This window comes from Janthinobacterium sp. GW821-FHT03C10, from assembly GCF_059420865.1.
Map to the genome: position 1 here is coordinate 115,344 of NZ_JBWKUN010000007.1, position 114,791 is coordinate 230,134.

The 114,791-nt window shown below is 63.0% G+C and carries 103 protein-coding genes (2 of these 103 cut by a window edge); 52 read left to right on the plus strand and 51 right to left on the minus strand.

The genetic code is table 11. The features are described from left to right. Positions 1-969: the 3' portion of a hypothetical protein gene (locus tag AC07VH_RS22515; protein WP_494789023.1), read on the plus strand. It extends 57 nt beyond the left edge of the window; 969 of the gene's 1,026 nt are visible here — the last part of the coding sequence; its start codon lies beyond the left edge, outside the window; its stop codon occupies positions 967-969. 173 nt (positions 970-1,142) lie between these two features. Here AC07VH_RS22515 and AC07VH_RS22520 read toward each other — a convergent pair whose 3' ends face one another. Next, a complete protein-coding gene (locus tag AC07VH_RS22520; protein ID WP_035821149.1) occupies positions 1,143-1,688 on the minus strand; it encodes an FKBP-type peptidyl-prolyl cis-trans isomerase in 546 nt (181 codons plus the stop codon). A 93-nt stretch (positions 1,689-1,781) separates the two neighbouring features. Here AC07VH_RS22520 and AC07VH_RS22525 point away from each other — a divergent pair, with 93 nt between their 5' ends. Together AC07VH_RS22525 and AC07VH_RS22530 are read left to right on the plus strand one after the other, a co-directional pair. Then, complete coding sequence (locus AC07VH_RS22525; protein ID WP_287779030.1) at positions 1,782-2,903, plus strand: cupin domain-containing protein; 1,122 nt, start codon at positions 1,782-1,784, stop codon at positions 2,901-2,903. A 353-nt stretch (positions 2,904-3,256) separates the two neighbouring features. Then, entirely contained in the window at positions 3,257-3,511 is a 255-nt protein-coding gene (locus AC07VH_RS22530; protein WP_071650198.1) for a hypothetical protein, read from the plus strand. Between the two features lie 170 nt (positions 3,512-3,681). Here AC07VH_RS22530 and bamC read toward each other — a convergent pair whose 3' ends face one another. The 8 genes from bamC to AC07VH_RS22570 all read right to left on the minus strand — a co-directional run bounded on the left by bamC (position 3,682) and on the right by AC07VH_RS22570 (position 10,873). Beyond that, positions 3,682-4,875, minus strand: a complete 1,194-nt coding sequence (gene bamC, locus AC07VH_RS22535; protein WP_494789024.1) for an NlpB/DapX family lipoprotein — start codon at positions 4,873-4,875, stop codon at positions 3,682-3,684. Positions 4,876-4,956: 81 nt separating this feature from the next. Then, positions 4,957-5,835 carry a 4-hydroxy-tetrahydrodipicolinate synthase gene (gene dapA, locus AC07VH_RS22540; RefSeq protein WP_494789025.1) on the minus strand — a complete coding sequence of 293 codons (879 nt, stop codon included), beginning with the start codon at positions 5,833-5,835 and terminating at the stop codon, positions 4,957-4,959. Positions 5,836-5,919: 84 nt separating this feature from the next. Beyond that, on the minus strand, positions 5,920-6,492 hold the full coding sequence (locus AC07VH_RS22545) for a class I SAM-dependent methyltransferase (protein ID WP_489630131.1): 573 nt from the start codon (positions 6,490-6,492) through the stop codon (positions 5,920-5,922). 42 nt (positions 6,493-6,534) lie between these two features. Next, the gene (locus AC07VH_RS22550) at positions 6,535-7,212 is read right to left on the minus strand and encodes a site-2 protease family protein (RefSeq protein ID WP_489630130.1); all 678 of its coding nucleotides are present in this window, start codon (positions 7,210-7,212) and stop codon (positions 6,535-6,537) included. A gap of 94 nt (positions 7,213-7,306) precedes the next feature. Then, complete coding sequence (locus AC07VH_RS22555) at positions 7,307-7,930, minus strand: L-threonylcarbamoyladenylate synthase (protein WP_436503514.1); 624 nt, start codon at positions 7,928-7,930, stop codon at positions 7,307-7,309. A 38-nt stretch (positions 7,931-7,968) separates the two neighbouring features. Next, positions 7,969-8,853, minus strand: coding sequence for a protease HtpX (gene htpX, locus AC07VH_RS22560; RefSeq protein WP_070303511.1), 885 nt, complete (start codon positions 8,851-8,853; stop codon positions 7,969-7,971). Between the two features lie 220 nt (positions 8,854-9,073). After that, positions 9,074-9,907 (minus strand): 3',5'-nucleoside bisphosphate phosphatase, encoded by an 834-nt coding sequence (locus AC07VH_RS22565; RefSeq protein ID WP_494789026.1) that lies wholly within the window; start codon positions 9,905-9,907, stop codon positions 9,074-9,076. Between the two features lie 90 nt (positions 9,908-9,997). After that, on the minus strand, positions 9,998-10,873 hold the full coding sequence (locus tag AC07VH_RS22570) for an alpha/beta fold hydrolase (RefSeq protein WP_494789027.1): 876 nt from the start codon (positions 10,871-10,873) through the stop codon (positions 9,998-10,000). Positions 10,874-11,092: 219 nt separating this feature from the next. Between AC07VH_RS22570 and AC07VH_RS22575 the strand changes: the two genes are divergently transcribed. The 5 genes from AC07VH_RS22575 to AC07VH_RS22595 all read left to right on the plus strand — a co-directional run bounded on the left by AC07VH_RS22575 (position 11,093) and on the right by AC07VH_RS22595 (position 16,744). Further along, a complete protein-coding gene (locus AC07VH_RS22575) occupies positions 11,093-11,617 on the plus strand; it encodes a gamma carbonic anhydrase family protein (RefSeq protein ID WP_494789028.1) in 525 nt (174 codons plus the stop codon). Between the two features lie 4 nt (positions 11,618-11,621). Then, positions 11,622-12,602: an Hsp33 family molecular chaperone HslO gene (gene hslO / locus AC07VH_RS22580; protein ID WP_475417263.1), complete on the plus strand. Its 981-nt coding sequence runs from the start codon at positions 11,622-11,624 to the stop codon at positions 12,600-12,602. A 151-nt stretch (positions 12,603-12,753) separates the two neighbouring features. Continuing rightward, positions 12,754-15,168 (plus strand): TonB-dependent receptor, encoded by a 2,415-nt coding sequence (locus AC07VH_RS22585; protein WP_494789029.1) that lies wholly within the window; start codon positions 12,754-12,756, stop codon positions 15,166-15,168. Between the two features lie 23 nt (positions 15,169-15,191). Continuing rightward, positions 15,192-16,310 carry a glycerophosphodiester phosphodiesterase gene (locus AC07VH_RS22590; protein ID WP_489630788.1) on the plus strand — a complete coding sequence of 373 codons (1,119 nt, stop codon included), beginning with the start codon at positions 15,192-15,194 and terminating at the stop codon, positions 16,308-16,310. Between the two features lie 152 nt (positions 16,311-16,462). Then, the gene (locus AC07VH_RS22595; RefSeq protein WP_475417261.1) at positions 16,463-16,744 is read left to right on the plus strand and encodes a hypothetical protein; all 282 of its coding nucleotides are present in this window, start codon (positions 16,463-16,465) and stop codon (positions 16,742-16,744) included. A gap of 250 nt (positions 16,745-16,994) precedes the next feature. Here AC07VH_RS22595 and ftsB read toward each other — a convergent pair whose 3' ends face one another. From ftsB to pyrG, 3 genes are all read right to left on the minus strand, one after another. Further along, positions 16,995-17,318: a cell division protein FtsB gene (gene ftsB, locus AC07VH_RS22600; protein WP_035821182.1), complete on the minus strand. Its 324-nt coding sequence runs from the start codon at positions 17,316-17,318 to the stop codon at positions 16,995-16,997. 61 nt (positions 17,319-17,379) lie between these two features. Then, positions 17,380-18,663, minus strand: coding sequence for a phosphopyruvate hydratase (gene eno, locus AC07VH_RS22605; RefSeq protein ID WP_070260371.1), 1,284 nt, complete (start codon positions 18,661-18,663; stop codon positions 17,380-17,382). A gap of 140 nt (positions 18,664-18,803) precedes the next feature. Continuing rightward, on the minus strand, positions 18,804-20,456 hold the full coding sequence (pyrG, locus tag AC07VH_RS22610; RefSeq protein WP_099408972.1) for a CTP synthase: 1,653 nt from the start codon (positions 20,454-20,456) through the stop codon (positions 18,804-18,806). Between the two features lie 247 nt (positions 20,457-20,703). On the opposite strand from pyrG, the gene AC07VH_RS22615 reads away from it, so the two are divergent. Then, entirely contained in the window at positions 20,704-21,111 is a 408-nt protein-coding gene (locus AC07VH_RS22615) for a PRC-barrel domain-containing protein (protein WP_070221439.1), read from the plus strand. 91 nt (positions 21,112-21,202) lie between these two features. On the opposite strand, the gene AC07VH_RS22620 is transcribed toward AC07VH_RS22615, so the two are convergent. From AC07VH_RS22620 to AC07VH_RS22640, 5 genes are all read right to left on the minus strand, one after another. Continuing rightward, the gene (locus AC07VH_RS22620; RefSeq protein WP_494789030.1) at positions 21,203-23,458 is read right to left on the minus strand and encodes a TonB-dependent receptor domain-containing protein; all 2,256 of its coding nucleotides are present in this window, start codon (positions 23,456-23,458) and stop codon (positions 21,203-21,205) included. A 50-nt stretch (positions 23,459-23,508) separates the two neighbouring features. Then, positions 23,509-24,282 (minus strand): energy transducer TonB family protein, encoded by a 774-nt coding sequence (locus tag AC07VH_RS22625; RefSeq protein WP_494789031.1) that lies wholly within the window; start codon positions 24,280-24,282, stop codon positions 23,509-23,511. Then, entirely contained in the window at positions 24,279-24,707 is a 429-nt protein-coding gene (gene exbD / locus AC07VH_RS22630) for a TonB system transport protein ExbD (RefSeq protein WP_494789032.1), read from the minus strand. Before exbD ends, AC07VH_RS22625 begins: the two co-directional genes overlap by 4 nt. Before the next feature lie 3 nt (positions 24,708-24,710). Continuing rightward, on the minus strand, positions 24,711-25,463 hold the full coding sequence (gene exbB, locus AC07VH_RS22635; RefSeq protein ID WP_494789033.1) for a tonB-system energizer ExbB: 753 nt from the start codon (positions 25,461-25,463) through the stop codon (positions 24,711-24,713). Between the two features lie 141 nt (positions 25,464-25,604). After that, a complete protein-coding gene (locus tag AC07VH_RS22640) occupies positions 25,605-26,513 on the minus strand; it encodes a ChaN family lipoprotein (protein ID WP_494789034.1) in 909 nt (302 codons plus the stop codon). 182 nt (positions 26,514-26,695) lie between these two features. Between AC07VH_RS22640 and AC07VH_RS22645 the strand changes: the two genes are divergently transcribed. Next, positions 26,696-28,105: an FAD-binding oxidoreductase gene (locus AC07VH_RS22645; RefSeq protein ID WP_494789035.1), complete on the plus strand. Its 1,410-nt coding sequence runs from the start codon at positions 26,696-26,698 to the stop codon at positions 28,103-28,105. On the opposite strand, the gene AC07VH_RS22650 is transcribed toward AC07VH_RS22645, so the two are convergent. The 4 genes from AC07VH_RS22650 to AC07VH_RS22665 all read right to left on the minus strand — a co-directional run bounded on the left by AC07VH_RS22650 (position 28,106) and on the right by AC07VH_RS22665 (position 32,658). Then, entirely contained in the window at positions 28,106-28,585 is a 480-nt protein-coding gene (locus AC07VH_RS22650) for a GNAT family N-acetyltransferase (RefSeq protein WP_494789036.1), read from the minus strand. It abuts the gene before it with no gap. 39 nt (positions 28,586-28,624) lie between these two features. After that, positions 28,625-31,780: an error-prone DNA polymerase gene (locus AC07VH_RS22655; RefSeq protein WP_494789037.1), complete on the minus strand. Its 3,156-nt coding sequence runs from the start codon at positions 31,778-31,780 to the stop codon at positions 28,625-28,627. Between the two features lie 165 nt (positions 31,781-31,945). Next, positions 31,946-32,296: an HVO_A0114 family putative DNA-binding protein gene (locus AC07VH_RS22660; protein ID WP_070291776.1), complete on the minus strand. Its 351-nt coding sequence runs from the start codon at positions 32,294-32,296 to the stop codon at positions 31,946-31,948. After that, positions 32,293-32,658 carry a toxin-antitoxin system TumE family protein gene (locus tag AC07VH_RS22665; protein WP_494789038.1) on the minus strand — a complete coding sequence of 122 codons (366 nt, stop codon included), beginning with the start codon at positions 32,656-32,658 and terminating at the stop codon, positions 32,293-32,295. Before AC07VH_RS22665 ends, AC07VH_RS22660 begins: the two co-directional genes overlap by 4 nt. 142 nt (positions 32,659-32,800) lie before the next feature. Between AC07VH_RS22665 and AC07VH_RS22670 the strand changes: the two genes are divergently transcribed. The 4 genes from AC07VH_RS22670 (at position 32,801) to AC07VH_RS22685 (ending at position 40,092) form a co-directional block, all read left to right on the plus strand. Further along, positions 32,801-33,586, plus strand: a complete 786-nt coding sequence (locus AC07VH_RS22670) for a PhzF family phenazine biosynthesis protein (RefSeq protein ID WP_494789039.1) — start codon at positions 32,801-32,803, stop codon at positions 33,584-33,586. Positions 33,587-33,763: 177 nt separating this feature from the next. Beyond that, on the plus strand, positions 33,764-36,166 hold the full coding sequence (locus tag AC07VH_RS22675; protein WP_494789040.1) for a TonB-dependent receptor plug domain-containing protein: 2,403 nt from the start codon (positions 33,764-33,766) through the stop codon (positions 36,164-36,166). Positions 36,167-36,501: 335 nt separating this feature from the next. Beyond that, complete coding sequence (locus AC07VH_RS22680; RefSeq protein WP_494789041.1) at positions 36,502-38,721, plus strand: OsmC domain/YcaO domain-containing protein; 2,220 nt, start codon at positions 36,502-36,504, stop codon at positions 38,719-38,721. Between the two features lie 387 nt (positions 38,722-39,108). Beyond that, a complete protein-coding gene (locus tag AC07VH_RS22685) occupies positions 39,109-40,092 on the plus strand; it encodes an eCIS core domain-containing protein (protein ID WP_494789042.1) in 984 nt (327 codons plus the stop codon). 39 nt (positions 40,093-40,131) lie between these two features. On the opposite strand, the gene coaD is transcribed toward AC07VH_RS22685, so the two are convergent. From coaD to AC07VH_RS22710, 5 genes are all read right to left on the minus strand, one after another. Next, positions 40,132-41,289, minus strand: a complete 1,158-nt coding sequence (coaD, locus tag AC07VH_RS22690) for a pantetheine-phosphate adenylyltransferase (RefSeq protein ID WP_494789043.1) — start codon at positions 41,287-41,289, stop codon at positions 40,132-40,134. A gap of 94 nt (positions 41,290-41,383) precedes the next feature. Next, entirely contained in the window at positions 41,384-42,718 is a 1,335-nt protein-coding gene (locus AC07VH_RS22695) for an ATP-binding protein (protein WP_475416850.1), read from the minus strand. Positions 42,719-42,720: 2 nt separating this feature from the next. Continuing rightward, positions 42,721-43,380 carry a response regulator gene (locus tag AC07VH_RS22700; RefSeq protein WP_034750756.1) on the minus strand — a complete coding sequence of 220 codons (660 nt, stop codon included), beginning with the start codon at positions 43,378-43,380 and terminating at the stop codon, positions 42,721-42,723. Positions 43,381-43,411: 31 nt separating this feature from the next. After that, positions 43,412-44,923, minus strand: coding sequence for a Do family serine endopeptidase (locus AC07VH_RS22705; RefSeq protein ID WP_475416812.1), 1,512 nt, complete (start codon positions 44,921-44,923; stop codon positions 43,412-43,414). Positions 44,924-45,182: 259 nt separating this feature from the next. Beyond that, the gene (locus tag AC07VH_RS22710) at positions 45,183-45,659 is read right to left on the minus strand and encodes an Hsp20 family protein (RefSeq protein ID WP_494789044.1); all 477 of its coding nucleotides are present in this window, start codon (positions 45,657-45,659) and stop codon (positions 45,183-45,185) included. Positions 45,660-45,882: 223 nt separating this feature from the next. Between AC07VH_RS22710 and AC07VH_RS22715 the strand changes: the two genes are divergently transcribed. Next, positions 45,883-47,766: a M61 family metallopeptidase gene (locus tag AC07VH_RS22715; protein ID WP_494789045.1), complete on the plus strand. Its 1,884-nt coding sequence runs from the start codon at positions 45,883-45,885 to the stop codon at positions 47,764-47,766. Positions 47,767-47,836: 70 nt separating this feature from the next. After that, positions 47,837-48,187, plus strand: coding sequence for a hypothetical protein (locus tag AC07VH_RS22720; RefSeq protein ID WP_034783462.1), 351 nt, complete (start codon positions 47,837-47,839; stop codon positions 48,185-48,187). A gap of 198 nt (positions 48,188-48,385) precedes the next feature. Here the strand turns inward: AC07VH_RS22720 and AC07VH_RS22725 are convergent, their stop codons facing one another. The 4 genes from AC07VH_RS22725 to imuA all read right to left on the minus strand — a co-directional run bounded on the left by AC07VH_RS22725 (position 48,386) and on the right by imuA (position 52,138). Next, a complete protein-coding gene (locus tag AC07VH_RS22725) occupies positions 48,386-49,144 on the minus strand; it encodes an alpha/beta hydrolase family protein (protein ID WP_494789046.1) in 759 nt (252 codons plus the stop codon). A gap of 80 nt (positions 49,145-49,224) precedes the next feature. Continuing rightward, complete coding sequence (locus AC07VH_RS22730) at positions 49,225-49,929, minus strand: glutathione S-transferase N-terminal domain-containing protein (protein WP_475416816.1); 705 nt, start codon at positions 49,927-49,929, stop codon at positions 49,225-49,227. A gap of 81 nt (positions 49,930-50,010) precedes the next feature. Then, positions 50,011-51,498, minus strand: coding sequence for a Y-family DNA polymerase (locus AC07VH_RS22735; RefSeq protein WP_494789047.1), 1,488 nt, complete (start codon positions 51,496-51,498; stop codon positions 50,011-50,013). Next, positions 51,428-52,138, minus strand: coding sequence for a translesion DNA synthesis-associated protein ImuA (gene imuA / locus AC07VH_RS22740; RefSeq protein ID WP_494789048.1), 711 nt, complete (start codon positions 52,136-52,138; stop codon positions 51,428-51,430). Before imuA ends, AC07VH_RS22735 begins: the two co-directional genes overlap by 71 nt. Before the next feature lie 206 nt (positions 52,139-52,344). On the opposite strand from imuA, the gene AC07VH_RS22745 reads away from it, so the two are divergent. Beyond that, positions 52,345-53,610, plus strand: coding sequence for a putative Na+/H+ antiporter (locus AC07VH_RS22745; RefSeq protein ID WP_070310952.1), 1,266 nt, complete (start codon positions 52,345-52,347; stop codon positions 53,608-53,610). Between the two features lie 51 nt (positions 53,611-53,661). Here the strand turns inward: AC07VH_RS22745 and AC07VH_RS22750 are convergent, their stop codons facing one another. From AC07VH_RS22750 to AC07VH_RS22760, 3 genes are all read right to left on the minus strand, one after another. Continuing rightward, a complete protein-coding gene (locus AC07VH_RS22750) occupies positions 53,662-55,695 on the minus strand; it encodes a GNAT family N-acetyltransferase (RefSeq protein ID WP_494789049.1) in 2,034 nt (677 codons plus the stop codon). An 83-nt stretch (positions 55,696-55,778) separates the two neighbouring features. After that, positions 55,779-56,993 (minus strand): MFS transporter, encoded by a 1,215-nt coding sequence (locus AC07VH_RS22755; RefSeq protein WP_494789050.1) that lies wholly within the window; start codon positions 56,991-56,993, stop codon positions 55,779-55,781. A gap of 291 nt (positions 56,994-57,284) precedes the next feature. Continuing rightward, on the minus strand, positions 57,285-58,484 hold the full coding sequence (locus AC07VH_RS22760) for an extracellular catalytic domain type 1 short-chain-length polyhydroxyalkanoate depolymerase (RefSeq protein ID WP_494789051.1): 1,200 nt from the start codon (positions 58,482-58,484) through the stop codon (positions 57,285-57,287). A 239-nt stretch (positions 58,485-58,723) separates the two neighbouring features. Between AC07VH_RS22760 and AC07VH_RS22765 the strand changes: the two genes are divergently transcribed. Continuing rightward, positions 58,724-59,308, plus strand: a complete 585-nt coding sequence (locus AC07VH_RS22765; RefSeq protein WP_070221465.1) for a PRC-barrel domain-containing protein — start codon at positions 58,724-58,726, stop codon at positions 59,306-59,308. Positions 59,309-59,523: 215 nt separating this feature from the next. On the opposite strand, the gene hrpA is transcribed toward AC07VH_RS22765, so the two are convergent. Beyond that, a complete protein-coding gene (gene hrpA / locus AC07VH_RS22770; RefSeq protein WP_494789052.1) occupies positions 59,524-63,687 on the minus strand; it encodes an ATP-dependent RNA helicase HrpA in 4,164 nt (1,387 codons plus the stop codon). Positions 63,688-63,791: 104 nt separating this feature from the next. On the opposite strand from hrpA, the gene argA reads away from it, so the two are divergent. Continuing rightward, the gene (gene argA, locus AC07VH_RS22775; protein WP_046685875.1) at positions 63,792-65,102 is read left to right on the plus strand and encodes an amino-acid N-acetyltransferase; all 1,311 of its coding nucleotides are present in this window, start codon (positions 63,792-63,794) and stop codon (positions 65,100-65,102) included. Positions 65,103-65,150: 48 nt separating this feature from the next. Here argA and kdsA read toward each other — a convergent pair whose 3' ends face one another. Continuing rightward, positions 65,151-65,996 (minus strand): 3-deoxy-8-phosphooctulonate synthase, encoded by an 846-nt coding sequence (gene kdsA, locus AC07VH_RS22780; protein WP_034750794.1) that lies wholly within the window; start codon positions 65,994-65,996, stop codon positions 65,151-65,153. Positions 65,997-66,214: 218 nt separating this feature from the next. On the opposite strand from kdsA, the gene AC07VH_RS22785 reads away from it, so the two are divergent. Both AC07VH_RS22785 and AC07VH_RS22790 read left to right on the plus strand, forming a co-directional pair. Continuing rightward, the gene (locus AC07VH_RS22785; RefSeq protein ID WP_034750797.1) at positions 66,215-66,487 is read left to right on the plus strand and encodes an oxidative damage protection protein; all 273 of its coding nucleotides are present in this window, start codon (positions 66,215-66,217) and stop codon (positions 66,485-66,487) included. 179 nt (positions 66,488-66,666) lie between these two features. Beyond that, positions 66,667-67,191: a DUF6622 family protein gene (locus tag AC07VH_RS22790; protein WP_475416824.1), complete on the plus strand. Its 525-nt coding sequence runs from the start codon at positions 66,667-66,669 to the stop codon at positions 67,189-67,191. A gap of 36 nt (positions 67,192-67,227) precedes the next feature. Here the strand turns inward: AC07VH_RS22790 and rpiA are convergent, their stop codons facing one another. Continuing rightward, a complete protein-coding gene (gene rpiA, locus AC07VH_RS22795) occupies positions 67,228-67,905 on the minus strand; it encodes a ribose-5-phosphate isomerase RpiA (RefSeq protein ID WP_489630102.1) in 678 nt (225 codons plus the stop codon). 208 nt (positions 67,906-68,113) lie between these two features. On the opposite strand from rpiA, the gene AC07VH_RS22800 reads away from it, so the two are divergent. From AC07VH_RS22800 to AC07VH_RS22910, 23 genes are all read left to right on the plus strand, one after another. Further along, on the plus strand, positions 68,114-68,482 hold the full coding sequence (locus tag AC07VH_RS22800; protein WP_475416826.1) for a response regulator: 369 nt from the start codon (positions 68,114-68,116) through the stop codon (positions 68,480-68,482). A gap of 2 nt (positions 68,483-68,484) precedes the next feature. Then, entirely contained in the window at positions 68,485-69,111 is a 627-nt protein-coding gene (locus AC07VH_RS22805) for a chemotaxis protein CheC (RefSeq protein WP_475416827.1), read from the plus strand. Between the two features lie 5 nt (positions 69,112-69,116). After that, on the plus strand, positions 69,117-70,088 hold the full coding sequence (locus AC07VH_RS22810) for a GGDEF domain-containing protein (RefSeq protein ID WP_494789053.1): 972 nt from the start codon (positions 69,117-69,119) through the stop codon (positions 70,086-70,088). A gap of 150 nt (positions 70,089-70,238) precedes the next feature. Then, a complete protein-coding gene (locus AC07VH_RS22815; RefSeq protein WP_494789054.1) occupies positions 70,239-71,906 on the plus strand; it encodes a sensor histidine kinase in 1,668 nt (555 codons plus the stop codon). Continuing rightward, on the plus strand, positions 71,903-72,604 hold the full coding sequence (locus AC07VH_RS22820) for a response regulator (protein WP_475416830.1): 702 nt from the start codon (positions 71,903-71,905) through the stop codon (positions 72,602-72,604). Before AC07VH_RS22815 ends, AC07VH_RS22820 begins: the two co-directional genes overlap by 4 nt. Positions 72,605-72,859: 255 nt before the next feature. After that, entirely contained in the window at positions 72,860-73,006 is a 147-nt protein-coding gene (locus AC07VH_RS22825; RefSeq protein ID WP_157814672.1) for a hypothetical protein, read from the plus strand. A 76-nt stretch (positions 73,007-73,082) separates the two neighbouring features. Continuing rightward, positions 73,083-73,256, plus strand: a complete 174-nt coding sequence (locus AC07VH_RS22830; RefSeq protein WP_071322445.1) for a Flp family type IVb pilin — start codon at positions 73,083-73,085, stop codon at positions 73,254-73,256. 94 nt (positions 73,257-73,350) lie between these two features. Beyond that, the gene (locus tag AC07VH_RS22835) at positions 73,351-73,524 is read left to right on the plus strand and encodes a Flp family type IVb pilin (RefSeq protein WP_071654391.1); all 174 of its coding nucleotides are present in this window, start codon (positions 73,351-73,353) and stop codon (positions 73,522-73,524) included. Beyond that, on the plus strand, positions 73,521-74,591 hold the full coding sequence (locus AC07VH_RS22840; protein ID WP_494789055.1) for a phosphatase PAP2 family protein: 1,071 nt from the start codon (positions 73,521-73,523) through the stop codon (positions 74,589-74,591). The genes AC07VH_RS22835 and AC07VH_RS22840 overlap by 4 nt, the downstream gene beginning before the upstream one ends. Further along, complete coding sequence (locus AC07VH_RS22845) at positions 74,588-75,175, plus strand: A24 family peptidase (RefSeq protein ID WP_475416832.1); 588 nt, start codon at positions 74,588-74,590, stop codon at positions 75,173-75,175. The genes AC07VH_RS22840 and AC07VH_RS22845 overlap by 4 nt, the downstream gene beginning before the upstream one ends. 35 nt (positions 75,176-75,210) lie before the next feature. Continuing rightward, positions 75,211-75,831 (plus strand): methyltransferase family protein, encoded by a 621-nt coding sequence (locus tag AC07VH_RS22850; RefSeq protein ID WP_475416833.1) that lies wholly within the window; start codon positions 75,211-75,213, stop codon positions 75,829-75,831. Between the two features lie 31 nt (positions 75,832-75,862). Then, entirely contained in the window at positions 75,863-77,209 is a 1,347-nt protein-coding gene (locus tag AC07VH_RS22855; RefSeq protein WP_475416834.1) for a DUF8689 domain-containing protein, read from the plus strand. Continuing rightward, entirely contained in the window at positions 77,206-78,054 is an 849-nt protein-coding gene (gene cpaB / locus AC07VH_RS22860; RefSeq protein WP_475416835.1) for a Flp pilus assembly protein CpaB, read from the plus strand. Before AC07VH_RS22855 ends, cpaB begins: the two co-directional genes overlap by 4 nt. 22 nt (positions 78,055-78,076) lie before the next feature. Continuing rightward, positions 78,077-79,678, plus strand: coding sequence for a type II and III secretion system protein family protein (locus tag AC07VH_RS22865; RefSeq protein WP_494789056.1), 1,602 nt, complete (start codon positions 78,077-78,079; stop codon positions 79,676-79,678). A gap of 9 nt (positions 79,679-79,687) precedes the next feature. Further along, positions 79,688-79,966, plus strand: coding sequence for a hypothetical protein (locus AC07VH_RS22870; RefSeq protein WP_494789057.1), 279 nt, complete (start codon positions 79,688-79,690; stop codon positions 79,964-79,966). Positions 79,967-80,012: 46 nt separating this feature from the next. Beyond that, positions 80,013-81,563 (plus strand): pilus assembly protein TadG-related protein, encoded by a 1,551-nt coding sequence (locus AC07VH_RS22875; protein ID WP_494789058.1) that lies wholly within the window; start codon positions 80,013-80,015, stop codon positions 81,561-81,563. 7 nt (positions 81,564-81,570) lie between these two features. Beyond that, the gene (locus tag AC07VH_RS22880; RefSeq protein WP_475416838.1) at positions 81,571-82,038 is read left to right on the plus strand and encodes a TadE/TadG family type IV pilus assembly protein; all 468 of its coding nucleotides are present in this window, start codon (positions 81,571-81,573) and stop codon (positions 82,036-82,038) included. A 10-nt stretch (positions 82,039-82,048) separates the two neighbouring features. Continuing rightward, a complete protein-coding gene (locus AC07VH_RS22885) occupies positions 82,049-82,567 on the plus strand; it encodes a TadE/TadG family type IV pilus assembly protein (protein ID WP_494789059.1) in 519 nt (172 codons plus the stop codon). 36 nt (positions 82,568-82,603) lie between these two features. Further along, the gene (locus AC07VH_RS22890; protein WP_475416840.1) at positions 82,604-83,755 is read left to right on the plus strand and encodes a CpaE/TadZ family protein; all 1,152 of its coding nucleotides are present in this window, start codon (positions 82,604-82,606) and stop codon (positions 83,753-83,755) included. 53 nt (positions 83,756-83,808) lie between these two features. Beyond that, positions 83,809-85,176 carry a TadA family conjugal transfer-associated ATPase gene (locus AC07VH_RS22895; protein ID WP_475416841.1) on the plus strand — a complete coding sequence of 456 codons (1,368 nt, stop codon included), beginning with the start codon at positions 83,809-83,811 and terminating at the stop codon, positions 85,174-85,176. Between the two features lie 10 nt (positions 85,177-85,186). Next, entirely contained in the window at positions 85,187-86,161 is a 975-nt protein-coding gene (locus tag AC07VH_RS22900) for a type II secretion system F family protein (protein ID WP_475416842.1), read from the plus strand. A gap of 19 nt (positions 86,162-86,180) precedes the next feature. After that, the gene (locus AC07VH_RS22905) at positions 86,181-87,131 is read left to right on the plus strand and encodes a type II secretion system F family protein (RefSeq protein WP_475416843.1); all 951 of its coding nucleotides are present in this window, start codon (positions 86,181-86,183) and stop codon (positions 87,129-87,131) included. 13 nt (positions 87,132-87,144) lie between these two features. After that, on the plus strand, positions 87,145-88,161 hold the full coding sequence (locus AC07VH_RS22910; RefSeq protein ID WP_494789060.1) for a LytR C-terminal domain-containing protein: 1,017 nt from the start codon (positions 87,145-87,147) through the stop codon (positions 88,159-88,161). Between the two features lie 8 nt (positions 88,162-88,169). Here the strand turns inward: AC07VH_RS22910 and AC07VH_RS22915 are convergent, their stop codons facing one another. The 3 genes from AC07VH_RS22915 to edd all read right to left on the minus strand — a co-directional run bounded on the left by AC07VH_RS22915 (position 88,170) and on the right by edd (position 91,291). Next, a complete protein-coding gene (locus AC07VH_RS22915) occupies positions 88,170-88,649 on the minus strand; it encodes a Rhs element Vgr protein (RefSeq protein WP_494789061.1) in 480 nt (159 codons plus the stop codon). A gap of 95 nt (positions 88,650-88,744) precedes the next feature. After that, positions 88,745-89,374 carry a bifunctional 4-hydroxy-2-oxoglutarate aldolase/2-dehydro-3-deoxy-phosphogluconate aldolase gene (gene eda / locus AC07VH_RS22920; protein WP_475416845.1) on the minus strand — a complete coding sequence of 210 codons (630 nt, stop codon included), beginning with the start codon at positions 89,372-89,374 and terminating at the stop codon, positions 88,745-88,747. Positions 89,375-89,377: 3 nt separating this feature from the next. Then, positions 89,378-91,291 (minus strand): phosphogluconate dehydratase, encoded by a 1,914-nt coding sequence (edd, locus tag AC07VH_RS22925; RefSeq protein ID WP_475416846.1) that lies wholly within the window; start codon positions 91,289-91,291, stop codon positions 89,378-89,380. Positions 91,292-91,625: 334 nt separating this feature from the next. Between edd and pgi the strand changes: the two genes are divergently transcribed. Both pgi and AC07VH_RS22935 read left to right on the plus strand, forming a co-directional pair. Beyond that, complete coding sequence (gene pgi / locus AC07VH_RS22930) at positions 91,626-93,290, plus strand: glucose-6-phosphate isomerase (RefSeq protein WP_475416847.1); 1,665 nt, start codon at positions 91,626-91,628, stop codon at positions 93,288-93,290. A 10-nt stretch (positions 93,291-93,300) separates the two neighbouring features. Next, a complete protein-coding gene (locus AC07VH_RS22935) occupies positions 93,301-94,197 on the plus strand; it encodes an SMP-30/gluconolactonase/LRE family protein (protein WP_494789062.1) in 897 nt (298 codons plus the stop codon). A gap of 117 nt (positions 94,198-94,314) precedes the next feature. Here AC07VH_RS22935 and AC07VH_RS22940 read toward each other — a convergent pair whose 3' ends face one another. Then, complete coding sequence (locus tag AC07VH_RS22940; RefSeq protein WP_099379036.1) at positions 94,315-95,268, minus strand: chemotaxis protein; 954 nt, start codon at positions 95,266-95,268, stop codon at positions 94,315-94,317. Positions 95,269-95,440: 172 nt separating this feature from the next. On the opposite strand from AC07VH_RS22940, the gene AC07VH_RS22945 reads away from it, so the two are divergent. The 3 genes from AC07VH_RS22945 to AC07VH_RS22955 all read left to right on the plus strand — a co-directional run bounded on the left by AC07VH_RS22945 (position 95,441) and on the right by AC07VH_RS22955 (position 98,288). Further along, positions 95,441-95,734 (plus strand): hypothetical protein, encoded by a 294-nt coding sequence (locus tag AC07VH_RS22945; RefSeq protein WP_494789063.1) that lies wholly within the window; start codon positions 95,441-95,443, stop codon positions 95,732-95,734. 96 nt (positions 95,735-95,830) lie between these two features. Further along, complete coding sequence (zwf, locus tag AC07VH_RS22950; RefSeq protein ID WP_494789064.1) at positions 95,831-97,303, plus strand: glucose-6-phosphate dehydrogenase; 1,473 nt, start codon at positions 95,831-95,833, stop codon at positions 97,301-97,303. A 130-nt stretch (positions 97,304-97,433) separates the two neighbouring features. Beyond that, a complete protein-coding gene (locus tag AC07VH_RS22955; protein ID WP_034750862.1) occupies positions 97,434-98,288 on the plus strand; it encodes an SIS domain-containing protein in 855 nt (284 codons plus the stop codon). Positions 98,289-98,429: 141 nt separating this feature from the next. Here AC07VH_RS22955 and AC07VH_RS22960 read toward each other — a convergent pair whose 3' ends face one another. The 10 genes from AC07VH_RS22960 to AC07VH_RS23005 all read right to left on the minus strand — a co-directional run bounded on the left by AC07VH_RS22960 (position 98,430) and on the right by AC07VH_RS23005 (position 109,855). Further along, on the minus strand, positions 98,430-98,894 hold the full coding sequence (locus AC07VH_RS22960; RefSeq protein WP_494803980.1) for a DUF3304 domain-containing protein: 465 nt from the start codon (positions 98,892-98,894) through the stop codon (positions 98,430-98,432). 97 nt (positions 98,895-98,991) lie between these two features. After that, positions 98,992-99,447, minus strand: coding sequence for a DUF3304 domain-containing protein (locus AC07VH_RS22965; protein ID WP_494789637.1), 456 nt, complete (start codon positions 99,445-99,447; stop codon positions 98,992-98,994). A 147-nt stretch (positions 99,448-99,594) separates the two neighbouring features. Beyond that, positions 99,595-100,050: a DUF3304 domain-containing protein gene (locus AC07VH_RS22970; protein ID WP_494803979.1), complete on the minus strand. Its 456-nt coding sequence runs from the start codon at positions 100,048-100,050 to the stop codon at positions 99,595-99,597. Positions 100,051-100,088: 38 nt separating this feature from the next. Continuing rightward, entirely contained in the window at positions 100,089-100,616 is a 528-nt protein-coding gene (locus AC07VH_RS22975) for a hypothetical protein (protein ID WP_475416866.1), read from the minus strand. A gap of 13 nt (positions 100,617-100,629) precedes the next feature. After that, the gene (locus AC07VH_RS22980; RefSeq protein ID WP_494789619.1) at positions 100,630-102,729 is read right to left on the minus strand and encodes a T6SS phospholipase effector Tle1-like catalytic domain-containing protein; all 2,100 of its coding nucleotides are present in this window, start codon (positions 102,727-102,729) and stop codon (positions 100,630-100,632) included. Continuing rightward, complete coding sequence (locus AC07VH_RS22985; protein ID WP_489630080.1) at positions 102,726-103,364, minus strand: DUF3304 domain-containing protein; 639 nt, start codon at positions 103,362-103,364, stop codon at positions 102,726-102,728. Before AC07VH_RS22985 ends, AC07VH_RS22980 begins: the two co-directional genes overlap by 4 nt. A gap of 49 nt (positions 103,365-103,413) precedes the next feature. Beyond that, positions 103,414-105,579 carry a phospholipase effector Tle1 domain-containing protein gene (locus tag AC07VH_RS22990; protein ID WP_494789620.1) on the minus strand — a complete coding sequence of 722 codons (2,166 nt, stop codon included), beginning with the start codon at positions 105,577-105,579 and terminating at the stop codon, positions 103,414-103,416. 4 nt (positions 105,580-105,583) lie between these two features. After that, a complete protein-coding gene (locus AC07VH_RS22995) occupies positions 105,584-106,039 on the minus strand; it encodes a DUF3304 domain-containing protein (RefSeq protein WP_077407758.1) in 456 nt (151 codons plus the stop codon). Between the two features lie 38 nt (positions 106,040-106,077). Next, complete coding sequence (locus AC07VH_RS23000) at positions 106,078-107,007, minus strand: DUF4123 domain-containing protein (RefSeq protein WP_494803978.1); 930 nt, start codon at positions 107,005-107,007, stop codon at positions 106,078-106,080. A gap of 13 nt (positions 107,008-107,020) precedes the next feature. Then, positions 107,021-109,855: a type VI secretion system Vgr family protein gene (locus tag AC07VH_RS23005; protein WP_494803977.1), complete on the minus strand. Its 2,835-nt coding sequence runs from the start codon at positions 109,853-109,855 to the stop codon at positions 107,021-107,023. Between the two features lie 174 nt (positions 109,856-110,029). Here AC07VH_RS23005 and tal point away from each other — a divergent pair, with 174 nt between their 5' ends. Next, complete coding sequence (tal, locus tag AC07VH_RS23010) at positions 110,030-110,965, plus strand: transaldolase (protein ID WP_099666887.1); 936 nt, start codon at positions 110,030-110,032, stop codon at positions 110,963-110,965. A 145-nt stretch (positions 110,966-111,110) separates the two neighbouring features. Here tal and AC07VH_RS23015 read toward each other — a convergent pair whose 3' ends face one another. Continuing rightward, entirely contained in the window at positions 111,111-111,959 is an 849-nt protein-coding gene (locus AC07VH_RS23015; protein WP_494787689.1) for a hypothetical protein, read from the minus strand. Positions 111,960-112,160: 201 nt separating this feature from the next. On the opposite strand from AC07VH_RS23015, the gene AC07VH_RS23020 reads away from it, so the two are divergent. Both AC07VH_RS23020 and AC07VH_RS23025 read left to right on the plus strand, forming a co-directional pair. Next, positions 112,161-113,234: a patatin-like phospholipase family protein gene (locus tag AC07VH_RS23020; RefSeq protein ID WP_494787690.1), complete on the plus strand. Its 1,074-nt coding sequence runs from the start codon at positions 112,161-112,163 to the stop codon at positions 113,232-113,234. Positions 113,235-113,356: 122 nt separating this feature from the next. Then, positions 113,357-114,791 carry the 5' portion of a methyl-accepting chemotaxis protein gene (locus AC07VH_RS23025; RefSeq protein ID WP_494787691.1) on the plus strand. 314 nt of this gene lie beyond the right edge of the window, so 1,435 of the gene's 1,749 nt are visible here — the first part of the coding sequence; the start codon lies at positions 113,357-113,359; the stop codon falls past the right edge of the window.

Genomic DNA, 114,791 nt, shown 5'->3' on the forward strand with positions numbered 1-114,791 from the left:
GCGGCGCTGGCGGCCCAGGGCGACCAGGCAGGCTTCGAGTTTGCCGTGCTGGGCCATTCCTTCAACGCGGGGCCGGACGATGGCCCCCTGAAGAAAGCCATCGCCGACACCAGCGCCTTCAATGCCTCCTTTGTGGTAGCCACCGGCATCAAGGCCGCCAGCGAATCGTGCAGCGACAAGCTGTACAGCCAGCGCAAGGACTTGCTCGACGCCAGCGGGCCGCCGCTGATCGTCTCGCTGTCGGCCAGCGACTGGGCCAACTGCCGCAATTCGCGCGGCCGCATCAACGCCATCGAGCGCTTGAACCGCCTGCGCGACGTGTATTTCGCCGACGACCAGAGCCTGGGCCAGCGCAAGCTGCCCCTGTCGCGGCTCTCATCGACGGCGAAATTCCGCAGCTATGCGGAAAACGCCCACTGGGAATACGGCGGCGTGCTGTTTGCCACCATCAACCTGCCCGCGAATAACAACCATTTCCTGCCAGAAGCGGGACGCAACAGCGAATTCGAAGACCGCCTGGTGGCCAACCGTTCCTGGCTGCAGCGCCTGTTCGCCATGGCGCAGCGCAAGCAGTTGGACGGCATCGTGCTGTTCTCGGACGGCGACGTGGGCGCGCTGGACGAAGACGATAATTCGCTGCTGCCCAGCTTCAGTTCGAAACAGGACGGCTTTGCGGGACCACGCAAGCAGATCCGCACCCTGGCGAAGAAGTTCAGCGGCAAGGTCTTGCTGGTCGATACGCGGCGCGATGGCGACGCGGACGGCAAGGAGGGAAAAAATAAAAAGGCCGCAGCCAGGACGGGCGCGCCGACAATCCGCTGGAAAGGCAACCTGGGCCACGTCAGCATCGACAACGACTGGTCCGCCATCGCCGTACGGCCCGGCAAGACGCCATTCTTTGAGGTGCGTCAACGTGCCACCCGCCCATCGGCGCAAGCGAGGGCCAAGGCGTCGACTGTGCGCCGATAAAAAATAAGGCCGACGAAGTCGGCCTTTATTCATTCAATCCACCAGCGTCACGACGCCTGACAAAACCGTCGCGAGCAGCTGCGCGGCGTGGCCGAGAAGCGCAACCGTACATAAAGTACGGTGAGCATCGCCGGCCGCGCCCCGCTACGCGCAGTAGGTTTGGTCAGGAGTCCTCAGTGGATCGGGTGGGTGCGGAAGTGATCGCCTTCGTCGCCTTCATCTTCATCATCGCCATGGTCATGGCCGTGTGCGCCATGCACGTGGCCGTGGGCGATTTCTTCTTCGGTGGCTTCGCGCACGTCAGCGACGGTCAGCGAGAAGCGCAGCGCGATGCCGGCCAGGGGATGATTGCCATCCAGCACGACCTTGTCGTCGGCGATATCGGTGACGGTGAAGATCATCGCTTCTTCGTCCGGCGAATCGCTTTCCGGCATGCCTTCGAACTGCATGCCCACTTCCAGCGGCTCAGGCAGGCGGTTGCGCGGCTCGACCTTGACCAGGGCTGGATCGTATTCACCGAAAGCATCGTCCGGTTCGATCTGGATCGTGTTGGAATAGCCAACTTCCTTGCCGTCGAGCTCTTCTTCGATCTTCGGCAGGGTGTTTTCATAATCACCGTGCAGGTAGACCATCGGCTGACGGCCGTCTTCGATCAGATTGTCTTGCGCGTCTGACAGTTTGTAGTTGACAGTCACGACCGTATTTTTGGCAATCTTCATTATGCTTCCTTTCATTGTATAAGCTGGCAAATTATACCTTCACGCCGCCAACGGCAGGCGCATTCCTGCATTTCCGGTTGTTATAATGGGCGCATGAAAAAATTAACTCTCCTCGGCGATATCACGCCGGCGCAGTTCCTGCGCGACTACTGGCATAAAAAACCCTTATTGATCCGTCAAGCCGTGCCTGGCTTCAAGGCGCTGTTCGATTTCAAGGCCCTGGCCGAGCTGGCCACCCTCGATCACGTCGAATCGCGTCTGGTCAGCCATGCGGATGGCCACTGGAACATGCAGCAAGGACCGCTGACCAGCCTGCCATCGCTGAAACAGAAGGAATGGACCCTGCTGGTGCAGGGCGCCAACCTGCACAGCGCCAAGGCCGACGCCCTGCTGCGCCAGTTCCGCTTCCTGCCGGATGCGCGCCTGGACGACCTGATGGTCAGCTTCGCCACCGACGGCGGCGGCGTGGGCCCGCATTTCGATTCCTACGACGTATTCCTGCTGCAAGGCCAGGGCAAGCGCCACTGGCGCATCGGCGCGCAGAAGGACTTGAGCCTGATCGACGGCTTGCCGCTGAAAATCCTCAGCAACTTCACGCCCGACGAAGAATTCACCCTGGAACCGGGCGACATGCTGTATTTGCCGCCCCACTACGCGCACGACGGCGTGGCCATCGGCGACTGCCAGACGTATTCGATCGGTTTCCGCTCGCCATCGTTCCAGGAACTGGGCGAAGCGTTCCTGCAATTCATGGCCGACTCGATCGACTTGCCGGGCATTTACAGCGATCCGGACCTGAAAGCATCGGGCAAACCGGCGGAAATCCCCCGCGAAATGCTCAGCACCATCACGGAAGAAATGAACAAGGTGCGCTTCACGGAAGAAGACGTGACCATTTTCCTGGGCGAGCACCTGTCGGAACCGAAGCACAACGTGTTTTTCACGCCGCTGTCCAAGCCGCTGACGGTGGGCCGCTTCGCGGACGCCGCACAGAAAAAGGGTGTCGTGTTGTCGCGCAAGACGCTGATGCTGTATCGTGGCAAGAATGTCTTCATCAATGGCGAATCGTTTGCCATTGGCAAGGCCGATAAAACGGCCCTGGAAACCCTGGCCAATGAACGCGCCCTCGATGGCGCCGCCGTGGCCCAGGCTTCCGATGACGTGATGGATGCCTTATATACCTGGTATCAGGATGGCTGGATCGAACTGGCTTGAATGACGCGGCGTAGCAAAAGTGGTATTACAGCAGGTAGAATAGCAGCGTCTGCGACAGCGCAATGAAACATAATATTTTTATATCGTTTTGTCGCGCTTTCGCAAATCGCTTACACTTGCTTGCAATTTGCTTCGGTAAATATTGCGATATCACAAAATAGTTGCGAATTTGCCTCTTGCTCCTATTGCGACGCACCAAAAATCGCTATAATATTCGGTTAGGAAGTTTCCGTTGTCTGGCAGGCACCACCTGGTACGAAAAGCCTTCGAAGACGACCTAACGAGCGATAATTACCGGTAATTATTCATCGCAACAATATTGATTTATTTTTTGAAATAATTAAGGAAAACAAATGAAAAAATCCCTGCTGATCGCCTCCCTGATGGTTGTTGCTCTGGCTGCTTGCAGCAAAAAAGAAGAAGCTCCTGCACCAGCACCAGTAGTTGAAACCCCAGCACCAGCACCAGCAGTTGAAGCTGCTCCAGCTGCTGCTGCTGATGCTGCTGCTTCGGCCGCTACCGACGCTGCTGCTGCTGCTTCGAGCGCTGCTTCGGCCGCTTCGGACGCTGCTGCTGCCGCTTCGGCTGCTGCATCGGCTGCTAAGTAATTTAGCACCCAGCACTAGAGAAAGCCGGCCTTAGGGCCGGCTTTTTTGCGTCCGGCGTTTTATCCGCAGGATAAAACGCCGGACGCAGGCAATAAAAAAGGCTGACCCGGTTTCCCTGGCCAGCCTTTTTTATGCGCGGCAGGTTCTGATGCCTGCCGCGAATGTAGCGCTTATTTCAACTGATCATTCAGCAGACCCAGGATCTTCTCGGCCACTGGCGAGGTATCGGGTTTGCCTTCGTTGCTGAGGATGCTGACCAAGCTGGTCGAGCCAGTGCCGGCCTTGACCAGGACGCGGTAGCGCTGCGCTTCCTTGTCCTTGTCGGACGACGAGCCCCAGCTGAACAGCTTCGAGAAGAAGCCATCTTTCTTGACCGCGTCCGGATCGACGTAACGCACGAAATACGTGCCTTGCGTGCGGTCGCGGTCTTCCACGGTGAAGCCGACGCGGTCCAGCGCCAGGCCGACACGGCGCCAGGCGCGGTCGAAACCTTCATCGACTTCGATGGCGCGCGCCGGCGTGGCGGCGTCGCCCACGAGCTTGGCGTGCTGCGGCTGCACGATGGCGGCATCGACGGCCGTCTTCGCTTGCGCATCGTCGCTGGCGGCACCCAGGCGCGTCATCAGCTTGGCCAGGAATTGCGCCTCCAGGCCCGGATCGTTCGGGCGAGCGGTCCAGGTGGTGGTTTCCTTGTCGCGGCCCGTGACGACCTCTTCCACGCCGCGGTGGCTGATGTAGATCTCGGTCGAACCGTCGGCCAGGCGCTCCACGCGGGTGCGGAACTTGTCTTTTTCACCGGTCGAGTACAGCGAATCGAAGGCCTTGCCGATGGTGCTGCGAATAAAATCTTGCGGCACCTTGGCGCGGTTTTCGTTCCACTCGGTTTCCATGATGCCAGCCGTCGGCTGGTCGACAGCAATGGTAAAGCCCGAATCTTCCCAGAACTGCTTGAGCTGCGGCCACAGCACTTCAGGCGACTGCTTGACGACCAGCCAGCGCTGGTTGCCCGCGCGCTCGACCTTCACGCCGCCGGCCGTCACAGGCACGACACCGACCACGCCGTCGGCGCCCACGACGACGGGGGTACCGGCCGTGGCATTGCGCTGCGCGTTGTAGCCGGAAGCCGTGGCCACGCCGTTTTTCGCGTCGGGCAAGGAGTAGCGGTTATCCTGCTGCAATTGTGTCAGGTCAGGCGGCACGTCCAGGGTGCCGGCTTTCTTGACCGACTTGTAGTCGACCTTGTCGCCGCCGACTACCGAACTGATCATGCCGCAGCCCGCGAGGCTGGCTGCGACGGCGCCGATGACGATGCCGCGGACGGCGATGGTGGCAGGCGCCGGTTTGGTTTTCTTGCAATTAGTCATGTCGTAACTGGATAAGAAGCTAAGTAGCAGCTGGAATCAGGAAAGGTCCGGACTGGTCAAGTCCGGGCTTGAAGTTCGGCCTTAAGACAGAACACCGGCGTCGCGCAAGGCATCGCGCACGGTGGCATGGCAGTTTTCAGCCAGCGGCACCAGTGGCAAGCGTATGCCGGCCGGCATCAGGCCCATTTCGGCCATCGCCCATTTGACGGGCACCGGGTTGGGCTCGACAAACAATTTCTGGTGCAGAGGGAATACCTTGTTATTGATGGCGATCGCCGTGGCGCGCTCGCCCGCCATGGCCGCGACGCACAGTTCGTGCATGGCGCGCGGCGCGACGTTGGCCGTCACGGAAATGTTGCCGTGGCCGCCGCAGAACATCAGCGCCATGGCCGTCGGATCATCGCCCGAGTACACGGCGAAGTCGGCCGGCACCAGGCGCAGCAGGTCGATGCCGCGGCCGATATTGCCGGTTGCATCTTTCACGCCGACGATATTCGGGATGGCGGACAGGCGCACGATGGTCTCGTTGCTCATGTCGGCAACCGTGCGGCCAGGCACGTTGTACAGGATGACAGGGATGTCGACGGCTTCGGCGATGGCCTTGAAGTGCTGGTACATGCCTTCCTGGGTAGGACGGTTGTAGTACGGCACCACTTGCAAGACAGCATCGGCGCCCGCGTCTTTCGCGTAGCGCGTCAGTTTGATGGCCTCGGCCGTGGAGTTGCCTCCGGCGCCGGCGATGATAGGAATGCGTCCCTTGGCATGTTCGACGGTCAACTGGATCAGTTCGCAGTGTTCTTCCACGCTGACTGTTGCCGATTCGCCCGTCGTGCCAACGATGACGATGCCGTCCGTCCCCTCGGCGATATGCCAGTCGATCAGCTTGCGCAGACCTGGAAAGTCCAGACTGCCGTCTGCGTGCATCGGGGTGACGATTGCTACAATGCTGCCCTTGATCATAGTAAGTTTATAGCGCCGATAAATAAAACAACGATTGTAGCGGATAGCCCGCGCCTGTGGTGCATTCTGACATAGTATGGCCGCTCAAAACGTCGGCAGCAGGGCTGCCAGCCGTGGAAAATCCGGCCGGACCGCACAAATTCGTTGCACTAGAGCAGCTTTTGGCTGTTCCACGCGCCCATCCTCATACGCTACCACACGCAAGCCCTGCTGCACCGCCCAGGCCAGCATTTCGCCTTCCTTCAGCAGGAATTTCGGATTCGACGGCTTGCCGAACTGTTCATTGCCCTCGGCAAACGTTTCATACAGCAGCACGCCATCGGGCGCCAGGCTGGCCACCATCGCCTCGAGCAAGGGCCGGTGCAGATAATTGGTGACGACGATGCCGGCGAAGCGGCCTGGGGCGAAGGGCCACACGGCGCCCGGCGCTTCGAGGTCCACCAGCGAGGTGGTGATGCCCGCGCCGGCCGCCTTTTCCAGCATTTCCGGATCATGGTCGAGCGCGATCACGGGGTGGCCCAGGCTCACCAGGTGGCGCGCATGGCGGCCTGCGCCGCAGGCCAGGTCCAGCACTTCGCCGCCGGGAATCAGGGGCGCCCAGCGGCGCAGCCAGCCGGAAATCGTTTCGGTTTCTACTGTTGGTTCAATTACTTGCATCGGTACTTCCATCAATTATTTACAACCATCCAGTTGCTTGCATCAAGTCAACAGGGCCGTCAGGGGCGTGACCACGGTGACAAAAATGCCTATGACAAATTCGATCGCCGTCAGCAGGGCGCGGTTCAGGATGCCCGTGTACATCAGCAGCACCAGGGCGCCGAACACATACAGGCTGTAGCGCTCGATGCTGGCGTACGGGCGCGCCAGCTGCATCGGCAGCAAGCCCGTCATGATGCGTCCGCCATCGAGCGGCGGCACGGGAATCAGGTTAAAGACGAACATGGCCGCATTGACGCTGACGCCGGCGCCTGCCATCTTGCGGAAAAACATGCCCATTTCCGTCGGCGGCAGCACGCTGAGCACGACAAAGGCAATCATCCAGCCCAGGCCCATGACGAAATTGGCGCCAGGCCCGGCAAACGCCACCCAGGCCATCTGTTTCTTCGGATTGCGCAGGCGGCTGAAATCGACGGGCACCGGCTTGGCATAGCCGAACGGCACCTGGATCGTGAAATACAGCATTAACGGCAGCAAGATCGTGCCGAAAGGATCGATATGCCGGATCGGATTGAGGCTCAGGCGGCCCGCGTCGGAGGCGGTCGGATCGCCGAAATAACGGGCGGCATAGCCATGCGCCGCCTCGTGCAGGGAAATGGCAAACAGCACCGGCACCAGGTACACCGCAACGGTCTGGACTATCGTATTGAAATCGCTCATGACCGCGATTCTACCAGAGGCACCCTGGGGCCTTTCTTACGTTGTCATTAAGAACAGATGAAGAGCGGCGCCGCAACGGCCGCGCCATGCCCCTCTACAAGCCCAGCACGGCCGGGTCGCCGCGTCCCACGCGCACCACTTCCGGTTCCGGCCCCGTCAAGTCGATCACGGTGCTGGGACCATGCGCGCAGACGCCGCCGTCGATGATCAGGTCAACCAGTTTTTCCAGGCGCTCGCGGATGGTGTCGGCATCCGTCAGGCTGTCTTCGTCGCCGGGCAGGGTCAATGTCGCGCCCAGCAGCGGCTGGCCCAGTTCTTCCAGCAGACATTGCACGATGCGGTGCTGCGGCACGCGCAGGCCAATGGTCTTGCGCGAAGGATGGCTGAGGCGGCGCGGCACCTCCTTGGTCGCCTCCAGGATAAACGTGTAGGCGCCCGGCGTGGCCGCCTTGAGCAGGCGGAACTGGCGGTTGTCGACGCGGGCGTACACGCCCAGCTCGCTCAAGTCGCGGCACAGCAGGGTCAAATGGTGCTTTTCATCGACGCCGCGGATGCGGCGCAGGCGCTCGACGGCGCCCTTGTCGTCGAGCTGGCATACCAGCGCGTAGCAGGAATCCGTGGGCAAGGCCACGACGCCGCCGGACTGGATGATCTGCGCCGCCTGTTTGATCAGGCGCAATTGCGGATTCTCAGGGTGAATATGAAAAAATTGACTCATGTGTAAGCGTTCTGGCGAACCAGCTTGTTAAGTTAGCATTATTGTACGCCGCGCAGCGCGGCGATGCGTTGTTCGATGGGCGGATGGGTGGCGAACAGCGCGCCCCATCCCCCATTGCCGCCGCTGATGCCCAGCGCCTGCATCGATTGCGGCAGTTCGCCCGGCGGCACGCCGCCCAGGCGGGCCAGCGCATGCATCATCGGCGTGGGGCTGCCGAGGAGCTTGGCGGAACCGGCATCGGCGCGGAATTCGCGCTGGCGCGAGAACCAGGCGACGATGATGGAAGCGAGCAGGCCGAAGATCACTTCGCACACCATGACGGTCACAAAGTAACCGATGCCGCGCCCGCCGCCTTCGCGGTTGTTATTTTTCAGCAACACGTTATCGACAAAGAACCCCACCACGCGGGCCATGAAGACGACAAAGGTATTCACCACGCCCTGGATCAGGGTGAGTGTCACCATGTCGCCGTTGGCGACGTGGGCGATCTCGTGGCCCAGCACGGCTTCCACTTCATCGCGGTTCATGCTTTGCAGCAAGCCTGTCGACACGGCCACCAGCGCCGAATTTTTAAACGCGCCCGTGGCAAACGCGTTCGCGTCGCCTTCGTAGACGGCCACTTCCGGCATGCCGATGCCAGCCCGCTCGGACAGCGCGCGCACGGTATTGACGAGCCACAATTCCGTCGAGGAGGTCGGGTTGTCGATCACGCGCGCACCCGTGCTCCACTTGGCCATCGGCTTGCTGATCAACAGGGAAAAGATGGACCCGGTGAAACCCACCACCAGCGAAAACACCAGCAGGCTGCCCAGGTTCAGGGTACTGCCCCGCGCCGGATTGCCCACGCCCAACAAGCTGAGGACGAGCGACAGCACCAGCATCACGGCCAGGTTGGTTGCGATAAAAAGGACGATACGTTTCATGGGCGATGGCTCCAGATGACTATGTATGACAAGAATAACGAAAAGATAAGTACGGACAGGCGTATTTTCAAGCAGCTATGGCGATACGCCAGCGCATCGGCAGCCAGGAAAATCGTCGCGAGCGGCAGTGATTTGTGGCCGAGAAGCGCAGCTGTACTTTAGTACAGCGAGCATCGCCGGCCGCAAAGCGCGCCGCGCAGCAGATTTGCCTGGCTGCAAGCTAGAACCAGTCGTGCCAGATAGGCGTTACATTCGATGGTAAAGGCGGCAGCATGGCAAAATCCACGCGCGACTCGCCCGGCGCATGGAAATCCGTGCCGCGCGAGGCGAGGAAGCCGTAGGCGTTGGCCAGCTGCGCGTATTCCGGATACTGGCCCGGACTGTGGCTGCCCGTCACGACTTCGATGGCCACGCCGCCGAGTTGCTTGAATTCATCGAACAGCACGCCTTGCGCCATGTCGCTGAAGCGATAGCGGCCCGGATGGGCGATGACGGCCACGCCGCCCGCGCCGCGTATCCAGCCCACGGCTTCGGCCAGGGTGGCCCAGCGGTGCTCGACGTAGCCTGGCTTGCCTTCCGACAGGTATTTCTTGAACACGTCGGGGATGTTCGCGCATTTGCCCATTTCCACGATGTAGCGGGCAAAGTGCGTGCGCGACATCAGGTCCGGGTTGCCGACGAATTTCAAGGCCCCTTCATAGGCGTCGGGGATGCCGGCCAGGTCCAGTTGGCGGGCAATCTCCCGGCCGCGCGCGTCGCGCCCCGAACGCGTCTGGTGCAAGCCCTGCACCAGGCCCGGGTTGTTTTCATCGACTTGCAAGCCGACGATGTGCACGGTTTCGCCGGCCCAGGTGATGGAAATTTCCACGCCGGCCACGAAGCGCATGCCCAGGTCCAACGCGGCCGCGCGCGCGGCGGCGACGCCGGACACTTCATCGTGGTCCGTCAGCGCCCACACGTCGACGCCGGCCTTGCGGGCGTGCGCAGCCACGGCGGCCGGTGACAGTACGCCGTCGGAGATATTCGAATGACAATGCAGGTCAACTTTAAGCATGTGAAAACAATACCCTGCACGGGCTCAGCATGGAAGAAGTTTTCATTGTACGCTGCTTGTCAAATCGCGCTGCAGCGTTCCAGACACACATCAGGCCAAAAATGCTTCCACCAGGCGCGCCAGCGCCGCCGGTTGATCATGATGCAGCATGTGGCCCGCGTCCAGCATCATCTCGCAGCGCACATCCTTGATGCAGGCCAAACGCCGGTCGATCTCGATGCGCGCCTGCTCCTTGGGCCCCATCCACTGCCACATATTCGTGTCATCGGCCTCCACCCACAGCACGGGCGCCGTGATGCGGCGCCAGCAGGCCATCACTTCTTCGACTTGATACAGGATGGGATTGACCCGCTTGTGCCGCGGGTCGCCGAGGATGTCCCACTCGCCCGCCTCGTTCTGCGCCGACCAGTGTTCGGCCAGAAAGGCCGCGCGGTCGTCCGGCAGGCGCGGATTGGTCTTTTGCAGGCGCTCGGCCACGGCCTGTTGACTCGGATAGCTGCGCATGACGGGCGGCTCGCGCAATTCAGCTAGCCACTTGGCGTAGCGGCCCGGCGCCTGCTCCGGCTGCGTTGCCATCATGCCGAAGCCTTCCAGATTGATGAAGCGGCTGATGCGTTCCGGGCGTACGCCCGCGTACAGGCCCGCCACGTTGGCGCCCATGCTGTGACCGAGCAGCTTGACGGGCGCATCCGGCGAATAGTGCAGCAGCATGGCGTCCAGGTCGGCCAGGTAGTCGGGGAACCAGTAGGTGTCGGACTGCGTGTAGTCGCTCAGGCCAAAGCCGCGCCAGTCGGGCGCGATCACGTGCCAGTCGCCTTGCAACTCGTCGACGACGAACTGGAACGAGGCGGCCACGTCCATCCAGCCATGCACCATGAACAGGATGGGCGCGCCTACACGGCCCCAGTGGCGCATATGCGTGCGGGCGCCACGGATGTTGATGAATTCGGAACGGGAAAGTTTCATGGGTTTCATCTGATTGCCTGCCTTGAAAGTGGCGCGGATGGCGCCACATGCTGTGTCTGTAGATAGTGCGCATATAAAAGTACGACCGTTCGATAATTATACCGGATTGGCGGTCGGCGGCAGGACTTGTCCTGCAACAGCGTAAAATAGCGTACGCAACACCGTAAAACTTCCGCGTCCGGCCATGCCCGGCGCTTCCACCACCGCCACAGGCTGACGATGACACTCTACCAATTGGGCGCCGATGCGCCGCAGATTGATGCTTCCGCTTTTGTTGCCGACACGGCCAACGTGATCGGCAAGGTGACCCTGGGCGCCAACAGTTCCGTATGGTTCGGCGCCACGATTCGCGGCGACAATGAACGCATCACCGTGGGTGCCAACAGCAATGTGCAGGAAGGCGCCGTGCTGCATACGGACCCGGGCTACCCGCTGGACATCGGCTCGAACGTGACCATCGGCCATCAGGCAATGTTGCATGGCTGCACGATCGGCGATGGCGCCCTGGTCGGCATCCAGGCCGCGATCCTGAACGGCGCGAAGATCGGCAAGGGCTGCCTGGTCGGCGCGGGCGCGCTGGTCACGGAAGGCAAGGAATTTCCCGACAATATGCTGATCATCGGCTCACCGGCGAAAGCCGTGCGGGCCCTGACGGCAGACGATATCACCAGGCTACAAGGCAACGCCGTGAACTATGTGCAGCGCGGCCAGCTATTTAATACGCAACTCAAGAAGATTGGATAAGAGAATGACGACTGAAACCACGGGCGCCGTCAGCGCAGCCGCCACCGGCCAGGACACCCTGCAAAAATTTATTTTCGACAACGCCGCCGTGCGCGGCCAGTTCATCGACGTATCGACCACCTGGCAGGAGGTGGTGTCGCGCCACGCCTACCCGACGGCCGTGAAAAAAGTGCTGGGCGAAATGGTGGCCGCCGCCGCCCTGCTGTCGGCCAACCTGAAATTCAACGGTTCCATCATCATGCAAATCCATGGTGACGGTCCCGTGCGCCTGATGGTCGTCGAGTGCGATTCCGACCTGCGCCTGCGCGCCACGGCCAAGCTGGACCCGGACGCCGCCATCGCCGACGGCGCCACCGTGCCGCAATTGCTCAACGCTACGGGCAAGGGCCGCTTCATCATCACCCTGGACCCGGCCGACAAGGTGCCTGGCCAGCAACCGTACCAGGGCATCGTGCCGCTGGACGGCGACGACATGGCGACCGTGATCGAAAACTACATGCTGCGCTCGGAACAGCTCGATACGCGTCTGTGGCTGGCCACGGACGACACCGTCTCGCGCGGCCTGCTGCTGCAAAAACTGCCGCACCACGGCGGCAAGGCGGAAGCGACGCCCGTCTCGGAAGAAGACGCGCTGGACACGTGGAACCGCGCCGTGATGCTGGCGTCGACCCTGAAAGAGGAAGAGATCCTCGCCACCGACATCGACACCCTGATGCAGCGCCTGTTCTGGGAAGAGACGATCCGCGTCTTCGACCCGCTGCACCCGAGCTTCCACTGCACCTGCACGCGCGAAAAAGTGGGCAATATGCTCAAGATGCTGGGCGAGGAAGAAGTCAACAGCACCCTGGAGGAAATCGGCCACGTGGGCGTGAACTGCGATTTCTGCGGCCAGCACTACGATTTCGACAAGGTCGATTGCGCGCAGCTGTTCATCACGGATGCGCCGGCCGAGGTCTTGATTCCACCAGCCGCCAGCATCAACTAAGCATTACAGTTTCGCAATGAATCTGCCGCGCCGCCCTTGAGGCGGCGCAATTGTTTCCACTGTCATCGTTCCGTCATCAATACGTCATCAGCCCGTCACGCGCCGCCGTTACGCTGCGCAGCTTGTATTGCTTCCCACTTTCCACAGGCTGATGATGACACCCCACTTGACGCTGGCCCTGCGCCGCCATTCCTTCCACGTGTTGCTGGGCGCCTGCGCCGCAGGCTTGAGTTTGCCTGCCCTGGCGCAAACGGCCGTGGCCGCCGCCGTGGCGTCCGCCACTACCGACATGGCAGCCGCTGCTGCCCCGGCTGCCGACGACAACGCACCGATGGCCACCGTGGAGATTTCCTCGCGCAAGACGCGTTCTTCGGTTGCCCTCAGCAAGAATGAAATCCAGAAAATCCTGCCCGGCACGAATCCCCTGAAAGCCCTGCAAACCTTGCCTGGCGTCAGCTTCCAGACGGCCGATCCATGGGGCAACAACGAGCAGAACCTGTCGCTGTTCGTGCACGGCTTTTCCGGCCAGCAACTCGGCTACACCATGGATGGCGTGCCGCTGGGCGACCAGCAGTACGGCAACTACAACGGCCTGTCGCCGCAGCGCGCCGTCATCAGCGAAAACGTGCGCAGCGTCGTGCTGTCCTCGGGCGCGGGCGACCTGGCCACGGCCTCGACCAGCAACCTGGGCGGCACCATCGAAACCTATTCCAGCGACCCGCTGGCCACGCAAGGCGCCAGCCTGCAGCAGACGGTGGGCAGCCACCGCACCTCGCGCACGTTCGCCCGCTATGACACGGGCGTTTTCGGCGACGGCAGCAGCGCCTACTTTTCCATCCTGCACCACGAAGCGCGCGCCTGGGATTTCGATGCGCGCCAGGGCGGCGACCAATTCAACGCCAAATACATCAACCGCAGCGAGGCGGGCAAGCTGACCCTGTTCTTCAATTACTCGGACAAGATCGAGCCGAACGAAGACAGCACCGTGCACGTGGCAGGCGAAACGAGCGCACCGTACACGCGCCCCTTCCTGTACCCCGACTTCAAGGCGGCCCTGAACTACCTGTCGCCCACGGGCGCCACGCCCGCCGCCGACGGCAACAATTACCGCAATTACTACAGCGATGCGCAGCGCACCGATTACCTGGCCTACGCCAAGTTCGACGCCAACCTGTCCGAAGGCATGACCTGGTCCAACCAGGTGTATTACCACAAGGATGACGGCGCGGGCGTGGTGGCCGGCCCCATCGGCGTGGCCGGCTTGCCGGGCCTGTTCAGCGTGTACTACCCGAAGCAGAACCTGAAGGAAGTCTTCGGCAACTCGGGCTACGCCGTGCGCACGACGGAATACGACATCAAGCGGGGCGGCTTCCTTTCCACCGTGCGCAAGGAAATCGGCGAGCACCAGCTGGAAGCGGGCCTGTGGCTCGAGCAAAACCGCTCGTCCGCCTACCGCCGCTGGTATGCGCTCGACGTGAACAACCCCACCTCGCCCTACGACCGCCCCAGCAATCCCTTGATCACGCAGTACGGCAGCGAGATCGACAACAAGGTGGTGCAGCTGCACTTGCAGGATGAATGGCGCATCCGCCCCGATATCGCCCTGCAGGCGGGCTTCAAGTCCAGCCTGCAGTTTGCCGATGGCCAATTCCCCGTGCAGCCGGCCAAGGGCGCCATCGCGGGCGGCTCGACGGCCTTGCCGGTCGGCACCATCAACACGAAAAAATGGTTCCTGCCGCAAGTGGGCGCGCGCTGGGATGTCACGCCACAAGACCAGCTGTACTTCAATATCCAGAAAAACATGCGCCAATTCGTCACCTATGGCGGCGGCGGCGCCTCGCCGTGGAGCTTGTCGAGCCAGGCCGCTTTTGATTTGTTCAAGCGCGACGCCAAGCCGGAAACGGCCCTCACCTATGAAGTGGGCGTGCGCGGCAGCCACCCATTGAACCTGGGCGCCATCACGGCCATCGATGGTCAGGTCAATGTATATCACGTCGACTTCAGCAACCGTTTGCTGCAGATCAGCCCCACGCCCGTGATTTCCTCCATCATAGGCGGCAACCCCGTGCTGGCCAACGTGGGCAGCGTGCGCACGGACGGCATCGATATCGCGGGTACTGTGCACTTCGGCAACAATTTCTCGTTCTACAATGCCCTGTCGTACAACCGCTCGCAGTACGCGGACAATTACAACAATGGCGCCGCGCTGGTCTTGACCGCCGGCAAGAACGTACCCGGCTCGCCGGAATGGCTGAACAAGTTCGTGGCCTCGGCTACGTTTGGCGATATCGAAGTGCAACTGACGGGAGACTATGTGGGCAAGCGCTACGCGACGTACACCAACGATCTGTCGGTCCCCAGCTATTTCCTGATGGGCCTGGGCGTGTCGGGCAAGCTGCCGGCCATGGCCGGCTGGCTGAAAAACCCGCGCTGGCGCGTGAACGTCAGCAACCTGGCGAATCGCGAAGGATCGCTGAACGTGGTGGTGGGCGCGGCCGACAAGACGTACAACACCTTCCCCATCGCCCCGCGCCAGGGCTTTTTGACCTTGACGGCGGATTTCTGATGCGCGCGCCGCATCTCGCCCCTGTGCTGCCGCAACGGCACTTTTCGCGCCGCAACTTCGTCCAGGCGGCCGTGGGCGGCCTGGCCCTGGCGGCAGCACCGGGCTTTGCCGCCGGCCTGCTGGCCACGCCCCCGACCCGTCCGCTGGTGTTCGCACACCGGGGCGCCAGCGCCCTGCGCCCCGAACACACCCTGGCCTCGTACGCCAAGGCCATCCTCGACGGCGCCGACTACGTCGAGCCGGACCTGGTCGCCACGCGCGACGGCATGCTCGTGGCGCGCCACGAAAGCAATCTGATCGACACCACCGACGTGGCGCGCCGGCCCGAGTTTGCCGGCCGGCGCGGCAAGAAGATGGTCGACGGCGAATGGCACGAAGGCTGGTTCGTCGACGACTTCACCCTGGCGGAACTGAAAACCCTGCGCGCCATCGAACGCTTGCCGAAAGTGCGCACCGGCAACACCTTGTACGATGGACAATTCCAGATCCCGACCTGGGAAGAAATCATCGATTTTGTTGCAGCGCAATCAGCCGCCAGCGGACGCGTCATCGGCCTCGTGCCGGAGCTGAAAAGCTCGACCTACTTCCGCGATGCGGGCCTGGCGCTGGAAGACCGTTTCCTGTCGACCATGCTGGCGCACGAATACACGCGCCGCGCGCCGATCGAAATCCAGTCCTTCGAGGTGGCGAATCTGAAGTATCTGCGCGAGAAGCTGGGACGGCGCGCCAACGTGCGCCTGATGCAGCTGGTGGTGGGCGGCGACGTGCGCCCGATGGATGTCGTCAAGGCGGGTGGAAAATTGACGTTTGGACAAATGACCACACCAGCCGGCCTGCGCGACATCGCCGCCTACGCGGACGTGGTGGCGCCGCCCACGCGCGGCCTCATCCCGCTGGGCGCCGACCAGCGCCTGGCCAGGCCCACCGCCATCGTCGACGATGCGCACCAGGCCGGCTTGCTGTTGCACACCTGGACCTTCCGCCCGGAAAACCGTTTCCTGGCGGCCGACTTCCGCGACGGCAATGGAGAAAATGCACGCAACGAAGCCGGTTCCGTGGCGGAAATGCGGCGTTACATCGAGACGGGACTGGACGGCTTTTTCAGCGACGATCCCGGTTTGGGACGCATCGCCGCCGGATAAACATTTGGTAACAAATTCTTTTTCAGGGCGTGGCCGGCGGCTACGCCCTTATTATTCGTTTCTTGAATTTCTGAAATTGGAATTTGAAATTAGACATATATCGCCAACTCCATTATTGTGCAATGCAACAACAGACCATTCATGGAGGGCATATGTCCACTTTTACCAACACCTACAGCAACGACAACGACAACTACTTCAGCAACCTGGGCCGCGCCACGCGCGCCTTCCTGGGCGCCCTGCTCGCCTCCAAGCCGTACAGCGAACTGGCGCAGAAGGAAGTCATCGCCACCGCGACGACCAGCGCCGACGACGAGCGCTATGTGCGCCCAAGCAAGCGCGATTTCGCCCTGCTGAACTCGGAAGCGAACCGCTACGAAAAGCTGATGCCGAATCTGGCTTCGGAATTGCGTTTCCTGGCGTCGCGCGGCTAACTCAATACTCTGAAAGGATTTTTATATGATGTTTCTCGAAACCGCACTGATCGCCGTAGCCGTCGTCGTTACCGGCATCCATTTCTACCTGATCTCGACCGGCAAGGCCCGTTTCTGATCAGCAAGCAGCAAGCAGCAAGGCAATAGTGTGCAGCAGTACAAGGTAACAAGGCAACAAGGTAACAAGGTAACAATATGATATGTCAGCCTGGCAATCGGTCCAGGCTGGCAAGCGGGAAGTGAGTACGACTCAGTGCGGCGCAGCAGCGTCCACCGGTGTTTCCAGCAGTGGCGGGGTTTGTCCCTTGCGCACGATCTGCACGAAAATCTCATTCTGTTTGACCATGCCCAGCTCATAGCGGGCACGCTCCTCGACGGCACCCGTGCCATCTTTCAGGTCGCGCACTTCGGATTCGAGCTTGGCGTTACGCGCCTTCAATTCCATATTCTTTTTATTCGCCACCGCCACCTGGGCTTCCATGTCGGCAACGCGCAACCAGCCGCCTTTACCCAGCCAGAGGGGAAATTGGATCAGCAGCAGCAGGGCTGCCAGGGCAAGCGTAATCAGGCGCATGGGGTAGTCGGTTAACAAACCGGCCGGATTTCTCCGGCCGGCCAGTGGGTTTTACATCAGCTTACTTCAGATTATAGAACGCATCGCGGCCAGGGTAGCTGGCGATGTCGCCCAGGTCTTCCTCGATACGCAGCAGCTGGTTGTACTTGGCCATGCGGTCCGAACGCGACATCGAGCCGGTCTTGATCTGCAGGGCGTTCGTGGCAACGGCGATATCGGCGATGGTCGAATCTTCCGTTTCGCCCGAGCGGTGCGAAATGACGGCCGTGTAGCCGGCGCGCTTGGCCATTTCGATGGCGGCGAAGGTTTCCGTCAGCGTGCCGATCTGGTTGATCTTGATCAGGATCGAGTTGGCGATGCCTTTCGAGATGCCTTCTTTCAGGATCTTGGTGTTGGTGACATACAGGTCGTCGCCGACCAGTTGCACTTTCTTGCCCAGTTCCTTGGTGAGGATCGCCCAGCCGTCCCAGTCGCCTTCGTGCATCGCGTCTTCGATCGAGATGATCGGGTACTTGTCGCACCAGGTCGCCAGCAGGTTGGTGAACTCGGTGGCCGTCAGGCTCAGGCCTTCGCCTTCCATTTCGTACTTGCCGTTCTTGTAGAACTCGGACGCGGCGCAATCGAGGCCGATGGCGATCTGCGTGCCTGGCTCGTAGCCCGCTTCTTCGATGGCCTGGATGATCAGCTTGATGGCTTCTTCATGGTTGGCCAGGGATGGCGCGAAACCGCCTTCGTCGCCCACGTTGGTGTTCAGGCCCTTCTTGTGCAGGATCTTTTTCAGCGTGTGGAACACTTCCGCGCCGTAGCGGACGGCTTCCTTGAACGACGGGGCGCCCACGGGAATGATCATGAATTCCTGGATGTCCAGGTTGTTGTCGGCGTGCGCGCCGCCGTTGATGACGTTCATCATCGGCACTGGCATCTGCATGGCGCCCGAACCGCCGAAATAGCGGTACAGCGGCAAGCCCGCTTCTTCGGCGGCGGCCTTGGCCACGGCCATGGAGACGGCCAGGATGGCATTGGCGCCCAGGCGCGATTTGTTTTCCGTGCCGTCCAGGTCGATCAGGGTACGGTCCAGGAAAGCCTGTTCATTGGCGTCCAGGCCCATGATGGCTTCGGAGATTTCGGTATTGATGTTTTCGCATGCTTGCAGCACGCCCTTGCCGAAGTAGCGCTTGGCGTCGCCATCGCGCAATTCCACGGCTTCGCGCGAACCGGTCGAGGCGCCCGACGGTACGGCCGCACGGCCCATCACGCCCGATTCCAGCAACACATCGCATTCGACGGTCGGGTTACCGCGCGAGTCCAGGATTTCGCGACCGATAATATCAACAATAGCACTCATGTCATTCTCCAAAGTTAAGCGTAACAGGGGCTGCACACTGCGTTCTGATGCGCAATTGCACAAAGGGGGCAAAGAAACTCCCGGCGGGAACCATCTGGCCGGGAGCTGTCTTACGGGTAATACTGTCGCGATCGACCGCGTTATTGCGCAGCGGCGTTGGCTTCCTTGTGCGCCAGCGCTGCCTTGATGAACGAGGTAAACAACGGATGGCCGGTGCGTGGCGTCGACTTGAACTCAGGATGGTATTGCACGCCCATATACCATGGGTGGGCATTCTCACCCGTGCGCGGCAATTCCATGATTTCGCACAAATCTTCGCTCGGCGTGCGGGCCGAGACGATCAGGCCAGCCGCTTCGACACGGGCCAGGTAGTGATTATTGGCTTCGTAGCGATGGCGGTGACGCTCGGTCACCACGCTGCCGTAGATCTCGGCGGCGAGGGTGCCCGGATTGACGGCGCAGGTCTGCGCGCCCAGGCGCATGGTACCGCCCAGGTCCGAGTTTTCATCGCGCAACTCGACTTTACCATCGTGGTTTTGCCACTCATTGATCAGTGCAACAACAGGTTGATCCGTATCAAGGTCGAACTCGGTCGAATTCGCGTTCGGCATGCCTGCCTTGTTGCGCGCGTATTCGATCAGGGCCACTTGCATGCCCAGGCAGATGCCCAGGTAAGGGATCTTGTTTTCGCGGGCGAACTGGGCCGCCTTGATCTTGCCTTCCACGCCGCGCTTGCCGAAGCCGCCCGGTACCAGGATGGCATCGTACTTGCCCAGGTTGTCGCAACCGGTCGTTTCGATTTCTTCCGAATCGATGTACTCGATGTTGACGCGGCTTTCCGTGTGGATGCCGGCGTGGCGCAGCGCTTCGATCAGCGACTTGTACGACTCGGTCAGCTCGACATACTTGCCGACCATGCCGACGGTCACTTCCGCCTTCGGGTGTTCCATCGTGTAGATCAGCTTGCTCCAGATCGACAGGTCGGCCGGTGCGGGATCGAGATCCAGCGCATCGCAGATGATCTTGTCGAGGCCCTGGTCGTGCAGCATTTGCGGCACTTTGTAGATGGTGTCGACGTCCCACACGGAAATGACGGCGTCTTCCTCGATGTTCGAGAACAGCGAGATTTTCGCGCGCTCGTCTTCCGGGATGGCGCGGTCGGCGCGGCACAGCAGCGCGTTGGGCAAGATGCCGATTTCACGCAGCTTTTGCACCGAGTGCTGGGTCGGCTTGGTCTTCAGTTCACCGGCCGAGGCGATGTAAGGCACCAGGGTCAGGTGGACGAAGGCCGTGTTCTTGCGGCCGGCGCGCAGGCTCAGCTGGCGCGCCGCTTCCAGGAACGGCAAGGATTCGATATCGCCGACGGTGCCGCCGATTTCGCACAGGGCCACGTCGTAGCCTTCGGCGCCACGGCGGATGTAATCCTGGATTTCATTGGTGATATGCGGAATCACCTGCACGGTCTTGCCCAGATATTCGCCCCGGCGTTCCTTGCGGATCACCGATTCATAGATCTGGCCGGTGGTGAAGTTATTCACCTTTTTCATGCGGGTGGAGATGAAGCGCTCGTAGTGACCGAGGTCGAGGTCGGTTTCGGCCCCGTCATCGGTGACGAAGACTTCACCGTGTTGCATAGGGCTCATCGTGCCAGGATCGACGTTGATATACGGGTCGAGCTTGAGCATGGTGACTTTAAGGCCGCGCGATTCGAGGATCGCGGCGAGGGAGGCGGCGGCAATCCCTTTTCCAAGGGAAGACACAACGCCACCAGTGACGAAGACAAATTTGGTCATTGCAGATGGTGCCGAACGGCACGTGCGGGAAATTGAAATTATACACTAAAGCCCGCCTGCGTCGCCCCCCGCGCGCGGAAATTTGCGCCAAATACCGACTATCCCTCCCCCTCCTGCTGTCTACGCACAACAAAATTACCCAATAGCAAGAATTGAAATATTTCCAATTCCATACTTTGTGTGGGCGAGCGAACAGACCCTGCCGCGCCCTGACGGCAGACTGGGATTTTTCAACAGGAGGTCCACCATGAGCTACGAAGAACGCGACGCCTACGGCATGTATGTCAACCGCGGCCACAAAGGCCCCGGCCCTGAACTGATGGGTGCAGACACCCTGATCGGCGACCATGTGCACAACGCCAAGGATGAACACCTGGGCGAAATCAAAGAAATCATGATCGACATGCGCAGCGGCAAGATTGCCTACGCCGTCATGTCGCACGGCGGTGTCTTCACCATCGGCGAAAAGCTGTTCGCCGTGCCCTGGGAAGCGCTGCTGCTCGATACCGTCAACAAGCGCTTCACCCTGAACGTCGACAAGGAACGCATCGAAAACGCGCCCGGCTTCGATACGGATAACTGGCCGAACATGGCGGATCAGACGTGGGCCAATTCGATCCACAGTTATTATGGAACCACTCCACGCGAGTATTAAACAGGCAGCCTCATTTGGGGTCAGACCCGCCGGGGGCGTGCGGTCCAATGGGCCGCATGCCGATTCCAGAGGAACTGACCCCAGCTTTAAATTAAAACCGGTACTCAAGCCCCGCCACATACGTCCTGCCCCGCGCCGTGCTCAGCGGCGTGTTGTCCTGCGACTGCGACGGCATCGAGTTCAGCCGGTTCAGCGCTTCCGAGAAATCCTTGTTCATCGCGTTCTGCACGGACAGGCGCAGGAACAGGTTTTTCGACACCTGGTAACTCGCATACAGGTCGACCACGGCCGGGATCTTCGGATTCTCGGCCTTCAGCACTTCGCCCGTCGCTTCATCGGCTTCATTCTCGGGCGACAGGCGGCGGTTCGAGCCCGTGTGCTTGAGGATGGCGCCCACTTCCAGTCTGTTCTCCAGCAAACGCGTACCCACGTCGAGGTTGTAGTAGGTGCTGGGCAGCTCGCTGATGTCGGCCGCGCCAAACCACGCGCTGGCGATCGACGTAGGCTGGCTGGTCTTTTCACGCGTGTACGACAGGCGCGCATACGCCGGGCCCAGCTGGTACTGCGCTTCCAGCTCCCAGCCCCGCGTGCGCACGGGCGTGGAAGAGTTGATGTAGATATACATGTTCGTCACGTATTCATCGACCGTCTCCCAGTCCGTGGCGATCACTTCCGACATATTGCACTTGCGCCCGCTGTCGCACACGAGGAAGGACTGGCTGGTGATATAGCCGTCGATCTTGCTCTTGAAATACAGGGCCTTGAAATTCAGCACGTCGTTCTTGCTCAGCAAGCCATGCAGGCTGGAATTGAAGCCCAGCTGGTAGGTGCTCGCCTTCTCGCCTTTCAAAAACGGATTCATCGACGCCCCGCCGTCATTCGAGAAAAACACTTCCTGCGGATTCGGCCCGCGCATGGTGCGCTCGGCGCTGGCAAACGGCTGGAACCACGGCGCCACCTGCGCGGAAACGAGCAGCGAAGGGTTGACGCCATGCTCCTTCAGTGCAATGTGCGAAGCCCCTTGCGGGAAACATTTCACGCGTTCATCGCAGGCCGGCTTGTAGCCCGTCAGCTCGAAGCTGGTGTAGTTCAGCCCCGCGTTGATCTGGTAGAGGCCGCGGTTGTATTGCAAGCCCGCATACAGGCTGTCGATCTTTTGCTTGCCGGCGGGACCAAAGGTATTGTTTTCAATCGATTGCTGGTTCGCATCCGGATTGTCCGGGTCGTCGACGAGGCTTTCCACGTGCTTGCTGTACTTGTTGCGCATCAGCTTGCCGCCGATGGTCAGCAGCGCATCGCCGCCGGCCAGCCTGAAGCTGCTGGTATTGTTGACGTCGATGGCATCGGCGCGGTTGGCCGTATTCGTATTGATGAAATTGGTCAGCGCCCCGGGCATGTATTTCTGATTGCCACGGCTGCTGCTGGCCACCACATTCAGGTCGATCAATTCCGAAAACGGCGTGTAGTGATATTTCACATAGTAATCATCGCTCTGGATATCGCGGCGCGTGAACGTATTGCGGTAATCGCGCGCCGACAGTTCCAGTGCGTGGAAGTCGCTCAATGCAAGGTCCAGCTTGAGCAGTTGCGACTTGGGCTTTTGCTTGTAATAGCGGTTGTAGCCGAAACCGAATTCCTCGCTGTTGACGCCTTTCGCATTCGTGTAGTTGTTGCCGATCACGCTAGCGCTGGTGGCGGCCATGAAGCCTACGCTGCCGCCATCGAAGGCGGGGTTTTTCATGGCCACGGCCAGCATGGCGCTGCCTCCCACGCCGTTACTCCCTGTCGACAGCTTCGTGCGCGCGCCCACCTTATCACCGGCGAAGACGACGTCATCGACGCCGATGGTGCGGAAATTGGCGCTGCCAGCCAGCGCATTGACGCCGTCGCCGCCGGCGACATTGCCGCGTGACACATCCATGCCGATGATGAAATTCGGATCGATCAGGGCGCCGAACTGGCTGCTGGGCACGCCGCCGTGCGACACGGACGAAGGCGCGCTGCCATAGTAATTCTGGCTCACGCCATCGACCATCATGTTCACGCGCCCCAGCCCCGACAAGCCACGGATGTTGACGCTGACGGCGCCCTGCGCCGGATCGATCTGGGTAAATGTGCCTGGCATGCTGCGCACGATCTGGTCCACGCTCTGCAGGCGCGTATCGGCGCCACGCGCGCTGACGGCGCCCGGTTTTTCCAGCGCCTGTTGTTCCACTGAAACCGTTTCACCCGACACATTCAGCGGCGAAAATTCCACCTTCCCGCTTTCCTGCGACTGCGCCCCAGCTTGCTGCGCCAGCAACGCCATGCAGACGCCCACGGCTCGTGCCATTGTCTTGATATGCATACACCCTCGATTTGTTATGGTTGGATTTTTAATGACTACAATCGGCACCCTCATGCCTTGTCCTGCCCTGGCTCCAGCTTGAACGAGACGGGCAAGGTGACGGTCACCGTGCCCTGGCGTAAAACGCTGGCGGGCGGCGCCGGCAACGGCTGCGCGCGCTCCAGCACTTGCAGCGCTTCGCGGTCGAGCAGTACCGTGCCCGATGAAGTGATCAGCTCGCTGGCCAGCAGCTTGCCGTCGCGGTCCACCTGGAAGCGCACCCAGGCGGCGCCGGCCCGCTTGCGCTGGCGCGCGTCGCCCGGATAGCGCTTGAAATGGGCCAGGTGGCCAAGCACCTGGCTTTGCCAGCTGGCGGGCGCCGCGCTGGCGGGCGGCGTGTCGCTGTCGAACGGCGCCGCCTGCGGACCGCGCACGGTGCTTGGTGCCGGCGTGGCGCTGCTGCTGGCTTGCGCGGGCACGGACGCTTCCTTGGCGGCATCCTTCCCCTGCTCCGTTGACGGGCTCGCCACCGCCGTTTCCTCTTTTTCCGCCGCGACGATATCCGGCGCGGCGGCACGCGCCAGCACGGGCAGCGCTTCTTGCCTGGTCGTACTCTTTTTCGGCCGGGCGGCACTGGACGCGGCCGACTGGCGCGCCCCTGCCGCTGCCGCCTGTTGTGTCTCCGGCGACATCGCCTGCGCGGCAAATACGACCATCACGCTGGCGGGCGGCTGCGCGGGCGCAATGGCGACGGGTTGCCAGGCCGCCCACAGCAGCAGCGCCAGCGCCGTGGCCGCCACCAGAGAAGTCGCGATGCCCCAGTTCAATACCGGACGCGGATTCACCCGCCTCCCTCCCGGCCCACCAGGCCCACTTTCAGATAGCCGGCCCGGCGCAGGGCATCCATCACGCCCAGTACGTCTTCATATGCGGCTTGCTTGTCGGCCTGGAAGAACAGGGTGCGCTGGCGGTCGCCGCCCGTCTCGGCGTCGAGCAGGCGGCCCAGGTGCCCGCGCGCCACGGGCGATTCGCCCAGATACAGGCTGCGGTCGGCTTTCAGGGAAACGAACAACGGTTTTTCGGGACGCGGCTCGGGCTTGGCCGTGGCGGCCGGCAAGTCGATCTTCAGGTCGACGGTGGCCAGCGGCGAGACCACCATGAAGATGATCAAGAGCACCAGCATCACGTCGATGAAGGGCGTGACATTGATCTCGCTCAATTCCGGCATGTCGGCCATGTCGTCGTTCTGCGATGGGAAAAGGCTGGCCATGGTTCAGGCCTGCTTGCGCGCATCGAGGTCGCGGCTCAGCATCAGCAGCACTTGCGCCGAGGCGGCACGCAGCAGCGCCTTGACCTGGTTGATGCCACGACTCAAGACGTTATAGATGACCACGGCGGGTATCGCCGCCACCAGGCCCAAGGCCGTGGCCAGCAAGGCTTCCGCGATGCCGGGCGCGACGGTCGCCAAATTCGTGCTCTGGCTGACGGCGATGCCGATGAAACTGTTCATGATGCCCCACACGGTGCCGAACAGGCCGACGAAGGGCGCCACGGCGCCTATGCTTGCCAGCAGTCCGATACCTTGCGTCATGGCGCGCACCTGCTGCGCAATGAATTGTTCCTGGCGAAAGCCGGCCCGCTCCTTCAAGGCCGCCGCCGACGCGCTGGCGTGCGACAGATTCAGTTCTTGCTGCACATCATCGAGCAACCGTTGTGCCAGGACAGACGCCCCGCTCTTTACTGCCGCGTCCGTCAAGGAAGCCGCCGTCTTCAGCACGGCGACGGCCAGCGCCGCTTCGCGCCGGGCTTGCAGCAAGCTGGCGCCCTTCACCAGCAAGACTACCCAGGTGGCCAGCGCGGCGAGCAGCAAGCCGATGAGCACGCTTTTGACCACCTGGTCGGCGGCGAAGAACATGCCCAGCGGCGACATGTCGTGTGGCAGCGCGGACGCTTGCGCGTCGGCATGGAACAGGGCAAGAAACACGCCGCCGGCGGCGGCTTTGATATACAACAAGGGAATACGCATGGGAGCTTCTACAGTGAACAGGCATGGCTGCGCCAACGGCGCGCACGCGCATGCAAAAAAATCGGACGGACTACCTGGCTGCTATGGAGGAGCTTGCTGGGGGAGAGTGCCGGGCTGAACGCCCGGCGGAGATGCAAGGAATTACTTTACGCTGGCGATGGCGGGTGCCGCCACCGGCGTGTACCAGACGAAATCGGCCTGCGGCGCCAACACCGTGGCGCCCTGCTGCGCCAGCACCAGCACTAGCGGCGCGGGGCCGCCCGTCAAGTCCTGCACGTGCAGCGGCACGCCCAGGTCCTTGTGCGCATGGTAGGCGCCGGCGATCAGCACGGCGGGCACGGGCGCGGCCAGCAGGCGCTCGGCCATGCGGCGGTCGCGCTGCTGCTGCACCGACAGCATGGCGGCCAGGCGCGGCGCATCGATCTGGTTGTCGTGCATGACGCGGATGATGTCTTTCAGTTTGTCATGCACCTTGCCATCGTTGGCCAGGTTCGAGTGCTTGCCCTGCACGGCTGGCTGGTCGATGAACAGTTGCTTGATCTCGCTGCGGTCCAGGTTGGCCGACCAGACGGGATATGGCGCGCGCATCACGGTCATGACCAGGTCGCCATATTGCGCCCACTTCCAGCTCGGCTGCCAGGCCAGCAGCTCGGCCACGTGTTCGGGGCGCACGACGCGGTCCGTCTGCAGCCACGGCTTGACCTTGTCCACCTTGGCTTGCTGGTCCGGGTTCAGCATTTCCAGCAGCACGCTGCCTTGCGGACGCTGGCCCTGCAATTGCTGCAGCAGCCATTGCTCGATCCGGTGGTGGCTGAACTGATCATGCTGCTCGCCCACGATGACCCTCGGGGCGGCGGCCAGCTGGGCCAGCAATTGCTCGGCAGTCACGCGCTGGCCGCTGCGCAGGTCGACGATCTCGCCCAACTGCCGCACGTCGTGCGCAGAAGCGGACGCGGCTTTCGCGGCGGGCGGCGGAGCGACGCTGCTGCAGGCGCCCAGCGCCAGCACGCAGGCGGGCAGGACGGCGGCGAGGGACAAGGGAAATTTCATGGCATGGCCTTTCGGGTGGAAGAACGCATTGCAAAATAACTACTGGCGGGCATTCTAATAGAAATGATTCTCATTTACAACCAGTGCACGACCCGCCATGCGAATTTTTTTACAACTGGCAAAAATGGTGCCTCGATGAAATCCCCGGGCGCGGAGTAGAATAAAAAAAACGGAGGACTCGCGTGAATCAAACTGACCAGTTGGCGGTACTGAAAAAACCGCTGCCCGCATCCCTTGCTGCCGTACTTTCCCTGATCTTTGCCGACCGCTTTTCCATGACGCAAGCCATGCGCGCACACCATGGCCGCGACGAGTCGAGCTATCCCCCCATGCTGCCCGATGCCGTCATCTTCGCCCATTCCACCGAGGAAGTGGCGGCCGCCGTCAAGCTGTGCAGCGCGCACGACGTGCCCGTCATCGCCTACGGCAGCGGCACCTCGCTCGAAGGCCACGTGCTGGCCCTGCATGGCGGCGTGACGATTGATCTGTCGCAAATGCAGCAAATGGTCGCCGTGCATAGTGAAGACTTGACGGCCACCGTGCAGGCGGGCGTCACGCGCAAGCAGCTGAACGAGGACATCCGCGACACGGGCCTGTTCTTCCCCATCGACCCGGGCGCGAATGCGTCGTTGGGCGGCATGGCGGCCACGCGCGCGTCCGGCACGAACGCCGTGCGCTACGGCACCATGCGTGAAAACGTGCTGGCCCTGACGGTGGTGACGGCCGACGGACGCATCATCAAGACGGGAACGAGGGCGAAAAAATCGTCGGCCGGCTACGACCTGACGCGCTTGTTCGTCGGCAGCGAAGGAACCTTGGGCATCATCACGGAAGTGACGGTCAAACTGTATCCGCTGCCCGAAGCGATCTCGGCAGCCGTCTGCTCCTTCCCCGGCACGGGCGAGGCCGTCAGTGCCGTGATCCAGACCATCCAGATGGGCATTCCGGTGGCGCGGGTCGAGTTTCTCGATGAAAATGGCGTCAAGGCCATCAACGCCTACGACAAGATGGCGCTGCCGGAAAAGCCGCTGCTGCTGTTTGAATTCCACGGTACGCCGGCCAGCGTGGCCGAGCAGGCGCAACTGGTGCAAGCCATCACGGCCGAGCACGGCGCCAGCGATTTCGAGTGGGCCAGCCGCCCCGAAGACCGCTCGCGCCTGTGGACCGCGCGCCACAACGCGTATTTCGCCCTGCTGCAGATGCGCCCCGGCAGCCGCGCCATTTCCACCGACTGCTGCGTGCCGATTTCGCGCCTGGCCGAATGCATTCTCGCCACCCAGGCCGATTGCGAAGCGCAGGGCCTCGTCTACGCCATCATCGGCCATGTGGGCGACGGCAATTTCCACGTACAGATGCTGGTCGACCCCGACGATCCGGCCGACATCGCCCGCGCGGAAAAGGTCAACAGCGACATGGTCACGCGCGCCATCGGCATGGACGGCACCTGCACGGGCGAGCATGGCGTGGGCATGCACAAGATGGCCTTCCTGGTGGAAGAGCATGGCGAGGGCGCCATCGACACCATGCGCGCCGTCAAACATGCGCTGGACCCGAAGAACATCATGAATCCGGGCAAGATCGTGCGCTGGTAATCAGGCCGTCAATTCCATGCGCATCGGCACGAAGGCGATGCCGCCCGTCTCCACTTTCGGCCCCGTGGCGACAAAGCCCAGGCTTTCGTACAGGGGCAAGGCGTAGGCCGAGGAGTTGACGGTAAAGGCCGTCACGCCGTCCCTGGCCAGCGCCGCATCGCGCGCTGCCTGCCACAGACGGCGCGCCATGCCGCGCCGGTGCAGGGCGCGCGGCACGAACATGTGGAACAGATGCGTGTTGTCGCGCATGGCCACCACGCCGGCCAGTTCGCCGTCGATATGCGCGAGCTGGTAGGCGTAATTGGGCAGCGACAGATAGCTTTCGATAGCGGGCTGGCGGCAGTTCTCGATGAACTTTTCCGCCCCCGCGCCGTCCGGGTGCAAGGTTAAAAAAGGCATCAGGTCGTCGATCAGGGCGACGATGGCGGGCGCGTCGGCGACCAGGGCGGGACGCAGTGTCGGTTCGGGTAATGTTGTCATATTCAAATAATGCCATGCCCTCCTCCCCGCCGGCAACTCTCAACAGAAATCGCGGCTGCTGGTCCGCAAGCGCCCCAGCAAGTGCGACATATCGACCAGGTGCTTGGCTACCAGGTTGCGCACGATGCCCTCCCTTTGCCACACGCCGTACACGCCCAGCAGCGGCGCGCTCAAGACCTCGCGCCGCTGACTTTCCACCAGGTCGGGCCAGACGATGACGTTGACGCTGCCCGTCTCGTCTTCCAGGGTCATGAAGATGACGCCCTTGGCCGTGCCCGGACGCTGGCGCACGGTGACGATGCCGCAGGCGCGCGCCACTTGCCCGCTGGTGTACGTCATCAGCGTGGACGCCGGCATGAAACGCTGTTCCAGCAATTGCCTGCGCAGCAGCGCCAGCGGGTGGCGGCCCAGGGTCAAGCCTTGCGCGCGGTAGTCGCTGACGATGCTCTCGCCTTCCGTCGGCGCGGCCAGCACGGGCAAGTCTTCCTCTTGCGTGGTGGCGTGCAGCAAATCCCTGTCGGGCACGGCGCCCACCGCCTGCCACAGGGCTTCGCGCCGATGCCCGGCCAGCGCATGCAGCGCGTTGCCGGCAGCGAGCACCTGCAAGTCATGGCGGTCAAGGCCGCCGCGCCGGGCCAGGTCGGCCACGTCGACGAAGGCGGCGATGGCGCGCGCATCCTCGATGCGCCGGGCCGCCTCCGCGCGCATGCCGAACAGGCTGTTCAAGCCCAGGCGCACGGCCGGTGCAGCACTCTGCCCGCCCTGCCCTGCCGGCGCTTCCAGCGCCGCCTCCCAGCCGCTGACGGCCACGTCGACGGGCAGCACCTGCACGCCATGCCGGCGGCCATCCTGCACCAGTTGCGAGGGGCTGTAAAAGCCCATGGGCTGGCTATTCAGCAAGGCGCACAGGAAGGCGGCCGGTTCGTGGCATTTCAGCCAGGAACTGGCGTACGTCAGCAGGGCGAAGCTGGCCGCGTGCGACTCGGGAAAGCCGTATTCGCCGAAACCCTCGATCTGGCTGAAGATGGCCTCCGCGAACTCCCGTTTATACGCATTTTTGACCATCGTTTCGACGATACGTTCCTTGTAATTGTTCATGCCGCCCTTGCGTTTCCAGGCCGCCATGGCGCGTCGCAACTGGTCCGCCTCGCCGGGCGTGAAATCGGCCGCGATGATGGCTACCTGCATCACCTGTTCCTGGAAGATCGGGATGCCCAGGGTGCGTCCCAGCGCCTTGTCCAGCCCCTTCGGATACTCGACCGGCTCCTTCTGCTGGCGCCGCTGCAAGTAAGGATGCACCATGCCGCCCTGGATGGGCCCGGGGCGCACCAGCGCCACTTCGATGACGAGGTCGTAGAATTCACGGGGCCGCAGCCGGGGCAGCATGCTCATCTGCGCGCGCGACTCGATCTGGAACACGCCGATGGTGTCCGCCTGGCACATCATGTCGTAGGTGGCGGGGTCTTCGGCGGGAATATCCTGCAGGCGGAATTCCTCGCCGCGCCGCGCACTCACCAGTTCCAGCGCGCGGCGCAGGGCCGACAGCATGCCCAGCGCCAGCACGTCGACCTTCATCAGGCCCAGCTCTTCCAGGTCGTTCTTGTCCCACTCGATGACGCTGCGCTCGGCCATGCTGGCGTTTTCGATCGGCACCAGGCGCGACAATTTTCCTTGCGCGATGACAAAGCCGCCCGGATGCTGGGACAAATGGCGGGGAAAGCCCAGCAATTGCTGCGCCAGGCCGGCCCACTGCTGCGACAATGCCGCCTCCGGGTCCAGCCCGCATTCGGCCAGGCGCTCCAGCAGATCGCGCTTGCCGTCGAACCAGCGATGCGCCTTGGCCACCTTTTCCACGATGGCCAGGTCGATCCCCAGCGCACGCCCGCTGTCGCGCAAGGCGCTCTTCGGCCGGTAGCTGATCACCACGGCGGCCAGCGCGGCGCGCTCGCGCCCATATTTCCCGTAGATATATTGGATGACCTCTTCGCGCCGCTGGTGCTCGAAATCGACGTCGATATCGGGCGGTTCGTTGCGCTCGCGCGACATGAAGCGCCCGACCAGGCAATTGCCGCGCGCGGGGTCCACTTCCGTGATGTGCAGGCAATAGCAGACGGCCGAATTGGCGGCCGATCCGCGGCCCTGGCACAGGATGTTTTGCGAGCGGGCAAAGCGCACGATATCGTAGACGGTCAAAAAATACGCTTCGTAGGAAAGATCCCGGATCAGCTCCAGCTCCTGCTCGATCTGTTCCTGCACGTTGGCCGGGATACCCAGAGGAAAGCGCAGGCGCGCGCCCGCATACGTTTCTTCGCGCAGATACGTCGCCGGCGTGTGGCCGTGCGGCACCAGCTCGACGGGATAGTCATAGTGCAGGCTGTCGAGCGAAAACGTGCACTGACCAGCGATGCGTACGGTTTCCGCCAGCGCTTGCGGCGGATACACATTGGCCAGGCGCAAGCGCGCGCGCAGATGCTGCTCCGCATTTTGCGCCAGCGCATAGCCGCACTCGCCCACGGGTTTGCCCACGCGTATCGCGCACAGGGTGTCGAGCAAGGGCTTGCGCGACCGCACGTGCATGCACACATGGCCGACGGCCGCCACGGACAAGCCCAGCGCCTGCGCCGCCTCTTGCACGGCGCCGCGGTGCGCGTCATCCTGCGCCCGCTGCAGCAGGTTCAGGCCGATCCAGCTGCGCTCGCCGCCAAAGGTGGCCACCATCCACGCGCCCTGCGCGCGCAGCGCCTCGGGCCGGGCCGGATAGCTGGGCAGCAAGATCATCAGACAGCCCGGTAAACCCCGCAAATGGGCAAACTCCGGCGACGGCGCCGTGAAATCGTCGGGCGTCAGCACATAGCGCCCCTTGGCCGCCCGCGTGCGCGCCATGGTGATCAGTTCAGACAAGTTGCCGTAACCGTCGATATCACGCACCAGCGCCAACAGCGACGGCCCCGCGCTGCCGTCGGCCTGCGTCAAATGGAAATGCGCGCCGATAATCAGGGGGAAACCGGCCCGCTTGGCCACCGCATGGGCGCGCACGACACCGGCCAGCGAACACTCGTCCGTGATGGCCAGTGCCTTGTAACCGAGCTGCATGGAGCGCGCGACCAGTTCTTCCGCATGCGAGGCGCCATGCAGGAAGCTGAAATTGCTCAGGCAGTACAACTCAGCATACTCGGGTAAGACAGCGCCCCACATGATCTACCTCAATACTGTATATAAACACAGTATGATATACTCATCCTGAATCAAGTAGCCGGTTCCAGTCGGATAGTGTTCATTTTGATGGGCGCACGGAGCGTCTGCCGGCCGGCACTTGGCTTTGGCCTGTCGCATGACGGAGCACATTGATAGTCGGGCAAATCAATTAGCAACTATGCGGAACTCTGTCGCTGTGGCTACGGGGCGAACTTGATTTCGCTCCCGTTTCAATTCCACGATGCCGTAATTGGACATTGTTTTCAATGTGCGCGACAGGTTGCTCGGTTTACGGCCCGTAGTTTCAGCCAATGCAGAGATGGATTCCGGTTGCGTTTCCAGAATCACGTGCAACAACGCCCGGTTTTCGTCGCTCAGGACTTCCGCCAGCGATTTGATCGAAGTGAACCAGACCTTGGGCTCATCCGCCTTCGGTTTATATATGCCGCGAGCGATGGCGAGCACGCGTTCGCGGATTTTCTCTTGCGGCATGATGCCAATAAAAATCGGTTTCATTGCTTTTTTACCTCCAGCAAAATGCGGTCCACGTCAGCAAAGAAATCATTGATGAGATGCTGCGCATCCTTGAATTCGTATGGCACTCCCTGATCTGACGGATGCCGGTGTTTATGGTCGAATGCCACGATACGTCCCGCATATTTGAACTTCTTTGGCGGCTTTACCATGTGCGCATTGTCATAATCGAGGATGCGTTTGCCATACGGTTCGTGTAGCGTCAGCGAGTAGCGTATGCCGTGAGGAATCTCATCCGACACTTCCGTCCGCCTGGCTTCTATCTTGATCCAATAACCGCCATCCTGGTCGAGGATGGAGCCATCCAGGTCCAGCAATGTATCAATGGCAGGATCGATCCGCATGCGGAAAGTATATCATCTGTTGATATGTCAATTCCACGAAAGCCTCAATAACTGCAGCCGTTGACTCCATCCGGCCAAGACATCGAGAAGCTTTGTACCTATTTTCGTTTATGCTGGTGTTTTACCCTTTGCCTCGACCGCCATGATCGTTCACTTATTAAAATGTTTCGGCGTCGCCCCCGGTGGCGGCAATGCGGCGCTGGTCGTGGAAAACGATGGCAGCGGAGAAACGGCGCGCCAGGCCTTCGCCCGCGAACGGCAAGTGAGCGCCTGCGTCTTCCTCGACCGCCAGGCGGACGGCGGCATCGTGCTCGACTATTTTTATCCGCACACGCGCAGCCCCCTGTGCCTGCACGCCACCCTGGCCGCCGCGCATGTGCTGCTGGCGGCGCCCGGCGCGCCGGCGGCGCTGACGGTGACGACCGCCATGCGCGGGCAAGCCTTGCAGCTGGTGCGCCGCGCGGAAGGAATCTTCATCGGCTTGACTTCGCAGCCGGCACCGGCCGTCATGCTGGAAAAATATGTGCCATCCGAACTCATGGGCCAGCACATGCACTTGCCGTCGCCGCCCGTGATCGCCTCCGTCGGCAGCCCGAAGCTGCTGCTGGAAGTGGCCGACCGCACCACGCTGCGCGCGCTGCGGCCGAATCTGGAATTGATCGCCGACTGGAGCGCCTTGCATCAGGTCAGCGGCTGCTATGCGTACTGCCGCACGGGCGAGCATGAATATGAAGGGCGCAACTTCAACCACCTGGACCCGGCGCTGGAAGACAGCGCCACGGGTGTGGCGGCGGGCGCGCTGGCGGCGCACCGACAACAGTCGTTGCGCCTGCATCAGGGCCATGTGACGCAGCAGCCCTGTTTGATCGAGGTGCAATACAGCGCAGACGCAATCTGGGTGGGCGGCATGGTGCAGCGCAGCACCTGAATGGGGCATCGCGCACCGGTACAAGGCAAGCCGGGCAGCAATGAAAAGATAATCAACCAGGAAACAACAGTTACGGCAAATTTGTAATAACAAAACAAAGTATCGCTGGTGAATGCTGAAATGATGGCACTAGAATCAAGTCACGAATCTTGCTCATCAGCCACTTGGAGACACTGCGTGCCGACCCTTACCACCTTGCGTAAAGCCATCCTCATCAGCCTGTACGGCAGCACCGCCCTCGCCGCCTTCAGTCCCGCCGCCATGGCGCAGAGCAGCGAGGCAACGGCCACGGACGGTCCCGTGCAAACGGTCAGCGTGGTCGGCTCGCGCCGGGTCGCCAGTTCCGCCACCGATACCATGGTGCCGGTCGATATCATCCCCATTTCCCGGGTGGCCGAGCAAGGCGGCCAGTTTGACCTGGCGCAATCGCTGCAATACATTTCGCCCTCGTTCAACTCCACGCGCCAGACGGGCGCCGACGGGGCCGACCTGATCGATTCGGCCGCCCTGCGCGGCCTCGGCTCCGATCAGACCCTGGTGCTGGTGAACGGCAAGCGGCGCCACACGACGGCCCTGGTCAACCTGTTCGGCGCGCGCAACCGCGGCAACACGGGCACGGACATGAATGCGATTCCTTTGCTGGCGATCAAGAACGTGCAAGTGCTGCGCGACGGCGCCGCGGCCCAATACGGCTCGGACGCCATTGCCGGCGTGATCGACATCGAACTGAAGAAAAGCCTGGGCTGCGAAGCGGTGGCCGGCTACAGCCAGTATTCCGAAGGCGACGGCAAGAATTACATGACCTCCGCCTACTGCGGCATCGCGCTGGGCGACAAGGGTACCCTGGCCATCACGGGCGAATACCTGGACCGTGGCCGCTCGAACCGGGCCGACGCGGACAGCATGCGCATCATCGGCGACACCAAGTCCAAGAACAAGACCCTGTACCTGAATGGCGACTACGCCACCAGCGGCACGGGCAAGCTGTACTTCACGGCCGGCGCGCAGACGCGCGACGCCTCCAGCGCCGCATTCGGCCGGGGCGGCATCGGCAGCGACGACATTCCGTCGCGCAATTCGGCCGCCATGTACCCGGACGGCTTCGTACCGTTCATCAACGGCAAGATCGACGACCAGTACGCCACCATCGGCCACCGCAGCCAGATCGGCGAATGGCATGCGGATTTTTCGCAAACCTATGGCTACAACAAGATGCGCTATGACATCAGCAACACCTTGAACGCCTCGATCGCCAACCTCGACCTGATGAACGGAGGCAAGGGCGTCAGCGCCAGCAACTTTGACGCGGGCGGCTTCTCGTTCCAGCAGCTGACCAGCAACGCCGATTTCAGCCGCTATTACGACACGGTAATGCGCGGCATGAACGTGGCCTTCGGCGCCGAATACCGCAGCGAGGAATACAAGATCATGGCCGGCGAGCCGAACTCCTACATCGATGCCGACGGCGTGGGCGTGGGCGGCAATGCGGGCAGCCAGGGCTTTCCCGGCTTCCAGCCCGGCGACGCCACCAAGGCCAAACGCCACAGCATCGCCGCGTATGCCGACGTGGAACTGGACTGGACGGAACGCCTGAAAACCCAGGCGGCCCTGCGCTATGAAAAATTCAGCGATTTCGGCTCCACCGTGACGGGCAAGCTGGCCGCCAGCTATAAAGTGGCGCCGAACGTGCTGCTGCGCGGCTCGGCCAGCACGGGTTTCCGCGCGCCATCGTTGCAGCAAGTGTATTTCTCGTCCACCTTCACCGACTTCATCGGCGGCGTGCCCACCGACGTGGTGCTGGCGCCGAACGGCGGCACCGTCGCCAATGCGGCCGGCATTCCCAAGCTGAAAGAGGAAAAATCCACCAGCTTTACGTTCGGCACCACCTGGACGCCGACGCAAGCCATTTCCGTGACGGCCGACTTGTACAACATCAAGATCAAGGACCGCATCGTGCTGTCGGGCCGCTTCAATGCCGACAACTACCCGGACCTGGCCGCGCGCCTGGCCTTGCTGGGCGTGGGCGAGGCGCAATTCTTCGTCAACTCCATCGACACGCGCACGCGCGGGCTGGACTTGACGGCTTCGCACAAGGGCGAGCTGGCCGGCAACCGCCTGAACACCTTCCTGGCCTTGAACCTGAGCAAGACGGAAGTGACGAAGGTCAAGACGCCCGCCTCACTGACGGGCTTTGAAGACGTGCTGCTGTCCGAGCGCGAACGCCTGTTCATCGAACAGGGCGGCCCGCGCGCGAAAGCCACCCTGGGCTTCGACTACATCACGGGCAAGCTGGAGTCGGACCTGCGCATCATCTACTTTGGCCCGCAAACCCTGGGCACCTTCAGCGGCACGGCCGAGGGCGTGCCGAACGCCCGCTACAAGGCCAAGACGTCCGCCGACCTGAGCTTCACCTACAGCATCAACAAAAACACCAAGCTGACCTTTGGCGGCAACAACATCTTCAACGTCAAGCCCACCACGCAAAACGCGGACGAGACGGACAACGGCTTCAAGTACGACAGCGTACAGTTCGGTCTGAACGGCGCGTCGTATTTCGGACGGCTGTGGGTGAAGTTCTGACCACCGTGTCCGCATAAGAAAACAGCGGCTGCGCCGGCATGGGCAGCCGCTGTTTTTTTGGCAGGCCGCAATACACTCACGTCCGCACAGCACGGCCAAGGTCAACATCGCACTGCGATGCGAGCTCGTCCATCACAGTTTGCGATTTTTGTATGTCAGCAAGAATATCCATATAGACAACCTTCTGTGCGATAGGTGAAAAGCCATGAACTATCATGCCTGCATCATTGCCCCAGCAGCTCCCGGCCAGCACGGCCACGGTGAACAATCTTTGCCCTGCGGCGGAAAGCACGGATAATAGCGGCTAACTCATAAGCACAGTATTGGATTACCTCATGGAAATTAAAGTCAACTTTCTCGACAAGCTGCGTCTCGAAGCCAAGTTCGACGATTTTACGGTCATCGCCGACCAGCCCATCCGCTACAAGGGCGATGGCTCGGCGCCTGGCCCGTTCGATTACTTTTTGGCATCATCGGCACTGTGCGCGGCCTACTTCGTGAAGTTGTATTGCGATACGCGCAATATTTCCACGGAAAATATCCGCCTGTCGCAAAACAATATCGTCGATCCGGAAAACCGCTACCAGCAGATTTTCAAGATCCAGGTCGAGCTGCCGGCCGATATCTCGGCCAAGGACCGCCAGGGCATCCTGCGCTCGATCGACCGTTGCACGGTGAAGAAAGTGGTGCAGACGGGCCCCGAGTTCGTCATTGAAGAGGTGGAAAACCTGGATGCCGATGCCCAGGCCTTGCTGGCCCTGAATCCGGCGCCGGGCGCGAATACCTATATCGTCGGCAAGGATTTGCCGCTGGAACAGACCATCGCCAATATGTCGGGCCTGCTGGCGGGCCTGGGCATCAAGATTGAAATCGCCTCGTGGCGCAACATCATTCCGAATGTCTGGTCGCTGCATATCCGCGATGCGCATTCGCCCATGTGCTTTACCAACGGCAAGGGCGCGACCAAGGAAAGCGCGCTGGCGTCGGCCCTGGGCGAGTATATCGAGCGCCTCAGCAACAACCATTTCTACGCGGGGTCGTTCTGGGGCGAGGACATCGCCAACGCGGATTTTGTCCATTACCCGAACGAGCGCTGGTTCAAGCCGGGCCGCAAGGATGCGCTGCCGAAGGAGATTCTCGATGAGTATTGCCTGGATATCTACAACCCCGATGGCGAGCTGCGCGGCTCGCACCTGGTCGACACCAACTCCGGCAATGCCGAGCGCGGCATCTGCTCGCTGCCGTATGTGCGCCATTCCGATGGCGAGGTCGTGTATTTCCCGTCGAACCTGATTGAAAACCTGTACGTCAGCAATGGCATGAGCGCCGGCAATACCCTGGTCGAAGCCCAGGTGCAATGTCTGTCGGAAATTTTCGAACGGGCCGTCAAGCGCGAAATCATCGAAGGCGAGATCGCCCTGCCCGACGTGCCGCAGGAAGTGCTGGCGAAATACCCGGGCATCCTGGCGGGCATACAGGGGCTGGAAGAACAGGGTTTCCCCGTGCTGGTGAAAGATGCGTCGCTGGGCGGCGTGTACCCGGTGATGTGCGTCACCCTGATGAACCCACGCACGGGCGGCGTGTTTGCCTCGTTCGGCGCGCACCCGAGCCTGGAAGTGGCGCTCGAGCGCAGCCTGACGGAATTGCTGCAGGGCCGCAGCTTCGAGGGCTTGAACGACTTGCCGCAGCCGACGTTTGCCAGCGAAGCCGTCACCGAGCCGAACAACTTCGTCGAACACTTCATCGATTCGAGCGGCATCGTCTCGTGGCGCTTCTTCAGCGCGAAGGCCGATTACGATTTTGTCGAGTGGGATTTTTCCGGCCAGGGCGAGAACTCGAATGCCGAGGAAGCGGCGACCCTGTTCGGCATCCTCGCCGGCATGGGCAAGGAAGTGTACACGGCCGAGTACGACCAGCTGGGCGCCACCGCCTGCCGCATCCTCGTGCCCGGTTATTCCGAGGTGTATCCGGTCGAAGATTTGATCTGGGACAATACCAACAAGGCGCTGCTGTTCCGCGCCGACATCCTGAACCTGCATAAGCTGGACGATGCCAGCCTGGAAGACCTGCTCGACCGCCTGGAAAACAGCGAGCTCGACGAGTACGGCGACATCGCCACCCTGATCGGCATCGAGTTTGACGAAAACACGGTATGGGGCCAGCTGACGACCCTGGAATTGAAGCTGCTGATTCATCTCGTTCTGCAGCAATTCGAGGAAGCGAAAGAGCTGGTGGAAACCTTCCTGCAGTACAACGACAACACGCTCGAGCGCAAGCTGTTCTATCAAGCCTTGAACGTGGTGCTGGAAGTGGAACTCGACGACGAGCTGGAACTGGACGACTACGTCGTCAATTTCCGCCGCATGTTTGGCAACGAACGCATGGACGCGGTGCTGGGCTCGGTGGACGGCAGCGTGCGCTTCTACGGCCTGACCCCGACCAGCATGCAGCTGGAAGGCCTGGACAGGCACCAGCGCCTGATCGACAGCTTCAAAAAGCTGCACGCGGCGCGCGCCAGGGCGGCGATCCGCCAGAGTGACGGGGTACAGAGCTAATTCGCAGGAATGACGCCAGGAACGCCTGTCAAAACCTACTGTGCGTCGGTTTTTCAGGCGTTGTCACCCCGGCACAGATTCGACTACCGCACAATACCTGTACCGGAAATACGGCGGCTACCGTGTGACCGCATGGCACACGCTGGATACGCTGCGACATGGCGCGCAGAGAAGCACCGATCATCCCTAGGCATTTCCCGCATGAGCACGCTATCCATGGCATCAAGCCGAAAAATTCCTGACTGAATTGAATGAATTGAGCTAGCGCAAAGCCTTCCTTGTTTCAGGCGAAATGCCCTGCCGTGCGCAGGGATCAGGCGTATCGTCATCGTTGTTGCCACCACCGCACCATGCCATATAACAGGGGCAACCTGCATAGGGGGACCCATGGCTACGCTATCGCACATGACCGCTGGCTTGCTGGCGCTGGTAGGCATATTCTTCAGTACTACGGCGGCCACGGCCGGCTGCCCCGATTGTCAGTATGAAGCATGCGTGCCGCTAGTCGGATGTGCCTGCCTTCCTAAAAGTGGCTGCATTCTTCCCCCCGTCATCGATCCCGGCAAGGTGATTGAGCGGGGTAAGACAGATCCCATCGGCACCATTCTGAATCCGCTTGCGCCTCTCAACCCCACCGGCATCCCGACGCTAGGCGACATCACTGAATTTGCCGTAAAAAATCCCGATGCGGCAATCCAGTTGATACAAAATCCAGGCCAGATTCCCTACACGCCGGTGGCAGCGGCGATGGTATCGGCACGCAACGCCGTTGTCACAGGCGGTCATGCCAATGGCATGGAGCCAGGAATCAAGGCTTTCCTGATGCGTTGGCATTCCCCCGACTTGCTCGATTCCGTCCGCTGGACCAGCGAGTGGAGTGCTTTGCAGAACACGCTGCAGGCGGCACAAATGCAATTCAACAGCAACACGCGCGCTATTACAGTCTTGAATGCCGTCATTTTTCGCAGCGATGATGATGCGCGCGATCCTGCGCTATGGGCGCATGAAATGATGCATGTCCAGCAATACAAGGATTGGGGTGTAACGGGCTTTGCCAAACAATGGGTGGATAACTCATCCGATGGCGGTCCTGTCGAAGCCCCTGCATATGCCCGAGAAAACGAAGCCAGATTGCTGTTGTCGCCGCGTGTCGGTACCCGCTCGATAGGCGTCTCGGGGTTTGCCCCGCCCATGCCACAGAAACTGCCGTCAGGATGGCTGCTGACGACATGCCAATGCTGGGGATCGGTGAGTCCCGCAGCACGGACCGGCGCGCCCGTCTGTCAATCCGGCATCGCCATTCCCCGCGCCTGCGGACCTGCCGGCATCTGCGGCGACGGGGGCGCTCCGTGGCAAACCAGTTGTCTGTGATACCCAGACCAAGGCCGCCGCCACGCCGGCGGCGTGACATCATGCACGCGAGTGCGCCGCCAGCGCCGCGATCTCCTTCTGCATGTTGTCGATGGCCCGCTCGTTGTACTGGTCGGCGAAATACGCATCGCCAAACAGCTGGCCCGCCTGTGCCTTGGCGCACAGATGCTGCAGGGCCAGGCCCCGCTGTTCGTTGAAACGCGCGGGGTCCACGTGCGCGTATTCGCGGACGATGGCTTGCGTATACGCCAGGTACACCTCCTCATCCTGGCCCAGGATGGCCAGGTCGGCGCTGAGCATGGCGTCCTTCAGCGCGTGGCTGATGCCGGGACCCTGGAAATGGTCGGTGGCGCGTATCAATTGCGCCACATCCTGATTATCGCCCGCATCGAGGCCGCTGGCCAGCCATAGCTGGGCACTGGCCTCTTCGCTCGAATACAGGGCGTCTTCGTCGTGGCTGTAGACGGCGTCGTGGAACCAGAACGCCTTCTTGACCAACGCGCTGTCGCGCTTGGGCGCATAGGTATTGTCGGCCCACACGCGGATCTCGGACAGGCCATGCACCAGGTGGTCGAGGTTGTGATAGTGGCGGTCCACGCCGCCGTACGCCTGCGGTCCCGTCAGGTGCGCGAACCAGTGGTCAAACAGGGCGATGTCCGCTGGCGAGGCGGTGGCGTAGTGCCACAGCACTTCCCACTCCTTGCGCAGGCAGTCGAGTATCCACGCCTGGTAGGCCGGGCCGGGGACGAATTTCTTCATGGTCCAGTTCCAGCCGACGGGCCCTTCCAGCGCCTTGACGAAGCTGGAACTGACGGAACCGAGGTCGCGCGGCGGCATGACGAAGATCGTCTTGGCGCCCTGCAACACGTCCACATTGGTTTGCTGGATCAGGTTTTCATAGTCGAAATCGGCCGTCGTGCGGATGCCGCGGATCAGGTAGTCGCAGCCATGCTTTTTCGCCGCGCGCGCCGTGTAGTCGCCCTTGACGATGACCACCTGCACATTCTCCCAGCCGCACTCGCGCGCGCTCTGCTCGATGATGCGCTTGCGGTCTTCGGCGGGAAATTGGGGACGCTTGGCGGGGTTTTGCGACAGGAACACGATCACCTCGTCGGCGAGCGAACGCGCCTCGCCGATCACCCACATGTGGCCGTTGGTGATGGGATCGAGGGTTCCTGAAAAGCCGATCTTCTGCATGCTGCGCTCCGTTTGCTTGATTGCTTATTGCGCAGACAATATATGCCAGCGGCGCGCGCGTCAATGCAACATGCCAAGGATCATGATCAAAACGTTATTTTTTTACGGCTTGCGGGAATTCCACGCGCACGCACAGGCCGCCCAGGCGCTCGGATTTGTCGAGCACCAGGCGCGCGCCATGGCGTTCGGCGATGGCCTTGATGATGGCCAGCCCCAGGCCGCTGCCATTGGCATCCGTGCCGGGCACGCGGTAGAAGCGGCTGAAGACGCGCTCGCGCTCCTCGGGCGGGATGCCCGGGCCGCTGTCTTCCACCGATAAGGTCACGCCGACGGGGCTGGCGCGCAGGTCGATGTCGACCGTGCCGCCCTGCGGCGTGTACTTGATGGCGTTGTCGACCAGATTGCGCAGCATGATGTTGAGCGCGTCGGCCTGGCCGGCGACGCTGGCCGCATCCATGTGGTGCAGGCCCAGGTCGATCTTGCGCGCCTGCGCGATGCCGGCCATGTCGCCCAGCGCGCGCTTGACGACGTCGTTCAAATCCACCGCCTGCAGCTGGTCGCCGCTGGCGGCGCTCGCTTCCTGGCGCGCCAGCACCAGCAATTGCTCGACCAGGCGCGTGGCCCGCTCGATGCCGGCGCTCACGCGGGAAATGGCCAGGCTGCGCTTTTCTGCCGATTCGGCCCGCTCCAGGCTCAACACCTGCAGCTTCAAGGCCGCCAGCGGCGTGCGCAATTCATGCGCGGCGTCGGCAACGAAATGCTGCTGCGCGTCGAACGCCGTTTTGACACGGCCGAACAAAAGATTGAGCTCATGCACGAGCGGGCGCACTTCGTCGGGCAAGCCCGCTTCCGAGACGGGCGACAGATCGTCCGCCTGGCGCGCCGCCACCTGCTTGCGCACGCGCGAGACGGGCGCCAGCGAACCGCTGACGACCCACCAGACCACCAGCATCAGGATAGGCGCCATCAGCGCGATGGGGCCGACCGTGCGCAGCGCCAGGCTGCCGGCCATGCGCTTGCGCACGGCCATGTCCTGGGCGATCTGCACCGTCTGGGAACTGGTTTGCACGGAAAAGATGCGGTAGGTGGTGCCGTTGGCCTTCACATTCGAAAAGCCCAGCACGGCGCGTTGCGGCAGTTCCGCGCGCGTGATCGAACGGAACACCTGCACGCCGTCCGGCGTCCACACCTGCACCACCATGTCATTGTTGACAGGGTCGGCCGGCAAGGCTTGCGCGTGGTTGGCCAGCGGCGCGCCCGAGCGCAGCGACAGGGCCATCTGCTGCATGTGATAGTCGAAAATCTGGTCGGCGTCGTACAGGGCGCTGCGGTAGGCGATCGAGGCCTGCGCCAGGGCCGCCATGATGATGGCCGCCAGCAAGAACCACAGCAGGCGGCCGCGCAGCGAGTGCGTCACCGTGACCTTCATCCTCATGCCTTGGGCACCATGTAGCCGAGGCCGCGCACGTTCTGGATCAAGTCGCTGCCCAGCTTCTTGCGCAAGCCGTGGATATACACTTCCACGGCATTGCTGTTGACTTCATCCTTCCAGCTGTACAGCTTTTCTTCCAGCTGCGCGCGCGACAGCACGATGCCGGGGCGCGCGATCAGCGCTTCTAGCACGGCCCATTCGCGCGCCGACAGGTTGACGGGATGGCCTTCGGCAATCACTTCGCGCGTCAGCGGATTGATGGAGACGCCCTGGTGTTCGAAGACCGGTTCCGGCCGCCCCGAGGCGCGCCGCAGCAAGGCGCGGATGCGCGCCAGCAGTTCGTCGAGGTCATACGGTTTTAATACGTAATCGTCGGCGCCCGCATCGAGGCCGGCGATGCGCTGCTCGATGGCGTCGCGCGCCGTGGCTACCAGCACAGGCGTGTCGAGCTTGCGCAAGCGCATCGAGCGCAGCACGTCGAGGCCATCCTTGCGCGGCAAGCCCAGGTCCAGCAGCACCAGGTCATAGGTCTGCGTCTGCAGGGCCGTATCGGCCATGTCGCCATCCTTGACCCAGTCCACCGCGTAATGCTCGGCGCGCAGCAAGTCAAGCACCACTTCGCCGATCATCGTGTCGTCTTCTACCAGCAATAAGCGCATGGTTTGCCTCTCTATCTCGTTATTCTTGTACTCAACCCAAACGCACGGGGATGAAGATCTTGTCCGGGCCCCGCTGTATCAGCAAGGCCACCGACTTGGCGGATTTTTCCACCACGTCGCGCACCTGCTCGACCGTGTTGACGGGACGGCCATTCACCGACAATAGCACGTCGCCCGGCTGCACTCCGGCATTCGCGGCGGCGCCGCCCGCGTCTTCCACCAGCAGGCCGGCGCTGATGCCCGCCTCGCGTTTTTCATCCGATTGTAACGGACGCAGGGCCAGGCCCAGTTTTACCTTGCCGGCGGCGCTGTCGCTCTTCGCCACTTCGGCCACCTTGTCGGCCGCATTGCCCAGGGTTGCCGTCAGGCTGACAATCTTGCCGTCACGCCAGACATCCATGGTGATCTTGTCGCCTGGCAAGGAAGTCCCCACCAGCGCCGGCAAGTCGGCCGAGCCGATGATGCGCTGGCCATTCACCTTGCGCACGACGTCGCCCGATTTCAGGCCCGCCTTGTCGGCCGGGCTGCCCCGCTCGACGTTGGCCACCAGCGCGCCTTCCGGCGTGGCCAGCTTGAACGAGTCGGCAAAGCCCTGGTTGACTTCCTGCACCGTCACGCCCAGCTTGGCATGGCTGGCCTTGCCCGTGGCGACGATCTGGTCCTTGATGCGGCCGGCCAGGTCGATCGGGATGGCGAACGACAGGCCCTGGAAACCGCCCGTCTGGCTGTAGATCTGCGAATTGATGCCGACCACTTCGCCGCGCGTGTTGAACAGGGGACCGCCCGAGTTGCCGGGGTTGACCGCCACGTCCGTCTGAATGAACGGCACGTTGCTGTCGTCGGGCAGGGAACGGCCCTTGGCGCTGACGACGCCGGCCGTCACCGTGCTGTCGAAACCGTAGGGCGAACCGATGGCCAGCACCCACTCGCCCACTTTCAGGTCGCTCGAATGGCCGAGCGGCACGACGGGCAGGTTGTTGGCGTCGATCTTCAGCACGGCGATATCCGTCTTCGGATCCGTGCCGAGCACCTTGGCACGGAATTCGCGGCGGTCGTTCAGCTTGACGGTCACTTCGCGCGCATCGCGCACCACGTGGGCGTTCGTCATGATGACGCCGTCGGGGCTGACGATGAAGCCGGAACCGAGGCCGTGCGTGGGCACGTCGCGGCCACCGCGCTGTCCGCCTTGCGGGCCCTGGAAGCGGCGGAAGAATTCGAAGAAGGGGTCGTTGCCGAAGTCGTCGTTGCCGGCCTGGGCCGATGGGTCGTAGGCCACCTTGGTGCTGCCCGTGACGCTGATGTTGACGACGGCCGGGCTGTTGCGCGCGGCGATCTGGCTAAAGTCGGGCAAGGCCACCAGCGGCGCGCTGGCGGCAGGCGCCACGGCGGCAGCCACCGGGGCTGCGGGCGCAGCGGCGGCATTCGCGCCGGCATTGTTCTGATGCACCACCATGGCGCCGCCGGCGCCCAGCACACCGATCGCGGCCAGCGCGGCTACGGTGCGTTTGATTTTCAGGGATGCGGTATTCGTTTGCTGTTCCATGAATTGCTCCTCATTTAATGAGATTTTGATGTATGCAATAGTGGGCCACGAGTCTTAGGCGGTGCTTAACATTTTTCCATTTGGAAACAGGCATTTGCGCCTTTAAGCGGGGTTTAATCTTGCGCGCTCCGCGCACCTCGCATGGCGGGCGATAAAGGGCCCGAACGGGCGCCGGACGTGACACTGGCCGGATCAACCGGCCAGTATTTTACTGCATGGGAGAGGTTAGCCCGAGCGCCCGAGGGGCGCCGCGATCAGATCAGGCCGCCTGGCGCTGTTCCAGCGCATTCACATTCGCGGCCGTGGCGATGGTGTCGCCGCCGCTGCCGATCTCGATCTTGCGCGGTTTCAGCGCTTCCGGCACTTCACGCACCAGGTCGATGGTCAGCATGCCGTTTTCAAACGTGGCGCCCGTGACCTTCACGTGGTTGGCCAGCTGGAAACGCTGTTCGAAATCGCGGGCAGCGATGCCGCGGTGCAAGAAAGTACGCTCGACGCCATCTTTCTGCTTGCGGCCCGTGACGTGCAGCGAGTCGCGTTCGGTGATGATGTCGATCTCTTCGCGCGAGAAGCCGGCCAATGCCATCACGATGCGGTACTTGTCTTCCGACACCAGTTCGATGTTGTATGGGGGATAGCTCGGTTGCGCATCGGCGCGCTGTTCGTTGAGCAGCTGTGCCAGGCGGTCGAAGCCGATGGCGGAACGGTACAGGGGAGCAAGGTCAAAAGTACGCATGATAAATATCCTTTTCAAATGAAGCGATAAGAGGGGCGGACCTCACCGTGAGCATCCGCCTGTTACCGATATACGGCCTCTCCAGTCCCTTTCAAGGCCTTGAAATTGGCGTAAAACGCCCCAGACGGCCCAAAATTTGTAAGAAATTTTTACAGAATGCTAGACTTCCCGTTTGCCATTCCCGCCCCCGCCCCGTCCCATGCCCCGCTCCATGCCCCGCTCCATGCCCTATTCCCGCGCCGTCCTGTCCCTGTCCTTCTCGCTTCTCATTTCCGCAGTGGCCCAGGCCGCCGCACTTGGCGCCGCCCCCATCGTGCTGCAGGTGGACGCCAGCAATGTGGCGCAGCAACTGTTCAGCATCCGCGCAAGCATTCCCGCCGCGCCCGGCAAGCTGACCTTGCTGTATCCGCAATGGGTACCGGGCAACCACGGCCCCAGCGGCCCGCTGAACCAGCTGGCCGGCCTGCGCCTGTCCGCCAACGGCGCGCCCCTGGAGTGGCGGCGCGACCCCGTCAACATGTTCGCCTTCCACCTCGACGTGCCGGCCGGCGCCACGGCCGTGGAAGCGCAATACCAGTTCCTCTCGCCCGTCGACACGAGCCAGGGCCGCATCACCATGACGAGCGCCATGCTGGGCGTGCAATGGCATGCGATGACCCTGTATCCGGCCGGGCGCGCCGCGCGCGACATCCTCGTGCAGCCCAGCCTGACCCTGCCAGCCGGCTGGGAATTTGCCAGCGCCCTGGAAGTGCGCGCGCGGGCGGCCACGCCGGCCAGCCAGCAAGTCGATTTCGAAGCGCTGGACCTCGACACCCTGGTCGACTCGCCCGTCTTCGCGGGGCGCCATTTCGAGCGCATCGACCTCGACCCGGGCGCCAAAATCCCCGTGCACCTGAACGTAATGGCCGACGGCGCCGACAGCCTGGAGGCGACGCCGCAGCAAGTCGAGCAACACCGGGCCATGCTGCAGCAAGCCTACAAATTGTTCGGCGCGCGCCACTACCGCCACTATGATTTCCTGCTGGCCTTGAGCGACGAGTTCGGCGGCATCGGCCGCGAACACCTGCAGTCGAGCGAAAACGGCGTCAAGCCCGGTTATTTCAGCGAGTGGGACAAGAACGAGGCGGGCCGCGTGCTGCTGCCGCACGAGCTGGTGCACTCGTGGAACGGCAAGTTCCGCCGCCCCGCCGGCCAGGACACGCCGGATTTCAATACGCCGCTGCAAAACAGCCTGCTGTGGGTCTACGAAGGCCAGACGCAATACTGGGGCAATGTGCTGGCGGCCCGCTCCGGCCTGGTGGCCCCGGCCCACATGCGCGACCTGTTCGCTGCGACGGCGGCCCATTACGACGTCATGCCCGGGCGCAGCTGGCGCACCATGCAGGATACGACGAACGACCCCATCATCAATGGCCGGCGCCCCATAGCCTGGAGCAGCTGGCAGCGCGACGAGGATTACTATATGGAAGGCGCGCTGGTCTGGCTCGACGTCGACACCACCATCCGCGCACTGTCGGGCGAGCGTCGCTCGCTGGACGACTTCGCCCGCAGTTTCTTTGGCATGCAGGATGGCAGCACCACGCCCCTGCCCTACACCTTCGAGGATGTGGTGGCGGCCCTGAACGCCGTGCAGCCGCACGACTGGGCCGCCTTCCTGCGCACGCGTCTCGACGGCCACGGCCCCGGCGCACCGCTGGACGGCCTGGCCCGCGCCGGCTGGAAACTCGTCTACCGCGACACGCCGACGCCGTTCATGAAAGCGAATGAAGAGCACGGCGAGAGTACGGACCTGACGTACTCTTTGGGATTGACGATCGACAAGGACGGCAAGCTGGGCAAGCTGCTGTGGGATGGCCCCGCCTTCCGGGCGGGTTTGTCGGGCAACACGACCTTGCTCGCCGTGAATGGCACGGCTTATACGCCCAAGCTGCTGAAGGCGGCCATCCAGGCGGCCAAGGCCAGCCCGCAGCCGATCAACTTGCTGGTCAGAAAGGGCAAGCAATTCCAGACGGTAGCGCTCGACTACCACGGCGGCTTGCGCTACCCGCAGCTGGAGCGCATCGCCGGCACGCGCGACCGCCTGTCGGCCATCCTGCAGGCGCGCTGAGGCGGAGATTGCCCGGTGATTTTGCGCCGCGCGCCCTATGCGGGGCCGGCTTTTGGTGTATGCTGACGGCATGAACAATGACACCGACATCCAGCTCAGCGGCCCCTTCAAGGCCACCGACGGCTCCGGCCGTGCCCACGACATCAAGGCCATCCGCATCTTCGACGAAGGCTATGGCATCATCGACGTCTACGTCGATTTCGCCGCCCCGCTCGAAGCGGGCGCCTATAAGGACAAGACCCTGGTCGGCCACATCCTGGCCCGCCTGCGCAGCCTCGGCTACGTAGGCCCCGACTTCGGCCACGGCGACCTGGGCTTGCAAGACAAGAAACTGATCGTCCTGGAAGCGCCGGAGGAATTTTCCGCCTTTGCCGTGAGCAAGGGCTGGAAGGATTTATCCGCCGAATTTGACGAAGACTGAGAACACCTGACCAAATCTACTGCGCGTCGCGCTTTGCGGCCGGCGATGCTCACCGTGCTTTAGCACGGCTGCGCTTCTCGACCACAAATCACTGCCGCTCGCTACGATTTTGTCAGGTGTTGTAAAGTACCAATAGTATCCGCGCCGCGCCAGCTTCTGCTGACGCGGCGTTTTTCATGGGCGACCGCTTAGTTCAGCTTAGTTGATATAGCGCGCGCTCCAGGCGGCGATCACATTGGCGACATAGGCGGCATCATTGCGCCCCGTCAACAGGTGGTCGGCATCGTCGAGCGAGACGAAGCTTTTCGGGTGCTTGGCGGCCGTAAAGATATCCATCGCGTTCGACAGGCTCACCGTCGTGTCGTTCGGCGCGTGCATCACCAGCAGGGCGCGGCGCAGGCCGGCGATGTGGTCTTTCAAGCTGTGGCTGCCCGCGTCGTCGACGAATTGCTGGCGGATGCGGAACGGCCGTCCTTCCAGCTGTACCAGCGCCTCGCCCTCGGCGGCGATCTGCTCCAGGTGGTCGCTGAACATGCGCGTGACATACGCGGGCGTGCTCGGCGCGGCCAGGGTGGCAATGGCGGCTGCTTCCGGCACGTGCGCGGCCGCGGCCAGCACGGCGGCGCCGCCCAGGCTGTGGCCGATCAGCAATTGCGGCGCAGCATGTCTGGCCCGCAGGAAATCGGCCGCAGCGATCAAATCGTCCACGTTCGACGAGAAATTCGTGGCGGCAAACTCGCCTTCACTGGCGCCCAGTCCCGTGAAGTCGAAGCGCAGCACGGCGATGCCGTGTTCCGTCAAGCCTTGCGCGATGCGCCGCGCGGCCAGCACATCCTTGCCGCAGGTAAAGCAGTGGGCGAACAGCGCATAGGCGCGGATGGCGCCGTCGGGCGCGTCGAGCCGCGCCGCCAGCACATGGCCGTGGGCGCCGGGAAAATCTTGCCGGGTGGATTTCATTGTCTCAGATCAAAGCTGCCGCGCAGGGCGGCCGAAGGCGCATTGTAGCGCCGCCCGGCCGCCGCCGCAGTTGGCCAACCTTATCCGCGCTGCGGGATGTCGATCCCCTTGATGACGGCGGGACGGGCAAGGAACGCGTCCAGCGCGCGCCGCACGTTCGGGAAATTATCAAAACCGACCAGGTCGCCCGCGCCATAGAAACCCACGAGGCAGCGCACCCACGGGAAGATGGCGATGTCGGCAATCGTGTACTGACTGCCCATGATCCAGTCGCGGCCCTGCAGACGCTGTTCCAGCACGCCCAGCAGGCGCTTCGCTTCGCCCAGATAGCGCTCGAGCGGACGCTTGTCTTCGTATTCCTTGCCGGCGAATTTGTGGAAGAAACCCACCTGGCCGAACATGGGGCCGATACCGCCCATCTGGAACATCAGCCATTGGATGGTTTCGTAGCGCAGGCCCGCGTCCTGCGGCAGGAACTTGCCCGTCTTTTCGGCCAGGTACAGCAGGATGGCGCCCGACTCGAACAGGGCCAGCGGCTTGCCGTCAGGACCGTCCGGGTCGAGGATGGCGGGAATCTTGTTGTTCGGATTGAGGGACAGGAAGGCGGGCGACAGCTGGTCGTTCTGCTCGAAGCTGACCAGGTGCGGCTCGTACGCCAGGCCCAGCTCTTCCAGCAGGATCGAGACCTTGATGCCGTTCGGCGTCGGCAGCGAGTACAGCTGCAGGCGCTCGGGGTGCCGGGCAGGCCATTTTTGGGTGATGGGAAAATCGGAAAGCGGTGTCATGGATATCCTTCATTTCAATTAAAGACGCGGCGCAAGAAAGCAAGTATAGCCAAGCATGGCAGTTTCAGCAGGACAGCGCCTTCAGCCAAACAAGCCATGCAAAAACCAGCGCGGCGCGGCGTCTTCGCCGCTGCCGGCGATGCGTTCGCGGTAGACCCAGTAATGGGCGTGGTCGCGGCCTTCCGCAATAAAATAATCGCGCGCCTGCGACTGGCCCCACCAGCCCGCCTCGATGCGTTCGGCAACGGACACCATTTTCAGGGGCGAGCCATAGAAGGGCCGGTGCTCACGCATCAGGAGGGCGATGGGCTGGGCCAGCAGCCAGGCGGGACGGGGCATGCCGGGCAAGCCGGGCGGCAAGTCGGGCAGCGCGTTTTTTCCAGCCGGCTTGGTCGGCAGAGGCAGCCACCGGTTGGCCGCTTCGGGGCGGTAATCGGCGCGCGGCGCGGCCTGCAGGACATTGTCCATGCCCAGGCGCGCCACCAGCAATTCCAGCAAGCGCTGGCGCTCCTGCGGCGTGCCGCCCGGCTCGGGGAACAGGCTATCGCTGGGCGGCGCCATCGGCTGCACCTGCAGCGCTTCCAGGGTCAGGCCGATCACGGGCGCGTCCAGCGCCAGCTGCGCCAGGCGCTCCTTGAGCAGGCGCACCAGGTGCTCGTCGCGCCAGACGGCCTCGCCCAGCGCCAGGTCGATGACGGTGGGCGGGCGCGCCACCCTGCCCCGCTCGTGCGCCAGCAGCAGCTGTATGCGCTCGACGGCGAATTGCCGCGCGCACAGCCAGCCCGTCATCTGCTGCAGCAGGCGGCGCGCGCCGAACAGCAGCGCGTCGGCGTGCTCGACGCGGTCGAACAGTTCCAGGCTGGCGCGGAACGTGGGCGGCGCTTCGAGCCAGACGAACAGTTCCGTGCTGTGGCCATGCGCGTCGTCGAGCATGTCCAGCAAGGCCCCGCCGCAACGGCGCTGCAGGCCGGGCCGGGGCAAGTGGCGCAGCTGCCCCAGAGTGCGGCAGCCGATGCCCTCGAACCAGTCGAGCCAGGGGCGCGCGGGCGGCAGCAAGGCGCACGGCAGGCCGTCGAGGCGGCGCACCAGGCTGGCCATGCTCAAGGTCCGGCCCCGGCGCGTTCCAGCGCGCGCCAGCAGCCAGGCGCCGCGCGCCGTGGGGGCGCACGACAGCTGGGCCGTGTAGCCGAGTGCGCGCAAGCTGGCCGCGATGTGCCGGCACAGGGCGCGCACGCCGCCGAACAGGCGCAGGCTGGCGCCCGCGTCGACCAGCAGGGTCGCTTCCTCGCCCTGCGCCACCAGCGGCGAATATTGCAGCAACGCCAGCGCCACCGCCTGCAGGGCCTGCGCCTCCAGCTCGGGCAAGCGTTCGTGCAAACGCGCCTGCGGCGCCAGCATCAGCGCGCCTGCGCGGCGCATGCCCGGCCGGATGCCGGCCGCCCGCGCCAGCGGCGACAGGGCCATCACTTGCTCCTGCTCCAGCACCACGCCGAGGCTGTCAGCCGACCAGCGCGGGCAAAACACTTCGAGCGGGAGCCGGGGCAGGTACAGGCCGATCCAGAGTCGCATGGCGCAGCAATAAAGAAGGAGGTTGCAGGGGCAGGAACAACGGCGCGTCGCGCTGCGGTCCCCGGCGCTTGATGAAGCCGATCTCGATGCCGCCGGCGGCCGGGCGCAAGGACAGGCGCAGCGGCGCCGGCGACGCATCCTGCGCGCCGTGCAGCGGGCGCAGCATGCAGAACAGGGTGTTGCCCGACTGCGCCGCCAGGTGCAGGCGGCGCAGGCTGTCGGCGCGCACGTGCGATTGCCAGAACAGCAGGGCGCCGCACGTGCCGCTGCGCAAGATGTTTTCTGCCGCCCACAAGGCATCCTTGCTGCCGGCGCTTTTGAGCCACAGCAATTGCGACGGCGCCAGCCCCTGCGCGGCCAGGGCCAGCGCCTGCGGCGGATGGGGCGGCTGCAGCAGCACGATGGGCAAGCCCGGCAGCTGCGCCAGCGCGGGCGCCAGCAGCCGCAATTCGCCGCTGCCCGGCTGCTGCACCAGCAGATCGATGAGGCTGCCGCTGGGCCAGCCGCCGCCGGGCAGCTGCGCCGACAGGGCGGCAAAGCCCGTGTCCAGGCAGCGCGCGGCGCCCTGGCCCAGCTGCGATGCGCGCCATAAAGACGGGTGCAAGGCTTCCGGCGACGCCATCAATTGGGAATGTTGCATAATTGAATATGAAGATGAATACTGTATGCATATACAGTACTATCCAGCCCTGCTTTTGGCAAGGCTTATCTGCCAGATGGCGTGCCCGGGGCCGCTCCGCCATGTCCGAAAAACCCCGTTTCCCGCATCGATTGCTGTACCATAAGCACTCTCCTTACCGCTCGGCAATGCACCGGGCGGCTTCCTCCGTCCATAAGGAAACGCATTTGACCACCATCCAAATTATCAGCGCCATCGTCTTCGGCCTTGCGCTCATCCACACCTTCGCCGCCAAGTCGTTTGAGACATTATCGCGGCGCCACCCCCGCCATGCGGGCTTGCTGCACTTGCTGGGCGAAGTGGAAGTCGTGTTCGGCTTCTGGGCCTTCATCCTGATCATCATCATGGCCTTTGTCTCGGGCAGCGATGCGGCCATCGAGTATGCCGAGTCGCGCCATTACACGGAACCGCTGTTCGTCTTCGTCGTCATGGTCGTGGCCGCCTCGCGCCCCGTGCTGGACGCCGTGCAGCGCCTGTTGAAAGGCGTGGCGCGCGTGATGCCGCTGCGCACGGAACTGGCCCTCGTCTGGCTGGGCCTGGCGCTCGTGCCCCTGACGGGCTCCCTGATCACGGAACCGGCCGCCATGACCCTGGCAGCGCTGATGCTGGCGCCGCAAATCTTTCGTCCGGGCATCCCTGAATGGCTGAAATACGGCGCCTTGGGCGTGCTGTTCGTCAACGTTTCCATCGGCGGCACCCTCACCTCGTATGCGGCGCCGCCCGTGCTGATGGTGGCCACCACGTGGAACTGGGACAGCGCCTTCATGGCCACCCATTTCGGCTGGAAAGCCGCCATCGCCGTGCTGGTCAACGCCACGGGCGTGAGCATTTTGCTGCGCAAATATCTGCACAGCAACACCTCCGACATCAAGCCGAAGGCCGGCGAAGTCGAAGCGCCGAAAGTGCCGCTGGCCGTCAGCCTGGTGCACATGATCGTGCTGGCCGGCGTCGTGACCCTGGCGCACCATCCCGTGCTGTTCATCGGCCTGTTCCTGTTCTTCCTCGGCTTCGTGCAGGCGTATGAGCGCTATCAAAGCCCGCTGATCCTCAAGGAAGGTTTATTGGTCGGCTTCTTCCTCGGCGGCCTGGTGGTACTGGGCGGTATGCAGCAATGGTGGCTGCAGCCCATCGTTTCCAGCCTGAAACCGCTGGCCCTGTTCTTCGGCGCCCTGGGCTTGACGGCGATCACGGACAATGCAGCCCTCACTTACCTCGGTTCGCTGATCGTCGGCATGACGGACGAAGCGAAATACATGCTGATGGCGGGCGCCGTGGCCGGCGGCGGCCTGACCGTCATCGCCAATGCGCCGAACCCGGCCGGCGTGGCCCTGCTGCGCCGCGGCTTCAAGGATGAATCGATCGGCGCCGTCGGCCTGCTGGCGGGCGCCCTGCTGCCGACGGCCGTGGCGGGCCTGGCCTTCCTGGCCTTGTAAGCGGCATCACGGGGCGGCTGCCGGCCGCCCCTGTTCTCCCTCAGTTACCCCTCAGTTACCCTCATACACGAGGAAATGCAGCCGGTCATAGAACAGGCTGTAGGCATAGTCGAACGTGCCCACGCTGCGAAAACCCTTGTGCAGGTACACTTGCAGCGCTTCGCTTTTTTCCCACACCGTCAGGGTGATGCGCGCACAGCCCTTGCGGCTGGCCAGGTCGCGGATTTCATGGAACATTTGCCGGAACAGGCCCTGGCCCCGGTATTTCTCGTCGATGGCCAGGCTGCTGACGAAACAGTCGTCGGCGCGCGCATGCGCCAGCACGAAGGCGTCATACGCATCGTCGAGCGCCTTCATGTCATCGCGGTAATATGACACGGCGCCGCAGGCCTGGAACTCGTCCATCGTCGCGGCCGTGAAAAAGCCGATGAAGCGGTCATCCTCGTCATGCAGGCCGTGGATGTGCGCCAGATACGGATCGATGTTCTGCCGCCGCTGCAATTCGACGAACTGCAGATTGAGTTTATTGCCGAACGAGCAATATTCCAGGTAGCTGGTGGCAAACAGCAATTTGGCCATGCGGTTCTTCGTCTCGTCGCCCAGCAGTTCGCCCGCCACCAGTTTGAGCGGCGCATGCGACAGCAAGCCCGCCTGCGCCTCGTCACCGGGCGGGGCAGCATCGCTGACGGCAGGCATGCGGCTGCCGTGGCGGCCGACGGTGGGGCGCCAGAAATTGCCGGCGGCAATATGCTGCGAACGGTGGGCCAGCAGGTAGCGGCAAAAGACGGCATTCACGCGGTCCAGCTGCGGGTCGTCCGACAGCACCGAGTAATAGTGGAAGTGATCGATGTCCGCCCGCAGCTGGGCCGCATACGCCATGCGCGGCACTTCCTCGATGTCGAACACGTCGACAATGTCGGGCAGGCGCAAGGGATCGTCGAGTTGCCAGTCGATGTCGGCCAGCCGCGCCACGCAGCACGCATACGCGCGCCGCTCTTCGTCGCTCAAGGGGATGTGCATGTCGGTAATGATATCGTCCAGCAGCCGCATGCCGCGGATGCCGCCCGCCACCGCTTCGCGCACGCCGTCGTACAGCACGCAATAGCGCTGGTAGAACTCGGCATGGCTGAGCAGGGTCACGCCCAGGTTTTTCTTCCATTCGGCATAGAACTGGCCGAACAGCTGCGCCTCGAATTGCGGACAGGAACGGGGAACCTGCGCAGCGATACCCGCATAGGCGAGGTTCACATTGCGCTGGATCACGCGCAGCGCGGCGTCGTTCTTCTTGGCGATCAGCATGCCCGTTTCATCGAGAAACAGATTCATCCAGCTGACATGCCGGCGCTCCTCGCCCTCGCCTTCCCCGCGCTGGAAATAATCGGGCACTTCCGGCTTCATCAGGAAAATCGTCGCCGGATTGTGCGGGATCGTATCGACATCCATGTACATGCCACCGTATTCGCACATGATGAGGATGCGGAAATAATCGGACAAGGTGGCGAAGTAGCGCTGCGTATGCAGGGTGTCGAGGATGTCGAAGCGGGCCGGTGCGAAATCGAGCGCCAGCGCGCGCAGCGAGTTGATGTGCAGGGTCGTGCCGCCGATGGCGTAGCGGCCTATCGTGTAACGCCCGGCGCCGCCCGTGGGGCTGAAGCGTTCGTCATTGCGCAGCTGCTGCGCATCCCACACCCACAGGATGGAGACATACGGCGCGCCGCCGTTGTGCCGCACTTCTTCCAGCGCCGCGCCCCACTGCCCGATCGCCTCGGCAGCGATGGCCGGCAGCGGTCCGCCCATCCAGATGCGGTGCAGGTAGCGCTCGTCGTCACCGAGGGCGCGCGTGGGGATGCAGCTGAGCGAGGAACAGCTTGCCGCATTGAAATGGTTGAAGTTCAGGCCGACGAAGCTGCGCAGGGCGGCGATGCCCGCCTGGTGTTCCGCGGCCAGTTGTTCCAGATCAATGCCAGGGGGCCGCATATCGGCCAGAGTGATGTAATCGAGCTTCAGCCGGTTGATGCGGAACTCGTATTCCAGGTTGAAAATCTTTGCTTGATCGTGTTTTGAGGCCAGGTCATCTATTTTCATGGGCGCACCATTTTCCGCAGGAGAGTGTCAATAAACGTCGCAGGAGGTAAAACAAGGTCGACAACACGCGCATCGTTGCGCCATCAGTGCCGGGCCAGCCGCACCTCGCTTTCCCGGCGCCCCGCCATGCCCCGCGTAAACAACAGCAGGCAGGCGGCGATGACCACGATGACGGGGATATTCAGCAGCGCATACGTTTCCAGCGCATAGCCGAAGCGCTGGCACAGCACGTTGTACAGCTGCAGCCAGGCGGACAGATAAATGCAGTAGAGCAAGCTCATGGCGGCCGTCGTCAGTGTCATCGACTCCTTGCTGGCCGTGATCGCGCTGCGGAGCAAGGCGCCGTTGAACAGGCCGAAGCCGATGGAATAGACAAACATGCAAGCGGCAAACACATCGACGTGATGGCGGCCCGCGCCGGCGCCCAGCATGCCGGCCGCCGCGATCAGCCCGCCCATGCGCAGCAGGGAGACGAGCGGGAAATCCTGGCGCAGGCGCTGGATGGCGATGCTGCTGAGGACAAAGCCCGACAGAATCACGCATTGCAGCGCGATATAGGTGGCGTAGGACGCGCCCATTTCCTGCAGCACGAAGATGGGTGAAAAACCGATCCAGGCCGTCAGGGGCACGGTGGCCAGCCCGGCCGTGAACATGCCGAACATGAAGCGTCCGTTGCTGAAAATGGCGGCATAGCTGCGCACGATGGCGGCAAGGTCCAGGCGCGTGGCCGCCGGCGCCGTGCGCGGCATGCTCTTGAACAGGCCCAGCAGGGACAGCAGCGCCAGCAGGCCGGAAAGGAAAAACACGTAGCGCCAGTCCAGCCGGCTGATGATGGCGCTGCCGAGGATGGGACCGGCCAGGGGCGCGAGGATGGTGGTGCTCGACAGAATGCTGCTGAGCTTGACGGCCGCCATGTCGTCGAACAGCTCGTGGATCATGGCATAGCCGACGAAGATGAAACAGCAGCCCATGCCCTGGATGAAGCGCACGGCGAGAAATTGCTCGATGGAAACGGCAAACGGCACGGCCAGCGTGGCCAGCAGGAACAAGGTATTGCCCGTGAGTACCAGCTTGCGCTTGCCGATGCAGTCGGCCAATGGCCCCAGGAAAATCTGCAGGGAACTGCCGCCCAGCAGATACAGGCTCAGGGACAGGGGGACGAATTTTTCCTCCGCCTTGAATTCGTCGACGATGCCCAGCATCGCCGGCATGATCATGTCGTTCGACAGATAGATATTCAGTTCAAAGACGAGAAAAAACGCAAAAAACCACAGCAACTGCTTGGACTTGATGGACATGGCGCGTTCCGTAACGTGGGTGGCTGCCGTCAGTGCATGCCCGCCGTCGGGGCATGGGACGGCGGACACGGCTTCACACTGAAAACGTGTACCAATTGTATACCAGTTCGCATTTTTAACGCCGATTTTTGTGTTTTTTAAATACCGCAACAATACCACTTACGATAATTCCATGGCACTGCGGCAATGGCACCTGCCCTGAAAAGGGCACGGCCAGCATGCCGGCGCGCTGGCGCGGGCATGCCGAGGAGGGAAGAACGATGCGTACCAGTCGGCGCGCGGCGCGGCCGCTTACCGGCGGCGGTGGCTGGCGAAGAAATCGAGCAGCATCTTGCTGGCGTCGGGCTTGGCCTTGTCGTTGAACGGCAGGCTGGCGTCGCCGCCGCTCCACGCATGCTCGAGGTGCTCGACCTGCGCCACGCGCAGCAGCACCTCCTTGCCCACCTGATAATCGTGCAGCGCGTACGCATGGGCCGGATTGCGCCCGCCCGCCGCACCGCCCAGCAGGCGCTGCGCCGTCACCACGGTGTCCAAGGGCATGCGGTTCACGCGCACGCTCTGGCGCACCAGCTGCGTCTGGTTAATGGGCCGCACCACCTTGTCGGCCAGGCCTTGCAGCAGGATGGTGGGCAGGCGGGGGAACGCGGGCTGGCGCGCCAGCACTTCATCGATGGCCGCATCGGCGCGGGCGGCGGCGCCATGCTGCATCACGCCCAGCGCGCCGATCAGGTTATGCCCGGCGCCAAACACGGGCCCGGAATGCAGGCCCAGCGCGGCGAACAGATGGGGATGGTTCAGCGCCACGATATGCGCCATGCCGGCGCCGGCGGAAATGCCGCAGATATAGATGCGCGCGCGGTCGATCGCATAGCGGGCCGCCACCTGCTCGATGGCGCCGACGATCAGGCGCACGTCGCCGCCGCCCTCCTGCGTCAGCTTGTCGTACCACTTCCAGCAGCGGCGCGCATGCGAACGCAGCGATTGCTGCGGATACAGCACGGCATAGCCCTTGCGCTCGGCCAGGCGGTTCATGCGCGTGCCGTCGGCAAACTGCGTGGCGCTCTGCTCACAGCCGTGCAGCATCACCAGCAGCGGCCGGCCCCGGCTGCGCATGGCGGCGCTCGGCGCTTTCTCGGGCAGGTACAAAAAATAAGGCAGGCGCCGGCCCGGCAACTGCCCCAGCTCCGGCAAGGGCGCATAGTGGGCGGCCAGCCACTTGCCCGGCGGGGGCGCCGTTCGCTTGCGCACGCGCGGCGGCGACAGGGGCGTGGCAAACGGCGCCAGCGAGGGCACGGCGTCGCCGGCGGGCCTGACGCGCGGCGTCGGCCTGGTCTTGACCACGGGCTTGCCGCGGGGTTTAGATTTAGGTTTAGGCGTGGGCTTGGCCGGCACGGGCCCGAACAGCACCTTGGCCAGTTTGGTCGCCGTGCGCTGCTGCGCCTTACCGGCGCGCAATAGCCCGCGCAGCCATTTGGCGGCGGGCTTTACCATGGCGCGCGGCGCGCATGTCGTGGTGGAGCGTACCGCAAGTTCATCCCTCTGCATCGTTGCATCGTCAGCATGTGCGGCCTCCTCCGTAGAATGCATAGAGTACCGCAATTGGCCGACCACACCGTACGTTTGCACACGCATAAAAGTGCCCCAGACACCATTGAGGCAGATCAACCGCGAACAGGTGCGTATGCTTAATCTGGATGTTCGATCAGCATTTCACCAGAGGAGAGAACACCATGAGCTACCTGGACCGCGACATCCTGGGCATGTACCGCAACCACGACGGCCCCGGGCCAGCCCTGATGGGGGCCGACACCCTGATCGGGGACGAAGTCTACAATCACAACGACGAGGAGCTGGGCGACATCAAGGAAATCATGCTCGACATGCGCACGGGCCAGATCGCGTATGCCGTGCTGTCCTTCGGCGGCATCCTGGGCATGGGCGACAAATTGTTTGCCGTGCCCTGGGAACGCCTGACCCTGGACACCGTCAACAAGCGCTTCCTGCTCAACGTGGACAAAGACCTGCTGAAAAACGCTCCCGGCTTCGACAAGAACAACTGGCCCGACATGGGCAGCGATGCCTGGAACCAGCAGATGGAAGCGTTCTATGGCAGCGGCACGCGTTACAGCAGCGGCGCCATGGCCGGCAGCCGCATGCCATCGGGCAGCGACCTGCGCGGCGGCGCCAGCCTGCAATCGGGCAGCGAAGGCAGCCTGTCCGGCAGCTCCATGAGCGGCAGCCGCGCCGGCACCAGCAGCCAGAGCGGCTCGCGCTCATCGCTCAGCGATGATGATCTCAATAAAGATAGAACGTAAGTCGGGCAGACCGGACAGGTCGCACTGGTCGCACTGGTCGCACTGGTCGCACTGGTCGTACTGGTCGGGTAGGTCGGGTAGGTCGGATTAGCGGCGCAGCCGCGTAATCCGACACCACCAGCGACACCGTTAACAGCAGCACACCATCCACCGCCCCATCGCCCGCCCAACGATGACGTCGGATTACGCACGCCCTGCGGACGCGCTAATCCGACCTACCGCTGCATCGATTCCCATACCTTCTGCAAGCGTTTGGCAGACACGGGCATCGGCGTGCGCAGTTCCTGCGCAAACAGGGACACGCGCAGTTCTTCCAGCATCCAGCGGAAATCGACCAGCTTCGGGTCCGTGTTCTTGCAGGCCTGGCGGTCCTTGGCCTGGCGCAGATACGGCGCGGCGGCCGATTGCCATTCGGCCATCAACTTGGTGTCGCGCGCGGGGTCGGCGCGCAGTTTTTCCAGGCGCACATTGATCGCCTTCAGATAGCGGGGGAAATGCGCCAGTTGCGTGTACTCGTTTTCCGTCAGGAAGCGTTTGTGCACGAGTCCCTGCAGCTGCGCCTGGATATCGGTGGCCGCCGCTGCGGGAATGTTTTGCAGCCGCTTGGGCAAGCCGTGGAATTCCGTCAGCACTTGCGACAGCAAACGGGCGATTTCATTGACCAGCAAGACCAGGCGCGACTTGCCTTCGGCCTGGCGCTTGGCGAACGAGGCGGCATCCAGCGGCAGCGGATCCTGCAAACACGCGATGTCGAGCGCCTTGTTGATGATTTGCTCGCGCAACTCTTCCTGCGATCCCAGGGCCATGAATTGCATGCCCATCTGCTGCAAGCCGGGAATGCTTTTCTCGACGTACTTGATCTGCTCCTTCATTTGCAGCGCAAATAAACGGCGCAAACCGATCTTGTGCGTGCGGGCGGCCACAGTCGGGTCGTCAAACACTTCCAGGTCGCAATGCGTGCCCTTGTCGACGAGGGCGGGGAAGCCGATCAGGGTCAGCTTGCCCTGCACGATTTCGAGCAGTTCCGGCAATTCGCCGAAGGTCCAGGCCGTCAAGCCCATGTGCTGCGAGACGGTGGCATTGCCTGACGCCGGCGCGGCCGCAGCGGCAGTAGCCGCCCCCTTGCCTGCCGCAACTGTGGCCTGTGCCTGCAGCCGCGACGCCACTTGCGCGCCCGCCACCTTGGCACCGGGCGTGCCCGTGCCGGAAACGCCCGACACTTCGGCCAGCTTCTGGAAACTCTGGCGCGCCTGGCCGCCGAATTCCGCCTGCAGGGTGGCCAGGTTGCGGCCCATGTCGAGCTGGCGGCCATGCTCGTCGATCACCTTGAAATTCATGAAGTGATGGGCCGGCAGGGTTTCCGGCTTGAAATCCGTCGTCAGCACGTTGATCGTGATCTGCGTGCGGATATCGAGGATGATGGCATCGATCAGGTCGCCCCGGCCGAACACGCCCGCCTCATGCACGCGCTCGCAGAATTTCGCCGCATAATCGGGCAGCGGCACGCAGTGGCGGCGCAGCTTTTGCGGCAAGGATTTGAGCAGCAGATGCACTTTTTCCTTCAGCATGCCCGGCACCAGCCATTCGCAGCGCTCGCGCGGCAACTGGTTCAAGGCATACAGGGGCACGCTCAAGGTCACGCCATCGCGCACGCTGCCTGGCTCGAAGTGGTACGTGAGTCCCATTTCCAGGCCCGTCACGGACATGGTTTTCGGGAACAGGTCCGTCGTCACGCCGGCCGCCTCGTGGCGCATCAGCTCTTCGCGGTTCAAATACAGCAGCTTCGGGTTTTCGCGCGTGGCGTCCTTGTGCCATTTCTCGAAACCGGCGCCATTGCACACGTCCGCCGGCAGCAGCTTGTCGTAGAAGGCGGCGATCAATTCATCGTCGACCAGCACGTCCAGGCGGCGCGATTTGTGCTCGAGGTTTTCGATATCCTTGATCAGTTTGTGGTTGTGCGCAAAGAAGGGCGCGCGCGTGTCGAAGTCGCCCCCGACGAGGGCATCGCGGATGAAGATCTCTCGCGCTTCCGGCAAGTTGAAATTGCCGTAGTTGATGCGGCGCTGGCTGTACACCACCAGGCCGTACAAGGTCGCCCGTTCCGATGCCGTCACCTGCGCCGAACGTTTTTCCCAGCGCGGCTCGCCCCACGATTTCTTCAGCAGGTGCTCGCCCACTTTTTCCAGCCACTCGGGCTGGATCTGCGCCACGCAGCGCGCGTACAGCCGCGTCGTGTCGACCAGCTCGGCCGCCATGATCCACTTGCCCGGCTTTTTCAGCAGTGAGGAGCCGGGCCAGATATGGAACTTGATGCCGCGCGCACCCAGATACCCCGCGCCCGGCTCGTCCTCGCCCTTGAAGCCGATATTGCCCAGCAAGCCAGTCAGCAAGGCCATGTGCAAGTTGTCGTAGGTGGCAGGCGCTTCGTTCAGGCGCCAGCCCTGTTCCTTGACGATGGTCAGCAGCTGCGAGTGCACGTCGCGCCATTCGCGCAAGCGCATCTGCGACAGGAAATTCGTGCGGCAATTGTCCTGCAGCTGGCGGTTGGTTTTCTTGTGCTCGATGGCGGACTCGAACCAGCGCCAGATCTTCAGGTAGCTGAGGAATTCCGACTTTTCATCGGCGAATTTCTTGTGCGCTTCGTCGGCCGCCTGCTGGTGCTCCATCGGGCGGTCGCGCGGGTCCTGCACGGACAACGCGGAGGCGACGATCAGTACTTCCGTCAGACAGGCGTTATCGAGCGCGGCCAGGATCATGCGGCCCACGCGCGGGTCCAGCGGCAGCTTGGCCAGCTTGTTGCCCAACGGCGTCAGTTTATTGACTTCATCGACGGCGCCGAGTTCCTGCAGCAGCTGGTAGCCGTCGGCGATGGCGCGCGCCAGCGGCGGCTCGATGAAGGGGAAGGTTTCCACGTCCGTCAGGTGCAGGGACTTCATGCGCAGGATGACGGCGGCCAGCGAGGAGCGCAGGATTTCCGGCTCCGTGAACTTGGGCCGCAGCAGATAATCCTGCTCTTCGTACAGGCGGATGCAGACGCCGTCGGCGACGCGGCCGCAACGGCCGGCGCGCTGGTTGGCGGCCGACTGGGCGATCGGCTCGACCTGCAGCTGCTCCACCTTGTTCCGGTAACTGTAACGTTTCACGCGCGCCAGGCCAGCATCGACCACGTAGCGGATGCCGGGCACCGTCAGCGAGGTTTCCGCCACGTTGGTGGCCAGCACGATGCGGCGCGCATTGCTGGTTTTAAACACGCGCTCCTGCTCTTCGGCCGACAGGCGGGCGAACAGGGGCAGGATTTCCACGTGCGGCGGATGGTGCTTGCGCAGCGCCTCGGCGCAGTCGCGGATTTCGCGCTCGCCCGGCAAGAACACCAGCACGTCGCCCGAGCCGATGCGGCACAGCTCTTCCACGCCATCGACGACGGCATCCATCAGGTCGCGTTTTTCGCGCGCGGCAGCCGTGCGCTGGCCGGGCTTGTCCGCGTTCGCGGCACCCGGCATGGCCACCTGCTCGCGCTCCACGGGACGGTAGCGCACTTCCACCTGGTACAGGCGGCCCGACACTTCGATCACGGGCGCCGGTTTTTCCGGCGTGCCGAAATGGCGCGAGAAGCGCTCGGCATCGATGGTGGCCGAAGTGATGATGATCTTCAGGTCGGGCCGGCGCGGCAGCAGCTGTTTCAGATAGCCGAGCAGGAAATCGATGTTCAGGCTGCGTTCGTGCGCTTCATCGATGATGATGGTGTCGTAATTTTTCAACAACGGGTCGGTCTGCGTCTCGGCCAGCAGGATACCGTCCGTCATCAGCTTGACGGACGCGCCACGGCTCAGGGTGTCGGTAAAGCGCACCTTGAAACCCACGGTTTCGCCCAGCGGCGTGCCCAGTTCCTGCGCGATGCGCTTGGCCGTCGACGAGGCGGCGATGCGGCGCGGCTGGGTGTGGCCGATCATGCCCTTCTGTCCCCGTCCCAGTTCCAGGCAAATCTTCGGCAGCTGCGTCGTCTTGCCGGAACCCGTCTCGCCCGAGACGATGATGACCTGGTTTTCCATCAGCGCCTTGGCGATTTCTTCGCGCCGGCCCGAGACGGGCAAGTCTTCCGGATAGGTAATCGGTGGCAGCGGATTGCGGAAAGCCTTTTCCGCCTCGCGCGCGGCGCGGGCCGCATCACGGCTCTCGCGGCTTTCGCGGCTGGCCTGGTCATCGCGCGGCGCCTGCCCCTCGCGCGGCGGACGCGGCGCGCGCTGCTGCTGTTGCTGTCGCTGTTGCTCTTTCTGCTGTTCCGCGCGTGGCGGCTGCTGCCTTTGCTGGCTCACGGGCGGGCGTGATCGGCCTTGCGCAGGCGTGGCGGCAGGCGTGGCAACCCCCCCACTGGCGGGCACATTTGCAACGGTGGAAGGAGGGGAAGACTTATTGCTGGCTGAAGACATTGTTTTTTACAGGTATTTTAAGCGCGCACATCGCGCAGCGAATTATAATGCGCTTAATGGAAAACCCTACCCAATTCGTCCAATGGCTGCGCTCCGTCGCGCCCTACATCCACGCCTTTCGCGGCAAGACCTTCGTGGTCGCCTTCCCCGGTGAACTCGTCAGCGCCGGGGCGCTGCAGGTGCTGGCCCATGATTTGTCCCTGCTGCATGCGCTGGACATCAATGTCACCGTCGTCTACGGCTCGCGGCCGCAGGTGGCGGAACAACTGGCCTTGCGTAATGTCGAAGGCCGCTTCCACAACGGCGTGCGCATCACCGACATCGCCGCGCTGGAATGCGCAAAGGAAGCGGCCGGCGAACTGCGCCTCGATATCGAGGCCGCGTTCAGCCAGGGCTTGCCGAACACGCCCATGTCGCATGCGGCCATCCGTATCATTTCCGGCAACTTCATCACGGCGCGCCCGCTGGGCGTGATCGACGGCGTGGACCTGGAACTGACGGGCATCACGCGCAAGGTCGACGCCGAAACCATCCACTCCATCCTCGGTTCGGACGGCCTGGTGCTGCTCTCGCCGCTGGGCTTCTCGCCCACCGGCGAAGCGTTTAATCTCACCATGGAAGACGTGGCGTGCAGCGCCGCCATCGCCCTGCACGCGGACAAGCTGATCTTTATTACCGAGACGCCGATGATGGAAGACGCCACGGGCGTGGAAATCCGCGAACTGTCGTCGCACCAGGCCGAAGCCGTGCTGATGGCCGGTTTTCTGCCCGACGCCACGGCGTTTTATCTGAAGCATTGCGTCAAGGCTTGCCACAACGGCGTCGAGCGCTCGCACATCGTGCCCTTCTCGATGGACGGTTCGGCCCTGCTGGAATTGTTTACCCATGATGGCGTGGGCACCATGATCAGCCATGAAAACCTGGAAAGCCTGCGCCAGGCCACCATCGAAGACGTGGGCGGCATCATCAAACTGATCGAACCGCTGGAAGCGGACGGCACTTTGGTGAAGCGGGGCCGCGAGCTGATCGAACGCGAAATCGATTACTTCTCCGTCATCGAGCATGACGGCGTCATCTTCGGCTGCGCCGCCCTGTACCCCTTCCCCGCGCAAAAGATGGCGGAAATGGCATGCCTGACGGTGAACCCGGAAGTGCAAGCCCAGGGCGACGGCGAACGCATCCTGAAACACATGGAAAACCGCGCGCGCGCCGCCGGCCTGAACAAACTGTTCGTGCTGACCACGCGCACCTCGCACTGGTTCAAGAAACGCGGTTTCGTGCCGGCCACCGTCGACGATCTGCCGAAGGACCGCCAGCATATGTATAACTGGCAACGCAAATCGCAAGTCTTAATTAAAACCCTGTAACACGTGAAAAAGCCCGGCATGCCGGGCTTTTTCTTTACTGAAACATCCTTACTTGATGTTCAGCGGGGCAAACGATTTCACCAGGTCGTCGAGCGCCTTCAATTGCGCCAGGAACGGTTCCAGCTGGTCCAGCGGCAAGGCGCTGGGGCCGTCGCAGCGGGCGTTGTCGGGATCAGGATGGGCTTCCAGGAACAGGCCGGCGATGCCGACGGCCAAACCGGCGCGGGCCAGGTCCGCCACTTGCTGGCGGCGGCCGCCCGAAGCGGCGCCGCCGGGATCGCGCTGCTGCAGGGCGTGCGTGACGTCGAAGATGATGGGCAAGTCGTCGCAGGTCTTTTTCATGACGCCAAAACCCAGCATGTCGACCACCAGGTTGTCATAGCCGAGGCAAGTGCCGCGGTCGCACAGGATCAGCTGGTCGTTGCCCGCTTCCTTGAATTTCTCGACGATATTGGCCATCTGGCCAGGGCTGAGGAATTGCGGCTTCTTGATGTTGATCACTTTACCCGTTTTCGCCAGGGCCACGACGAGGTCCGTCTGGCGCGCCAGGAAGGCGGGCAATTGCAGCACGTCCACCACTTCGGCCACCTGCTGCGCCTGCCATGGCTCATGCACGTCGGTAATCACGGGCACGCCGAACGCCGCCTTGACGTCCTGGAAGATGCGCATGCCTTCTTCCAGGCCAGGGCCGCGATAGGAATGGATCGAGGAACGGTTGGCCTTGTCGAAACTGGCCTTGAACACATAGGGAATGCCCAGTTTTTGCGTCACGCGCACATATTCTTCGCAGGCGCGCATGGCGAGATCGCGCGATTCGAGCACATTGATGCCGCCAAACAGCGCAAAGCTGCCTGTATTGCTGACGTCGATGCCATGGACTTTCACTGAGGTCATAGGGATTCCATATTGGTTAATTGTTACTACTTGCTTGGACGAGGCCCGCCAGCGGCTGGCGCGATAAGGCATCTTACTAGCTAGGGCGGCGCAGATCAAATTTGATCCAGCGCAAGCGCCCGGCAAACGGCGCGTGGCCCGGTCGCGACGGCCCCGCGAGGGCAGGCGCAAAGTGCCTTATAATCACGCTTTATCTCTACACTGATTCAGGAGCACAGATGGCCCGCACGATCCACTGCATCAAACTCAACAAGGAAGCCGAAGGACTGGACTTCCCGCCGTACCCGGGCGAACTGGGCAAGAAGATTTACGAATCGGTGTCGAAAGAAGCGTGGGCCGCCTGGCTCAAGCACCAGACCATGCTGGTCAATGAAAACCGTTTGAACCTGGCCGACGCGCGCGCCCGCAAATACCTGGCCACGCAGATGGAAAAGCATTTCTTCGGCGATGGCGCCGATGCCGCCATGGGCTACGTGCCGCCAACGGAATAAGTTTTTCAGCATTCCCGCCCGTGGCCGCCGCGCCGCGGGCTGTTTCATCCCTCCCCGTTTCACGCCGCCTGACGCTGTTTCACGGCTGACCTTTCCCGTTTCGTCGCACCCCGCTCGCCGCCCCTGCCGCCCGCTGGCACAGTACGTCCATCGACAACCTCACTCCAAAGGCGGACACCATGTTGCAGCACATCTTCAGCCACACTCCCCTCTACGTCTGGGCCATCCTGGGCTTGCTCGTCTACCGGGGCGTGCTGGCCAGCCGCGCGCGCGAAGTGAGCTTGCGCAAGCTGTGCATCATTCCCCTGGTCATGCTGACCCTGTCCTTGAGCGGCGTGCATGGCAGCTTCGGTTTGGCCGGCGTAGCGCCGTTCGCCTGGGGCGCCGGCGCACTGGCCGGCGCGGCGCTGGCATGGTCGTTGACCAAGACAGACGCCATCGTGGCCATTCCCGCGCGGAGCAGCGTGCAGCGTCCCGGCAGCTGGGTGCCGTTGATCCTGATGATGAGTATTTTCTGCCTGAAATATGCGGTGGCCGTGACCCTGGCCATCGCACCGGCCTATGCCCATGCGAGCGGCTTCATGCTGCCCGTCTGCCTCGCCTATGGCTGCTTCAGCGGCATCTTCCTCGGCGGCTTGCTGCGCACCGTGGCCGTGTACCGCCAGGCGCACATGACAAGCGGCCCGCAAGGGGCCGCCGTGTAGGTCAGATGCAAACGCCGGCGAACGCCGGCTATCGTCTTAGTAGGCCAGCGTACGCACGCCTTCCGGCATGCCCAGCAGGCAGACATTCGCGCCGCGCACGGCGAACAGGCCGACGGCGATGACGCCGACGATCTGATTGATCTGCTGCTCCAGCGCCACCGGGTCGGCAATCTGCAAGCCCAGCACGTCGATGATCTCGCCGCCATTATCCGTGATGAATGCTTCCGTGCTGCCGGCCTTCAGGCGCAAGCGGGGCGTGCCGCCCAGCGCGGCCAGCTGGCGCGAGACGGCGGCGCGCGCCATCGGCACCACTTCCACCGGCAGCGGGAAGGCGCCCAGGGTTTCCACCAGCTTGGAGCCGTCGGCGATGCAGACGAACTGTTTCGCTACGGAAGCAACAATCTTCTCGCGCGTCAATGCCGCGCCGCCGCCCTTGATCATGGCGCCGCTGGCCGTGATCTCGTCGGCGCCGTCGATGTAGACGGCGATCGACTCGACGTCGTTCAGGTCGAAGACGGGAATCCCATGGCCTGCCAGACGCGCTGCCGTCGCTTCGGACGACGCGACCGTCCCCTTGATGCGGTCCTTGATCTTGGCCAGTTCATCGATGAAAAAGTTGGCGGTGGAACCGGTGCCGACACCGATGATTTCACCGTCCACCACATAGGCTATGGCGGCGCGGGCTACGGCTTGCTTCAATTCGTCTTGGGTCATGGCAAAAAAGGGCTAAAGTGAGGAATCCCGCTATTTTAACGGATTGCCAGCCCGGCCAGCCGGCCATGATGACGGGCCATGCGATGGAATACAACAGGCAGCCGAAAAAGCTTTGCCCCAGGGCAACTCCCCAGCCAATTACTCTCTATGCCCTCTAAAATATGCGAAAATGGCACGATTGACCGATATGACGTTTCAGGAATAGCCAATGAATCACAGTAAACAGGTACTTGTTGTCGATGACAGCCGGGTTTCACGTTTGATGTCGCATCAGTTCATCCTCAGCAAACATGCCGACTGGCAAGTGATTGAGGCGGCGACGGGTGAGGAAGCCCTGGAAAAAGTCAAGACAGTCAGCCCTGTGCTGATATTACTGGATGTCAATATGCCCGGCATGGGCGGCGTGGCGGCGGCGGAACAATTGCGCGTGCTGTGCCCGCAAACGCACATCGTTCTCGTCACGGCGAACGTGCAAAACGCCATCCGCAACCGTGCCAGCGAAATGCAAGTCGGTTTCATGGAAAAACCGATCACGGAAACCCGCATCCACCAGCTGATCGAGTCACTGGGACTGTGAGCATGGTCAATCTCTCCGAACTGGAAAACGATGCCCTCGTGGAGATATTCAACATCGGGGTGGGCCATGCGGCGGCCGCGATGAGCGAGATCGTCAATGAAGAAGTCACCATGTCGGTGCCGTCGATCACGTTCCTGAACCGTGCCGATGCGGCCGCCTTGCTCGGTAGCAAGAAGGATGGCGAACGCATCTGCGGCGTCAGCCAGCATTACGATGGCGCTTTCGCCACGGAAGCCATCCTGATGTTCCCGGAAGACAAGAGCCTGGAAATCGTGCGCCTGATGGTGGGCGACGCCATGCCGCTGCAGGAACTGACGGAGATGGAACAGGAGGCGATGAGCGAGATCGGCAACATCATCCTCAATTCCTGCGTGGGGACTTTGGCCAACCTGTTCGACAGCGAACTGCATGGCTCGCTGCCCCTGTACCACGTGGGCACCAGCGCGGAAATCCTGTCCTCGTTCGGCGGCCAGGATGACGACGCCGTCGTGCTGATGCTGCATATCGACTTCGTGCTGTCCAAGCACCAGATCCACGGCTATGTGGCGTTCGTGCTCGACCTGTCCGCCTTGCACGACCTGAAACAGCAGGTCAGCCACTATCTGGCCAAGGTCCTGGGACAGGCGTGACGATCATGCCGGATGCCTTACACCGACTCGCCCTGCTCGAGAGCATACTCGGTGCCGTGAACCTGGGCGCCATCGTGCTCGACGAGCAGCACCGCATCGTGCTGTGGAACCAATGGATGGCGCGCCACTCGGCCCGCCAGGCCGACGCCGTGCTGGGCCAGGAATTCTTCGCCGTCTTTCCGGAACTGCGCCACAAGCGCATCGATTCGGCCATCACCCAGGCCCTGCGCGACAATTTCCAGTCGCTGCTGTCGCAAACCCTGCACAAGGCGCCGTTTGCCCTGTACACGCATGGCGCGGCCGCAGGCGGCAACGACGGCGAGGAGCGCATGCAGCAGGCGATCGCCGTCACGCCGATCAATTTGCCCGGTTCGCCGCGCCACTGCCTGATCCAGATCAATGACGTCACCATCGCCGTGGGCCGCGAAAAGCTGCTGCGCGAACAAACCATGGTGTTGCGTTCGCAAACTTTTTCCGACGGCTTGACGGGCATCGCCAACCGCCGCCACTTCGACGTGGCGATCGAAAAGGAAACGCGGCGCGCCATGCGCACGAGCAGCCCCCTGTCGCTGCTGATGATCGACATCGACCATTTCAAGGATTACAACGACCATTACGGCCACCAGCAGGGTGACGGCTGCCTGATCCGCGTGGCGGCCGAACTGGCCGCCATGCTGCAGCGTCCCACCGACCTGCTGGCGCGCTATGGCGGCGAGGAATTTGCCGCCATCCTGCCCGACACGGACGCGGCGCAGGCGCTGCGCATGGCCGAGTCGATCCGCGAGCACGTGGCCGAGCTGCGCATTCCGCATGCCAAGACGGTCAATGACGCCAAGCACATCACGGTCAGCATCGGCATCGCCACCCAGCACCCGCAGCAGCAGCCGACCATCTCCGCCCTGATCGGCGCCGCCGACCGCGCCCTGTACCTGGCCAAGGGCGCCGGGCGCAACCGCGTGATGGTGCAGCCGCTATAAAAAAAGCAACGCAGGGCAAAGGATTCCAGTAGACATCTTTACGGCAGGTGGGTAGACTCGTTATTGATTGCAGCAACAATAACAAGAATTTATCTGTGGTATCTATCCCTGCGCATGGCGCCCCCATGCGGCACATGGCCAGGAGCGCTTGTGAATCTCGATCCTCCCCTCAGATCCGGCTTGCCGGGTGCCGGCATGGATACGACCATGGTCAACGGCATGCGCCTGCTGCTGTCGAGCGCCACCTTGCTGACCCTGTTCATCGATCCCGAAAGCGCCGGCAAGCTGAGCAAGATCACCTGGCTGATCTTTTCCGCCTACACCATGCACAGCCTGCTGCTCTACGTGCTGGCCGTGCTGGGCTTCAGCCTGCCCCAGGACATCTTGCTGTACTGGCTCGACGTGGCCTGGTATGCGCTGATCGTGTTTTCCACCAGCAGCCACAACAATTTATTCTTCCTGTTTTTTTTCTTTGCCATCCTGACCTCGTCGTTCCAGCGGGGCTTCGAGGAAGGCGCGCGCGTGACCCTGGCCTCGGCCGGCCTGTTCGCCGCCACCGCCCTGTTCGGCGAAACGGGGGCGGAACTGTCGCGCCTGCTGCTGCGCACCACCTTCCTGCTGGCGCTCGGCTACATGATCGCCTATTGGGGCGGCTCGGCCATCACCCAGCGCAGCCACCTGGCGCTGCTGCGCGATGTCAGCCAGTTGTCCAATCCGCGCTTCGGCGTCGACCAGACCATCACCTCGGTGCTGGAAAAAACCCGCAGTTATTTCAACGGCCGCAGTTGCCTGCTGATCATGCAGGACAAGGGCACGCGGGTCTGGTCGCTGCGCAGCGTGATTCAAACGGGCACGACCGTCGTGCATACCAGTTCGCTGCTCAGCGACGACGCGGCCAGCCCCCTGCTCGCTTTCCCGCACGATAAAATCGCCCTGTACAACCAGCCCGCCGGCCGCTGGCTGCCGTGGACGGGCGGCGCGCGCATGCTCGATCCCGACAGCGGGCGCTGGCTGCGGCACGACGACGCGGCGGGCGCCCGCCTGGCCGAGCTGCTCGAAGCGCACGCCTTCATCAGCGCGCCGCTGCCCCTGCGCAATGGCAAAGGCCGCATCTTTATCGTGTCCGCCACCAGCATGAGCAAGACGGATGCCCTGTTTCTCAGCCATATCGGCGCGCAGGCGTTTCCCGTCATTGAAAACATCGACCTGCTCGACCGCCTGGCGTCGCAGGCGGCCTCGCGCGAGCGCGAAAAGATCGCGCGCGACCTGCACGACACGGCCGTGCAGCCGTACATCGGCTTGCGCCACGGCCTGGCCGCCCTGCGCAACGAAGCCACGCCGGGCAACCCGCTGCTGCCCGAACTGGAAAAACTGATCATCATGTCGGGCCAGGTGATCGCCGACCTGCGCAGCTACGCGCGCACGTTCAAGAACGGCCAGGTGCAAAGCGAGCCGGAACTGCTGGTCGCGCTGCGCCGCCAGGCCACGCAGATCCGCGAATTCTATGGCATCGACATCGCCCTGCATATCGAAGGCGACCTGCACATCAACGACCGCCTGGCGGCCGAGGTGTTCCAGATCGTCAACGAAGGCATGAGCAATATCCGCAAGCATACGTCGGCGCGCCACGGCGCCGTCAAGCTGACCTGCGTGCAGGGTGCGCTGCACATCAGCATCGACAACGAATGCGCCGCCGCGCACGTCCCCGATTTCCTGCCCGACTCGCTGGCCGAGCGCGCCGCCGCCCTGGGCGGCACGGCCCGCGTCACGCATGGCATGCTGGGCAACACCTCCGTACAGATCGAGATCCCCATATGAACGACTTACGCCACGTGCCACCGGCCAGCCATGTCATCAGCGTCATGCTGGTGGACGATCACAAGACCATGCTGTGGGGCCTGGAGCGGCTGATCGGCGGCGAGCACTCGGGCATGCGCGTGGTCGCCACGGCCTCCGACAGCGCCGAGGCGCTGGAGCAGGCGAAGGCGCTGCAACCGGATGTGATCGTGCTGGACCTGGACCTGGGCGGCATCAGCTCGCTGGCCATCCTGCCCGCGCTGGCGCAGTGCGGCGGCACGCGCGTGCTGGTGCTGACGGCCAGCCACGACCAGGCCATCCTGGACCAGACGGTACTGAAAGGCGCGCGCGGCATCGTCAGCAAGGATGCGCCCGCGGAAATGGTCCTGAAGGCCATCGAAAAAGTGTACCAGGGCGAGCTGTGGCTGGAACACGCGATGCTGGGACGCATGCTGACGCAACTGACCCAGCCCGGCGGTGGCTCGGCGCAAGCCATCGCCATCGCCAGCCTGACCCTCAAGGAAAGAAAGATCATCGCCGCGCTGGTGCACGGCAGCGGCACGCCGGCCAAGCTGCTGGCGGACCAGCTGTTCATTTCCGAACACACCTTGCGCAATCACCTGACGTCGATCTACCGCAAGCTGGGCGTGTACAACCGCCTGGAACTGTACGCCTACGCCACCAAGCACCAGCTGGGCCAATTGCCGCCCGGCGCCTGACGCCACTGTCCTCCTGCACGGCCGCCGCACGGCCGCGCCTTCCCTCACCGCCGCCCCCTTCGCCAGCCAGCGGCGCGGCCTGCGCCCCTGCGCCTGCGCGCCAGACTCGACCATGACAATTGTCACGAAAAAAACAAGCAGTTCCTCCTTGCAATAAAAGGATGTTCTTCTGATGTAGATCAAGCTGGCAAATTCTATAGTGGTGTTACCGGAGTGCAGATTACCGCAGCGGCCCACCACGACACGGAGCACAGCATGCGCCTTGACAAGTTTCTTCCGACTGCCCTGATCACCTATCTACAGGGCAAGGAGAAGGCTGCGTTCTACCGCTATGCCCTGGTGGCGGCCCTCATGGCGGTAGTCTGCATCATCGGATTGCTGGCACTGGGCGAAAGCCCATGACGCCAGCGCACAGCAGCAGCACAGTTGTCATGTCGTTTTATCCACCGTTGTACCTTAACCACCACCAGGAGTTGTCATGAACCTCATCAAAAACTTTATCCGCGAAGAAGATGGCGTCACCGCAATCGAATATGGCCTGATCGCCGCCCTGATCGCCGTGGTGATCATCGCCGCCATCACCATCGTCGGCACGCAGCTGAAAAAGACCTTCAGCACCATCGGCACCAAACTCACCACCGCCAATGGCTGATGCGGTGCGGTCCGGGCCGGCCCAGCGCCAGCCCGGACTACGCTTCCCCATATTCCCGGCACGCCCACCTTGATACCGCCTAGCGAGGCCCATCGTGAAATCTCTCTTCAGCCGTTTATCCGACGAGTCCGCCGTCACAGCGATCGAATACGCGTTGCTGGCGGGCCTGATCGCGGCAGTGCTGGTGGTCACGATCACCGTGCTGGGCGACCAGGTCAAGCTGCTGTTTGTCTACGTCAAGGACCAAGTGGTCCTGGCTCTGTCATGAACGCCCTGCGCGCCTCGCTGCGCACCCACCGCGCCCTGCTGCTGATCGTGCTGCTGTACGCCGCCGCGGCGACCTTGCTGGCCGGCGGCCTGCCCAGCGCATCGGAGATCCTCAACGTGCTGGCCGGCTTCCTCGTGGCCATCCTCACGGGTCCCGTCTTCATCCTGTGCGGCTACACCATCCACGTCATGGTGATGAAACGCCCGCACCGCCTGTGCCACTATCTGTACCACGATCTGCGCCGCTACCTGAGCAACGAGCGCCTGCTGCACGCGCTGCCGGCCATGCTGCTGATCCCCGTCTTCGCCTCCAGCTTCACCGTCTTCAAGGGCGCCATCCCGCGCCTGCATCCCTACACCTGGGATGCCACCCTGTCCGCCTGGGACGTCGCGCTGCATGGCGGCATGGCCCCTTGGGAAAGGCTGCAACCGCTGCTGGGCCATCCGCTCGTCACGGGCTTGCTCAACTTTAGCTACCACTTCTGGTTCTTCCTGTTCTACGCCATCCTGTACTGGCTGATCCTCGACACGCGCCGCCCGCTGCTGCGCATGCAGTTTCTGCTCAGCTTTGCGCTGACCTGGATCGTCCTCGGCAGCATCCTGGCCGTGCTGTTTGCCTCGGTCGGCCCCTGCTACTACGGCCACCTGCACGCCAACGATCCGTATGCGCCGCTGATGGCCTACCTGCATGACGCCAACCAGCACGTCCCCGTCTGGGCCCTGCAGGTGCAGGACATGCTGTGGCAAGGCTATCAAAGCAAGGGCGCGAACGGCGAACTGGGTATCTCCGCCATGCCCAGCATGCATGTGGCCACGGCCGTGCTGATGGCCATCATGGGCTGGAAGGTCAGCCGCGCCGCAGGGATCGCCCTGTCCGCCTTCGCCGTGCTGATCCTGCTCGGCTCCATCCACCTGGGCTGGCACTATGCGCTCGACGGCTATGTGGGCGCGGCCGGCGCGGCGCTGGTATGGCGCCTGGTGGGACGGCTGCTGGGCAGCCAGGCCGCGGCGCCGGCCATGCACGTGGCCACGGCGCCCTGCATGGGCAAGGAAGGACTGACGTCATGAACGCCCACCTGCCCATGCTGCTGTGCCTGGCCGTGCTGGCCACCCTGCTCGCCAGCGCCCTGTGGCACGACCTGCGCACGCGCCGCATCCCGAACCGGCTGGTGCTGTGGGGCACGCTGGCGGGCTTGATCCTGAACAGCTTCGTGCCGCCAGGTAGCGGCCTGTTCGACGCCTCCTTCGGCGGCCTGGGACTGCTGCAAGCCCTGGCCGGCGCCGCCGCCGGACTGGCCCTGCTGCTGCCCATGTACCTGCTGCGCGCCCTGGGCGCCGGCGACGTCAAGCTGATGGCCATGTGCGGTGCCTTCCTCGGTCCCGACGCCGTGCTCGAAGCGGCCCTGCTGACCTTCCTGTGCGGCGGCGTACTGGCCCTGGCCGCCGCGCTGGCCGGCCAGCGCCTGCGCCAGGTGCTGAAAAACACGTACCACATGATGCTGGGCGCGCTGCTGCACAGCCTTGCCGGCGGCGCCGCCACGATCGCCGAGCCGCCGCCGGCCACCGGCAAGCTGGCCTACGCCTTCGCCATCGCCAGCGGCACCGGCTTGCAGGTGTTCCTGCATTACACCCACCTGTGGAGTCTGCGCTGAAACGCGCCGCCTGCCCGCCACCCAAGGACACGACCATGGACACCCTCGCCACCCTCTGCCACTCCCGCGGCGCCAGCCTGTTTACCAGCATCACCATGGCCGGCCTGTGGGCGTTCTTCGCCAGCGCCCACGTGGTGGGATTCCTGCACAGCGGCGACTGGAGCTATCTGCTGTTCTGCGCCGCCGAAACCCTGGCCGCCCTGTTCTTCATCGTGCGTTCGGCCCCCGTCAGCGTCTCCACCGATGCGGGCGACTGGCTGCTGGCCATCGGCGCCACCTTCGCGCCCTTCCTCCTGTCCCCCGCCGACATGGCCATCTGGCCCGGCGCCCGCTACCTGCTGGCCGTCGGCAGCCTGCTGCAGATCGCCGGCCTGCTGTCGCTGAACCGCAGCTTCGGCCTGGTGGCGGCGCAGCGCGAGATCAAGACGGGCGGCGTCTACCGCGTGATACGCCATCCGCTGTACGCCAGCTACCTGATTTCCCTGAGCGGCTACCTGCTGGCCAATACCTCGGCCGCCAACACCGTCACCTATGTCGCGACGATAACCATGATGGTGGCGCGTTTGCTGCGCGAAGAACGCTTCCTGTCCGCCGACGTGCGCTATCGCGTCTACATGCGCCAGGTGAAGTACCGCCTGCTGCCCTTCATCTTCTGATACCCAGCCACCCCAGCGAGGAGTACCTATCATGCCTGACACCTATCCAGAACGCAGCGACGGCGGCGGCGTCGAACCGGCGGCCAAGCGCGCGCCACGCACGGTCGAGGAAACGGGATTGCCCTTCCTGTTCCTGGTCGAACTGCTGGTCAAGATCCTCTTCCTGCGCGGCCAGATCGGCCTGCCCGCCCTGTCGACGCACGTGAAACTGGGCGCCGGCGTGCTCGAACCGCTGCTCACCTTCATGCGCGCCGAAAAACTGTGCGAAGCGCGCCGCAACGGCGGCAGCGGCACCGACGCCGACCTGTATTACATGCTGGGCGACCAGGGCCGCCTGCGCGCCGCCGAGTACATGCGCCGCAACGCCTACAGCGGTCCCGCCCCCGTCACCCTGGCCGACTACAGCAACCAGGTGCTGGCGCAAAGCGTGGCCGACATGCACGTCACCCGCGACGACGTGCAGCGCGAATTCCGCGACGTGGTGGCCAGTTCGGCCGTGCTCGACCAGCTGGGCGCGGCCATGAATTCCGGGCGCGCCCTGTTCTTCCACGGCCCCGCCGGCAGCGGCAAGAGCTACCTGGCCGAGCGCCTGAACGGCCTGCTCAGCGGCGCCATCGCCCTGCCCCATGCCGTGATGGTCGACGGCGAAGTGCTGCCCTTCCTCGACCCCATGCTGCACACCCTGTCAAGCAAAGGCCTCGTGCCATCCGACCCGCGCTGGGTGCGCGCCGAACGCCCCGCCGTGCTGACGGGCGGCGAGCTGACGCTCGACATGCTGGACCTGCAATTCGACCAGGGCACCCGCCTGTACCAGGCGCCGCCGCACCTGAAGGCCAACAACGGCATCTTCATCATCGACGACCTGGGTCGCCAGCGCTGCTCGCCCGTGGAACTGATGAACCGCTGGATCGTGCCGATGGCGCGCCACATCGATTACCTGTCGCTGCACACGGGCTACAAATTCCCCGTGCCCTTCGACGTCATCGTCGTGTTCTCGTCGAACCTAGCGCCGCAGCAGCTGGCCGACGATTCCTTCCTGCGCCGCATCGGCTACAAGATCCATGTGGGTCCCTTGAGCGCCTACCACTACCTGGCCGTGTTCCGCAGCACCTGCGCCCAGCTGGGCATCAATTTCGACGAAGCCTCCTATACCTACCTGCTGCACCTGCATAGCCTCTACAAGCGGCCCTTGCTGGCCTGCTATCCGCGCGACATCCTGGCGCAGGTCTGCGACCAGGCGCGCTATGAGGACCACGCGGCGCAGCTGTCCCCGGAAGTGCTGTTCTGGGCATGGCAAAACTATTTCGGCAGCGATGACGACCTTGCAAGCACACATAACGGACCGGCAGCGGTCCAGCACAAAGGGGAAGCAAAATGAGAAACGCACGCGCTCTGACGATGATGGCCATTGCGGTCATCCTGGCGTTCGCCGCGGTCATCGTGGCCGCGCGCTGGATCAATGCCCAAGCCTCGGGCAACATCAACAAGGTGGCCGTGGCCCAGGTCGACATCAGCCTGGGGGCGCGCCTCACGCCCGACATGGTCCGCATGGTGGACTGGCCATCGAACGCGCTGCCGCCGGGCGCCATCAACGATCCGAAACTGCTGGAAACGCGCGTCACGCGCACCAGCATCCAGCACGGCGAACCGATCATGGAAGGCAAGCTGGCGCCTCCCGGCACGCAAGGCGGCCTGTCGGCCGTCGTCGCCGAGGGCAAGCGCGCCATGACCGTGCGCGTCAACGACGTGGTGGGCGTGGCCGGCTTCGCCCTGCCCGGCAACTTCGTCGACATCCTCGTCAACACCCAGGGCGAAGGGGCGCGCAAGACGCCGGACCGCGATCCGAATATTTCCAAGATCGTGCTCGAACGCATCCTCGTGCTCGCCATCGCCCAGGAATCGAACCGCGACGACACCAAGCCCAAGGTGGTCAACGCCGTGACCCTGGAGCTGACGCCGGAACAAGCGGAAAAACTCGACCTGGCGCGCAGCGTGGGCACCCTCTCGCTGGTGCTGCGCAACCAGATCGAGGACAAGCCCGTCAACACGGAAGGCGCCACCAAGTCCAGCTTGCTCGATGAAAAGGTCGCCATGGCCGCCCCCGCCGCCATAGTGCAAGCCAAGCCGCTGCCACGCCGCCGTCCCGCCGCCGCGCCGGCACCACAGGCCGGTCCGCGCGTCGATGTCATCAAGGGGCTGGAACGCAGCTCCCAACAATTCTAACCTGCACCAGAGGAGTCACGCCATGAGCACATATTGCACAGCAAGCGGAAGCCGGGTACTCAGCCTGGCGCTTGCCCTCGCCATGATCGGCGCCCTGGCGCCCCAGGCACGCGGCGAACCCGTCGCCGCTGCCGCCACCGCCGCTGGCGCCGACACCGGGGCCGCCAAAAGCAGCCGCGCCGCCGTCCGGCCCAGGGCCACGCCGCCGCAAAGCGAATCGCGCGCCGGCCGCACCGAGATGGCGCCGCAAATGAGCCTGGCCGAAGGCAAGTCGACCCTGATGCGCCTGCCGTTCGCCGCCAGTCGCATGTCCGTCGGCGACCCGCGCATCGCCGACGTCATCCTGCTCAACCCCAACGAGGTATACCTGCTGGGCCGCTCCGTCGGTACCACCAACCTGATCCTGTGGAACAAGAGCAATGACGCCACCATCATCGACCTGGCCGTCGGCATCGACAGCAGCAGCCTGCAGGCACGCATGGCTGAACTGTTGCCGAACGAAAAGATCCACGTCACGGTGGCGGGCGACACCCTGATCCTGTCGGGCATGGTCAGCGATGTCGTCAAGGCCGACCAGGCCCTGTCGCTGGCCAACGCCTATGTACAGCGCAGCGCCCGCAGCGGCAGCGCCGCCTCCGGCGCCGCACCAGCCGCGGGCGCGGGCGCCGCCGCTGCCGCTCCCGCCGCCACGCCCGATGCGGCCGCACCGCGCGTGATCAACCTGCTGTCGATCGCCGCGCCGCAGCAGGTGATGCTGGAAGTGAAGGTGGCCGAAGTGTCGAAGGTGCTGGTCGACCAGCTGGGCGCCAGCCTGGGCATCAACAAGACCATCGGCAGCTGGTCGTATTCGCTGCTGTCCAGCCTGCTCAGCAACAATCCCAGCGGCTTGAGCGGCGCCAGCAAGAACAACTTCTTCAACCTCGACGCGCAAAAGCGCGATGGCCTGATCAAGGTGCTGGCCGAACCGAACATCATGGCCATCAGCGGCCAGGAGGCCAGCTTCCTGGCCGGCGGCAAGATCTTCATCCCCGTCAGCCAGAGCAACAATAACGGCGTGCCCACCATCACGCTGGAAGAGAAGGAGTTCGGCGTGGCCGTGAAATTCACGCCCACCGTGCTTGATGGAGGGCGCATCAACCTGAAGGTGGCGCCCGAAGTGTCGGACCTGAACAAGGACGGCATCGGCATCACCGCCACCGGCATCTCGGCCACGGCCATCCTGCCCTCGTTCACGACGCGGCGCGCCACCACCACGGTGCAGCTGTTCGACGGCCAGAGCTTCGCCATCGGCGGCCTGATCAAGAACAACGTGACCAGCAATATCAAGGCCCTGCCAGGCCTGGGCGAAGTGCCCGTGCTGGGCGCCCTGTTCCGCAGCACGGACTTCCAGACGGACCGCTCGGAACTGGTCTTCATCATCACGCCGCACCTGGTCAAGCCGCTGCCGCCCGACTACAAGCTGCCCACCGACGGCTACATCCAGCCGACGCGCGGCGACATGTTCATGCAGGGAAAAATGGAAGGCAGCGCGCCCACTCCTGCTCCCGCCCCCGCAGCGCCGGCAGCGCCCATGCCGCCGCAAGCGGCGGCGCCCCAGCCTGCCGCCGGCTTCGACCTCAACTAGGAGAGCACCATGAAAACCGCACATTGCCTGCCTTGCGCCACCCTGTTATGCCTGCTGGCCGGCTGCGCCGCCACCACCACGCCCGTGCTCGATTCCCACTTCGGCGAATCGGTGGCCCTGCTCAAGGCGCAGCAGATCATGTATCCGGATGCCTACCGCAATGCCAACCCGGTCAGCGGCATCGACGGCAAGGCCGGCGCCAGCGCCTACCAGCGCTACCAGAAATCGTTCGCCGCGCCGGAACCGCAGCCGAATGTCTTCACCATCGGCGTGGGCGGACGCCAATAGGCGCCAGTCCCCCGATGCACTTTCCCCAGGCCACCAGGAGACCGCCATGAAGACCGCATTTCGCAGGCACGACAGGCAGCAGGGCGCGATCGCCATCGTGCTGGGGCTGACCCTGGTGGTGCTGTTCGCCATGGGCGGCCTGGTGCTGGACCTGGGCCACCTGTACATCGCCAAGACGGAACTGCAGAACGGCGCCGACAGCGCCGCCCTGGCAGGCGCCGTGGAACTCAATCAAAGCGCCGCCGGCATCGACAATGCGCAGGCCAAGGCCATCGCCATCGCGCAAAAGAACCGCTACGATTTCTCCACCCCGCTGACCATCACGGCCGCCAACATCGAGTTCGGCCCCAGCCCGGACGGCCCCTGGTCGTCCGGCGCCAGCGCCCGCACCAGCCCCCAGGGCCAGACCTTCATCCGCGTCGACACGGGCAGCAAGACCTTCGCCACCTACCTGATGGGCATCGCCGGCATCGCCAGCACCAGCACCTCGGGCGTGGCCGTGGCGGGCCGCTTCGTCAACGACGTCACGCCGATCGGCGTGTGCGCCGTCGACCCGGCCAACAAGACGGCGCAATACACGTATCCGGCCGCGCCGGCCGGCACGGGCCTGACGGAACTGGTGGAATTCGGTTTCCGCCGCGGCGTCACCTACAACCTGTTCGGCCTCAATCCGCTGGGCGGCCCGTCCGACCCCTATCTGATCAACCCCGTCGACGCCCCGCCCGGCAGCTGCAGCGCCTCGCACTCCAGCGCCGCCTCCACCGCGCCGTTCATGTGCACGGGCAGCAGCGCCGTCATCAGCAGCGGCTCGGGCCAGGTCTACACGAACACGGGCATGACGGCCTCGCTGGCCGCCTCGCTCAACTCGCGCTTCGACGACTACGGCGGCCCCTCCGTGTGCGACCCCGCGACGGCGCCGCCCGACACCAACATCAAGGAATATCCGTGCGTGGGCGCCGCCTCGCCCTGCGCCGCCACCGCCGCCAACTCGCCGCCCACCGGCTGGATGCAGCCGGGCGCCAGCACCTTGCCCAGCCAGCAGCCGGTCAGCCTGGCCGGCAACAAGCCGAATTACCAGCTGCCGTCGGCCGGCGCCGTCCCGGCGCCGTCGGCCACGTTCGCCCAATTCGCCGGCTACGGCGTGCTGTGGTCGTACGGCCCCGCCTACCAAAGCAATGGCGCCACCCCGGCCAAGGCCGGCACGGCCTATAGCGTCGCGGACGGCAACGCCAACCCCATGTACAGCACGGCCAAGGCGAATTACTTCGACACGACCAGCTACCCCGTCAGCCCCGGCGCAGGCTTTCCTGCCAGTACGCCGCCTGCGCCGTACAACCAGACCAGCGGCCCCACGTTCCAGGCGCCGTCGGCGGCCCATCCTGGCCAGCGCAACCGCCGCATCCTCAACGTGGTGCTGGTCGACTGCCGCACGGCGCCCGTCGGGCCGGCCTCGTGCGGCACCATGAACGCGGTGGGCATCGGCAAATTCTTCATGACGATGAAGGCCGATTTCAGCGGCGGCACCAAGCGCCTCGACGTCGAGTTCGCGGGCCTGATCGAGCCCGTGCCGAATTCCGAAATCAAACTCTACAAGTGAGGCGGCCATGCGCATCCACCTTTCCCCACTCAAACAGCGCGGCGGCGCCGCCGTCGAATTCGGCATCGTGCTGGCCCTGCTGGTCACCCTGCTGGCCGGCATCTTCGGCTTCGGCCGCGCCTTCTGGTATTACGACGCGCTGAACAAGGCCACGCGCGACGCGGCGCGCAACATGTCCGTCAAGGCCAAGGCCGGCATCGCCTCGCAGGGCGTGCCTGCCGCCAAACAGACGGTGGCCGACGCGGCCGTCAGCGCCGGCATCAGCGACTTCACCACGGCCAACGTGACGGTCACCTGTCTGGACGCGGCATTCAACGACAGCAGCTGCACCGACGGCACGGCGCCGGGCGGCATCCGCGTCGAAGTCGTCAACTACACGCTGTCGGTGGGACAGTACCTGCCCTTCGTGATCGGCGCGGCCAGCACCTATGCCACGCCGCTCGCACCGCGCACCACCATGCGCTACATGCTGTAAGGAGAACGCCATGCGCCACCGCCTTTCATCGTCTCCCCCGGCCAGGCCTCAGCACGGCGCCGCCGCCGTCGAATTCGCCCTGGTGGCGCTGCTGTTCTTCACCCTGCTGTTCGGCATCCTCGAATTCGGCCGCATGCTGTACCTGTACAACACGGTGCAGGAAGTGAGCCGCCGCGCCGCGCGCGAAGCGGTGGTGCGCTGGATCGACCAGACCGACGCCGTCAAGACCCTGGCCCTGTTCGGCGGCACGGCCCTGCCGGCCGCGCCGGAACTGACGGCCGCCAACATCACCATCCGCTACCTGAACAAGAGCGGCGCCGAGGTGACCTTGCCGCCGACTGACCCGGGCGACAACCTGTCGGCCTGCGGCGACATCACGCGCACGGCCAGCTGCATCGACAGCGTGCGCGTCTCGATCGACAACGTCAGCTACACGCCGATGGTCAGCCTGTTCGGCTTTCTGAATATCGCCGTGCCAGCCTCGGTGGTGGTCATGCACGCCGAAAGCCTGGGCTTCCAGATCAACTGAACGCCTTTACCGAACGCTTTTACCGGGGAGTACCAAGTGAATATCGTCATCGTCTCGAAGAATGAAGCCCAGCTCAAGCGGCTGACCCGTTTGCTGCGCGAACGCAGCGCGGCCGACCGCGTCACCCTGCTGGCGAGCATACCGGATGTATTCGACAACGGCGTCACGCCGGACCTGCTGCTGCTGGAGCAGGAGCAGACGGGCGAGGCGGAGCTGGAACGGCTCGAGCTGCTGGGCGGGCGCCATCCGAACCTGGCCATCATCGTGCAATGTCCGCAGCAAAGTCCGCAATTCCTGCTGCGCTCGATGCGCGCCGGCGTACGCGAAGTGCTGCAGCCCGACGACGACGCGGCCCTGTGCGCCGCCTTGCGCCGCATCGAGGACAAGCTGCAGAAACAGGTCACGCGCAAGGGCCAGGTGCTGGCCTTCGTCTCGTGCAAGGGCGGCAGCGGCGCCACCTTCATCGCCGCCAACCTGGGCTACGCGCTGGCCGCCGGCGAACAGCGCAAGGTGGCGCTGTTCGACCTGAACCTGCAGTTCGGCGACGCCGCCCTGTTCGTCTCGGACCACAAGCCGGCCGCCACCCTGTCGCAGCTGTCGCAGCAGATCGTGCGCCTCGACGCCTCGCTGCTGACGGCCAGCATGATCCAGATCACGCCCGCTTACAGCGTGCTGGCCGCCGCCGACGATCCCGCCCATGCGGCCGACGTCGAGGCCGAGCATATCGACCGGCTGCTGACCCTGGCGCGCAGCCAGTACGACTACATCCTGCTCGACGTGGGTCGGGGACTCGACCCCGTCAGCGTGCGCGCGCTGGACCGGGCCGACCTGATCTTCCCCGTGCTGCAGGCAACCTTGCCGTATGTGCGCGACGGCAAGCGCCTGCTCGACGTGTTCCGCGGCCTCGGCTACCGCGAAGACAAGATCCGCCTGATCCTGAACCGCTATGCCAGCAGCGACAGCATCCGCGTGGCCGACCTCGAGGCGGCGTATGGCAAGCACGTCTACAAGTCCATCCCCAACCACTACGAGGGGGTGGCGGCTTCCGTCAGCCAGGGCGTGCCCATCCTCAAGCTGGCCCCGCACAATCCCGTCTCGCGCGCCTTGCAGGAACTGGCCGCCAGCCTGGCCGGCGAGACCCCGCCAGCCGCGCAAGGCTGGGTGGCGCGGCTGCTGGCGCGCGCCTGAGGCTCCAGCCTGATCCTCGAGCCTGATACCGCCCCACTCACCGGAGACCGAACATGACTGCCGAAAAACTCACCCTGCGGGACCGCCTGGGCTATGCCCAGGATGACGCCAGCCTGAATGACGATGCCGCGCACCAGGGCGCATCGAGCCACAGCTACCAGCAACTCAAGCACCGCACCCATCAGGCGCTGCTCGACCGCGTCGACCTGGAGGGCATGCAGCGCCTGTCGCGCGAGCAGATCCGCGAAGAGCTGAAAATCCTCGTCAGCGAGGTGCTCACGGAAGACAACGTGGTGATCAACGAGCTGGAACGGCGCTCGCTGATCCGCGATATCCAGGACGAGGTGCTCGGCTTCGGCCCGCTCGAACCGCTGCTGGCCGATCCCGGCGTGTCCGATATCCTCGTCAACACCTACCGCCAGGTGTATGTCGAGCGCCATGGCCGCCTGGAGCTGAGCGACGTCTGCTTCACCGACGACGCGCATTTGATGAAGATCATCGACAAGATCGTCTCGCGCGTGGGCCGGCGCATCGACGAATCGAGCCCCATGGTCGATGCGCGCCTGCCCGACGGTTCGCGCGTCAACGCCATCATCCCGCCGCTGGCCATCGACGGCCCCGTGATGTCGATCCGGCGCTTCTCGGCCCAGCCCCTGCGCCTGGCCGACCTGCTGCTCAAGCACAGCCTGACGGAGGAAATGAGCACCACCCTGCAGGCGCTGGGCAAGGCCAAGGTCAACATCCTGATCTCGGGCGGCACGGGCAGCGGCAAGACCACCATGCTCAATGCGATTTCCGGCTTCATCAGCACGGCCGAACGCATCGTCACCATCGAGGACGCGGCCGAACTGCAGATGCAGCAGCCGCACGTGGTACGCCTGGAAACGCGGCCCGCGAACATCGAGGGCAAGGGCGAGGTGACGCAGCGGGCGCTGGTGCGCAACGCGCTGCGCATGCGCCCCGACCGCATCATCCTGGGCGAGGTGCGCGGCGCCGAGGCGCTCGACATGCTGGGCGCCATGAACACGGGCCACGAAGGCTCGATGGCCACCATCCACGCCAACACCCCGCGCGACGCGCTGACGCGGCTGGAAAACATGATCAGCATGGCTTCCGCGGCCCTGCCCGTGAAAGCCATGCGCCAGCAGATCAGTTCGGCCATCAGCGTGGTGGTGCAGGTGTCGCGCCTGACGGACGGCAAGCGCAAGGTCACGTCGATCCAGGAAATCACGGGCATGGAGGGCGAGATGATCACCATGCAGGAAATCTTCACCTTCCGCCAGACGGGCATCGGCGAGGACGGCACGGTGCAGGGGCATTTCCATGCCAGCGGCGTGCGGCCGCGTTTCCTGGAACGCCTGCGCGCCTTCGGCATCAGCCTGCCGGAAACCCTGTTCGATCCCGCCCGCCAGTACCATTAAGGGGAGCATCATGGACTATCTCTATTACGTATTCGCCATTCTCACCTTCATCGCCGTGGTGCTGCTGATCGAGGGCATATACCTGGCGTGGAACACCTCGCGCGGCCCGGAAGCGGAAAGGGTGGCGCGCCGCCTGCGCATCATGTCGGCCGGCGCGCATGGCGACACGGGCAGCTCGATGATCAAGAAGCGCCTGCTGAGCGATACCCCGGCCCTGCAGCGCGTGCTGCTCAGCGTGCCCCGCGTGCATGCGCTCGACCGCCTGCTGGAACAGTCAGGCCTGAGCTGGAGCGTGGCCAGCTTCGCCGGCGTGATGCTGGCCACGGCCGGCGCCGCGTTTTTACTGCTCAGCTACTTCGGCCTGCCGTGGATGCTGCGCCTGCCGCTGGTGGCCGGCGCGGCCCTGCTGCCGCTGCTGGTGGTCTTGCGCGCCAAGGCCAAGCGCCTGCAGCGCATCGAGCAGCAATTGCCCGATGCGCTGGATCTGATGGCGCGCGCCCTGCGCGCCGGCCACGCCTTTCCCACCGCCCTGAAAATGGTCGGCGATGAGATGAACGCGCCGCTGGCCGTGGAATTTCGCGCCACCTTCGACGAGGTCAATTTCGGCATCGCCATGCAGGATGCCCTGATGAACCTGGCCACGCGCGTGCCCAGCACGGACTTGCGCTATTTCGTCATCGCCGTGCTGATCCAGCGCGAAACGGGCGGCAACCTGGCCGAACTGCTCGACAGCATCAGCCGCATCATCCGCGAACGCATCAAGCTGCTGGGTCAGGTACGCGTGCTGTCGGCCGAAGGCAGGCTGTCGGCCTGGATCCTCTCGCTGCTGCCCTTCGGCGCGGCGGCCATGATCCACCTGACCAATCCGCAGTTCCTGGAAATGCTGTTCGTCGACCCGGGCGGACGCAAGATGCTCGCCGGCGCCCTGGTGATGATGGCGTGCGGCGTCCTGGTCATGCGCAATATCATCCGCATCCGCGTCTGAGCCCGCAAGGAGAACCCTCATGAATCCCGTGCATATCGCCTTTCTCGCCCTGCTCTTCATCGCCGTCTTCGGCACCGTGCTGGTGGCCATGCGCAGCTTTGCCCCCGATCCCTTGCGCCAGCGCATGGACAACGCCACCGGCAAGAGCGCGGCGGCGCCTGGCGCGTCATCCGCGCCCAGCCCCTGGCTGGCGCGCATGGTGCGCCTGAGCGGCCCCCTGGCCAAACTGTCGCTGCCCGACCAGGGCTGGGAAGGCTCCGTGATGCGCCGGCGCTTCATGAATGCCGGCCTGCGCCAGGCGTCCGCGCCCATCCTGTTCTTTTCCGCCAAGACCATGCTGGCCATCGGCCTGCCCCTGCTGCTGTTCCTGGGACTGAGCGCCTCGGGCAGCCAGATGGCGGGCAAGGCATTGCTGTTCTGGCTGCTGATCGTGGCCGCCGTCGGCTACTACCTGCCCAATATTGTGCTGGCGCAAATGATCAAGCGGCGCCAGCGCGATATCTTCGAAAGCTTTCCCGACGCGCTGGATTTGATGACGGTGTGCGTGGAAGCGGGCCTGGCCATGGATGCGGCGCTGGCCCGGGTAGCGGCCGAGATCGCCCTGAAAAGCGCCGTGCTGGCCGAGGAATTGCATCTGGTGATGCTGGAACTGCGCGCCGGCAACACCAAGGAGCGGGCGCTGCGCAACCTGGCCCTGCGCACGGGCGTCGAGGATGTCGATGCGCTGGTGGCCATGCTGATCCAGGCCGAGCGCTTCGGCACCAGCATCGCCGCCTCGCTGCGCGTGCAGTCGGACCAGCTGCGCACCAAGCGCCGCCAGATGGCCGAGGAAGAAGCGGCGAAGATCGCCCTCAAGCTGCTGTTCCCGCTGATCTTTTTCATCTTCCCTTCGCTGCTGGTCGTCCTGATGGGGCCAGCCTTCCTGCAAATCTACCGCGTGCTCCTGCCCAGCATGGGCAGCGGCAGCTGACCGGAGAACCGCCATGTCACAGCACACCACCCTGATGCTCATGCTCGCCTGCGCCGGCCTGCTGCCCGCCTGCGGCCACCTGCCAGGTCCGGCCAGCCAAGGCAATCTTGCCGCGCCAGCCCAGGCGCGCAGCGAGGACAGTCGCGACACCCGCACGGCCGCTTTCTGCAAACTGGGCAAGCGCCTGCAGGCACTGGGAGACGCGCGCGCGGCGCTGGCCGCCTACGGCGAAGCCCTGCTGCTTGAGCCCGGCTCGCCCGACGCGCGCAATGGCGCCGCCGTGCTGCACGCGCAGCTGGGCCAGCTGGAAACGGCCCGCGCCATGCTGCAGACGCTGGCGCAAGAGGCGCCGACAGCCAGGACCTACAACAACCTCGGCTATGTGCTGTACCTGCAGGCAGAGTATGCCCAGGCGGCGGCCGTGCTGCGCCAGTCGCTGCAGCTAGACAACGGCCAGCAGCCGGCGCGCGCCAACCTGGACCTGGCCATCGCGGCGCTGGCGCGCAGCATCGGCACCGTCGACGTCACTGCGGACGCCATCGCGCCCGATCTGGCACCGGCGCCCGCACCAACGGCCCCGTCCAGCCGTTTGCAGCTGACGCGGTTGCAGCCGAATATCTTCGCGCTGAGCTGGCGCGACGCCCCCGTGGCGGTGCACGCGGCCGTGCCGGTCCCGGCAAAACCGGTGGCGCCGGCGGCGCCCCTGCCAAGGCTGGAAGTCATCAACGGCAATGGAGAAACCGGGATGGCGGCGCGCATGCGCGGCATGCTGGGCGGCATGGGCATCAGCGTGCTGCGGCTGGGCAACCAGCGGCCGTACGGCGTCCAGGCCAGCAGCATCGTCTACCGCCCCGGCCATGCGCAGGCGGCCGCCGCCCTGGCCCTGGCATTGGGCGGCATGCCGCAGCTGCAGGCGGCGGACGGCAGCGGCATCGGCGCGGGCGCCGACCTGCGTTTATTGCTGGGCAAGGATGCGGCGGCCAGCCTGCGCGCGCCGGACGTGCGCCTGGCATCGAACCTGGCGCAGTAACGGCGACATCAGCGCGGCAGCAAGCGGCGGTCGGCGGGGTCGATCAGGAAGCCCTGCAGGATATCCTGCAGCTGCGGCAGCTTCGCCACGTAGGCGGGAATGCCCAGCTGGCGCGCGCCGAAGTAATGGGCGATGATGTCGCCCTGCTGTTCCATGTTGAAGTCGGACAGGACGCCGCCCGCCTGCGCATCGTAGCGGTAGGCGCGCTGCCCGATGTAGCCGCCGCGCAGCGCCAGCAGCACGCCATGCAGCAGCACGCCGTAGCCGAGCTGGTACTGCCACACGTGCACCATTTCGTGGATGAAGAACAGCTTGCCGCTGTTGCCTTCGCGGGAAAAGTCGTCGCGGTACTGGGCCGGCATGAAATGCAGGCTGCCGCGCGGCGTCATGGCCGTGTTCTGGTCCTGCAAGCCGAACGGTAGAAAGGAGCCGCGCACGACGCGCACGCGCGCGTAATCGATGGCGCCCTGGAAGACGCTGCGGGCCATGGCGGTTTCGCCGATGGTGAGGGGGCGGCGCAGCACTCGCATAAGAAGAAGAGAAGAAAGCGCGGCAAGCGTAAAGCCTGCCGCGCCAGTACCGCTTAAGCCAATCGAAGACCGCTGGCCGCCTTGGCGATTTCCGTGATGCGGTCCCAGTTGCCGGCCGCGATCGCGTCTTTCGGCGTCAGCCACGAGCCGCCCACGCAGGCGACGTTCTTGCACGCCAGGAACTGCGACGCCGTCTCTTGCGAGATGCCGCCCGTGGGGCAGAACGTGATGTCGGGCAGCGGGCCGTAGATGGCGTTGAGCATGCCGATGCCGCCGGCAGGCACGGCCGGGAACAGTTTCAGCTGCTGGAAGCCGTTTTCACGCGCCGCCATCACTTCGCCTGGCGTCATCACGCCTGGCAGCAAGGGCAGGCCGCTGCTCTTCGCCGCCGCCACCAGGGCCGACGTCAGGCCCGGCGAAACGCCGAAGACGGCGCCCGCATCGCGTGCCTGCACGAATTCCTCGGGACGGGTCAAGGTGCCCACGCCGACGATGGCGCCCGGCACGGCCGACATGGCGCGGATCGCTTCGAGGCCGTGCCGGGTGCGCAGGGTCACTTCCAGCACGCGGATGCCGCCCGCCACCAGCGCGCGCGCCAGCGGTACGGCGTGTTCAGGATCGTCGATCGCAATCACGGGGATCACGCTCGAGGTGCGCATAATTTCCAGTAGTGTCATGGTCATCTCTTATTTCCTAGCCAAAAAGTCTTCATCGGAACCCGGCACGGTATCGCCGACATTGTCGGCGTCGTGCAAGGCGACGGTGGTGGGAATCGGCGACGGCAGGCCGAAGGTGGTGGCACCCTCTTCCGCCGCGCTGACGGTGGAACGGAACATGGAAAACAGCTCGCGGCCCATGCCGACGTGGTTCGGCGACAGGTCGGCCGTGACCAGCGCACGCGCGTGCCAGACGTCGGCCGGCACCAGCGCCTCCAGTACGCCCGTGAAGGCGTCGAGGCGGATGATGTCGCCGTCGCGCACGAGGCCCAGCGGGCCGCCGGCGAGGATTTCAGGCGAGACGTGGATGGCGGCCGGCACCTTGCCCGACGCGCCCGACATGCGGCCATCGGTGACCAGCGCCACGTGGCGGCCCGCATCCTGCAGGTTGGCCAGCGCCGGGGTCAGCGCATGCAGTTCCGGCATGCCGTTGGCGCGCGGGCCCTGGAAGCGCAGCACGGCGACGAAGTCGCGGTCCAGCGATCCCGCCTTGTAGGCGGCCATGAAGTCTTCCTGCGAATTGAAGACCAGCGCCGGCGCTTCCACCGTGCGGTGCTGCGGCTTGACGGCCGAGACCTTCATCACGGCGCGGCCCAGGTTGCCCGCCACCAGGACCATGCCGCCGTCCGGCGCGAATGGATTGCTGGCCGGGCGCAGCACGTTCTCGTCGGCGCTGGCGGCCGGCGCATCTTTCCAGAAGACCTTGCCGTCTTCGCCGAGGAACGGTTCCATGCAGTGCGCGCGCAAGCCGTGGCCGAGGATGGTGTTGACGTCTTCATGCAGCAAGCCCGCGTCCAGCAGTTCGCGGATCAGATAACCGGTGCCGCCGGCCGCGTGGAAATGGTTCACGTCGGCGTCGCCGTTCGGGTAGATGCGCGTGAGCATCGGCACGATGGCCGACAGTTCATTGAAATCGTTCCAGTCGATGACGATGCCGGCCGCCTTGGCGATAGCCACCAGGTGCAGGGTGTGGTTGGTCGAACCGCCCGTGGCCAGCAAGCCCACGACGGCGTTGACGATACATTTCTCGTCGACGATATGGCCGACCGGCAAGTAGCTGCCGCTTTGCGCCGTGATGACGGCGGCGCGCTGGGCCGCGGCCTTGGTCAGCGCATCGCGCAGCGGCGTGTTCGGCGTGATGAAGGCGGCGCCCGGCAAGTGCAGACCCATCACTTCCATCAGCATCTGGTTGCTGTTCGCGGTACCGTAGAAGGTACAGGTGCCGGCGCCGTGGTAGGCTTTCGATTCGCCTTCGAGCAAGTCTTCGCGCGTGGCCTTGCCTTGCGCATACAGCTGGCGCACCTTGGCTTTTTCCTGGTTCGACAAGCCCGACGTCATCGGGCCGGCCGGCACGAAGACGGCCGGCAAGTGGCCGAAGTGCAGCGCGCCGATCAGCAGGCCCGGCACGATCTTGTCGCATACGCCCAGGTACAGGGCCGCATCGAACATATTGTGCGACAGCGCCACGGCCGTCGACATGGCGATGGTGTCGCGCGAGAACAGCGACAGCTCCATGCCTGGCTGGCCTTGCGTCACGCCATCGCACATGGCGGGCACGCCGCCGGCGAACTGGGCGACGGCGCCCACTTCGCGCACGGCTTGCTTGATGATCTGCGGGAAGCCTTCGAAGGGCTGGTGCGCCGACAGCATGTCGTTATACGAGGACACGATGGCCACGGACGGCTTCTTGTATTCCTTCAGCGACAGCTTGTCGTTGGCGGGAAAGGCGGCAAAGCCGTGCGCCAGATTGGTGCACGACAGGGCGCCGCGCTGCACGCCCTGGATGCGGGCCGCATCCAGATGCGCCAGATAGGCGCCGCGCGATGGCCGGCTGCGCGCGATGATGCGCGCTGTTACGGATTCGACTACTGGATGCAGCGCCATATGGATTTCCTTAAAAATGAGTATTTCGTGAAATTTTACTACAAAATGGTCGCGCAGAAGCACTCTTGCCGTGGCCAATGGCGAAAATAATCCATTTTTCCACGACCTTTCAAGGCAAAACAACAGCGTGCCACGTCCACTCGTCTTGCTTGCCTATCTATTGCAGCACGGATAAAACGCTGAAAAAACGCTGAAAATGCCATGCGCCTGCACAAACTGTAGTGAAATTACGTTTTTCTGATGTATTATTCCCATACCAACGCCGGAACCGCTGTTCGCCACCACGAACGCGCCGCGCTCCTTTCAACCGAGACACGCACCCAAGCCGACCGCCATGCGCCAGCCAGCACCTACTCCTGCCATCACCGCCACCGCCAGTTTCCAGTCCCTGCAAGCGCATAGCGCCAGCCTGCGCGAAGTGCATCTGCGCCAGCTGTTCGCCGCCGACCCCGCCCGCTTTTCCAGCATGACGGTCGATGCGGCCGGCCTGCTGCTCGATTACTCGAAGAACCGGGTCGACGCCACCGCCATGGCGCTGCTGATGGACCTGGCCCGCGAGCGCGGCGTGGAAGCGCAGCGCGAAGCCATGTTTATTGGCGAGAAAATCAATCTTACCGAACATCGGGCCGTTCTGCATACCGCCTTGCGCGCGCCGCGCGGCACCAGGCTGGTGGTCGATGGCCAGGATATCGATGCCGACGTACAAGATGTATTGCAGCGAATGAAAGCGTTCACGGACAAGGTGCGCAATGGCAGCTGGCTCGGCTACACGGGCAAGCCGATCTGCGACATCGTCAACATCGGCATCGGCGGCTCGGACCTGGGCCCGAAGATGGCGTGCCTGGCGCTGCGCTCGTATGCCAACCCGGGCCTGGAAATGCACTTCGTTTCCAACGTCGACGGCCACGACATGGAAGCGACCCTGTCGAAAGTCGATCCGGAAACCACCCTGTTCATCGTGGCATCGAAAACTTTTGTTACGGCGGAAACCATGCTCAACGCCAACACGGCGCGCGCCTGGTTCCTGCTCGAAGGCGAAGAAAAGGATCTGGCGCAACACTTCGTGGCTGTCTCGACCAACACGCAAGCCATCGTCGATTTCGGCATTTCACCGGAAAACATGTTCCCGTTCTGGGATTGGGTCGGTGGCCGCTATTCCGTCTGGTCGTCGATCGGCCTGGCCGTGGCGCTGTCCGTGGGCTTCGAATACTTCAGCGATTTCCTCGCCGGCGCGCATGCGATGGACCAGCACTTCCGCCAGGCCCCACTGGAAGACAACATGCCCGTGGTGCTGGCCATGGTGGGCTTCTGGAACCGCCAGTTCCTCGATTGCGGCTCCGTTTCCATCGCGCCCTACCACCAGGACCTGAGCCGCTTTGCCGCCTATTTGCAACAGCTGGATATGGAAAGCAACGGCAAGCGCGTCACCAAGGATGGCCAGCCGGTAGATGTGCCCACCGGTCCCGTCATCTGGGGCGATTGCGGCACGAATGCCCAGCATGCGTATTTCCAGCTGCTGCACCAGGGTACGGACATCACGCCCATCGACTTCATCGCCGCCCTGCGCGCCACGCACGATTTGCCCGGCCACCACGACGCCCTGCTGGCCAACTGCTTCGCCCAGTCGGAAGCCTTCATGACGGGCAAGACGGGCGCGGAAGTACGCCTTGACCTGCAGGCGCAGGGCTTGCCGGAAAGCGAGATCGAGGCGCTGGTGCCGCACAAGACTTTCCCCGGCAACCGCCCCAGCAACACCATCTTGATGGACCAGCTGACCCCGACCACCCTGGGCGCCCTGATCGCGCTGTACGAACACAAGACCTTCGTGCAGGGCGTCTTGTGGAACGTCAACAGTTTCGACCAATGGGGCGTGGAACTGGGCAAGGTGCTGGCGAAGAAAATCCAGGCCGAACTGACGGGTGAAGCCCGTCCCGACCACCACGACAGCTCGACCAATGGCTTGATTGCCCTGGCTAAAGCAGCAAAAGCCGCATATTAAAAAGAGATAGATGAATATTTACGAAATCAAGGTAGTCAGCGACAAACCCATGCAAGTGGGCGAATGCCCGCTATGGCATGGCAAGGAAGCGGCCCTGTACTGGGTCGATATCGATGGCCGCGCCGTGCACCGGCTGCGCCCGGCCAGCGGCAAGCATGCGCAGTGGAACATGCCGACGGAACCGTCGGCGCTGGCCATCAATGCCGGAGGCGGCCTGATCGTCGCCCTGCGCAGCGGCTTCGCCCACCTGGACACGAAGACGGGCAGCCTGGCGGAAATCGCGCCGGCGCCGTTCGACATGGCCACCACGCGCTTCAACGATGGCAAGGTCGATCCGGCCGGCCGCTTCTGGGTCGGCACGATATTCGAGCCGCGCAACGCCGATGCAGCGGAAATGTTCGTGCTGGAAAAAGGACAAGTGCGCAAGGTGTGGTCGGGCGGCATGACCGTGTCGAACGGCCTGGGCTTTTCCCCTGACAAGCGCACCATGTACCACGCGGATACCACCACGCACCGCATCGACCGCTTCGATTTCGACGCGGCGACGGGTGCCATTTCCGCGCCGCAGCCGTTCCAGCGTTTTTCCACGGACAAGAAAGCGTTTGATTACGGCGGACGCCCCGATGGCGCGGCCGTCGACAGCGAAGGCAATTACTGGTCGGCCATGTTTGAAGGCGGCAAGATCTTGCGCTTCGCGCCCGATGGCCATTTGCTGGGCGAAATTACCGTGCCCGTGCGCTGCCCCACCATGGTGACGTTCGGCGGCCCCGACCTGCGCACCCTGTACATCACCAGCGCCAGCCACAACCGCTCGGCAGCAGAAATCGCCGACTACCCGTTGACGGGCCACGTACTGTCCGTGCGCGTGGACGTGGCGGGCCAGCCGGAACACCTGTATCAGGCGTAATCGTTTCAAACATGAAAAAGCGCCGGCACCTGCGAGGGTCCGGCGCTTTTTTTACGCTCACGTAGGTCGGATTAGCGGGGCAAGGCCCCGCGTAATCCGACCTACAGTTGCTTCAGCTTACCGCGCCAATACCTTGCGTATCGTCTCGGCCAATTCCGCCGCCACAAACTTGGCCACATAACCATCGGCGCCCACGCCCTTGACGTGGTCTTCGTTGGTCGAGCCCGTCAGCGACGAGTGGATCACCACGGGGATGTTGGAGAAGCGGCCATCGTTCTTGATGTTGCGCGTCAAGGTAAAACCGTCCATTTCCGGCATTTCCAGATCGGTCAGCACCAGCGCGACCTTGTCTTTCGCCGTCTTGCCTTCCGTGGCCGCCTGGGCCGAGATCGCTTGCAGGCGTTCCCACGCTTCCTTGCCCGTCTTGGTCATGATGAAGGGCACGCCCATCGCTTCGAGGCCCTTTTCGATCAGCGAGCGGGCCAGCGAGGAATCGTCGGCCGCGAGGATCACGGCGCCGGCCGGCAAGCGTACTTGCGGGCCGATGCTGTTCTCGTCCACGTCCGGGTCGCCCGACGGCAGCACGTTGCGCAGGATTTGCTCCACGTCCAGCACTTGCGCCAGGCGCGTCTTGTCCGTGTCGCCATCGAGGCGGGCGATGCTGGTGACGAGGCCGCCGCCGACGCTCGATTCGGCCGACAGCACCTGGTTCCATTCGAGGCGCACGATTTCATCGACCTCTTCCACGGCAAACGCCTGTGTCGATCGGGCGAACTCCGTCACCATCAGGATCTTCAAGCCATTGCTCTTGCAGCCGACCGCCATCGGCAAGTCGATCACGGGCACGATCTGGCCGCGGATATTGACCACGCCCAGCATGTGCGGGTGCGAGCCAGCCACCGCCGTGATGGCCGGCATTTCCATGATTTCACGGACTTTGAACACATTGATGCCGAACAGTTCGCGGCTGGTCGAGTGATCACTGGTGCCCAGCTTGAACAGGAACAGTTCGAATTTGTTATTGCCTGTCAGGCTGGTGCGTTCATCGACATCTTGCTGCATTGAATTCATTGTGTCCCCTTGAGCCGTCTTGTAAAGTTAAGTCGCCTGCCCCTGATGCTGCGGGCAGTGCGGACTGCACGTCGCATGGACGTCGGATGGCGGGTTCGGGGCATGGCCGGCGCTAACGGTGCAGTGTATATCGTACAATTTCTTACAACCAATAGTTGCTATCGATTCGAGCTTGAATTATACGGTTTTTTACTTTCCTCAAAGCTACTTTACGCTGCCAACGGCGATCCTGACAGCATTTCTTGATTTGCTTGTTGCTACAGCGCAAATGATGACGGAAGGAATCGAAAATTTCCCTGGCAACCATGGTTGCTTTGCAAAGCCGACAACAAGCACGGCGCTGCGCCAGTGCCGGCGAACGGCATATAATGGCCATGCCGATATCGCTATCGTGCATACGGGGCAAAATCGCGACGGCAGCGGAGGGAATGTAGTAAAATTTCTTGCAATTGCCTGTTCTACGTAGTAAATTTACACCACCGATTATAGTAGCGACAGACTGGCACTTCCGGTCGGCTTTCTCCCCGCTCCGGCCCTTTTACTTTTGCGACGACACTCACTTATGGCACTTACCGATTTTGACCTGGTCCTGTTTGGCGGCAGCGGCGATTTAGCAATGCGCAAGTTGTTGCCGGCAATGTATGCGCGCGACGTCGCGAACGATTTGCCGCCGACGGCGCGCATCATCTGTGTGGGCCGCCAGGACAGCGGCCAGGACGCCTTCCTGAAGATGGTGGAGACCAATTCGCGCCCCCACATCAAGGCCAGTACCCTGAACGCCACCACCTGGAGCAAGTTCTGCGCGCGCATCGTGTACGTGTCGCTCAACGCCAGCGATGCGGCCACGTACGCGCCGCTGGTCGAAGCGCTGCGCGGCGATGCCGACCTGACGCGCGTGTACTACCTGGCCACGCCGCCGCACCTGTTCGCCTTGATCTGCGACAACCTCGAAGACAACGGCCTGGTCACGCCGAATTCGCGCGTGGTGCTGGAAAAGCCGCTGGGCCGCGACCTGGCCAGCGCCAAGCAGATCAATGCCGAAGTGGGCAAGGTCTTCCAGGAATCGCAGATCTACCGTATCGACCATTACCTGGGCAAGGAAACCGTGCAGAACTTGCTGGCCCTGCGCTTCGGCAACATCCTGTTCGAACCGCTGTGGCGCCGCGAATGGATTTCCGACGTGCAGATCACCATCGCTGAAAAGCTGGGCGTGGGCAACCGCATGGGTTACTACGACACGTCGGGCGCGCTGCGCGACATGCTGCAAAACCACTTGCTGCAGTTGCTGTGCATCGTCGCCATGGAACCGCCGACCTCGATTGCGCCGGACGCCGTGCGCGATGAAAAGCTGCAAGTGTTGCGCTCGCTGAAAAAATTCACACCGACCACCCTGGCACAGAACATCGTGCGCGGCCAGTACCGCGCCGGCCACGTCGACGGCGCCACCGTGCCGAGCTACCGCGACGAGCCCGATGCGCCGGAACATTCGCGCACCGAAACCTTCGTTGCGCTGAAGGCGGAAATCGACACCTGGCGCTGGGCCGGCGTGCCGTTCTACCTGCGCACGGGCAAGCGCATGGCCGACAGCCTGGCCGAGATCGTCGTGCGCTTCAAGCAAATTCCGCATTCGATCTTCAACCAGCCCACGTCGAGCTTCCAGCCGAACTGCCTGGTGATCCGTTTGCAGCCGGACGAAGGCTTGCGCATGAACCTGATGGCAAAAACCCCGGGCGACGGCATGCGCTTGAAGCCGGCGGAACTGGAACTCGATTTCCGCGAATCGTTCAAGACCCCGCGCATGGACGCCTACGAGCGTTTGCTGCTCGACGTCCTGCGCGGCCAGCTGACCCTGTTCATGCGCGGCGACGAACTGGAAGCGGCCTGGGAATGGGTCGAGCCGATTCTCGACAACTGGGAACAGAACGACAGCGCACCGATTCCTTACACGGCCGGCACCTGGGGCCCCGCGGCCGCCAGCGCTCTGATCGGCCGCGACGGCTTGCAGTGGCGTGAAGAGGCCTTGCCGGAGGACTGAAGCCGTTAAGATTTGGCTTAACCCTGAACGGCGAAATGCTGGGGTCGGCCCCTGAGGGTCCGACCCCGGAACTTTGCTTTTGGGGTGAAAAGGACGCAAACTTACGGCATTACTGCCAGAAGATCAATCAATGCTACTCGATTCCATCCGCACCCAGCTCGATTCGCTCTCCAAGTCGGAGAAAAAGGTCGCGCTGGCCGTGCTTGACCAGCCCAACCAGACAGTCAGCCAGAACATCACGGCGCTGGCGAAAAGCGCGCAGGTGTCGGAACCGACCGTGGTGCGCTTTTGCCGCACCCTGGGCTATGACGGCTGGCATGAATTCAAGCTGAAACTGGCGCAGGGCCTGGCCCTGGCCATGCCGGGCGCGAACGAGCAGCCGGCGCAGGACGACCTGGCGGCCGACCTGGTAAATAAGATCTGCAGCCGCTCGATCAATACCCTGCTCGACCTGCGCAACAACCTGAACCCGGAAGCGATCCAGCGCGCGCTCGACATCCTGTCGCGCGCCAGCAAGATCGAATTCTATGGCCAGGGCACGTCGGGCATCGTGGCGGCCGACGCGCAGCACAAGTTCTTCCGCTCGGGTGTGCCGACGGTGGCCTACAGCGACCCGAACATCCATAGCATCGCGGCGGCCCTGCTGCGCGGCGGCGACTGCCTGGTGGCCATCTCGCAGCGCGGCAACAGCCCCGCCCTGGTCCGCTCCGTGAAACTGGCGCGCCGCGGCGGCGCCGACGTCGTCGTGCTGGCCCCATCGGGCACGCCGCTGGCCGACCTGGCCACCGTGCTGATCCCGATCGACCTGGTCTTCAACACCGACCCCTACACCCCGATTTCCGCCCGCCTGGCCTACCTGGTCGTGATCGACGTGCTGGCAGTAGGCCTGGCCCTGCAGCGCGGGCCGGAATTCCGCAAGAAGATGCAAAATGCACAAAAGGCGCTGCAGGAATTCGACATGCAATTCGATTCCTTCATCGGCTGATCCTCCATCGGCGCCAGCCTCGCTGGAGCCGCTCCTTATCCGAACATCTCCATTGGACCAGGATGTCTCTTCCTTGATCTCACATGGGGAACCGGTACCCGCGGCAGCCTTTGCATTGCAAGATCGGTCCATCATCCGTGTCTAAGAATTGGGATCCTTTGGTTTCCCATGGTGACGTATCGGATGAGTTTTGCTACCTCCTCCTGCATTGGACACAACCACTCTCACCTCGTCGTTGGGGAAAAAGTGCATATAGATATCTCCCGGCTCATCGTATTTTTCCACTTCCACCATTTTTTCTTTGACAACATCGGTATGCCCTTCAGGCATATTCCATCGCACCAGCACCATCATTCCCGGATACCATACCCGCGGGATGGATGCGCAGCAAACTTCGGCTCCCCCTGCTCCCCATCTGGCCATATTGGCTCCTCCCGCCCCATCCACCGATGCGGAATAAATATAGTTTCCCGTATGGTTCACGATACCCACCTGCGCCGTCGCGGTAGACCTTGGACCGGCTTGCTCAACCTGCCTGGCCTTGAGGGCGCAGCCGCTCAGCAGCAAGGCCGTGCCAAGATACATAATCCATTTCATAATTTTCATTTTATAAACTAACTTTTATTTAATTGATCAAGCGGCGATGGCTAAAGAAAAATCGACGGGAAACGGCGCGGAATTAGGAGTTTCACTGATCATAATATCAAGGGATATTGGCAGGTTTTCCGGAATGAAGAATAGGATGAATTTTGCTAGGCCCTCCAGAATTTGACACAACCACTCTCACCTCGTCATTCTCAAAAAAATGCATATAAATATCTCCTGGTCTATCATATTTTTCAACCTCCACCATTTTTTCTTTGACAATATGCGTATGTTCTTCCGGCATATCCCATCGCACCCGGACCATCATTCCCGGATACCACACACGAGGAATGGATGTGCAGCAAATATTGGCAAGCCCCGCCCCCCATCTGGCCATATTTCCCCCTCCCGCCCCATCAACCGATGCGGAATAAATATACTTCCCCGTATGATTGACAATACCCACCTGCGCCGTCGCGGTAGTCCTTGGACCGGCTTCATCAACCTGCCTGGCCTTGAGGGCACAGCCACTCAATAGCAAGGCAGTGCCAAGATACATAATCCATTTCATCATTTTCACCTTATAGAAAATGCTACGTCATTTCTCACTTTACCGCCACATAGGGCAATAGAACACACAGAACTCCCACGCGTCGTAGATGGTTTAAGAAAAGAATCGACGGGAAACGGCTCGGAATTAGGAGTTTCACTGATCATAATATCAAGGGATATTGGCAGGTTTTCCGGAATGAAGAATGGGATGATTCTTACTATCGCCGTCCACATTTGACACAACCACTCTCACTTCGTCATTGGAAAAAAAATGCATATAGATATCTCCGGGCCTATCATATTTTTCCACTTCCACCATTTTTTCTTTGACAACATCGGTATGCCCTTCAGGCATATTCCATCGCACCAGCACCATCATTCCCGGATACCATACCCGCGGGATGGATGCGCAGCAAACTTCGGCTCCCCCCGCTCCCCACCTGGCCATATTGGCTCCTCCCGCCCCATCAACCGATGCGGAATAAATATACTTCCCCGTATGGTTGACAATACCCACCTGCGCCGTCGCGGTAGGGCTTGGGCCGGCCTCATCAACCTGCCTGGCCTTGAGGGCGCAGCCGCTCAGCAGCAAGGCCGTGCCAAGATACATAATCCATTTCATCATTTTTCCTTTTATCAAAGTAAGCAGTCGAAGAAACAAGGCTAGGCAGCCGAGCGCGCCTGCCAGAAATCGTTGGGCAGCGTGTCGAGCTCGGACAGGTAATTCGCCCCCTGGCGCGTGCGCCGCAACAGGCTAGCCATCGCAGGATGCAAGGTAAAATCGTCGGCCAGCATCAAGGCCAGGGCGCTGAAATGCTGACGCTGGCCTGCCGCCTCGATGCCGCTGGCGCTTGCCACTAGTAAATGCCGCGCCACGCGCGCGTGGCACTCGGCTGGGGTGCCGGAATGAAACAGGTCCGGCTGCACATCATGCAGATTGGCCAGGATGGCGTCGGCTTCGGCGATATCCACCAGGGCGGCAAAGGCGGTGTCGCCGAGGGGGAATTTATCAAATTCCGCAGAGGCGGGCTTGGCCTCTGCCGTGCCCTGCCAACTGACCAACGAACCATCGCGCCGCAGCGACCACCAGCGGTAGATGGGGCTCAGCAAATGCGCAGACTGCGTTTCAGTCAAGGCTGCCAGCAGGGCCGGCAATATGCGCGTATCGGCCCAGCGCACGGGTAGCTCCATGACTTAGCTTGCCTTACACCGTCTTCGCTTGCTCCACCGCATCGGCAGATCTGTGCTGGGCCATCGCGATACCGCGCTGTTCCTTGTGCAAAACAGGCTGCATACCCGCATACTGAGCGCCCGACGGCTTGAAGCTATCCGATCCCATGTAAATCCGCCGGAAACGCAAGTAGCCACCGCCCATGAGTTTGCTCTCGCGTCCGCCCTTGTCCGGCTCGATCGCATCCATTTCATTTTCGGTGCCTTTGACCGCTTTGTATCGCAGCAATTGCTCTTTTTCAGCCTTGCTCAAATTATAGGGATTGGGTTTACCAGGGTCGGCATCCTGTCCGCTCTCCCAGTCACGGGCTCGCTCTTCCTGCGCCAAAAGCAATTCCAGCGCATACCACAAGTCGGGAATGTCTTTCCCCAGCGGTTTGAACCACGCGCGCGAGTCATGTACGAACTGTTCAAAAAAATTGCTTACTTCGGCAGGTAGCGCCGGTTTGTCCCAAAATTCGGCGATAGGTTTCCATTCGGGATTACGGGGTTGCCCTCTACTGTTGCTCGTGCGCTGGTCGATGCGCCACTTCTCAAAGCTAGCAACCTCTTCCTCCAGCTCTTTGTCCGCCATCGTGAGATCAGTAAAATCGAATTTCCCGCTTTTATAGCTTGTTGCCAGATTCTTGACATTCGGCAAATCTCCCATCTTGCCTAGCACTTTCTTGCGCCACTGTATGTACAGCATGTGCTGGAATTCCATGACCCTATGGAGCCGCAATGATGGCTCAGCTCCTTGCTGCGCATGGCAAAAGCCGATATACGCATTGAAGGTGGCTATTGTGCGCGGATCGATGCGAAAGGCCCGCTTCGTCTTTTCACTGGCCTCTTCCAGCTTCAGCGGCACCCCGGCCACGCGCGCCGCCCGGTACATCGTGGCCAACGTAATGCGCGACATCAAGTCGCCTCCGCTTGGATCTGTACCGCGCCCTTGTTCTTGCGGCAAATAGCCGCCTCCGATGTCCGAGTGAACGCCAGGAAAAACAATTTCCGTGCAATTGGCGGGAATATTGCCCAGGTGAGCAACGGAGTCCAAGGGAAAAGACCGGCGCACTTCATGCGCCGAGACCAGATGCAGGCACTTGCTTGGCCCCGGTGCCGTGGGTATTTTGAGCGACACTTCGGTGTCGGCCCAGCCACCATGTCCGTCCACCACCACGTTCAGGAGGGGTGCTGAAGCCGCCAAGCCAACCGAAGCGACGGTATCGAACAGGCCCATAAAGTCAAACGTCACCTCAATAGTGCCAAGACTCAGCTCGCGTTTGGCTCCCTTGCTAGCGGTCAGTTGCGCATCGAGCTTGCATAACCAGATAAACCAGTTGGCAAACGCGCGCGCTTCGGCCGCGCCGCGTGAAAAACCGAACATCGACACGAAAATATTGATCACCGTGCCTTTCTCTGCGTCTTTCCCCGGCGCCCCAACCGGCACAAATGGCCGCAAATTGCTGTGCAGCTTTTGCACTGCTTGCGTAAAAGCGCTCACCAGCGCCGGTGAAGGCTGCACTTTGCTGGGCAAGCTGAGCGTATTGAAGTCCTTTTTAAACGTCTTATCATCCACCAAGGGGGTATCGGTATAATATTTGTGTACATTATTGAGTGCTTCCACCAATGCCCAGATGATGCGATTCTCGCCCTTGTAGGCGAAGGCCAGGCCGCGTGCCCGGTCGCTGGTGAGGACGCTAAATCCCTCGCCCGTATCGCCAACCTCGTCGAAGCGTGTACCGACCCCGGGGACGTAGGTGCGAAAGTAACTTTTGTGATATTTTGTTTCCAGGTCCGGCCAGGCCTCGCTGCCATGCGTATCTTTACCGCCGGGAAATGCACTATACAAACGCGCCACATTGCTGTGCGAGTGAAACGGCACATCCCGCTTCATATTATTGTTGGTGCCGTCGAAGAAGAAACCGAAAAACAGATTCGCATCGCATGAGGGGGGAAAGCCTGGGTCAGGGCATTCACGAGCTTTGGCAGATTTAACAATTTCTTTCATCTCACCAATTCCGTCAAAAAAACGGTCATGATCAGACGGGTCAATTTTTTCAATGGAATAAATTTTTGACAAGAAGGCAGTCATGGATTTCCTTCCAGACTTTGGATGAGCTTTCTTTGGAATTCAATTATTTCTTGAGTCTCCTTTATGTCATCAACTGACATAACATTGACGTCACGCAACAATGTCCTTTCCAGCGTAAGTAATGTCGCTTTTTCCCTCTTCAATTTCTGCCTACGGCGCTCGTCCCGATACTCCTTCGTCGGCACCGGATACCCCTTGATTTTCCCCGGCCACTCCGGTCGGCTCGGTCCATAATGCGACACCACGGCCCCCACGCTGCCATCTTCATAGACGATCAGCCAGATATCGCCCGCCTTCCCATCCGGATACGGGGGAACACTGACCGTCGCGCGATGAAAGGTCGGGTCGGGGGACAGCTGATAGACCACCACCACCTTCAAATCCGCATGCCACTTTTCCGGCACGCTGAAACAGCATATCGATCCGCCCTGCCCGTATGGACGGATCGAATCGCCACCGCCGCCGCTGTTCGTATTGCCCGGATTTTCAACCGCGATGTAATCGACTTCGCGCGAAGAATAATTCAGCGCCTGAATGCTCGCGGCCATGGCGACACCGGGTAAACATGCGACCAGCAAGAGGCATCGCCATAATTGTTGCTTGAGTAACATCATCATGATTTCATCGCTATCCATAAAACCGGCGGATGAGTCCACCCTGCTTCAGCCGCGATGAAGTCACGCCCTATGCGAGCGCATTGATCCGCGCTGCAGAGCGCTGCTGCGCCAGGTAAATCTCTTCATCGAGTCTGGCTTGCGCAATATCCTGTGTTAAGTTTTCGCTCCACACCAATTCTTCGGGTGCATCTTTCGCCTGGATGCCGGCCGTCGGCATGCGCTGCAGCTCGTTTTCGTGCACGCTTTTCCGGAAGAAGCCGCTTTGCGGGTAATAGCCTCGGCGCAAGATATAGCCGCCACCCTCGCGCCGTGTATAGGTTTGCGTGGTGATCAGCCTGCTACGCATGTCGGCGCTGTCGGCATCCGTACGGATAGGATATGGAGTGCCATACTGCACTTCCTTGACCAGCGCTTCCTCTTCCGGCGTCAATGCTTCACCATTCTTCTGTTTCAGTTGCGCGGCTTCGGTCTTTCGGCTGAGCTCATATACGCGTTTATAAAAGCCGTCTTTAGGCGGTTTATTGGCGAACGAGGCGATCCTGGCCCGCTTGTCGTATTCCGTCACTTCGCCAGCCATATAAAAGCCGGCCAGGGAATCATGCACATAGTCGTCAAAAAAACGCATCACTTCGGGCGGCAGCGGTTTGGGGTGATCGAATATGTCGAGCGCAAATTCTTCCCATTTGTCCAAGGGCGTGTGATTTTGGGCCCGATAATATTGCCAGTGGTTGATGCGCGCAATATCCCGGGCGCTGAACGGCTGGCCCTCATCGCCGTGGCGGAAGGCTTTGCGCGCGCGCAGCGCTTCCAGATCGCCTGCCAGCAAGCGGTTGTAGGATCCCAGATCCTCCCGCTCCTGCGCGCTGGCCGCCTTGAAGCTGGCCGTGGCTTCCAGGGTCTTGACGCGCACGGCGCGCCAGCGGTAATACAGCTCCATATGCTTGCTCAGCAAGGCGCCTTGCTTGTTAAGCTCGGCGGTATATGCTTCCCATGCCTTGGCAAGCTCTTGACTGACCTGGAAATCATCTCGGTCCGTTGTCTCCAGTTCGCTGAACGGCCTCAAAGGCACGCCCTTGAGGCGCGCCTCCTTGAACATGTGCGCCAGCGGGATTTGCGACAGCAAGGCCGCTTGTCCGCCACGCCCCTTTCCCTGCTCGCCAGGACCATAGCCGCCTCCGACGTCGGAGTGCACGCCAGGAAAATACACTTCCTCGATTTTCCCTGTCAGGCGCGTGACGGGAAAATTCATGCGCTGCTCATGCGTGGCAATACAATGCAAGCCTGCCTGGACGCAGAGAGGTAGCGGTTTGAGCAATTCATTGGCCCAGGCCCAATGGCCATCGAACATCGCACCAGGCGCGATCGTGGTTTGCGCTACAGACGCCGAGCTGCCCACGGTTGCCACCGTGTCGAAGACGCCAAGAAAATCGATGCTGGCGAGAATGCCGGCAAACTTCTGCACCTTATCTTTGGGCGGCGTGAGCAAATCGGCAAACAGCTGGCAAAACGCCACCGCTTCGGCGGCGCCACGCGAAAAACCGAACACGGACAGGGTCAGCGATGGGATATGTGGTTTCGGTTGTGCCACCATCGCGGCTTTTAACTTTTCGATATGCTCGGCGAACCAGTCAGAGTGGCTCATGAAGCGCTCTCTGCCAGTTGAGGGATGCGCTACCTTTCTGTGTCCTACGTCATTATCATAAGTACGGGCAAGTTCACCAGCCTCATCTGATTCGTACAGTAACTTACCAACAAGAGTCCGATGAACTGCATTTAAAACCTGCAATAATCCCCATATAATGCGCGGCTGCCCTCCTTTGGCAAAAGCCTTCCCCTCGTCCGATTCAGTCAACTCACCTATTTCCTTAAATGGCGTTCCCACGCCAGGAATGTAATATCGGTAATAACCGGCATCCCGCTTATCAGACGGAAAAGCAGAAAATAAACGCGCCACATTACTATGACTGGCCTCATTGGCGTCTATCACAACATTATTTATAGGGGTAGGCTTCTTCGTTCTCGGATCGAGCACGCCTGTCCTAACCCCATTCCTATCGCGCTCCAGGTTATTATTGGTTCCATCAAAGAAAATTCCAACCCTTACCGGAATACTGCACGGCGAGCTATCTTTATTATCACATGCCACCTTCGCAATTTTGGATTGCTCTGGCGTCGACGGTTTAAGAAAAGAATCGACGGGAAACGGCGCGGAATTAGGAGTTTCACTGATCATGATATCAAGGGATATTGGCAGGTTTTCCGGAATGAAGAATGGGATGATTCTTACTATCGCCGTCCACATTTGACACAACCACTCTCACTTCGTCATTGGGAAAAAAATGCATATAGATATCTCCGGGCCTATCATATTTTTCCACTTCCACCATTTTTTCTTTGACAATATGCGTATGTTCTTCTGGCATATCCCATCGCACCCGGACCATCATTCCCGGATACCATACCCGCGGGATGGATGCGCAGCAAACTTCGGCTCCCCCCGCTCCCCACCTGGCCATATTGGCCCCTCCCGCCCCATCAACCGATGCGGAATAAATATACTTCCCCGTATGATTGACAATACCCACCTGCGCCGTCGCGGTAGTCCTTGGACCGGCTTCCTCAACCTGCCTGGCCTTGAGGGCGCAGCCGCTCAGCAGCAAGGCCGTGCCAAGATACATAATCCATTTCATCATTTTTCCTTTTATAAAAGTAAGCAGTCGAAGAAACAAGGCTAGGCAGCCGAGCGCGCCTGCCAGAAATCGTCGGGCAGCGTGTCGAGCTCGGACAGGTAATTCGCCCCCTGGCGCGTGCGCCGCAACAGGCTGGCCATCGCAGGATGCAAGGTAAAATCGTCGGCCAGCATCAAGGCCAGGGCGCTGAAATGCTGACGCTGGCCTGCCGCCTCAATGCCGCTGGCGCTTGCCACTAGTAAATGACGCGCCACGCGCTCGTGGCACTCGGCTGGGGTGCCGGAATGAAACAGGTCCGGCTGCACATCATGCAGATTGGCCAGGATGGCGTCGGCTTCGGCGATATCCACCAGGGAGGCAAAGGCGGTGTCGCTGAGGGGGAATTTATCAAATTCCGCAGAGGCGGGCTTGGCCTCTGCCGTGCCCTGCCAACTGACCAACGAACCATCGCGCCGCAGCGACCACCAGCGGTAGATGGGGCTCAGCAAATGCGCAGACTGCGTTTCAGTCAAGGCTGCCAGCAGGGCCGGCAATATGCGCGTATCGGCCCAGCGCACGGGCCATTCGACGGTGTCTGGCGTGATGGCAATCAAATAGGGGCGCAAATGCTGCTCCAGCTGGCCGATATCGAGCGTGCTGGCGATGATGCTGAGCATGGGCTTGCCTGCGCACAGCGAAAACAGGCGCTGCAGCCACGCAGCCTGCTCGCTGCTTGTCGATGGCGCCGCCATTAAATGCGGTGCGGCGCTCTTGAAGTTTTGCAGCGAGGTGTGCGCATACAGCGACTGGCGCCGCAGCCGGCTCGGGTAGCGCTTGGTGAAAAACTCCTCGTCGCAGGCGCCGTCGAGCAGCGCCAGCAGATACAGGGGCTGGCTGCCGTTCGCTACTGCCGCCTCCGAGCGCAAGGCCTGCAGTTGCTGCGCGATCAAGTCGGGTACTGCCGCGTCAGGAATATCGATGGCAAAGTACATCAGGATTCCTTTTCTAGGCCGCCGTGGGCGCGATAAACGGACTACCGCTACGCAACGCCGCCAGCAGACAAGCCTTACACACGCTGGCAGGCAGCGCGGGCAATGGATAAGCGAGCCGTGTCGGCCCGATAAAACTCTTCTTGCCCGCATGCACCGTAATCTTGCCCGGGCACTGGATCGTGATATTGCCACCTTCGATGGTGATATTCGCGCCGCCCGCCGTCGACAGGCGGAGGCTTTTCGCCGCCGCCCAGTCCACATGCGCGTTGGCGCTGATGACGTTGACCTCTTCGCGCGCCTGCACGTTGAGCACGTCGGCCTGCGCCTGCACGTCGATAGATTGACACGCGGCAATCATCTGCAGGCCGATATCGTTCTCGCCCGCCTTGACCACGCCGCCCAGCACGCCGATGGCCTGGCCCGCGTGCACGCGCCACTGGCCGCCACCGGTGAATTGGGTATCCTGACCGCTCATCATGGTGACGGTTTCGCCGCTGGCCAGTTGCATATCCTGCCCCGCGACAACGCCCAGTCCGGCCCTGGCGGCAATCGCGATGATGGCGTCCTTTGTGTGCGGCAGCTGTTCATGCATGCCGGAAACGCTGGCCAGCAACGTTTTCAAGGGCGCCGCCTGGTCGTCGAGTTCGCTGGCATTCGGCGCGCTGGCGCCGACATGGCTGGCGTAGGCCACCGTCTGGTGCGTGGCGGCAGCCTGGCTGAACGTTTCGCCCAGCAGCACCGCCTGTTTCATCAGCGCGACGCCGCCGGCATTGTCGCCGGCCGGATCGCGTTGCGCGGCCTCGTGCCGGAGCACATAGCTGCTCACCAGCAAGCCCGCCCTGGCGCGCAGCGCGCCATACGCATCGGTGCGCAGCTCGGCGCCGGCGCCGCGCAGGCTGCCCCGGTAGTTGTCGGCGCCATGGATCAGATGACCCAGGTTCAGTTCGCTGGCCGCATGGCTGCTTTTCAGCTGGATGCGTCCCTGCTGGTCGGTGTCGTCGAACAGCAGCTGGTTGTAGCCGGCCATGCCGCCCGCCTTGCCGAATTCCTTGCTGCGGATGCCCCATTGCGCGCTGGCATTCCGATGCGCCGCGCTGCTGCCCGCGGCGCCATGCCACAGCGGACTGTTGCCGCCCGCCACATTGCCCTGGCCCGCGATGGCGTGGTCGTGCGCCGGCTGGAACACGCCGGCGTCGTTTTGATCGCGCGCCATGCCGCCCGGGGTGGGTAACGTGCCGCCCTCACCCTGGCCGTTGTACAGCGCGCCGATGATGACAGGCCGGTCGATATCGTTTTCCAGGAATTGCACCAGCACTTCCTGGCCGATGCGCGGCAAAAACTGGCTACCCATGCCACCGCCGGCCGCGCGCTGCGCCACGCGCACCCAGCAGGTCGCGCCCGTCTCCCGCTGCCAGTGAAAGCGGATGCGCACCCGGCCCAGCCTGTCGCAGTAAATCTCATCGGCGCCGCTGGCCACGTCATTGCCGTCGGCGCCGACGACGATGGCGCTCTGGCTGCCCAGGGCCGTCGGCGTGGCATGCTGGCGCGCATCTTGGCCATCGTGCAGCGGACGCCATGGCGTGCCAGCATCGATCATTTCGATGCAGTTGGCGTAGCCGCTGGCTTGCGCCTGGGCGATCGCGGCGGCGGCATCGGGAAAGCCCGCACCCCACTGTGCCACGGTTTCTTCCAGCAATTCCGGCAGCGGGCCGAACAGTTCCGCCAGTCCTTCCAGCGCCGGCAGCGGCAGGTTGTTGACGCCGATGCTGGCCACGCGCAGCACGACATACTCGGGCGCGGCACCGTCGGCTGGCGGCAATGGTCCCTGCGTCAGGCTAAAACGCGTGCCGGCGCGCAGGGTGCGCACGGTCGAACGGGCTTGCCACAGCTGGGCGCGCGCTTCGTGGGCCTGCATCCGCAGCTGCGCGTAGCGCTGCGCCTGGGCGCCATTCGCATACCAGTACTGGCCCGGCGTATCATAGCTTTCCAGCAGCGGCGCGTTCTTGCCGCCAAGCACCATATTCGTCGGCACGCTGGCGGCGAGCGCCTGCTTGGCCTTGTAATCGTAGCTGAGCACGCTACTCAGCCCGACGTGCAGGCTGCGCCGCGCGCGCAAGGCCTGCACCGTGTCGCCCGGCTCGCCGACACGCGCGCCATGAAAACGCAGCCCGCCGCCTTGCGCGCTGCTGGCGTCCTCGGGTGTGGCGCAAGCCTGGCTGCTGTCGGCAAAGACGAGCAAGGTCTGACCGTCAAACCGCCAGGCCAGCCCCTCTTCCGTCAGCAGGCGGCGCACGAAATCATAGTCCGATTCGCGGTACTGGCAGCAATAGCTGCGTTCGCCAGCGTCCTGCATGAATGAGGCGACCTCGTCGCTCCAGCGCCACAGCGCGTGCGGCGCATACGCCGACAATACCGCGTCGACGATGGCCGTCACGCTCTTGTCTTGCCAGACGCGGCTGTTACGCGCCTGCGTCAGCAGCCACAGCCACGGCGTGATGCGCAGCCGGTAGCGCGCCAGGCCGCCATTGCTGCCCAGCATGGCGGCGGCGCTGATGTAGCCGGAAAAGGACGTGCGCGTGCCGTCGGCCAGGCTGACATGCAGGCTGGCAGGCTGGCCCAGCAGGGACGCCAGCGCGACATGGGCGCTGGTGGACAAGGCGATGATGTCGCGCGCGCCGACTTCCTGCAGCCGCTCGTCGGCGGCAAAGGCTTCGACCAGCAGGCCGCTGTCCTGGCCATCCTTGCCGATGGACAGTGCATACAGACGTGTCGCGCCGTTGAAGGCGGCCAATGCGCTAACGATATCTTGTGTCAAAAGATGCTCTTCATCTGGAGTGTGGCATCGCATATTGCTTATAAAAACAATGTGCAAATTAAACAAGTCCAGGCAATTATGCGCGAGTTCTTAAAAAAGCAAGATTCAATTGAACAAGTAATGCACAGACAAGACAATAGTGGGTCCCACCTGCGATGGATTCGGTACAATACTTCGGCAAGCCCCTTCACTCTTTCCCGTGCAGCCATGAACCAACTCGAACAACTGAAGCAATTTACTACCGTGGTGGCCGACACCGGCGACTTCCAATCGATCCAGGCCTACACGCCGCGCGACGCGACGACGAATCCGTCGCTGATCCTGAAGGCCGTGCAGAAGGATGAATACAAGCCGCTGCTGGAAAAGGCCGTGCGCGACCATCCGAACGCCTCGACCGCCGAGATCATCGACCGCCTCTTGATCGCGTTTGGCGTGGAAATCCTGCAAACCATCCCCGGCCGCGTCTCCACCGAAGTCGATGCGCGCCTGTCGTTCGACACGGAAGGCACGGTCGCCAAGGGCCGCGACCTGATCGCCCTGTATTCGAACGCCGGCATTGCCCGCGAGCGCGTGCTGATCAAGATCGCCTCCACCTGGGAAGGCATCCGCGCCGCCGCCATCCTGGAAAAGGAAGGCATCCGCTGCAACATGACCCTGCTGTTCTCGCTGGCCCAGGCCATCGCCTGCGCCGAAGCGGGCGCGCAGCTCATTTCCCCGTTCGTCGGCCGCATCTACGACTGGTACAAGAAATCGACGGGCATCGACTATGTGGGCGCGGAAGACCCGGGCGTGCAATCGGTACGCCGCATCTACAATTACTACCGCAAGTTCGGCTACAAGACCGAGGTGATGGGCGCGAGCTTCCGCAACACCTCGCAAATCCTCGAACTGGCCGGCTGCGACCTGCTCACCATCAGCCCCGACCTGCTGCAAAAGCTGGCCGACAGCGATGCGCCCGTGGAGCGCAAGCTGAGCGCCGAAGCGGCGCCATCGACCAACATCGTGCAGATGTCGCTGAACGAGGAAGCCTTCCGCTTCATGATGAATGAAGACGCGATGGCGACGGAAAAACTGGCCGAAGGCATCCGCGCCTTCTGCGTCGATTCCGGCAAGCTGAAACAGATGATCGCGGCGCTGCGTTAATTCCGGCACGCGTAAAAAAAGCGGCGTTCGTGCATTGCACGGCGCCGCTTTTTTATTTTAGTCGTCCTCATTGCCCCAAGGCGACTGACAGCACCATTGCGAGCGGCCGCAAATCACGACGCGCAGCAGGTGCCGTCAGGCGTCATCAGGAGCAGCGGAAGGTGGCCACGCCCTGGTAATTGGCGCCATTCGCCAGCTGCGCCTTGTAGGCCGCGATCAGCAGGTAGCGGCCAGCGCCGCCGTCGCCCAGCATCAGCTGCGCGCCAGTGCCGTTCGACAGGTAGCCGCCGGTGATGCTGCTCGACGCCGCCGACGCCATGCTGGTCGACGCACTCACCTTGCCCGTGCTGCCGCCGGCGCTGGCGTCGATGGCCAGTACAACCTTGGCGCCGGAGGCATCGAACGACACGCTGGCCGTGCCGCTGGCCGTGCCGAAATTGGCATCCGAGGACACGTTGGCGCCACCCGTGTAGGCAGGCGCCGTGAACGTGCCCGCATCGCAGGTCGGCGTGCCGCTGGCTGGCAGCGCAGCGAGGGCATTGTAGGCAACGTAATGGGCGCTGGCGTTATTGCCAGTCAGGCTGGTAGCGCCAAAGGCGTTGGTAAACGTCCCCTTGAACCAGCGGCCCTGCGCAAAGGCAGCGTCGCCGCTGATTTCGCGCGTCACGGCCGGATTGCCGGTGAAGACGATGCCGTTGATGTCGCTCAGCGCGCCCGACGCATCCTGCACCAGCGTGCCGGCCTTGCCGCTGCTCTGCAAGCCGATTGCGGTAAAGACAAAGCGGGCGCTGTCGCCCTTGACAAAGCGCGCGCTGACGGCGCCCGTGTTGTCGCCGGTGGCCTTTGGTACGACGGGTACGACCGGCGCCACCGGATCGGCAGGCTTGGCCGTATTCACGGCAACCGCCGTGTCGGATGGGGAAGAAGAACCGCCACCGCAAGCGGCGAGCGAAGCGGCGATCAGGGTCAGAACAAAAGCGTGATTCAGTTGCATACGATTCCAATAAAAAAGCAAGACATAAGGAATCCTTGGCACATGCCAAAAATTCAACGTCCAATATTATGCAACATTTCTCAAGAGAATGGTTGCCTTAAAGAAATTTATTAATACTAACAATGCGACCATCACGCGCATCCGTGTCGTGACGCCGCGCTGGCGGTAAAATACCTGGCTACAGGCCGCCAGCGACTACTCATGCAATCACCGATCACCATCCGCCTGGGCCGCCGCGCCCGCGCCCGCATCGCCGACCACGGCTTGCGCGCGCTTGACGTCGCCATCGTGCCTGCCGCCGCGGGCGGGCCGAAAGGCTTGATCCTGCACCAGCTCGATTGCTGGCTGTTCGGCGACTTCCTGCGGCAAGCGCCGCGCCCGCGCCAGTTCGTCGGCGCCTCGATCGGCGCCTGGCGCATGGCCGCCGCCGTGTTTCCCGATCCGGTAGCCGCGCAGCGCCGCCTGGTGCGCGAATACGTGGGCCAGCGCTATCCCGACAAGCCCGCCGCGGCGCACGTGAGCCGCACCTGCCGCGCCCTGCTCGACGCCGTCCTCGATGGCCAGGACGCGCAGCTGCTGCGGCATGCGCAGCACAGCCTGTCGGTGCTGGCCGTGCGCGGCATCGGCGCGCTGGCGCAACCGGGCAAATGGCGCGACCGGCGCGGCTTCGTGCTGGCGGCCGCCGGCAACGCCGTGGCGCGCGCGCGGCTGGCCGCCTCGCTGGAACGCGCGGTGTTCCACGCCGGGCCGGACGGCGCCAGCTGGCTGCGCTCGCGCTTCGACGCCTTTCATTCGCATTTCGTGCCGCTGGCGCAAGACAACCTGCGCGACGCGCTGCTGGCCTCCGGCTCCATTCCGCTGGTGCTCGACGCGGTCACGGACATCGCCGGCGCGCCGCCCGGGCGCTACTGGGACGGCGGCCTGGTCGACTATCATCTGCACCTGCCCTACCAGCGCGAACCGGACCTGGTGCTGTACCCGCACTTCGCCGACCATATCGTGCCGGGCTGGCTGGACAAGGCCATGCCCTGGCGCCGCGCGCGCAGCGGCGATAGCGCACTCGACAACATGATCCTCGTCTCGCCCTCGCCCGCCTTCGTGGCCAGCCTGCCCAACGGCAAATTGCCGGACCGGCGCGACTTCTCCCATTACGGCCAGGACCATGCGGCGCGCATGCGCGACTGGCGCCGCGCCATCGCGGAAAGCGAGCGCATGGCGGCCGCCTTCGCCCGCTGGGCCGAGCGGCCGGACCTGCGCCAGGCGGGCGAGCTGTAGCACGGGCGTGGCTGCAACAGGCGCAAAGGCAAGCGCGCTTTTCCCTCGCTTCTTGGTCACTTATCAGTGCATACTATGTCGCACAGGCAATCTTTAATCCCTCTGCGACAGGAGTTCCGACCATGCACGCCCTCTCCCACCTCCGTATCGGCACGCGCCTGGCTGCAGGCTTCGCGCTGGTGCTGCTGCTGTCCGTGATTTCCACCTCGTACGCGCTGTACAGCGCCCACGTGAATGCCGAAGCGACGCGGCAAATGATGGAAAAGCCGCTGGCCAAGGAACGCCTCGTATCGGACTGGTACGTGCTGATTTACTCGGCCATCGCGCGTACCTCGATGATCGCCAGGAGCACGGATGAAACGCTGTCGAACGTGTTTGCCGAGACCATCGCCGACAGCACCAAACAGGGCGGCGAACTGCTGAAGAAAATCGAGACGCTGCTCGACAGCGACGAGGAAAAGGCCATCTTCAAGGCGTCCATCGCCGAACGCGTCAAGTACCAGGATGCCAAGACCCTGGTGATGAATGCGCGCAAGGCCGGCAATGCGGCGCAGGCGGAAAGCGCCTACCGCGACAGCTTCGCGCCGGCCGCCGCCAAGTACCAGAACAACGTCAAGGCCCTGCTGTCGCAGCAGCGCCAGGCCATCGACACGACGGCGCAAGCGATCGAGGCAGCCAACGGGCGCAGCTTCACACTGCTGCTGACCTTGTGCGCGCTGGTGGTGGCGCTGGGCAGCGTCTGCGCCTGGCTGATCACGCGCTCGATCACGCAGCCGTTGAAGGCCGCCGTGAAGGTGGCCGAAACGGTGGCCGACGGCGACTTGCGCACGCATTTCGGCACGCCTGCCAGCGATGAAATCGGCGACCTGATGCGGGCGCTGCACGGCATGAACGAGGCGCTGCGCAAGGTGGTGTCGGAAGTGCAGACGGGCACCAACGCGATCGCCACGGCGTCGGGCGAAATCGCCGCCGGCAACCAGGATCTGTCGGCGCGCACGGAACAGCAGGCCAGTTCGCTGGAAGAGACGGCATCCTCGATGGAGGAACTGACCAGCACCGTGAAGCAGAATGCGGACAATGCGCGCCAGGCCAACCAGATGGCGGTGGCCGCCTCCGGCGTGGCCGAACGGGGCGGCAGCATCGTCAGCCAGGTGGTCGACACCATGGGCGCCATCGATACGGCGTCGACGAAAATCGTCGACATCATCGGCGTCATCGACGGCATCGCCTTCCAGACGAATATCCTGGCCTTGAACGCAGCCGTCGAAGCGGCGCGCGCCGGCGAGCAGGGGCGCGGCTTTGCCGTCGTCGCCACGGAAGTGCGCAGCCTGGCGCAGCGCTCGGCCGCAGCGGCGCGCGAAATCAAGACCCTGATCGGCGACTCGGTGGAACAGGTCAACAACGGCACGCGGCTGGTGCAGCAGGCCGGCAGCACCATGGGCGAAGTGGTCGACAGCGTGCGCCGCGTCACCGACATCATGGCCGAGATCACGGCCGCCAGCGCCGAGCAAAGCATGGGCATCGACCAGGTCAACCAGGCCATCGCGCAGATGGACC

What these genes read in the sequence shown, in the direction of transcription:
- AC07VH_RS22520 (WP_035821149.1), bottom strand. Translation starts at nt 1,688, where the DNA reads ATGAAGATTGCCAAAAATACGGTCGTGACTGTCAACTACAAACTGTCA.
- AC07VH_RS22525 (WP_287779030.1), top strand. Translation starts at nt 1,782, where the DNA reads ATGAAAAAATTAACTCTCCTCGGCGATATCACGCCGGCGCAGTTCCTG.
- AC07VH_RS22530 (WP_071650198.1), top strand. Translation starts at nt 3,257, where the DNA reads ATGAAAAAATCCCTGCTGATCGCCTCCCTGATGGTTGTTGCTCTGGCT.
- bamC (WP_494789024.1), bottom strand. Translation starts at nt 4,875, where the DNA reads ATGACTAATTGCAAGAAAACCAAACCGGCGCCTGCCACCATCGCCGTC.
- dapA (WP_494789025.1), bottom strand. Translation starts at nt 5,835, where the DNA reads ATGATCAAGGGCAGCATTGTAGCAATCGTCACCCCGATGCACGCAGAC.
- AC07VH_RS22545 (WP_489630131.1), bottom strand. Translation starts at nt 6,492, where the DNA reads ATGCAAGTAATTGAACCAACAGTAGAAACCGAAACGATTTCCGGCTGG.
- AC07VH_RS22550 (WP_489630130.1), bottom strand. Translation starts at nt 7,212, where the DNA reads ATGAGCGATTTCAATACGATAGTCCAGACCGTTGCGGTGTACCTGGTG.
- AC07VH_RS22555 (WP_436503514.1), bottom strand. Translation starts at nt 7,930, where the DNA reads ATGAGTCAATTTTTTCATATTCACCCTGAGAATCCGCAATTGCGCCTG.
- htpX (WP_070303511.1), bottom strand. Translation starts at nt 8,853, where the DNA reads ATGAAACGTATCGTCCTTTTTATCGCAACCAACCTGGCCGTGATGCTG.
- AC07VH_RS22565 (WP_494789026.1), bottom strand. Translation starts at nt 9,907, where the DNA reads ATGCTTAAAGTTGACCTGCATTGTCATTCGAATATCTCCGACGGCGTA.
- AC07VH_RS22570 (WP_494789027.1), bottom strand. Translation starts at nt 10,873, where the DNA reads ATGAAACTTTCCCGTTCCGAATTCATCAACATCCGTGGCGCCCGCACG.
- AC07VH_RS22575 (WP_494789028.1), top strand. Translation starts at nt 11,093, where the DNA reads ATGACACTCTACCAATTGGGCGCCGATGCGCCGCAGATTGATGCTTCC.
- hslO (WP_475417263.1), top strand. Translation starts at nt 11,622, where the DNA reads ATGACGACTGAAACCACGGGCGCCGTCAGCGCAGCCGCCACCGGCCAG.
- AC07VH_RS22585 (WP_494789029.1), top strand. Translation starts at nt 12,754, where the DNA reads ATGATGACACCCCACTTGACGCTGGCCCTGCGCCGCCATTCCTTCCAC.
- AC07VH_RS22595 (WP_475417261.1), top strand. Translation starts at nt 16,463, where the DNA reads ATGTCCACTTTTACCAACACCTACAGCAACGACAACGACAACTACTTC.
- ftsB (WP_035821182.1), bottom strand. Translation starts at nt 17,318, where the DNA reads ATGCGCCTGATTACGCTTGCCCTGGCAGCCCTGCTGCTGCTGATCCAA.
- eno (WP_070260371.1), bottom strand. Translation starts at nt 18,663, where the DNA reads ATGAGTGCTATTGTTGATATTATCGGTCGCGAAATCCTGGACTCGCGC.
- pyrG (WP_099408972.1), bottom strand. Translation starts at nt 20,456, where the DNA reads ATGACCAAATTTGTCTTCGTCACTGGTGGCGTTGTGTCTTCCCTTGGA.
- AC07VH_RS22615 (WP_070221439.1), top strand. Translation starts at nt 20,704, where the DNA reads ATGAGCTACGAAGAACGCGACGCCTACGGCATGTATGTCAACCGCGGC.
- AC07VH_RS22620 (WP_494789030.1), bottom strand. Translation starts at nt 23,458, where the DNA reads ATGCATATCAAGACAATGGCACGAGCCGTGGGCGTCTGCATGGCGTTG.
- exbD (WP_494789032.1), bottom strand. Translation starts at nt 24,707, where the DNA reads ATGGCCAGCCTTTTCCCATCGCAGAACGACGACATGGCCGACATGCCG.
- exbB (WP_494789033.1), bottom strand. Translation starts at nt 25,463, where the DNA reads ATGCGTATTCCCTTGTTGTATATCAAAGCCGCCGCCGGCGGCGTGTTT.
- AC07VH_RS22640 (WP_494789034.1), bottom strand. Translation starts at nt 26,513, where the DNA reads ATGAAATTTCCCTTGTCCCTCGCCGCCGTCCTGCCCGCCTGCGTGCTG.
- AC07VH_RS22650 (WP_494789036.1), bottom strand. Translation starts at nt 28,585, where the DNA reads ATGACAACATTACCCGAACCGACACTGCGTCCCGCCCTGGTCGCCGAC.
- AC07VH_RS22655 (WP_494789037.1), bottom strand. Translation starts at nt 31,780, where the DNA reads ATGTGGGGCGCTGTCTTACCCGAGTATGCTGAGTTGTACTGCCTGAGC.
- AC07VH_RS22660 (WP_070291776.1), bottom strand. Translation starts at nt 32,296, where the DNA reads ATGAAACCGATTTTTATTGGCATCATGCCGCAAGAGAAAATCCGCGAA.
- AC07VH_RS22665 (WP_494789038.1), bottom strand. Translation starts at nt 32,658, where the DNA reads ATGCGGATCGATCCTGCCATTGATACATTGCTGGACCTGGATGGCTCC.
- AC07VH_RS22670 (WP_494789039.1), top strand. Translation starts at nt 32,801, where the DNA reads ATGATCGTTCACTTATTAAAATGTTTCGGCGTCGCCCCCGGTGGCGGC.
- AC07VH_RS22680 (WP_494789041.1), top strand. Translation starts at nt 36,502, where the DNA reads ATGGAAATTAAAGTCAACTTTCTCGACAAGCTGCGTCTCGAAGCCAAG.
- AC07VH_RS22685 (WP_494789042.1), top strand. Translation starts at nt 39,109, where the DNA reads ATGGCTACGCTATCGCACATGACCGCTGGCTTGCTGGCGCTGGTAGGC.
- coaD (WP_494789043.1), bottom strand. Translation starts at nt 41,289, where the DNA reads ATGCAGAAGATCGGCTTTTCAGGAACCCTCGATCCCATCACCAACGGC.
- AC07VH_RS22695 (WP_475416850.1), bottom strand. Translation starts at nt 42,718, where the DNA reads ATGAAGGTCACGGTGACGCACTCGCTGCGCGGCCGCCTGCTGTGGTTC.
- AC07VH_RS22700 (WP_034750756.1), bottom strand. Translation starts at nt 43,380, where the DNA reads ATGCGCTTATTGCTGGTAGAAGACGACACGATGATCGGCGAAGTGGTG.
- AC07VH_RS22705 (WP_475416812.1), bottom strand. Translation starts at nt 44,923, where the DNA reads ATGGAACAGCAAACGAATACCGCATCCCTGAAAATCAAACGCACCGTA.
- AC07VH_RS22710 (WP_494789044.1), bottom strand. Translation starts at nt 45,659, where the DNA reads ATGCGTACTTTTGACCTTGCTCCCCTGTACCGTTCCGCCATCGGCTTC.
- AC07VH_RS22715 (WP_494789045.1), top strand. Translation starts at nt 45,883, where the DNA reads ATGCCCTATTCCCGCGCCGTCCTGTCCCTGTCCTTCTCGCTTCTCATT.
- AC07VH_RS22720 (WP_034783462.1), top strand. Translation starts at nt 47,837, where the DNA reads ATGAACAATGACACCGACATCCAGCTCAGCGGCCCCTTCAAGGCCACC.
- AC07VH_RS22725 (WP_494789046.1), bottom strand. Translation starts at nt 49,144, where the DNA reads ATGAAATCCACCCGGCAAGATTTTCCCGGCGCCCACGGCCATGTGCTG.
- AC07VH_RS22730 (WP_475416816.1), bottom strand. Translation starts at nt 49,929, where the DNA reads ATGACACCGCTTTCCGATTTTCCCATCACCCAAAAATGGCCTGCCCGG.
- AC07VH_RS22735 (WP_494789047.1), bottom strand. Translation starts at nt 51,498, where the DNA reads ATGCGACTCTGGATCGGCCTGTACCTGCCCCGGCTCCCGCTCGAAGTG.
- imuA (WP_494789048.1), bottom strand. Translation starts at nt 52,138, where the DNA reads ATGCAACATTCCCAATTGATGGCGTCGCCGGAAGCCTTGCACCCGTCT.
- AC07VH_RS22750 (WP_494789049.1), bottom strand. Translation starts at nt 55,695, where the DNA reads ATGAAAATAGATGACCTGGCCTCAAAACACGATCAAGCAAAGATTTTC.
- AC07VH_RS22755 (WP_494789050.1), bottom strand. Translation starts at nt 56,993, where the DNA reads ATGTCCATCAAGTCCAAGCAGTTGCTGTGGTTTTTTGCGTTTTTTCTC.
- AC07VH_RS22760 (WP_494789051.1), bottom strand. Translation starts at nt 58,484, where the DNA reads ATGGTAAAGCCCGCCGCCAAATGGCTGCGCGGGCTATTGCGCGCCGGT.
- AC07VH_RS22765 (WP_070221465.1), top strand. Translation starts at nt 58,724, where the DNA reads ATGAGCTACCTGGACCGCGACATCCTGGGCATGTACCGCAACCACGAC.
- argA (WP_046685875.1), top strand. Translation starts at nt 63,792, where the DNA reads ATGGAAAACCCTACCCAATTCGTCCAATGGCTGCGCTCCGTCGCGCCC.
- kdsA (WP_034750794.1), bottom strand. Translation starts at nt 65,996, where the DNA reads ATGACCTCAGTGAAAGTCCATGGCATCGACGTCAGCAATACAGGCAGC.
- AC07VH_RS22785 (WP_034750797.1), top strand. Translation starts at nt 66,215, where the DNA reads ATGGCCCGCACGATCCACTGCATCAAACTCAACAAGGAAGCCGAAGGA.
- AC07VH_RS22790 (WP_475416824.1), top strand. Translation starts at nt 66,667, where the DNA reads ATGTTGCAGCACATCTTCAGCCACACTCCCCTCTACGTCTGGGCCATC.
- rpiA (WP_489630102.1), bottom strand. Translation starts at nt 67,905, where the DNA reads ATGACCCAAGACGAATTGAAGCAAGCCGTAGCCCGCGCCGCCATAGCC.
- AC07VH_RS22800 (WP_475416826.1), top strand. Translation starts at nt 68,114, where the DNA reads ATGAATCACAGTAAACAGGTACTTGTTGTCGATGACAGCCGGGTTTCA.
- AC07VH_RS22805 (WP_475416827.1), top strand. Translation starts at nt 68,485, where the DNA reads ATGGTCAATCTCTCCGAACTGGAAAACGATGCCCTCGTGGAGATATTC.
- AC07VH_RS22810 (WP_494789053.1), top strand. Translation starts at nt 69,117, where the DNA reads ATGCCGGATGCCTTACACCGACTCGCCCTGCTCGAGAGCATACTCGGT.
- AC07VH_RS22820 (WP_475416830.1), top strand. Translation starts at nt 71,903, where the DNA reads ATGAACGACTTACGCCACGTGCCACCGGCCAGCCATGTCATCAGCGTC.
- AC07VH_RS22825 (WP_157814672.1), top strand. Translation starts at nt 72,860, where the DNA reads ATGCGCCTTGACAAGTTTCTTCCGACTGCCCTGATCACCTATCTACAG.
- AC07VH_RS22830 (WP_071322445.1), top strand. Translation starts at nt 73,083, where the DNA reads ATGAACCTCATCAAAAACTTTATCCGCGAAGAAGATGGCGTCACCGCA.
- AC07VH_RS22840 (WP_494789055.1), top strand. Translation starts at nt 73,521, where the DNA reads ATGAACGCCCTGCGCGCCTCGCTGCGCACCCACCGCGCCCTGCTGCTG.
- AC07VH_RS22845 (WP_475416832.1), top strand. Translation starts at nt 74,588, where the DNA reads ATGAACGCCCACCTGCCCATGCTGCTGTGCCTGGCCGTGCTGGCCACC.
- AC07VH_RS22850 (WP_475416833.1), top strand. Translation starts at nt 75,211, where the DNA reads ATGGACACCCTCGCCACCCTCTGCCACTCCCGCGGCGCCAGCCTGTTT.
- AC07VH_RS22855 (WP_475416834.1), top strand. Translation starts at nt 75,863, where the DNA reads ATGCCTGACACCTATCCAGAACGCAGCGACGGCGGCGGCGTCGAACCG.
- cpaB (WP_475416835.1), top strand. Translation starts at nt 77,206, where the DNA reads ATGAGAAACGCACGCGCTCTGACGATGATGGCCATTGCGGTCATCCTG.
- AC07VH_RS22865 (WP_494789056.1), top strand. Translation starts at nt 78,077, where the DNA reads ATGAGCACATATTGCACAGCAAGCGGAAGCCGGGTACTCAGCCTGGCG.
- AC07VH_RS22870 (WP_494789057.1), top strand. Translation starts at nt 79,688, where the DNA reads ATGAAAACCGCACATTGCCTGCCTTGCGCCACCCTGTTATGCCTGCTG.
- AC07VH_RS22875 (WP_494789058.1), top strand. Translation starts at nt 80,013, where the DNA reads ATGAAGACCGCATTTCGCAGGCACGACAGGCAGCAGGGCGCGATCGCC.
- AC07VH_RS22880 (WP_475416838.1), top strand. Translation starts at nt 81,571, where the DNA reads ATGCGCATCCACCTTTCCCCACTCAAACAGCGCGGCGGCGCCGCCGTC.
- AC07VH_RS22885 (WP_494789059.1), top strand. Translation starts at nt 82,049, where the DNA reads ATGCGCCACCGCCTTTCATCGTCTCCCCCGGCCAGGCCTCAGCACGGC.
- AC07VH_RS22895 (WP_475416841.1), top strand. Translation starts at nt 83,809, where the DNA reads ATGACTGCCGAAAAACTCACCCTGCGGGACCGCCTGGGCTATGCCCAG.
- AC07VH_RS22900 (WP_475416842.1), top strand. Translation starts at nt 85,187, where the DNA reads ATGGACTATCTCTATTACGTATTCGCCATTCTCACCTTCATCGCCGTG.
- AC07VH_RS22905 (WP_475416843.1), top strand. Translation starts at nt 86,181, where the DNA reads ATGAATCCCGTGCATATCGCCTTTCTCGCCCTGCTCTTCATCGCCGTC.
- AC07VH_RS22910 (WP_494789060.1), top strand. Translation starts at nt 87,145, where the DNA reads ATGTCACAGCACACCACCCTGATGCTCATGCTCGCCTGCGCCGGCCTG.
- AC07VH_RS22915 (WP_494789061.1), bottom strand. Translation starts at nt 88,649, where the DNA reads ATGGCCCGCAGCGTCTTCCAGGGCGCCATCGATTACGCGCGCGTGCGC.
- eda (WP_475416845.1), bottom strand. Translation starts at nt 89,374, where the DNA reads ATGACCATGACACTACTGGAAATTATGCGCACCTCGAGCGTGATCCCC.
- edd (WP_475416846.1), bottom strand. Translation starts at nt 91,291, where the DNA reads ATGGCGCTGCATCCAGTAGTCGAATCCGTAACAGCGCGCATCATCGCG.
- pgi (WP_475416847.1), top strand. Translation starts at nt 91,626, where the DNA reads ATGCGCCAGCCAGCACCTACTCCTGCCATCACCGCCACCGCCAGTTTC.
- AC07VH_RS22935 (WP_494789062.1), top strand. Translation starts at nt 93,301, where the DNA reads ATGAATATTTACGAAATCAAGGTAGTCAGCGACAAACCCATGCAAGTG.
- AC07VH_RS22940 (WP_099379036.1), bottom strand. Translation starts at nt 95,268, where the DNA reads ATGAATTCAATGCAGCAAGATGTCGATGAACGCACCAGCCTGACAGGC.
- zwf (WP_494789064.1), top strand. Translation starts at nt 95,831, where the DNA reads ATGGCACTTACCGATTTTGACCTGGTCCTGTTTGGCGGCAGCGGCGAT.
- AC07VH_RS22955 (WP_034750862.1), top strand. Translation starts at nt 97,434, where the DNA reads ATGCTACTCGATTCCATCCGCACCCAGCTCGATTCGCTCTCCAAGTCG.
- AC07VH_RS22960 (WP_494803980.1), bottom strand. Translation starts at nt 98,894, where the DNA reads ATGAAAATTATGAAATGGATTATGTATCTTGGCACGGCCTTGCTGCTG.
- AC07VH_RS22965 (WP_494789637.1), bottom strand. Translation starts at nt 99,447, where the DNA reads ATGATGAAATGGATTATGTATCTTGGCACTGCCTTGCTATTGAGTGGC.
- AC07VH_RS22970 (WP_494803979.1), bottom strand. Translation starts at nt 100,050, where the DNA reads ATGATGAAATGGATTATGTATCTTGGCACGGCCTTGCTGCTGAGCGGC.
- AC07VH_RS22975 (WP_475416866.1), bottom strand. Translation starts at nt 100,616, where the DNA reads ATGGAGCTACCCGTGCGCTGGGCCGATACGCGCATATTGCCGGCCCTG.
- AC07VH_RS22980 (WP_494789619.1), bottom strand. Translation starts at nt 102,729, where the DNA reads ATGACTGCCTTCTTGTCAAAAATTTATTCCATTGAAAAAATTGACCCG.
- AC07VH_RS22985 (WP_489630080.1), bottom strand. Translation starts at nt 103,364, where the DNA reads ATGGATAGCGATGAAATCATGATGATGTTACTCAAGCAACAATTATGG.
- AC07VH_RS22990 (WP_494789620.1), bottom strand. Translation starts at nt 105,579, where the DNA reads ATGATCAGTGAAACTCCTAATTCCGCGCCGTTTCCCGTCGATTCTTTT.
- AC07VH_RS22995 (WP_077407758.1), bottom strand. Translation starts at nt 106,039, where the DNA reads ATGATGAAATGGATTATGTATCTTGGCACGGCCTTGCTGCTGAGCGGC.
- AC07VH_RS23000 (WP_494803978.1), bottom strand. Translation starts at nt 107,007, where the DNA reads ATGTACTTTGCCATCGATATTCCTGACGCGGCAGTACCCGACTTGATC.
- AC07VH_RS23005 (WP_494803977.1), bottom strand. Translation starts at nt 109,855, where the DNA reads ATGCGATGCCACACTCCAGATGAAGAGCATCTTTTGACACAAGATATC.
- tal (WP_099666887.1), top strand. Translation starts at nt 110,030, where the DNA reads ATGAACCAACTCGAACAACTGAAGCAATTTACTACCGTGGTGGCCGAC.
- AC07VH_RS23015 (WP_494787689.1), bottom strand. Translation starts at nt 111,959, where the DNA reads ATGCAACTGAATCACGCTTTTGTTCTGACCCTGATCGCCGCTTCGCTC.
- AC07VH_RS23020 (WP_494787690.1), top strand. Translation starts at nt 112,161, where the DNA reads ATGCAATCACCGATCACCATCCGCCTGGGCCGCCGCGCCCGCGCCCGC.